This window comes from Paenibacillus sp. ALE2, from assembly GCF_054113385.1.
In genome coordinates this window covers 2,752,843-2,868,185 of the sequence record NZ_CM134213.1, presented here as the reverse complement: position 1 = coordinate 2,868,185, position 115,343 = coordinate 2,752,843, and the positions used below count along the sequence as shown (strand labels likewise).

Sequence of the window (115,343 nt, the reverse complement as noted above, 5' to 3'; positions counted from 1 at the left end):
ACCCCATTCGTGCGGATAATCCAGAAGGCCAGCAATTGGGGCAGCAAAAACACGGAGTATGCCGTAAGCACTCCGCATCCGAGCAGCACAGCGAATCCTCCCACGGTTTCCACATCAAATGGCAACGCCAGATGATACCAGCCAATGCCTGTCATGATTCCACCGCCCACGACATTCGGCACAGTATAGCCCAGTTCAAATTGACGCAGTGTCACCATAAATTGCAGCGATACTGGTTTGGTCATGAGCACGTCCAGTGAGCCCGTACGAATTTTGTCAGGCAGGCTTGTAAAATTACTGTAAAATAATCCACTATAAAATCCGCTCATCATCGTAAACACGCCGATATATAAGAGCATGGCATCGGGAGACCAGCCGTTAATGTCCGTCCCAGCGCGATATGGAAGCGATGCGTATAGCAGCTTGATAAACAAATAAGCGGTTTCAACCAGGCATGCACTTATAAAATTAGTGCGGTATTCCATTTGCGACATGACAGAAAACTGGACAAATTTCCAGTACAGTCTGAGGTAACGTCCAACGTTTCGAAAAACATTTTTCATGTTAACCTCCCACCGAGACAAAGCGTTTGACTCCGGCTTGCCACACCCAGCGCGATACGGCCGCCAGCACTGCAATCCAGATCCATTGCACGCCAATGCCTTCAGCGGCTTCCAGCACAGTCAGCTTGCCCGTCAACGCATTCACCGGAAAAAATACGGTATAGCTGAACGGCAGCAGACTGAACAAACGGGCCAACGCATCTCCAAAAATCGTCAGCGGAAACACGGTACCGCTAGCTACATAAATGACAAGCGACACCGTATAAAAAAGTCCCGCCGATTCTGTCATCCAAAAAGCTATGCCACTCAGCGCATAATAGACCACAAAATTAAGCACAAGTGCTCCCGGCAACGCCAATATGTAAAGCAGGATGTACGATAGCTCGAAGCTAATTTGTCCTTCCAGGCTAAGGCATAACAGCAAAATAGCAGCCGCCAGCAGCACAACTGCGGACTGTATGACTTTGCCTCCAATAAACCGGCAAAAACGGTAGGCAAAATAATGTACAGGCTGTACCATGAATTTTGCCAGTCCACCTTCCTTGATATCTGTAGCAATTTCGTATTCAAAGCCTGTAGCAATCAGTTTTCCAGTTACTCCCGCCATAACCACATACACCAGCATTTCCGGCAGAGAATAGTCCACCACTCTTGCTTGTCCTGAAGAACCGAATACCGCAAGCCAGAGAAAAATTTGTGTCATGATCGGCAGCATAAATCCCGCCATTTGTAGCCAATAATTGGCTCGATACTCCATTTCGTTTTGCATACCAAGCTGGAGCACCTTCACATATTTGTTATTTCGCATCGGCCAGCCTGCCCCCATCATACAAATTGGCTATCCCCTCTTCCAGCGGGACGTCCTCAATCGTAAAATCAACGACAGGCAGTGCATCCAAAATCTTTTTGGACCAAGTCAACGTATCTTCTGCGTCCAGCTCAAATACCGCCTCCAGCTCCGAGTTGGAGCGAAGCTTGCCGAGCCCCGCCAACGTCAGGTTGGATACAGGGGTCTCCAATCGAACCTTGAGCAATTTACGAGCACCCATGACCTCATTCACCTTGTGCAAGTCTCCGTCATACACCAATCTGCCCCCACTGATAATGATGGACCTAGTGCATAAATCCTCAATATCCTTCATGTAGTGGCTTGTCAGCAAAATGGTCGTCCGGTGTGTACGATTATAAGCTTTGAAAAACTCCCGAATCCGCCGCTGAGAAACAAGGTCCAATCCGATGGTCGGCTCATCCAGTAAAATGACTCGTGGGCGATGCAGCAGCGCGGCGATCAGTTCCATTTTCATACGCTCGCCGAGCGATAGTCGCCGAACCTGTACATGCAGCTGCTCCTCCACCCCAAGCAGAGTGACCAGCTCATCCAGCGCCTCTTTATAACGGTTATCATCGATTTCGTAGATAAGCTTGTTCAGCTCGAACGACTCGCTTGCAGGCAAATCCCACCAGAGCTGGTTTTTCTGTCCCATTACGATGGAAAACTGACGTTTAAACTCCTTTTGGCGCTTCCACGGGGTAAAGCCGAGTACCGATGCCTCCCCGTCTGTGGGATGGAGAATGCCGGACAGCATTTTGAGCGTCGTTGTTTTGCCCGCCCCGTTTGGGCCAAGAAATCCGACAATCTCACCTTCCTCAATGCTAAAGCTAACATCCTGCACAGCCTTTTTGGTCAGCTGTTCACGCTTAAACAAATTTTGTAACGATTTGCGCACGCCCGGCTCCTTTTTGTAGTACGTAAACGTTTTCGACAATTGGTTTAATGTAATGGACGGCAATGAATTCCCCTCCTCTTTCCTCTGTGCGTGATACCTGGATGAACATGCCTGATATAGTCGAATGCTTAGACTACTCGGCTGCCTGCTCAGCTAAAATCATCAATTCCTCCAGCATATGGCGCTGTCTTTCAATCAATTGCAGTGCCCGCTCTGTAATCTCAGGCATCCGATGCTTGCGCAGTTGGAGTCCTGTTTTGTAAATATGCAGATTAAGCTTGTGCCAATCCCTGTGAAGTGCCTGTGCCAATTCAATGACATGCTGGGTTTGCGGCCCAAGCGTATCTTGATGCAGCCGGCAATAATCAGCTGTATAATCTGTCAAATGAAGAGCGCTGCCCAATCGCAGATTGTAATAGATTTCATGACAGTACGTCCGAAACTCCTGATCCTCCATGTCTTCTAACAGATGGAAGTCATCGACAAATGCCCGGTAACCTGCATCTCCCCGCTTGACCAGTTGGTCTGTTGCAACTTTCTCACCCGTCACATACTGACGAATATGGTAAGCACACGCAGCATGCAGCTCCCTTGGCGAAAGCGGGACAGGCTGCTCCACTAGCCATGCATACTCAATAATGCCCTGCATGAGGTCGTCGAGCCGGGCTGAGCCCACATAAGTCATCGCATGTCCCGAGGAATCGAGCAGGAAGCTATCATTCACCTGTGCCGTCCGTTCTTGCAAGTCCAATCCGCACAACTCAATCACATGGCCCCTTGGGTAATTTTTCACATATACGTCGTGATAGGTTAAAGCGGTGCTGGACGTATGCAGCATCGTACCATAGCCGGATGTGAGCACCTGCAACAGGTCGGTTTCATTGCTGACTCCTTCGATCCACGGTTCTACCCGAATAACCGGTCCGCCACTGGCGGCCATTTCTTGAAGCTGCTCCGGATATTTCTCCGGCCCAAAGCGCTTCAAATCTCCACCATACTCTGCGCACATACTCCCACACAGCATGAACAGCTCAGCTTCCGCCATGTTCATCCCATACCTCCGCAATGAAGTACGCAGGGAAGAATATACGCAATGTTTCCCTGGGAGAGCGTTTGCGATTTCTTCTGCACTATGGTCAACTATGGAATCATGACGAGTTCCCATATCGGATTGCAGCCTAGGTCTTGTCTGTTCAGCGCCCTTATGCATATTTGCCCAGCAGACGCTCAATGCCTTGCAATGTAGAGAGATGCTCCAGCACCAAATCGTCGTCCTCCATCGTAATATCAAGCTCATTTTCTAATTCAACAATTAATTCAACAGCGGATAAGGAATTCAGCCCCAAGGTTCGCAGATCCTGATCCGGAGTCAACTGTTCCAGCTCGCCGGGAGCCAGCTTCAAAACCTTTTCCAGTAAAGGTACTACATGGTATACGTCTGTTTTCATTCTCGATTCCCTCCTAATTTATGAGCATCCTAATCCAGCAATGATACCTTCCAATTTGTGCGCATAAGCATCAGCTTCCTGCCAGCTGTCTGCCAAAATAAGTGTAAAAATCCGGTTCACATAGCCCCGCTTCACAGGAATATCAGACAAAGTGCCCGCCGTATAAACAAACACCCCTTCAGGTCGCTCGGGTGTATATAGCAAGCCTTCCTCCGCCAGCAACCCGCACAAACGGCTGTAGGTGAGAGGTGTAGTGGTCACGTTGCGATAATAACGGGACAAGGTCTTATGCTGTTCTCCCAAGACAGAGGACAGGAACGAGATGTAAGTAGACAGGGTAAATCTGCCGTTAATCTCGATCACTGGAACCAGCAAACCATCTTCGTCAACAAAACCGTCAATGGAAGCCATTCCCGTATACCCGATGGAATAGAGATACGTTCCCAACTGATAGGCGCATCGTCTCACTTCTTCCTCCAGCGTTTCGCCAATATCAGCGGGAACCTGGGACCCGATATAGACTGTGCCGTCTACGTTTTGCCTTTTTAGTGAAAACATCGTCACCCCACCGCCCTCGTCAATGCAGAGCTGGTAGTTCAGATCCATTTGCTTATTGTGCCAGCGCTCCACCAGCCAGCCGCCAGAAGACGATGACGAGCCGCCGAAGCGTCTCATCACACTCAGCAGTGTATCCAGCTTGGACAGCTCGTCCAGCATATACATGCCTTGTCCCGAGGCACCGTGCGGCTGCTTAATAATCAGCTTCACGGGCTCGTCCGATAAGCCAGCCAATCTCTCACATTCTCTGCGAATTGCCGCTTCATCTGCACACACAGCGCCTTCACTGACAGCAAAACCAAGCTTTTGTGCGGTCAGACGGCTAAATATTTTATCATTCACCTGGGCGCACACCGCAGATGGAGCGCCGATCAGCTCCAGCCCGCAACGCTCCGCAATTGCTTCCTCCTGCGGTGTGACCGCATAGGGTACGAGCCATGCTTTGGTACCACCGCTGCTATGGCCTGCATCCGCAACCGCGCGTAATCGTGCCAAAAGCGCGTCATCCGCCAGTACCAGCTCTGAAATCGGCGTTAGCGGATCAGAGGGCTCTGGTACCTCAATACGCGGCAGGGTGAAGCCTAACCGCTGAAGCATGTCCAGAAATGCCTCATCCGGCTGTTCACGGAGTACAATGACATCCTGACTTCGGCATAGCAGGAGATTCATTTCCTCCATCCGGTTTACAACCTGCTGTTCATCCCGGTCTACCATGCCCCCCTTCCGGGGGGATGGATGCCACACTTGCTCTGCGCCGATATTAAACAGCCAAATCAGGACCCCATGATCCCGTTCATGAGCAAGTGCTTCCACAAGGTTAATCGTTTTAGTCGTCACGTCTTGTCATCATCCCTCTCTCTTCCATCTAGTAGCAAACAATATCCATAGGAGATCCATAGGAAACTAAATGTATTTCAGAGAGCCTGCCCCGTGCAGATACAGTACACTGCATTTGGAGCACACCGGCGTCAATCCTTCATGGTTAATCTTTTGACGGGTTTTTTCATACGCATCCGAATTCCATATTTCCTTCAGACTGTGCTCACGCAAACTTCCAATTGTGAACTCACTGAAAAATTTGCAAGGCATAACCTTTCCGTCTGGTAAAATATCTGTTCTGGAGGTGAGCGCCAAGCAATGATTGGAACAACGGCTGACCATTTCCTCGCCATGTATAAATTTATCAATTTCCTCATAATCCAAGCCGGGCTGATAGCGCACGCGAATGTTCCATACCCGCTCATTGATCCGCTGTAATTCCTGCATCAGAGGGTCAATGTTAGCCGGGTTGATTTTATATTTGAAAGCATGCCAGCTACTAATATTTTTTTCTTCAAGTTGTCGGAGCCAGGAGAAATTACGTGTAAAATATTCATCCATTTTAAAGGAGGTTTCTTTGGAAATGTACCAGGGGAACGTCAGCAGCACCAGATCCAGCCTCTTGTCCTCCAACATTTGCAGAAATTCGTACATCCGTCCGATCATGTTATCGTTAATGACCGCATGGACAGTTACCCGTCCCTTGTACAATCCCTGATCGCGAAGTTCAATTAGCTTATCCATCTGCCGCATTGTTTTTTGAAAGGTGCCTTTACCGCGTATTAAATCGTGTTCTCTTTCAAAACCTTCAATCGCTATTAACAATTCCAGATTTTCAGACAAGTCCAAAATCCGGTCCAAATATTTATCAATGAGTAGTCCATTTGTACAAAAGGTCATTTCACGCCGATCTTCCGCCAGCACGTCCAAAATTTCATCAAAGCGCCGGTGAAACATCGGTTCACCACCCCACATGTACAGTCGGGACTTAACCTCCTTCGTTTCGCTCAAAATCTGCCGGAGCATGTCCGGGGCAAGATCCATATTCTGTTCTTCTTTATCCATCTGGTGATGATAGCCTTCCTCGTTCCATTCAAAGCAGTGCGTGCATCTTAAGTTGCAACGGTTGGTCAGCTTAATACCGATCGTCTGGGGCATGTCCGTTTTGAAAGCAGGGTCCTGTGTTGCGTTACGATAAGACACGGAAGCGTTTTTCAGGTTACGCTTGATGAGCTTGAAAGCCTTCTCATCAATCAGCACATTGCTTTTGGGCTGCATGCTAACACCTCGTTTAATGGATTTTCAGGCAAAGTCTACCCTACGTTCAGACTGTCTCCATACCTTCCGGGTGCGGCACTTGCTCCGCATCGCTCATTTCTTGAATGTAACTGCAAAACGCATCTACTGAACGGAGATGTTCCAACTCAAAGGAATCAAAATCAATCTCCACATCAAATGCATCCTCCACTTGCAGCATGAAATGAACCAATTGCAACGAATCTAGTCCTGCATCATGAATAATGTCCGAATGTCCATCCAGCTTAGCGACCAATTCAGGATCTTCCTTGACCGCGCTGATCATTTCAATCACTTGGCTTTGCATAGCAAACTCCTCCTTGTGAATGAGATACTACTCTTCCGTCCAACGATGCCGTCTAAAAAGCTCCTAGAAAATTTCCTTGCTTGGAACTATATTCAATTATACTCCTCCATTGAAGAGACAAGTCAATAGGTTGTTTTGTAAGTAAAAGTCGCAAGATGTAAATTAATGTATGATTACTTCTACAAATTTTTCTGCATTCATTATTCATTTTATAGAAGCTACACTTGAAAGCGATCAGCCTCTCTCCTCTTGTATGAAAAGCGTAATTATTTTACAATATACACGAAAATATTTTTCTTTATTTTATCGAATTAAACGATACTTTTTTTCATAAAAGCATTATATAGCTAAAGGAGCACAGCCCATGTCCCCCATTCTTCATACATTATCCCATCGACTGGAGCAGTTGCCCGTACAAGAGCGTAAGCTGGCGGAATCTATCCTGCAAGCCCCGGAAAATGTGCTGCACCTGGGTATTCGGGAACTGTCAAAGCGTTGTGGTGTGAGTGCCGCAACCGTTACACGGTTTTGTAAATCACTCCATTTTAAAGGGTATCCCGATTTCAAAATGAAGCTGGCCGCTGAGTTGTCCCATTCGAACCTTACAGGTGAAGAATCGTATCAGGACATTGTGGCTGGAAATTCACTTTCACGCATCGTGCAAGCTATTCAGGCAAACCATACGGCCTCCATCGCGGACACGACCCGGCTGCTAGATTTCCACAAGCTGGAGCAGGCCATTGCATGGCTGTCAGCCACAAGCCGTATTGATCTCTATGGGATGGCGACATCCTCGATTGTGGCGCAGGATTTTTACCAGAAGCTGATCCGTATTGGCAAGAATAGCACTGCCTTCGCGGATTCTCACATGCAGATCACCTCTGCCTCCTCACTCGGAGCGGAGGATGTAGCCTTTGCCGTCTCTTATTCAGGAGAAACCCAGGAGACGATTGCGGCTCTCCGCTGTGCAAAGGAACAAGGTGCCAAAACATTATCCCTGACCTCCTTCGGAAACAATACGCTGGCAAGCCTTGCGGATATTGCGCTATTTTCCTCTTCATTGGAGGAAGGAATGCGACGTGGAGACATGGCCTCCCGCATCGCCCAGCTTCATATTATAGATATCCTGTTTACAGGTATGGTGAGCGCTAATTTTGACAAATATATTCCGAGATTGGAAGGTTCATATCAACAAGTGAGTAAGCTCAAAAAACAACCAGGGGGTCACTAAAGATGAACATTCGCATTTTGAACAGCCGTGAAGACCTGAACGCTACTGCTGCCACTGTGATCGCCAGCTTGCTGCTGTCCAAACCACAAGCTATGCTGGGCTTGGCCACCGGTAGTACGCCGATAGGCATTTACCGACATCTTGCAGATATGTACCGCAAGGGACAGGTGAGCTTTGCACACGCCTATTCCGTCAATCTTGATGAATACGTTGGCCTTGCCCCAGAACATCCGCAGAGCTATCGCAGCTTTATGAATGAGCACTTGTTTCAGCATATCGACATTCCCATATCTCATACACGCGTCCCTAACGGGGATGCACTAGATCTCACAGCAGAATGTGCAGCACACGAGCAGGCCATTTTGGATCATGGACCTGTGGATCTCCAATTGCTTGGCATTGGTCATAACGGTCATATCGGCTTTAACGAACCCGGTCACAGCTTGACCGGAGCCACACATGTTGTAGATTTGAAAGAAAGAACGCGCTCAGCGAACGCCCGATTTTTTGGTGATATAGATGCAGTCCCCAGACAAGCAGTGACGATGGGAGTTGGCACCATTCTGAAGGCGAAGCAAATTATGCTGGTGGCCTTTGGTGCAGAGAAGGCCGACATTATAAGGCAGGCTTTAACTGGCCCCGTCACAACGGAGTGTCCGGCTTCCCTGCTGCAATGTCACCCCGATGTCCTTATTTTATTGGATCAGGAAGCAGGAGGATGGTTCAAATGAAGTCAGATGAAATAAACGGTAACATACCGCAGCTATTGTATGGTCAAGTCGTCGTTGGGAATGACATTATCGACAACGGAGTTGTCATCATTGAGGGGCAATCCATTGTATACGTTGGATCAGCGGAGGATTTACCCGTGGATTGGACCTCAGTGGTCTTGGGCAATTCAGAAGAAGGTGCCACACAAGCGGCGAATATTGTTCGTCTGGAAGGGGGTTACCTGCTACCAGGCTTTATCGATATTCATGTTCACGGCGGCAACGGTGAGGACTTTATGGACTCAGATTCGAGGGTGCTGGATGCCATCACCTCCTTTCACAGTTCACAAGGAACGACGGCTATGCTGGCTACCACGATGACCGCGCCCAAGGAACGAATTGATCAGGTATTAAGAGAAGTTCACACATACATGGCACTTCCCATGCCCCATGCTCAGTTGGAGGGGGTGCATCTGGAAGGACCGTTCATTAGTCCGAACTGGGCTGGAGCACAAAACCCGGAACATATCGTGCCTCCGAACCTCGCTTGGGTGGCAGAATGGGAGCAGTGCTATCCGGGCCTTGTTCGCCAGGTCACACTTGCGCCTGAACAAAAAGGCGCCCTTGAGCTCATCGCATGGCTGCGTAGCCACAGCATTACCGCGGCGCTCGGTCATACAGATGCTACGTATGAAGAGGTTGAACAGGCAGCATCGGCGGGCCTGAACCATGCAGTCCACACCTTTAATGCCATGACTCCGCTGCATCACCGCAAGCCGGGAGCTGCGGGAGCTGTACTCGCTGATCCGCGCATTGAAGCAGAGATCATCGCAGATGGCATTCATGTGCATCCTGCCGCCATTTCCCTGCTTGCCAAATTAAAGCAGGACCATAATCTCATCCTCATCACCGATGCCATGTCTGCTACTGGACTGGAAGACGGTCATTATACACTCGGCGATTTGCCAGTGATTGTACAGGACGGTGTCGCACGATTGGAGGATGGCGTCACTTTGGCAGGAAGCACCCTAACGATGATTGAGGGCTTCCGCTATCTCGTTCAACATGTAGGCTTGAGTATTCCCGAGGCATCACAAATGGCCAGCCTGAATCCAGCTCGATCCCTGAACATAGCTGATCGGACAGGTTCACTTGAGGCAGGTAAACAAGCAGACGTCTTGTTGCTGGATGCTGACTTAAATCTGCAAGGGATATGGATTAAAGGAGTTCGCAAATCGTTATAGTTATATAATCCCCGCAAAAGAAAGAGCTATTCCATCAGCGTAATTGCCGAGATGGGATAGCTCTTCTTTGGATATTCACATTTAAGGGTTTGAATTAGCGATGATTCATTGGTGCGGGCGTATTATTTTGTGGACGTGTTGGTGTATTTTGCATTGGACGGTTTGTATCTGCCGCCGAAGTCGGGAATACACGTTCAATCACATCCACCATTTCATTGCTCAAGCCTCTGATCGGATGACCATTTTGTACACTGCGTGTAAAGTCAGAGGTTTGTTTAACAAAGTCCGGGTTAGCCGATACATGCACCTGTTCAATGGAAGGAGCAAATTGCTTAATCTTGTTAGCAATACGACTCTTGACTGCATCACTTGGTTCATATGCAGTTCTTGCTCCCTCGATGGTGTTGTTGCCGTTATCTGTGCGATTGTTGTTGTTCGTCAAGCCACGCAACATACCATACGAGCCTGTACCCATTGTTCCGTACAAACCGTCGTCACGACGTGCAGGTGTTCCAATCCCGGTAACTCCATTATCTGTCATTCCAGGCGTTGTAGTACCTGTAGTACGGTTCCCTCTAGTGCCATTCACGCCATTCACACTCGGTACATTTCCGTTACCCCCAATACTATTAGCACTTGGAGTACCGTCAATGCTTGGAGCATTGACACCCGTTCCGTTGGCTTGGTCTTTCAAGGAAACGGCTACATAGGCATGTCGTTCACCGACCAGCACTGTCGCAGACTTTACATCCGGCATCTCGGATATACGTTTGGACAAATTGCGATCGACTTGCAGATTACGGATTGGGTGTCCGGTTCTGTTGCCATTTTCATTCAGTGACATTCCGTCCATACCATTGGATTTTACCCCATAACGATTTACACCGTCCATACGGTTTACACCGTCTAAACCATAACGATTCACACCATCCATATTAGGCGTGCTTTGCGCATTATAGCGGGTAGCGTTCGTACGGACGTTATGATTTGCAGTCCCACATCCTGTCAAAGCAGCCATGCTGGCAAGTAAAGCAGCAGAAATCGTCAAACTGATGACCTTCTTAGTTCCTGGCATGAACTCATCCTCCATACATATAAAATGTGTGACGAGATTAGCATGCGCCATCAATCTTAGGGATATCCTGACTAAAAAATGACTAAAAAAATAAAATTTTAATGTAAATATGAAATACAATTGATGATTTACCACAAGATGGCATGTATAATAAGTTTGAAATACTTAATTTTACAAAAAGGAGGATTTACAGTTTGAAGAAGCTCACCGTTTTGATGCTCATTTTTTTGTTATCCGTCACTCTTATCCCCGCCGGTGCTTTTGCAGGCTCCACTACACCTGAAGCACCGAAAGCTCCCGCCGGAAGCTGGACAGAAGGCCCACCACCTAATCGCGTTGATCCTGCCAAGCCTGCATTATTGTTTGTACATGGTTTGAACAGTAGCGCCGAAGTGTGGACCAAGAATAATAACGATATGCTTCAGAAAGCCCGTGACGCTGGATACCAGACGGCCAGCATTAATCTGTACGATGCGAATGGCACATCCCAGGATATGTGGGACAATGGCAAGCTTCTAGCCGACAAAATCAAAGTCATTAGTAATCATTTTGGAAAAAAACTCATCATCATCGCCCACAGCAAAGGTGGAGTGGATACTCAAACCGCTCTCGTGTATAACGGAGCAGCTCCTTATGTACAACGTGTCATCACCCTCAGCAGTCCCCATCATGGCTCACAACTTGCAGATCTCGCCTACAGCAGCTGGGCCGGATGGCTGGCAGATATCGTCGGCTCACAAAATCCCGGCACCTCTACTTTACAAACATCTTATATGAAGTATTTCCGAACTAAAACCGATGCACTCAGCAACGCAACTACAATTCCGTTCTTCACGTTTGCTGGTGATAACTGGTCTGGTGGCACTGCTTCCTACATACTGGGTGGACTTTATCTCTCATCCTTCGGCAAAAATGATGGGGTGGTCACAGTCGACAATGCTAAACTTCCCGGCGGACGTGTAGTTAAAGTCGGTTCCTGGGATCATGCCAAGGTTCGTACCGGTTCTTACGTCTTCTCCCTGATCCTACCTTACCTCCAAGCGAACACTCCAGCATTGAATCAGGAAACTGAGGCATTTTCAGCAGCATCTTCCCTGACTGCTTCCGCTGTACAATCCACCTATAACGAGATCGATAATTCATATTTTATTCGAGGCGGCGATTATAATGGAAAAGCCTCCGAAACCCTTACGATTGAAAATGGTGTCCAATCCATTGATCTGGACTGGATCAGTGATAAACGTGTAAGTCAGCTTGAGCTGACCAAACCTGACGGTACTAGCGAATTGCTTCATGTGAAAGCAGGTCGTGATGAAGAAATCTTTGCTGGTGCCTGGCATCATAGTGCAGTAGTTACCAATCCCCAACCAGGCATCTATAAGTTGAATGCCGTTATTCCTGATCATGGTGCGTATCTCCTGATTGCACGCTATCATGCCGTTCAAGTCCCTGAGCTTAAATACAATCTAAATGCAGTGGGTCCAAGGCTAAACCTGAAGTCCCAGGATTCCCCGGCCAGCGTCACACAAGTCACTTACCAAGTTCAATACTATGGTGATCCGCAACAAGGAATCACTACAGCGTCCAAAGGTCTGACGTTGCAGCAAAAAAACGTTAACCCTACTGGGCAAATTGAGCTTTCTAAAGCGGACAAGCCGGGCATCTATTCCGTAACGTATGAAATTAACGGTACCACAGCAGCAGGATATCCTTACCGCCGCACAGCAGTTCAATCCATCTATATTGATGCTGACGGTAACAAGTATGTTGACTAAATAAAACTACAATTTAATAAGCCTGCAAACACCTATTATAGTATGGGCGTTCGCAGGCTTATTTATCATTCCAAACATCTTTAATAGAGATAATACGATGTAATCTATGCATTGTGTTCTGTTCAATCCGTTGTCTGATTCTTCAGTTTATTCAGCCAATAGTAGCGATGTAGCTCCATAATAAAATGAAAAAGAACAAATGCAAGCATGGAATAAACACACATCAATACTGTAGCAACGAATTGTTGTGTAGCAAAACCAAGGGAAAGATTGGCTATCAAATAACCAGCCCCGGTAAATGTGGTCATTGTTACTACAGCTTCTCGCTTGTGTTTTTTCTTCACTTTTGGTTCTTTCTTATAAGTTGAAGGATCTTTGAATTTCGTCAGATGATATTTTATATAGCAGTATAAAGCGATTCCATAAGCGGCAAAAGAACTTATAAAATACCATGGAGTATCCAGACCCAACATACCATAAGCAAACTTTTGTGTCATGATCATGAAGCCAATAGAGCATACCAAACCAAATACACCACGGAATAAAACATAATTCAATTGCAATTTGCGTGGCATGATGACCAGTACAAGAGCCCAAATATTAATCACAACAATCAGTGGCATCAGCACATAAACATAAACTGCAATGTAGGGGTCTCCCATTAAGGGAATAGTCAAAAACAGATCAAACAGTAATAAAACAAGAATGATAACATTGGAACGAATACGGTTAACTGGATACAACTTCATATTTTTCTCAAATAAAGCCCTGCTATCACTCATAAACATACAAGCCCTCCGTCACATAAGTTAAACCTACCGATAAGGATAGACAAGACTATATCCAATGTCCACTTTTCTAGATCTCTGTCTTCAGCTCTTGCCGCAATTCTTCAATAAAATCAACCATGATACTTTGAACAGCATCTTCACGGGACATACGTATATACCGACTCGTCCTCTGAATGTCTTCCTCGAACAAATAAAGTATCCTGCTCATGGCCTCCTGATCCCCACGTTGTGCTAATTTGAGCCATTGGACGAACTCAGCATCCGAAATAACTCTTTGAGCATTTTCTTTTTCCATTTATTCACCGCCTGTTGGGATAGCTTTAACTCTTTTGCAATCTGTGCTTCGGTTTTATCTAGTATGTAAAGGTCAAAGATGATCATTTTTCCGATCTCAGAAGATAGAGAGTTGATAAGCTGTAGTGTGTACATATTAGAGTTTACAGATTCTGCAAAAGATGGGGCGCTGACAGTTTCGTTCTTTTCCATTACAAATTCATGATTGGTTTGTACCCGAGCACGATACTGGATTCTCCAAGCAATGCGGTACAACTTCTTTCGGTATTGTTCGACCAATGTTAGCTGAGATTTCTCCAATATAAATCACCCTTTCTCTTTGGATTTGACTTTTTCTAAATCCTCATATTATAGGGTAATTTGCAATCCTGTCTTACAACCAAAACAGAACGTTTGTTCTTATTTATTATACTATTTTTACAATCAGTTGTATATGGTTCTTTTAATTTACCTTCCTTTATATATGGCTAAAAAGGAGGGAAATACATTGCAGATGGATGATGCTCTTTCTCTGGTTACCAACGTAGGCTTTCCGGCTGGACTTTGTTTTATTTTATTGCGGCACATCCTGCACACGATGGAGGAAAAGTTGGATAAGCTGGATCTCTCACTTCATGAGCTGATTCAGGTCATCCAAGATTTAAACGTCAATAACAGCCCTTCTTCCAAAAGCAGCAAGCCTGATGAATAACGCACACAAAAAAGCTCCACGCGGCGATTATTCGCCGTTGGAGCCTCTTTGTTCAGCTATTATAAATGTAATGATTATTGGCTAGCCTTAGCCTGGTCATGACCATTCTGTTCAGCATGGTTCACGTCAGATGCTGACAGGCCATAAGCCCAGTTGCTTTGTGGCGGCACAACCCATACGGTTTCTGGATCATCGTTAAGTGTCCAGCCCTGATAGACCAGCTGGGAATCCTGCTTACCCAACGATATGCTCAGCGTAAAGCGGTGAACAGGCTTGTTCAGCTCGGAGGCTTTGCGCAAAGCCTGATTGCTGGCCAGGTTTTTGATTTGCTGTGAGAGGGAAGTCGCCGTGTCACCCACTACCGACTTTCCGTTTAGCGTCCAAGATGCGGAAGCACTATCTCCAGTTCCACTGTTACCGGAGGATCGGAGCATCCATGAGGCATTCTGGCCTTCCCACTCTATCCCGCTCAGCTTGGTATCATCCCAATCAAACGGCGTTGTATCTGTAAAATCATCAACACCCAGCAGCAAACCCGAAAGTGTATCTATAGGTACGGAAGCTATCTCTTTTTGGTCTGATAGTACATAAACAGCGTCTCCGGAAGGCAGCGTATCACCGAAGGCAAAGGTGCGAACGTCACCATTCTTGGTCTTAATCTCAACCTGGTCATGGGTAGCGCTGATTCCATATTTGGCTACGTCTTTGGGAGATGATTCCACGACATCACCCAACTTTACATTTTGAATCGCGGCTAGCCAATTGTCTAATGTATATTGATTTAACGGGTAAGATCGCGGCTTACTCATGCTCCATTTGCCATCATGTTGATCAAGTTCCACCGACTTGCCGTCCTTTCCAGTGATCGCAAAAGACGTAATATCTCCTTGCGTAAGCTGAACAAGCTGGCGAGCGGCCGGAGCTTGTTCACGAAAGAAATTTTGGCTCTTGGCATAGATTATACCCGCTCCCAATACGACTAGCAGCAGCACTGTGGGTATCCATTTTCTCATGCACTTCTTCGCCTCCACCATAATAAGATTCCGACAACCGCAAACAGCAGCGGCAATCCGACGACAGATATGGCTAATACCGTTTTCGCTTGTGCAGCAGTCAAATAAGCTACCTTAAAATCCTGCTCCTGACGAGGACGAATAGTGAGCCCATCAGAGTGCTCCTGCACATAATTCAGACTATTCAGCACAAAGTCTCGATTCCCTCCTGTGCTAATCTCCGTGTCGCTTAGGAGGGCTGACGTTCCGAGAATAACCGCTTTGGGCTTGCCGTCTTTTCCTTCTACCGCGTAACCGAGATCAAGCGGCCCCTGTGGGTCCTTGTCATCCTTCTGCGTTTCGTTGTTCAGCAGTCCCTGAATATTCGTTTCACCATAGCTAGCTGCAGAAGATTTTAGCAATAGCGTCGTCTTCCAATCCTTCTGTTCTCCTGCCTGCAAAGCAATAGATAGCGAAAGAACAGGATACAGATTAGAGGCCGCCAATTTATCGGTGATCGCATGACTGCCAAAGGTGGGAACCGTCCACAGAGGACCAAGCGTATTCGTCTGTTCCTGATCCACCACGATAGCATGAGTATCTTTCACACCATAATCAGCCGCTAATGCGTCAAGGTTTTTCCAGCTAGACCCCATGTTCGGGTGAAATCCTAACGCCATAAAAAGCTTTCCACCGTCATTCAGATACGTACGAATACTCTTCAGTTCCGTCACGCTAATATCCCGTTCGGGTCCGACAATAGCCAATACAGACGCATCTTTGGGCACACTACCCGCTTGATTGAGCTGAACTTCCTCTGCTTTCACATTATCTTGCGCCAGCGAGCTGCTTAATTCGGTCATTTGGGACAAAGGAATTTCCTCATGCCCTGTCAAAAAAACCACTTTCCCTTGGCGGGTAGACGATAATGCCAGCAGTCCACTGGTCAGCTTTTCCTCCCCGGTAAATTGGTATGCTCCTTCACTACTCCCCTGGGCCTGCGTAAATAGACTCCCAATATCTATAACCCGCTTCTTCTCTCCTTGCACCAACACGATGGATGCTGCTGTAATCCCATATTGCTTGGCCAGTATCGGTTCCTGATTCAAATCATATTGCTCGACCTTGAGCTTGTTGTTACGCTTGGCATACTCATTCAGCATATCCGTAACATCCCGGTTCAGCTTCTGATTCTGCGAAGTGGAGACAGTAAAGGCAATCAATCGTACGTTTTCCTTCACACCCTGAATGGTCGTTAACGTCTGATCAGACAGCGTATACTGCTTGCCTGCCGTCAGATCCAGTTGAAAGCCTCCCAGCGAACGCAGAAATAACGTCAATAAAATAAAAATCCCTACAGCAGCAATCGATAGTACCATACTATTGGTATGACCCAGCCATTTTTTCATATTCATTACCTCCACCGTTTCCGTTCAACCACTTGGATACTAAATAGCAAAAAGAGCGCCGCCACCGTCACGTAGTACATCACATCGGCTCCATTCAGCAATCCTTTGGTGAAACTGTCAAACCGTGCGGTTAGTGAAAAAGGTTCCAGCCACTGCTGCAGCGCCGCAGATGCGCCCGTTTGTCCACCAAACGAATCCAGCATCCAGAACACGAGCAAGAGAATAAAACTGACGACCGCGGACATCATCTGATGCTGTGAAAGCGTCGATGCGAATAAGCCGATCGCCATCATGGCTGCGCCAAGCATAAACAGGCCGATCACGGATGTAAATACGAGCGTCCAATCCAGCGACCCATAAAAGGACATCACGACCGGATACGCCAGACTGCACAGCACCAGTATGAGCAACATGCCTAGCGCTGCCAAAAATTTACCTATCATGATTTCCGTTACACTCACAGGTGAGGTAAGCAGGAGCTCATCTGTACCCTGCCTGAATTCCTCTGCAACCAGCCGCATCGTGAGTAGTGGCACAACAAACACCAGCATGGACAATGTGTCACCGAGTACCAGCCGATAGTCCAAAATACTAGGCTGATACATCACAAAGTTCGTGTAAAATAGTAACCCCGTCAGCAACATGTACACCGCAAGCGCAAAATACGTCGTTGGGGTCCATAGATAGGCTTGCAGCTCCTTTTGACAAACTGCGAACAAACGCCTCATGACTGTTTACCTCCTGTATCCTTGTCTTCATCGACCTTGTTATCGCTGGCCAAGGCTTCTCCATGATCCACCGTGTTGACCGTTGCTTCATTCTTAGAGGTATGTAGAACATGAACCGCTGGATCGCTGCCCCCACCTTCTTCCGTCTCGCGGGTCGTTAACTGCTGGAAGATGTTTTCCAAGCTTATGTTTTCTTTTTTCATTTCCATAATCGGAAGCTTCGCATCCGACAGCACAAAAAACAGTTCTTCGCGAAAATCCTCATCAGAAGCTCCTGTAAGCAACAATCCAGTCAAATCCTGCTCTGTGACAGTCAGCTTCGTATTCGCTGAAGGCAGAGTAGGCGCCAAAGATTCAACTTGTACTTTTCCCCAAGCTCGTAGGACATCCATTACCTGCTCACGCTTGCCTTTGACCTCCACCTTCACCTTGAATCCGTCTTCCATCGAACCACCGAGCGCGTCAGGACGCCCGTCCATAACCAGTTTCCCTTCGTGGATGATCAGAACCCGATTGCACAAAGCATCCACCTCAGGCAAAATATGCGTGCTGAGCAATACCGTATGATTTTCACCAATCTCCTGAATGAGCTGACGAATCTCCAAAATCTGATTGGGGTCCAAACCCGAAGTCGGTTCATCCAGCACTAGTAAGTCCGGGTTGTGAATAATCGCACCTGCCAATCCCAGACGCTGTTTATACCCTTTGGACAAGCTGCGGACCAATTGTTTTTCACGTCCATTCAGTCCCAGTCGGGAAATCATCTCCGAAATACGCAGCTTCTGCTCTCTCGCAGGCACGTCCCGAATACTAGCTACAAACTTTAAGTAGGAACTTACAGACATATCCCCATACAAAGGAGGCGTCTCCGGCAGATAACCAATTTTGGAACGAGCCTGTCTGCCTTTATCCTGAATCGGGATACCGTCGATCGTAATTACACCCTCGTTTGGCTGAAGATACCCTGTAATCATACGCATTGTCGTCGTTTTACCCGCACCATTTGGCCCCAGGAAACCAACAATTTCACCGCGCTGCATTTCAAAATCCAATTTATGTACGCCCCGGTTGCCCTCATACCACTTGCTCACCTGTTGTACTTTGAGCACATGTTTCACCCTTTCATTGTTCGTGATTTTCCCTATGCTGCTCTCCCACCTAAAATGTTGCATGAGTAGCGGATAGCAGCAAAGTGGAGGATTTGAAGCTGGAGAAGCGATAGCGTTCGCCTTTGGTGTAGGATTCTTACCTTTAATTATCTTATCTAATCCAAGAAGAATCCTACAGCAACAGCGATCGGAAGCTCAAAGCCTTCGCGAAGCGGCCTCCTCGAACTTCATGCTACACTTTTAAATTCTAATGATAATCCCCCACATATAGCTTCAGCTTAACGACACTTAAATAGAAGCTTAAAATAATGTGTCTAAAATGTGAACTGAAAAATGCGCATCTATCCTCGTAAACTTGTACGGTTCGCCACGGCGTGGATTCGCATCTACTATCATTACAACGTGTGAAGGGAGTGCATAAAAAGCGATGACCGTATTATTTACCAATCTTGTTAATAACGGCGACTTCGAGACCGGATCTACCCTTTTTTGGAACGCCGCAAATGTAACCGTCACTAACTTATCCGTAAAAAAGACAAACTTTTATAGTGCGATCCTAGCAGGAGGCGCGGTAGATGCATCTCTTTCCCAGGTCGTTTTTGCCACACCAGGCGAAAGTTATACGTTGAGCCTGTCAGCTGCAAAAATAGGAAACTTGATTAATCCTCAAATCAACATTTTTCTGTACTACTATGACGCAACCTTTAGTTTCCTCGGTACTGGGCTAACTACCTATCTGAGCGCAGGCACATTACCTGATGCTGTGAATGGGACATGGCAAACCCTGTATGAAGTAACAGCTCCTGTTCCAGCTAACGCAGCCTTTGCCTTTTTGGTTATTAGCAAAAATGCCTTAGCTAACACCGCTAATGTAGCCATTGATTCCGTTGCCCTTGTTAAAGCAAGTGCAACTGGAGCTGTGGGACCAACCGGACCTGCGGGGCCGACTGGTGCTACAGGCGCTAGTGGCGATACAGGTGCTACGGGGCCTGCGGGTGCTACAGGCGCCACGGGCGCTACTGGACCTGCCGGACCTACAGGTGCTACGGGCGACGTTGGCGCTACGGGGCCTGCCGGACCTACAGGTGCTACGGGCGACGTTGGCGCTACCGGACCTGCCGGACTTACGGGTGCCACGGGTGACACGGGCGCTACTGGACCTGCCGGACCTACGGGTGCTACGGGCGACGTTGGCGCTACGGGGCCTGCCGGACCTACGGGTGCCACAGGCGACATTGGCGCTACGGGGCCTGCCGGACCTACGGGTGCCACAGGCGACATTGGCGCTACGGGGCCTGCCGGACCTACGGGTGCCACAGGCGACACGGGCGCTACGGGGCCTGCCGGACCTACAGGTGCTACGGGCGACGTTGGCGCTACCGGACCTGCCGGACCTACGGGTGCCACGGGCGACGTTGGCGCTACGGGGCCTGCCGGACCTACGGGTGCTACGGGCGACGTTGGCGCTACCGGACCTGCCGGACCTACGGGTGCCACAGGCGACATTGGCGCTACGGGGCCTACCGGACCTGCTGGACCTACAGGTGCCACAGGCGACACGGGTGCTACGGGCGACGTTGGCGCTACGGGGCCTGCCGGACCTACAGGTACCACAGGCGACACAGGCGCTACGGGGCCTGCCGGACCTACGGGTGCCACGGGCGACATTGGCGCTACCGGGCCTGCCGGACCTACAGGTGCTACGGGCGACGTTGGTGCTACGGGACCTGCTGGACCTATCGGACCTATCGGTCCTATTGGCGACACTGGACCTGTCGGACCTACGGGCGACACGGGACCGATTGGACCAACTGGACCGACCGGGCCATTTGGTCTTGGCTTTACCGGTCCAATTGGACCGACTGGACCTACAGGACCTATCGGACCTACGGGGCCAACTGGTCCTACTGGACCCACTGGGCCGACCGGACTCTAATCTTCTATTATTACCACATCATGGACTTAAACGACGTATCATATCCTACCGCCAAAGCCTCTTAGCAAGTTATGGCTTTGCCATCCTTGCCCTGCCGCAATTGCGGCAGGGCTTCTATAATCAGATCTCTTTTAATTCCAATTTTAGGTTTGACCTCAATCCTTAAATGGTTCCCAAAGGAGTGATACTCAATTGATCAGTATCAGCCTGTGCATGATCGTCAAAAATGACCAACATACCATCGGCCCTTGCCTTGAATCGGTCCATCATATTGTAGATGAAATCAACATCGTGGACACAGGTTCACAGGATCGGACTATTGACATATGTCGCAGCTTTACAGATCGGATTTTTCCGTTTGAATGGGTAGATCATTTTGCCCTTGCACGTAACTATTCATTTGAGCAAGCTACGCAGGAGTACATTCTCTGGCTGGATGCCGATGACATTTTCAAGGAGCAGGATGCTATCAAGCTGCTTGAGCTAAAGCATACTCTTGATTCCTCAGCTATATCAACCGTGGATGCAGTGTCCATGAAGTATCATTATGCCTTCGATGATCATGGCAATGTCACCCTGCATTTTCGTCGGAATCGCTTGGTCAGACGGTCGGCCGGGTTCCGTTGGCATGGAGCCGTGCATGAGTATCTCGCCGTAGACGGAAATATTCTACATGCGGATATTGCCATAACTCACACCAGAACACATACCCATTCCCCGGGCCGAAATCTGCGAATTTATGAGAAGCAGCTCGCCCAAGGCCATGACTTCTCTCCCCGCGACCGCTACTATTACGCTAACGAGCTTAGAGACAATGGAAAATATGAGCAGGCCGTGCAGGCTTACCGAGACTTTCTAAACACCGAACAAGGCTGGGTAGAGGACGCAATTAGTGCATGTGGCAAAATGGCTGACTGTCTGCAACAACTCGGCAAGCTGGAGGAAAGTATTACCGCGGCTCTCCGTAGCCTGACCTTCGATACGCCTAGAGCGGAGCTTTGTTGTCGGATGGGTCATTATTTTTTGCATAAAAATGAGATTCCCAAAGCCGTTTACTGGTACGACATGGCTACCACTCTGAATCCTCCTAACACGCTGGGCCCGGTACAAGACGCATACCAAACATGGTTTCCTCATATCCAGCTATGCATTTGCCATTTTCGGCTAAAAGACTATACACGTGCGAACTGGCACAATGAGCAAGCAGCCACGTACGTTCCCAATGACCCGCATGTCCAGCATAATCGACAATATTTCAGCTCAATCCTGAACCCTTCCCAATAGAGATGCCTCCCATAGCCAGCCATCATTCTTTAAGTCAATCAAAGGAGGAGCAAACCAATGCAACCACAGAAACGGTACAAGATAGCGGTCTATGCCATCAGCAAAAATGAAGCCCGATTCGCCAAGCGCTGGATGAACTCCATGCGGGAAGCTGATGTTGTCATTGTAGCCGACACCGGTTCTACAGACGACACCGTTGCTCTACTGCGCGAGGCGGGTGCAGAGGTACATCCTATTCAGGTAGTCCCTTGGCGTTTTGACAAGGCTCGCAATGAGTCCCTGCGGCTGGTCCCTGATGATGTAGATATTTGTGTCTGTACAGATCTGGATGAAGTCTGGGAGGAGGGATGGCGGTCGCGCCTGGAAAGCAACTGGAAGGATGGAACGACTCGAATGCTGTATGCCTTTACACATGGACAGCCTGGAAGGGATACCGCTCATACATGGTTCTGGAAAGAAAAAATACACACTCGTCATGGCTACCACTGGGTACGCCCGGTTCATGAAGTGCTTGAATATATCGGGGAAGGCGAAGAACACAGCATCCGATCGGGCCAGCTCCGCTTGTATCATGATCCCGATCCGCACAAGTCACGCAGTCAATACCTTCCACTGCTAGAGCAGTCTGTACGTGAATTTCCCGAGGATGATCGCAATATGCATTACTTGGGGCGAGAATATATGTATCATGCCCGTTGGGACGAATGCATCACTACGCTGCAACAACATCTTGCCATGCCACAGGCGCGCTGGGCCGATGAACGCAGCGCTTCGATGCGTTTTATCGCTAGAGCGTATAAGGCAACTGAACAATGGCATGAGGCTGCACGTTGGTTATACCGTGCTATTGCGGAAGCGCCCTATTTACGTGAACCTTACACGGAAATGGCTCAGCTTGCCTATCATACACGGAACTGGCCCGCCGTCTATCATATGGTCGAAGAAGCACTGCGCATTTCGACACGACCAGATACGTATATGCAAGAGGATTTTTGCTGGGATGCTACTTTGTATGATCTTGGAGCCCTCGCTTGCTATGAGTTGGGCCTAATACACAAAGCCTGTGAATTTGCGAAAGAAGCAACAGAACGCTCTCCGGAAGATTCTCGCCTTCGCCATAATTATGCGCTAATTCAATCCAGGCTTCCATAGAAACCCACACCCCGTCCTGTAGGTTGAATAACTTGGTATAAGAACTTGTGGTTGGCAAAGGAGGTTATTGAGATCAAAGTTCTATTTACTTTTTATATACCCAGCGGTGGCGTGGAAACCTTGAACCGCCAACGCTGTAAAGCGCTCATTCAGGACGGGATTGAATGTCATCTTCTCTATTATCAGCAGGGTACAGGGATGCAAAACCTGCAAGGCGATATTCCGGTGTTCATGACTTCCTCTGAAGAAGAAATTCGAAAACTGGTGGAGACTCATCGCTACGATGCAATTATCGTCTCTTCGGACTATCCTATGCTCCCTAGACTGCGGATGTTGGGCTATCAAGGGATATTAATCTATGAATCACAAGGCTTTGGCACTCACGAAGAAGCTGCTTGGGTTGTTGCAGATGCATCTCCGTATCTTCAAAATTATGCTGACGCGGTGCTTCTACCCGATACAACTCACCTCGTGCAGCTATTTTCCAGCATGTGTCCATGGCTTAATCGTTTTGTATTTCCAAACGTATTGGATACTAGCGTATTTAATTATGTACCTAACACTCCCCCGGTTAATCCGGTCATTGCATGGGTTGGGAGGCTAGAGCCCAATAAAAATTGGCGGCATTTTATCGACATATCTTACTGGATGCTGCAAAATCGTGCTGATCTTCGGATTTGGATGTTCTATGATGACACCTTGTCGCAGCCGAAGGATAAAATACAATTCGAGAACATGCTTGCTCAGCTTGGCATGTCCACAATCATTGAGCGTTTTAAAAGCGTGCCTCATGCGAAAATGCCTTTGTATTATTCCATGATTGGCGACTCGGGTGGGTATCTGCTCTCGACTTCACTGGTGGAGGGATTCGGCTACGCGGTAGCTGAGGCCATGGCCTGTCGTTGCCCGGTCTTAAGCTCTGATTCAGACGGAGTACGAGCATTCATTGACCATAACGAAACCGGCAAGTTTTATCAGCAGGGAGACATTTTACAGGCGGTACTGCAAGGACTAGACCTTATGAACAACGTCCCTCATCGCGAATCTATCCGCCAGAAGGGGCGTACACGGATCGTTAACCTGTTGGCGCCAGATAAATATGTGCGCTCCTTCCGGCAGATGATGAGCTCGTTGGGTGTACGGTAACCTGCTATTGTAGTACATGCCGCAAAAGTCTGTTTCATGATCCAAAAAAGCTGACGACAACCCTATTTTTACACACGGGCCATCGTCAGCTTGATGCGTTTGCTGTGCATTACTGAATATTAGGGAACTATCTGATCTTCAATAAGCGTTCTCCTGTATGAATATCCTTCGAGTTTTCAGCTAAGATATCTGTGTACACCGCAGTATTGGTTACTATAACAGAGGTGGTGAGATCATATCCTTCATCCACTATAGCTTTTGGATCAAATTCAACCAGCTTGTCCCCTTTTTGAATCGTATCTCCTTCAGACACAAAAGAAGTGAAATGTTTTCCTTTCAAGCTGACCGTATTAATTCCAATGTGAATGAGCAGTTCAACTCCATCCTCAGAGATCAGTCCAATCGCATGTTTTGTTTTGAAAACGGTAACAACAGTTCCGTTAAACGGTGCGTAAGCTACCCCTTCTTGGGGGATAATGGCGGCTCCCTGACCCATCGCACCACTGGAGAAAGCCTCATCTTTCACTGCGGTCAAACGAATCAATTCACCGTTTAAAGGACTAAATACCGTTTTTTCTTCCGCTTTGTTTTCAACTACAACCTTAATTTCAGGCGCGGGTTTCGCATTCTTATAGCCGAAAAGATAGGTCAGAATAAATCCGACTACAAAAGCGACAACCAAAGATATAATAAAGCCAATGAAGCCTGCATCTATCCCCTTTGGATTAATGAATAAAGGGATACCAAAAATCCCGCCTGAGGCAAATCCATATGCTGTTGAGCCGAGTAAGCCCGCTGCAGCTCCTCCTACACCCCCAGCGATCGAGGCTAAAATAAACGGTTTTTTGGTGGGTAGCGTAACCCCGTAAATAGCTGGTTCAGTAACCCCCATCAAGCCCGCGATGGTAGCAGAAGTGGCAATGGGTTTTAATTTAGGATCGCGTGATTTCAAAGCAATGGCAAAAGCCGCACCTGTTTGCGCAAACGTAGTACAGAACAGCATACCATTAATCGGATCAAACCCGTTCGTAACTACATTATTCAAGAGAATTGGAATGAATGCCCAATGCAAGCCGAAGATAATAATGCCCTGCCAGAATCCTGCCAGAACGAGACCAGCTATAGCCGGACTTAACTGGTAAATCCACATGGAGCCTTTGGCTAATCCATCGCTGATTATAGTTGCTATCGGCCCGACAACCAGAAAAACAATCGGTGATATAATGACCAAGGTCAGAAAAGGCACAATGAACATTTTAATGGAAGCAGGTGCATACTTACTAATAAATTTTTCAACCTTAGCTGCCAAGAACGCCCCAATAATGATAGGTATAACAGAAGAAGTATAATTAATCAGAACGACAGGTATGGTCAAAAAGGACAGCGCCGTTTTATCCGTAAAAGCCGAAGTAATGGTCGGATACACCAAGGCGGCCCCCAAAACAGCAGACAGATACGGGTTTCCTCCGAATTTTTTACCTGCCGAAAACCCTAGAATAACTGGAAAGAAATAAAACATAGCGTCTGCTGTTGCATATAAAATTTTGTATGTGCCCATCTGATCAGTCATCCAGCCCAGAGATGTGCATAAAGCCAGCAATCCTTTTAGAATCCCCACAGCAGCGAGCACACCCACAACGGGCATGAACACGCCTGAGATCACATCGACAAATCGGCTGAACAGGCTCGCTTTTTCATTCTTTTGATCGTTTTCAACTGTCTGGTCTCCGTGCTTTACTCCCATCGTATCCAAAAGAGCCTCGTATACTTTGGGAACCTCATTCCCGATGACCACCTGGAATTGGCCGCCACTTTCCACGACGGTAATGACACCGTCAATCTGTTTAATTTTTTCTTTATCTGGCAATTGGTTATCCTTCAATTTGAATCTCAAACGAGTGACACAGTGAATGACACTGTTCACATTTTCGTTTCCCCCCACCGATCTAAGCACTTCTCTAGCTGTCTTTTGGTAATCCATCATGATCACTCCTGGATGCGTTTTCTATTTCTCCACTCCACCTGTTAGCTTACTCCTGTTCTTCTCTAGTTTTATTTCGTTCCGATGATCACAACATCGCTTTCAAAACCATGCATATCAATGACGGATTGATCAGCCTGGACATCCACCTCCGTTTGGGCAAATCGTCTCTCCGCTAAATCAATGGTTGTAAACTTGTAGTCCTGCACGTTGATATTTAGCCGCACCTTCGTGTTCACCGGGATATACAAGACGAGGGTATTCTCGTTCCCCGCAGCTCTGATCTCCTCTGTCTTGTTTAAAACAATATCCAACGGCTTTATGCCAATCAGGTTGTACATTTCAAACAAATATTTGATAAAGGAATAATCCCATGCGCCCTCAAAACGCAGTGCTGTTCTCCAATCATAGGGACTATCAAAGCCCTCTCCTTCGACAATACCGAACTTCTTGCCTTTTTTATGCCAACTCCAAATGCCATGCGCTCCATAGGTAATTCCCGCTCCCCCGCCTGCCAGAAGACTGTGCCATGCTGCTTTTCTGGCATCTAGTGCAGTGTATCTTCCATACACATTGCGGCTGTAACTGATCTGTTCATAGCAAGGTTCTCCATTGATGACGGGACGTATCTCCGGCTTGTGATAAAAATGCTGGGCAATCTCATGGGCGACATGCTGAAACTCCGAATTATGTCCTGATTGATACATATAAAATCCAAGACCCTTGTGTTGCTCAAAAGCTTCAGGAATTTCCCTCAATCTCCCTTGGATATGCAGCGTAGTCAAGCTTGCCGGGCTTAATTGTTGTACCGTTTCCAGCGCCTTCAAATAGTACGCATTAGCACGTTCTGTAGGAAAATCAGTGTCCCCGCTGATCAAATAAACAGGCTCGAATCGGGAATAGCGGTTTACAACATAAGTTACATAGCTTTCAACGCAATCCAGCGGCATTTTATTGCCCTTCTGGAACATTTCAGCCCATGTATCCGGTACATAGTTACACCACAACAGAACCAGTGCTGGAATAAAGCCGCGCTCGACAGCCATCTGGATCATGACTTCCGCCCGCTCAAAATAAGCTTCGTTTAAGGTATGGTAGTCAAAATCTCCATTTTCCAGTAATGCAAACGGCTGTAGATTCAGGTCTGATTCGCTGGCATCCCATTGTCGGAGCATATTGATCTGTAAAACGTTGAAACCCTGCATTTTTCGATAGTCCAGATAATCGCTCCACTCTTCAATAGTGGCGTTGGTAAATACGCTCCAGACGGTATCCGCCAAGTAAAAGAAAGGCTTGCCCTTTTTCACAAAACTTCTTTGATTTTCAGCCATGCTTAAGCTCAAACAAATCACCCCTTCACTCATAAACTAAACTAAACTAATGTATAATTTTATACGATATTGAATAAAATAAACTAAATAAAGCGTTCACAATTGAATATTAACACTATGCACCCGAAAAGGTCAACTCATTTCATCTGTTGTTTGTTTAGTTTAATTTATAAACTAAACTTTATTATATAATCATGATATAATTTATATAGTTTAGTCCAATGGGAGGTTCCAACGTTGAAAATAGATGATATTGCGAAGCTTGCCGGTGTTTCAAAATCAGCCGTCTCTTTAGCATTTAATAACAAACCCGGTGTTAGCGAAGAAACCAAAGAACATATATTAAGAATTGCCCACGAGCATGGATATAGACCACGTACCATGAAGTCAAATAAGGAATTTACGAAGAATCACCATGTCATTCGTTTTGTTGCATGCAAAAATACAGGCATCGTGACCGAGCAATATGAATCACTTCCATTTTTCAATGAATTGATCCATCATATTACCCATCAGGTGAGAGAACATGGTAATACTTTGATTTTCTCGTCATTTGATAGCCATAGCCTTGAAGAAGAATTGTCTGCTCTGGAGAAGGACCAGCCTTCTTCAGGTATACTTCTGCTGGGCACCAATTTAACATCCGAGACTATTCATTCCTTACAATCCATTCATTCCAATATCGTTATTTTGGATACCTGCTTTGAACACGTTGATGCCAGTTTTGTATCGATTAATAACTATCTTGGGGGGTACCAGGCAGGCCAATATTTAATCCAGTCTGGACACAGAAATATAGGATACGTACAATCCAGTACCAGAATTCTTAACTTTACAAAACGAAAAGAGGGGTTCATGGCTGCTTTAGAGGAGCACAATCTTGCCATAGGTCATGGGCTTACATTTGATATGCACCCGATGCTTGTCATGTCACAGGACGCATTTAAAACAGCTATTCATAAACTGAATGAGCTGCCTTCGGCCCTATTTTGTGAGAATGATTATATGGCGATCAGTGCTATTAAAACGTTTCAGGAAATGAACATTCGAGTGCCTGAACAAATTTCCGTCATGGGGTTTGATAATATTCATGAAGCTAAGGTCATTAGCCCGGAGCTCACAACCATTCATGTGAAAAAGGATATTTTGGCCCGAACGGCTGTAAACTTGCTGATGGAAAGGCTTAATCACAATCAGGATCACCATACTCAGGTTCTTGTGAATACAGAGGTTATTGAAAGAAGGTCTTGTATAGACGCAGAATTATAATTAAGTGAATAGAAAAAGGCCGCCATATAGGCGGCCTTTCAGCTTTTATACTTCTGAATTGTGATTTTATAGCGAATGGATCTAAGCGTTACCGGAAACGATAAATTCTCACTTCTCCTCATTATCTTTAACTATCATGAGAGCTTCAATTTCCCGTCATTCGTTAAAGTCTTCCTCTGTCAAATCCAGGTTTACACTCGCAGCGGTTCGGCTACCGTCGGCCGCAGCAAAAATCAACTGAGAAGGCATGAAGTATGAAGAATCACCCGCAGCATATACACCAGGAATGGAGGTTCTCCCCGCTCCATCCGTTTGAATCCCGCCCGACTCGGTCCTTTCACAGCCCAAACGTTCTCCAAACGGTGCACTTTGCACAAATTGGGGGGTCACAAAGCCGCCGGCCCTTGGGACTTGAGTACCGTCCGTAAAGGACACATACTCCAGCTGTCCATGGTGACCAATGAACGCGGCAACAGGCTGCTCCATTACCGCGACTCCTTTAGATTGAAGTCGTTCTTTTTGCTCGTCCGACAAGAATGCCTGACCGTTCGTGCAGACAAGCAAATCCTTACTCCAGTTCAGGAGCAGTTTGGCTGTGTGATATATAGCTGGCGACTCAGAGACGAGGACAAGCGGTTGATCCCGTAACTCCCAGCCATCGCAATAAGGGCAATTAAACAAACTTCTTCCGTAGAACGTGTAAAAACCTTTGATCTCAGGGAATATCTCCTTTACACCCATCGCCAGTATCAATTTTCGCGCTTGAACACGAAGGCCTGAAGAATCAAATACCTCGAATTCGGATTCATTTTTCGTAACTGAAATAACCTCGGTTTGCAGATGATGCACAGATGGATACCGCAGTACTTCCTCATAAGCTACGCGGCGGAACTCGGCCGGCGTTACGCCATCTCTCGTAATGAAACCGTGCGACGCATGCGTAACCGCATTTCTGGGCCGGTTATTATCGATCAAAGCCACACTTCTTCTTGCCCTGCCCAGTACAAGGGCTGCATTCAATCCAGCAGGTCCTCCCCCAATAATAGCGCAATCGTACAACATAACATCCAGCTCCTTTTACAAAGATATTAAAGACTCTTTATATCTATGATTAAAACAAAAAAAACACTTCACATAACTGGCGATCACCTTCTCTCTATTTATAGCCGCTCCCCTTTATACTTGCGCTTGCTTTTGGGCTAAATCGACCAATTTCGTATTTTTAAGATGGCCCTCCATTTTTTCCTCCGCTTCCCTCATTACAGCTTGAATCAGACATTCTGATCCATGGACAAAATCACATTCAAACAATGAATTCGTCCCTTCAATCGCATGGATAATATCCAAAAAGGTAATATCGTCTTTATTGCGGGATAAGCGATAGCCCCCATTGGCTCCAGAGACCGATTCGATCATCCCCGCCTTCACAAGCCTCGTCAAAATTTTTGAAAGATACGTGGGTGAGACATTTTGGGATTCGGCCAATTGCTGGACACCTACGGGCTTCACCGACGAATCCTCAACGAGCATGAGCATGGTGTGCAGTGCATAATTGGTTGCTTTGGTAAATTTCATAACTACACCTCATTCACAGACTTATTGTATCTATAATATCTCTGAATCTGCAGGAATGTCAAGATTATAGGTTAAGTATAGAAAATCGAAGGGAAAAATTGCATTTTGCCTTCACCTCAATAACATCCGACCTTATAACAGAATGTTTGACTTGGGCTGGCCTGCTAGAGCGGGCGAAAGTATCACTCGCTCCTTCATGTTTTCCAATTGTTATGTAATTTTTTTCAATAAACAAGAAACAAATTCACGATTTCCACGTCTATGTATATAGATTTAATTTTAGGAAAACCTTGGATCAAGTCCTGAAGCCCAATATTTTTTTACAAAGGAGCAATTAAAATGAAAAATCCAAGATTAAAATACGCTACTGCTTTCCTGTCTAGTATAGTGCTTGTGGGAAGTGTAAGTGGCTTTTCTATTGCCAATGCTAATAGCACTTTACGCCCTAATACGCATGTTCAAAGTTCAGTTAATACTATAAATCCATCTGTTTACCAGTCTATAACCAAATTTAAAAAGAGCGAGACCCCAAATCAGGTGATTTGGAAGGAGAACAACGTTTCGTTAGTGGCCAAAAAAATGGAGCTAGAAAATGCACCAAGCTCTGAGAAGAGTGTTATTACATCTATAACGATCAAAACAGGAGAACAGAATTACACCATTAAAACAGATGGATATAATGATAAACTGCGTAATATATCGAGCGCAGTATTATCTCCTTCTAATACATGGTTGGCTATCCAGGCACGGCGCAGTGCAGGAGATACGTTATTACTGATCAATCTTAAAACTGGAAAATCTACCATTGTAAATGATCTTTTAAAAGCTAAAGGCAAAAAAAATGTAGAATCCATTGCTGCTTATAACTGGTCACCTAAAGAAGATCAAATTGCCTTTTCGTACGGTGATACATCAAGCAGCTCCATAGCCATTTATAACACCAAGAAGGATGCCTTTATATATCTTCCTAGGGAAACGGATTACATTAGCACAAGTCTGATTTTATGGCATAAAAATGGAAAAAGTTTAGACTATATAAGTGAGTATCCATCTGACCAAAAGAAGTTGTACAGATACTCAATGGACAGCAAAAAGGTGAAACCTGTTAAAAAAATTAGCCAGAACGAATTTCAAAAATGGTTCAAACTTGATAAATACAGTACAAATTAATACCAAATAGGGCGGAGTAAATCCCGCCCTTTGAATTTTTTGTTCTAGTTTATTGTGATTTTGCCGGAACTTCCGTTTTGCTCAAGCACTTGAATTAGTGCTCTTTGGTCACTGTTAGAAAGTCGGATGCAACCGTATGTTGGACGCAGAGGATACCAAGTCAGAGATGTGCTTGTAGCAGGGTCTCCGCCATGAATCATAATTTCGTCGCGGCCATTATTTGTAGCAGTCAGGAAGTTCCCACTTACTGCTTGATTCAGCCACACACGCTTATAAGGACCATAAGAATAGTCAGAGTCACCTTTCGCATAAACAATTGTTTTCGCAACCCCCGTAGGAATGTCTGCATATTTAAGTCTCCAGTTCGTATGGTCGTTACCATTCTTCGGATCATTTGATCCACGGCCTAAAGCTTCTACAGGTCCAAATACCAAACTACCACTATCGTTATAAACTTTCAGTGTTCCTTTGTAATCTCGATTAGATGGAAAATTAGCAATAATGTGATAACCCATTGTTAAACGCCTCCATTTAGTTTAGTTGAGAGTAGATTTGATAGAGTCGCTAACATCTAAATGGCTCCACATTCTTTAATGTTAGTCTTCAATTCCCTCTCACTTATGTAGGTGATTTAAGGCTGCGAATTACAACCAAATCGTGGCGTCACCAGAAGCAGCTTATCGTCAAGGGCTCTTTATTTTTTGTATGATGAACTCTGGATCGAAATATTGAAAAATTGCGTTCATAGCCTCTACGTTGGATTTGTTTGAGCAAGCTCTACTAATTTCATAAACTTATCATCTCATCTATTTTTCGTTCCTCGAAATTGCCAACAAGCGAACGACTGAATAATGCGCTAATGTAGAGATACACCCGCAGAGGATCGCTATGGGAAATCTATAGAATGAAAAGGAGAAACATATCATGGCTAAACACACAATACAAATTCCACCGAATTTTATTATGGGGGCAGCGGCTTCCGCCTGGCAGACAGAGGGCTGGAGCGGTAAACAGGAAGGTCAGGACTCGTATCTGGACGTATGGTACAAAAATGACCGCTATGTCTGGCACAATGGATATGGACCCGCGGGTGCAACTGATTTTTATAATCGTTACACCGAGGATATTGCGCTGATGAAGCAGATTGGACTTACTCATTATCGCACCTCTATTAATTGGTCCCGCTTCTTAACGGATTATGAGAATGTGGTGGTGGATGAAACCTATGCGGATTATATGGACCGGGTCATCAATGAGTTAATTGCAAGCGGAATCGAGCCGATGATTTGTCTGGAACACTATGAATTACCTGCTTATTTGCTCGACAAATATGAGGGCTGGTCTTCCAAGCATGTGGTAGAGCTGTTTGTGAAATATGCGGAAAAGGTGTTTGAACGGTACGGGGATCGGGTCAAGCACTGGTTTACGTTTAATGAGCCCATTGTTGTACAGACTCGCGTCTATCTGGATGCCCTTCGCTATCCCTATGAACAAAACACACGGAAGTGGATGCAATGGAACTACAACAAAACGCTGGCTACCGCAAAGTGCGTACAGCTTTTCAAAGCCAAAAATTATAGTCAGAACGGGGCTAAAATAGGTGCTATTTTGAATCCCGAAGTGACTTATGCCCGATCCAGCGCCCCTCATGACCAGTACGCAGCACATGTGTATGATTTATTTTACAATCGGATATTTCTGGACCCGCTTATAAAAGGCGAATACCCGCAAGAATTGTTCGAGCTCATGAGCAAGCATGATATTGCATTTGAGGCTACAACGGAAGAGCTGGCCTTGATTAAGGAAAATACCGTGGACTACGTTGGGATCAATCTCTATTATCCCCACCGGGTCAAAGCGCAGAGTAAAGCGTGGAACGAAAACAATCCTTTTCACCCCTCTTACTACTATGAGCATTTCGATCTTCCGGGTAAAAGAATGAACAAGTCACGGGGCTGGGAAATTTATCCCAAGATCATTTACGATATGGGCATACGTATCAAGAACGAATATAACAATATCGAGTGGTTTGTCGCGGAAAATGGCATGGGCATTGAGAATGAAGCTGCTTTCAAAAATGAGGAACACATCATTCAGGACGACTATCGGATTGACTTTATAAGTGAGCATTTATACTACACGTTACAAGCTGTAGACGCAGGCTCCAACTGTACAGGTTATATGCTGTGGGCCTTCACAGACAACGTTTCTCCTATGAATGCTTTTAAAAATCGTTATGGACTGGTGGAAATTAATCTGGAAAATGATCGAAGTCGGCATTTGAAGAAATCGGGCTACTGGTATCAAGCTGTTATCAAGGAGCGCTCATTTGTTGCTGATCTGGATGAAGAGTATAAGTAGTTAAATGGACAAGCTGGCTGGCGAAAACATATAAATTCGTCCAAACCAAAAAGAGGCTGAGAGGTTCTCTCAGTCTCTTGGTTGATTCGCGCGCTCGTTAGCCCTATACGCCTTCTTTGCCTGTGCCCATACTGCTCACGTACGTTTCCTTTAGACCGGCAGAGATACCGTATAGCGGTTCCCAACGAAGCCAATGTCTGGCGACTGCGTTACTCAGACAGCTGTGGTGAATATCTCCCGCCCGCGCCGGTGAATACACAGGGCGCACAGACGAACCGTGCAGCTTTAGTAAATCATAGGCCAGCCGATTGATGGACGTCGTTCGTCCCGTACTTACATGCACCGTGCGTTGGTCCGCTGCATGCATAGCCGCCATATTGGCTCGAACTATATCCTTGACGTACACAAAGTCACGGGTTTGCGTTCCGTCGCCGTGAATGAGCAAGGGGCTGCCTTTTTTCAGCCGCTCTATAAAAATAGCGACGACACCGCCCTCTCCCTTCGCTGCCTGACCGGGACCATACACATTTCCGTAACGCAAAATCGTGTAGTTCAAACCGTACAACCGATAAAAAAGCCGAATATACGATTCTGCGGTCAGCTTGGACAGTCCGTAGCCTGAAATAGGCTCCACGGGATCGTCTTCCTGAATACATTGCTTTTGCAGCTCTCCATATACGCCGGATGTGGAGGCAAATATGATTTTCGACACACCCGCATCACGACAGGCCTGCAACAAATGAATCGTCCCCAGCACATTCACATCCGCATCCTCATCGGGGTGATGGATGGATTGCTGCACATCAGCCTGTGCAGCCAAGTGAAACACAATATCCGGGCTTTCCCGAATCAGCAGCGTCCTGGCTTCAGGGCTGCGAATATCTGCAATATGCATGACCGCGCGCGGGTCTACATTTGCAGCATTCCCGGTCGTCAGATTATCCAGCACAAGCACTCTGACGCCCGAGTCAGCAAGCGCACGTACCAGCTGGGAACCAATAAATCCGGCTCCTCCGGTGACCAAAGCCTTCACTAGCGCACCCTCCTTTTAAACCGAAGCATCTATCTTCCCTTCGCATCATGTTATGCGATGCTCTACAGCTTGGCGCAGGCGCAAGCACAGGTGGAAGACAATCTATACGTGTTCCTATAGTCTCCGCACCTCAGACATGAAGTCTGACGTTGTCCAGCATATAACGCCACATTTCATCCTGACCGTTCCATATATCCTCGGGTGGCAGGGCTACTGAAACCAATCGCTCCAGTCCCCAATTCAGCTCCGTCACACCTTCAGTCCCTGTATAATCCACGTATAACAAGCGAAAATCATAGGTAACCCTCTGTGACAACACATCATGCAGTTCTACCGCCTGCTCCCGGCTGCCACCGACACGAACCAGCAGCAGACGGGAAGCCAATGCGAATTTCTCCAGTAAACGTGCGATGCGGCGATCAAGTGTCGTTTTGAATGTAGGATAAGACGCCAGCTGCTCTGATGTATTCTGGCTAACCGGAAAATGGTGTGCTGCTGTAACCTCATAGGACGCATCCTCAACCAGGAAGTTATGACCTCCGTAATCATGCCCTGTGACACGCAGGCTTTCAACATCCATAAAACGGGCAAATCGCTCATTCAGTAAACGACTGATCTGTGACAAATTGCCAGAAATCATCCAATCCAGCGGACCTGCATACGGACGCAGTCCGTTTTTATCCAGCTGAATCGATGGTAAGCAATGCCCTCCCAGGCTAAACACTGCGTCATATTCCCCTTGCAACCGTTCAAGCACGACGACCTCCCCTTTTCGACAAGGACATTCCCTCAAAAAGGGTGCGCCAGTGTGGATCACTCTTGTAATTCCATACATCGGCAAAAGGCATTTCCACTGCGCATACCTGAGGAAGCTGCCAATCCACCTCCGTCAACTCCGTTACACCGGAACAATTCACCACTAACAACCGAAATTCATTCGCTACGATCCCCGACAAGATCCGCCCCAGTTCCTCTACTTCTTCATAGGTGCCCAGCATACGGACGAACAAGCTGCGCTTGGCCATCTGTGTTTTTGCAAAAAAACGTTCGATACGACGGTCTATCTTTTCCCTGAACTCGGGATAGGTCACCAGATCTGCGGACGTGTTGCGTTCCTGCGGAAAATCGTGTACCGAGATCACATTATAAGCAATATCTCTGACCATATAATTCAGTTGGCTCGTACCAACGACACTTAAATTGGGCAAATCCATAAAACCTGCAAACCGATTCTCAAGCAAGCGATTCACATCAGAGAGCGTGTCAGACATCATCCAGTCCAGCACCCCGGCAAACGGCCGCAAACGGTTCTTTTCCAATTGAATGGCAGGTGTACAGTTTTGTCCCAGACTGAAGACCGCGTCATATTCCCCTGCCAGCTGTGCGAGTCTCATAGCCGTGCCTCCTTTGTTAAAGCGACCCTTCCCCCCGATCTACTCTTTGCTTTTTCTGTAGTCGAAAAGGGGCTTCAGGCCGCAGATTGTTCCACTCTACATTACATGCACAGCATGGCAAAAAGGGTTGGACACTGGCGCGCTTTTTGTCAAAGAGGCGTACAACTATCCAGTCCACTCGCGGTCATTTTTCATATCATATAAGGCTGGTAACCTAACGGAATTCAAGGAGGCATCATGATATGTCTGTGTTTCTTTTAACTGTCGATCATCATCTCGCTTACCACAGCGCCCATATACAAAGCTGCCATGTAACCTTTTTCAATCGTGAAAAGAGATCCGTCGATGTACTGCTGGAAATGGGGAATGACAGTGGTGTTTTTAGGCGGCAACTTCTTCGACTGGGCCCTTCTCCCGAAGCTGGCTCTGTACTGGAAATCAAAGATATGGAGGCAGCCCAAAATCCATTTTATCTGCGAGTGGTCACAAATATTTACAATCCAGAAACGCTGTTTATCTTGGCGGAATTTGTGGAGAACGGGAACGTAGTCGCTAAGCGGACAGCCAGTCATTTTACCGTGACACCTTAATGAACAGGCAGAGGAGGAAAATTGTATGTTGTTGAAATATACAGTTCAAAACAAAGCTGAAGCAGGCACATATGCACTGCCTTTTCAGGTTACCGAACAGGAGATCGTGCTCTCTACATTGATCATTCCTGCAGGTGAAGCTGAGGGCCACATTCTTATCGAAGTCTCTTTGGCATGGGAGAATCCGCTGCTCAACTGGGATATTGGGGAGCTGGATATTCGATTGCGCCGCAACGATGAGCAGGGACCCGTGCTGGATTGGCTGCAGGACTCCTGTTATCAGGAGGGATTTGCCGAGTTAAGCTATGAGGAAACAGCACAACAGGCAGAGCCTCATGTATACTGTTTAACCGTACAATCAGCTGACCGCCGCGCTGTTGTTACGGGACCGCTTATGATCCGAGGCTCGGTTTATGTAGACCAAATGGATGACAACCCGGATGAACAATGAGCTGAAATAAACTAAAGGCAGGTGGGAATGTAAGCCCGACCTGCCTTTTTATATGGTCTGTATGCTCATGGCGCGGATTGTTTCAGCCGTTCCAAAATGTCAGCATCCGGCAGCTTATAATCCTCTGGCAGCGAGGTGTTAATTCGGTTCCAGATTGCGTAATCGACCATCTGATCTGGGTGTGACTGCTGGATTTCAAAAATACGGTTGTACAAGTCTCCAACGATAGGAAAAGTCATGCTCTCCCTCCTAACTATCGAATCAACGCACTTGATTAAGCGCTTGCCCATAAATATTGACGAGCCGTTCAATCATAACATCCAGCGACCAGTGCGCGGTTCCCCATGCCTTGGCACGATTCCCCATAGCTATCCGTACTTCATCCTGAGCGAGTAAATGCTGCAAATGAGCTGCAAGTGCCTCCACATCGCCAACCGGGGAAACCAGTCCAGTGTGTTCATGCTTCACCATTTCCGGCAGTCCACCCGCATCCGATACCACTGCCGGAAGCCCCATAATCTGTGCCTCCATGACCGAAAACGGCTGATTATCCTGTATGCTCGGATGTACAAAAAGGTCCGCCAGTTGTAAAAGGGCAGGTACATCTTCACGATGTCCGAGAAATACCACGTCTTCTTCCAGCCCCAGCTCCTTCGCCTGTGCCTGAAGCTCTTCCCTCTTATCTCCCTCCCCAACAATCCAGCAAACCCAATCCGTACGGCTTGCTTTCAACAGGCTAAGAGCGCTCATTAAATAATGTAGCCCTTTGATATAGACCAGCCGAGAAGGACAAATGATAACTTTTTTCCCCTCAGGTCGTGTCATGTCTGTTCCCCTGGCATGGACTTCCCAGAAGTGTTCGGTGTCTAAGCCATATTGGAAAGTGGCAATCTGCTGCTCAGGCACTTCGAACTCACGCACAAGCGTCTGCTTCATCCATTCTGTAGACGTAATCGTAATATCAGCGGAAATAGCGCCATAGTGCTCCAGCGCCCAATAATATTTCCACATCAGCGTCTCGCGGTAACCCTCTTCATGATCCCGCTCCAGAGCCATCATGACTTCACGAGCCAGCGAGCCATGAATATTTGCTACCAACGCACTGTCTTTGCGTTTGACCCGACTTAGAGCACGAGTGGCTATGACATCTTGCGTATGAATCACATCATACTGCTCAACCCCGAAATAGGCTGCCGCCAGTTCCATACAGTATCGATCCTTTTCCACCGTCTGCACCCATGAATCCAAATGTAATACAGGGGCAGCCGATTCATTCAGCTTCGTATGCAGCAAGGGCAGCAATTGATCCTTCAGCAATTCCTTATCTTCATAGACAATATGGTATTTAGGGGTATCCGGTCCGTTCCCCATCAAGTCTACCGTGTGACCCAGTAGCTCAAGTCTTCGTTTAATTTGCAGCATAAAGGGCCACACACCACCCAAATGAGGAATCGGCCAGTACGTAGCCAACAAAATTTTCAAAACAGCCCCACCTCCTCTGTCTCGTACGTTAAGCTACATTCCGTTGCTTCCGTAAATTTGCTGGAAACCCGATAATGCGTCTGTCCAGACCGCAAAAAAACCGTTATTCGGCACGATCGTTACATCAATAAAATTGCCAATCGTGACCACTGGAACGGGACTAATCCCGTTAGGATTAAAGGAACTGTCTGTTATTCTGAGGTTCGTAAATGTATTCCCTCCGTCCGATGATTCTGCAACAAATACATCTAATAAAGAGGCTGTGATTTGATTGGTGTAGTACACAATCTTAATCACACCGGTCACGGGCGAAACATCAATGGCCGGGAAAAAATGCTGTGCTCCTGCACTGGCTCCTGTCACCGATTGCGGCGCAGTCCAGCTTAATCCACCATCCACGGACCGGGCAAGCAGCACATCCGCATACCCTGCCCGATTATCCTGCCAAACCGCATAAAGCGTCCCCTGATTCGGGCTGGTGGAACGATCTATGGCAATGTTGGCCGTCGGCAATACATTAAAGCCAAAACCGACCACAGGCAGCGGACTTGGAACTAGGACGACAGAGGACACTGGCAGCGAGGAACTGAACGAAGTCCCCCCATTGAAGGACACAATGACCTGATATTGGTTAACCGGATTCGTCACAATGTACCCGACATAAATCACCCCTGTAATGCTCACGGTGATTTCTCCGCGCGTGATCTGATTGGAACCAGGAGTGAGCACCACAGGTGTATCCCATGTAATTCCTCCATCCTGCGAGCGTTGAAAAAACATGACTGAGCCGCCGAAAAAGTCGGGGTTATACTGATGCGTATAACATAAATAGATGTTACCGGTATAGGAGCTGACCTGTGAAGTATCGAATTTCACGCTGACTTCCACATTATTGACAAACGTCCCATACCCTCGTTGGGCAATCACGGGTGGATCAAATGTATTCCCATTGTCTCTGGACACATAGGTAGCGATGGTACCGCTCAAGCCGTCTGCGGTAAATACGTGACAGGCTATGACGAACAAATTGGGAAAACCATAGCTGACGCTATGGGATTCAGCCCCTACATAACCGACTGGCAGCGGTAAAATCTGCTGTGTGAAGGAGGCACCACCGTTATCTGAACGGTATACTGCTGTCAACGGCGGTCCGGTCGTAAAATCAATGGCAGCAGCTACTATGGTACCGTCGAGCAGATTGAAAGCCACACTCGGCTCCTGTGCCAGCCTTCCACTGGGCGTAAGCTGTACGTTCGGCATCAGGTTTCACCTCCCGGTACGCCAGCGAAAATCGTTAAACTGCCTGTGCGCGTATCCGTCCAGACGGATATATAGCTGTTCGGTGGTACAATGGCGATATCAATGTAGTCGCCGATCAGTTCTGATTCGCCCCCACCTACATTCGGGTTAAAGGAAGTCGTTGTGAGACGACTGTTCGTAAAGGTATTGCCCCCATCTGATGATTGAGCGGCGAACACATCCAGATTAAAGCCGTCCAGGCGATTCGTATAGTACACGACAACGACCAGTCCCGTCTTAGGCGACACTGAAATCGCAGGAAAAAAATTTTGTGAGCCGGGCGGGCTGTCCGTCACAATGACTGGGGCGCTCCAGGTACCGCCAAAATCACTGGATTTGGACAACAAAACATTGCTGTAGCCCTGACCAAAATCCTGCCACACGGCATATAGCGTATTTGTTGTAGAAGGTACCCCCGAGCAATCTGCTGCCAAGCAGGGAGAATTCAATACACGAAAATCATATCCGGGGACGGGCAACGGACTAGGTACCAGCGTTATGTTGGACACAAGAATATCACCGCTAAAGGTGGCACCTCCATCAAAAGACCGCCGGATAAAGAAAGCCGGGGTTTGCGGCCCCGTACGAATCCAGCTGACATATACACTGCCATATTTGTCGACCGCAGGCTCAGGCCGCTCTGTGGAGGACTGGATATTGGAAAGCATTAACGGTCGATCCCAGGTCAATCCTCCGTCAGTGGAGCGCTGGTAGAAGGCCGCTGACCGAGCATTAACCTCTACGTTGTATTGGCGGTTATACGTAACGTAGACATGCCCTAGATACGGACTTGCCCCTGCGTTATCTGTCGTAATATTGGTCCAGTCATTATTAATGTAATCTCCATAGCCTGGGTTAATGACCACCGGAGGATCAAAACTGGCCCCATTGTCCGTAGAACGATAGATCACGACAGCCCCGTTCTCATTTCCCGGAAACACGTGTGCGGATACGATAAAAATATTGGGGAACAGATAGGCCACCATTCCTGCCTCTGCTCCTGTATATCCCGGTGGGAGTGGCAGTAACGTATCGGTCCAGTTCGCCCCGGCGTCCAGTGAGCGATACAGTCCAATTAAAGGGGGCCCGCTGCTAAAGTCAACAGCTACAGCCACAACGATATTCGGATTCAGCAAATTAACAGCAACACTAGGCTCAAACTTGGGCAGGCCGCTGGGTGTTATCTGAAAATTCAAAGGCATCGCGAGCATTCCCTTCATTATATATAGATATGCCTGAAGTGCTTCTATCAAAATGTACTTTTTTCGGTATAGCCTACAGACAACCATACAAGCTTTCCTCTCCATAGATTCATAGTATAGAAGCATCCCTACGAAGGGATTCCATCATACTGTTTTGAGAGGATGATTCTATTGGCTTTTACAACCGGATATATGACAAACACAAGGGATTTTGGTACTGCCTGCTCCAATGTTGTTGTAAATTTGGTCAATGAGGACACAGTGAACGCGGCAACCGTGACCATCCAAATTTTTTTCTCACTCGTACCGGATACCAAGACACCACTATACGTAACATCGGTTAATTTGCCTGCAAACTCGATTGCACGCCGGACCTTCTTTATACAAGGGGTTCTTGCCTATGAGGTGCAATACAACGTAGTCTCCGTCGCTCCAGCCAATGTTGTGCTTTCCAACTTTGGACTGGATCAGTTTGGTAATGTTGTACAGGAGCATCGTGTTCTCCAGTCCGAGCTGACCACAATCCCGGCACTGTCCCCTGTTATTTAAAAGCCACCCTGTTCCAGTGCCTGATGCAATCTGTGGGTATAATACACGTAATTCCATTCCGGCGGCACGGACTGAACTCCTCGGCCGCTGCCGATGGTTGAGTGGTCATCTGTATAGTAGGAAAAGGCATGTGTATCCTGCAAAGGGCGCAATAAATCCGTAAGATACAACAAATCTGTCACGGCAATATAAGGTTTGACACCGAAGCATACAACAAAGCGTGTTGTCGTTTCACCAATCGCCTGAATCAGTGCTTCCTTGACGGAATAATACGGTCTCGGCGTTACGATTAGCCGAGGGTCAAGCATCATTTCCAGAAAGGAAGAAGCTCCCTGTTCCGGCGTAATATCCAGCAACCGCACGATGCAATTACTGTAATGCTGCTCCAGCAGATTATCGAGCAACGGCTCAGCTTGAGCCATATCTGTAATAGGCATTAAAATGGTCATCTCAAGTGGGATACCCCGGCGGGCCCTGGCCTCATGTTTGGCGATTTGAAATGCATGCCGCCAGCGTCGGTGTTCTTTTTGGCTGCGCAAGCTGGCCGATACACTAAAAGCAGAATCCACCCGATAATCCATCAGGATCTCCGGAATGAATTTCATGCTGCATGTCTCGGTCAGCCGCAGCCAGTAATCATAATCCTCTACAGGTTGCAGCCGATAGCCGTCGATCAGACGGGCATATTGGCTTTTGTACATAAATGACACCCCGACAATGCTGGCGTTCAACAATTCGTGATGCGGCTGACTTTGGTACCGAATCAGCGCTTGTTGATGCTGCTGGTCGTATAACGGATTACCCGCAGCGTCAATCTGACGGAAGGTGGAGAACACAAGTCCAAGCGAATCGGGCCCCTGCTCTAGCTCGCACCGCAATCGTTCGATAAAGGATGAATGATACACATTGTCGCTGGAAACCCAGGTCACATACTTGATCGCTGGATCTTTAAACAACTCATCGAATCCCCGGTTCAGGGCATGGGATACTCCTTGGTTCTGAGGGAGTGTAACAAACTGAACGCGCGGGTCTCCCATTGCTGCGTGAAGCGCCGGCTCTATCATTTCCGGCGCCCCGTCAATCACAATGATGAAGCGAAATGCCCTGTAGCTCTGGGCTAGTACGGATGAGATCGCAGCTTGCAGATAACCAATATCCTGTTTGTACAGCGGCATAACAATCCCCGTATCTACCATATCAATCCCCCCTGACAAACTTTCGCTTCATGAGGATAAACCGCCCAACATCTGACTGAAGCGATCTCGATAACGTGCTTGGGTGATGTTGTACTCCTGTTCCACAGCAGGCCAATATTTTTTGGTTCCCATTTCATCATGCCAGCGGTAGTTAACCAAGGACTCGTTCAGAAAAGGAAATGGATATCCTGCCAGCATTACTCGGTACCACATATCCAGATCATGGGTGTACGGCAGCAGTTCATCGAACAAACCGATATGTGCAAACAGCTCCTTTTTGAACATCACCGTACATCCATTGACCGGATTCCCCTGCTGGAAAAAACGGTAAAACTCCGTCAGGGACGGAAATACAGCAGCTGCTTGATAGGCTGTGACTTGGCTGTGTTGATTGATGAAATTGAAATTAGTATGAGAGATGTATGCACCCTGTTCGATCATAAAAGAAACTTGGTTATTAATTTTGTCCCTATGGTAGGTATCGTCGGAGCTGAGCCACGCAATATATTCACCGCTGGCATGCCGGATACCATGATTCAAAGCGCTGGCTGTTCCACCGTTAGATTTGCCCAAATAATGTATATAGGGAAGATAGGGCTGAAGCATATTAACATGTGTGGTGGACCCGTCATCGACGACAATAATCTCAAGCGGCCCATAGGTTTGCTCTAAAGCGCTTTGTAAAGCCTGATCCACATATGCACAGTTATAAAAGGGAATGACGATCGTTACTTTTGGTCTCATATCGTTCCTTCCTTTCCAGCTCGGCGGTATTGAATCATATCCTCCAGCGATTGCCCCAGCTGTATGGTCGGCTTCCAGCCCATCTCCTCCAGCTCCTGCGCCCGATATGCCTCCGTTGCCGCTGGCTCGGCTATATCTCCCCATTGTATGGGAATAGATATTTTCGCCAGCGCAACCATACGTTCCACGATATCTCCCAGTTCCACAATGCGGCCTGTGCAGACCGAGTAAATTCGGCCTGGCACTCCCTTTTCCAATAGCACGCCATAGGCGCGAACTGCATCACGAACGTCGAGAAAATCACGCTGCGCATGTCGGGAAGACACGCGAAACGGAGCTGCCTCCGTTACGGATTGCTCTTTCATGCGTTCTGTCCGAACGATATACCCCGCGAGTAATGCACAAAAGCCGGTGGATGGACCCGGGCCAATCAGGTTGCAAGGCTCTGCCAACATGACAGATTGCTCGAACAGCGCGCCCCACGAGAGCGCGACTGCCTCTTGAATGCTTTTGCTAAGGCTGTATGGATGCGTTGGATGGTATGGTGCCTGTAAAGCCGTCTTTAGCCGAGAACCCGCAACAACAATTCTGGCTTGGGGGAAAGGTCGCAGTACATCGAGCAGATACAGGGTGGACAGTACATTGGATTCCATATATAGCAATGGACTCTGCCAAGATTCAGGTACGGAATTTTTGCCACCCAGGTGAAGCACATAATCCGGAGCAATGTGTCGAATCACTTCGCCCAGACGTTTCTTGTCAAGCAAGTCGCACACATAAGGTGTAATACAGCCACGTGTGCCCGCTTCCAGGCTGAAATCCCCATCATTTTCAGTCTGTGAGGTCAATTTTGTAGCAGAAGCGGCAGTGCGAGTCAGCGCTGCCACCTCCCAGCCAAGTTTTGCAAAATAGCGGCAGGCATGCATCCCGGTATAGCCCGCCGCTCCGGTAATGGCTATGACTGGCCGACGTTGTTCCGCTGTGCTTCTGTCCATTCCAGCAGCTCCTTCAGCATGATGCTGTAGTGAGGAACATCGTAGAGCAGATCGGCCCGGGTAGAACGAAGCGTCCGGTCCTGCACCGGCTCATCCTTCGGCACGATCCGAATATCCTCTCTCTTCCAGATGTCTTTGAACAGAAGCAGCAAATCATGCTTGCTGATCGGTTCAGGGTGAACCAGATGAATGAGTCCGTCCAGCGGCTCATTCATCATCACTTGTATCGCTTTTGCTAATTCCAGCGTTGTGACTCCATTCCAAAAGACCCGGCGGTATCCGTCAACGTCTCCGCTCTGTTGCAAGAACCAGTGCAGCAAGCCAATCCCGCCTGACCGAATCTCCGGTCCGATAATAGAGGTACGGATGGTCAGATGCCGTGGCGCCTTTACTTCTCCGAGTATTTTCGTCAAAGCATAGGCACTTGTCCCATCAGGTTGATCTGTCTCCTCATATAAGCCAGGAACCCGCTTTCCTTCGAATACGCAATCCGTGCTGATATGAATCAATCGGGCACCGATACTGTCCGCCGTCTGCCGGAGAAGATGCGGCAGCAATCCATTGATTTGGTATGCTGCAATCTGATCTTTCCCGGCATACTGATTGAGTACGCCAACCGCGTTAATAATTACGTCTGGCTGTACACTCCGTACCAGCTGCTCCACCATAAAGCTGTCCTTTACATCCAGCAGGAGACCGCCCTTATTTGCGGAATCACGGGTGGTATAGAACACGTTATACCCGCTCTGGTTTTGAAAATACTTAACCAGAACATGGCCTGCCATGCCGTTCCCGCCCAAAATAAGCAGCTTCATTTGATGAACCCCCCGCTTTGGAGAATGCTTCGAATCTCCTCTTTTGACATCAAATTGAATTCCGAACTAAAGCTGCTGAACGATACCGGAGGGCACTGATTATAACGGTCCTTTAATTGAGGAATATTCAGTGTCGGGAGAATGACCAAATATTGCTCGTCATATACTACCGTTGTCAGGCTTTCAAAGTCGCTCATCAAAATCTCGTGTATTTTCTCACCGGGACGGACGCCCTTTTCTATGATTTCTACATTTTCCACGCCTGAATCCTCAATGAGCACCTCAGCCAAATCCACAATACGGCAGGTTGGCATGGTCATGATAAAAATTTCGCCGCCCACGCTTTCTACGGAAGCTTTGAACAGTAGACTGATGGCATCACGCAAGGTCAGGAAGAAGCGGGTCATGTTCATATCTGTGATGAAAACCTTACCCTTTTGGCGAATCTGGCTTTGGAACAAATGCACCACGCTTCCGTTTGTACCCAAAACATTACCGCCGCGTACCGTCACAAAACGTGTATCACTATTCAGCAGATTGGCGTAAACAATCAGTTTTTCTCCAATCGCCTTCGTCATACCATAAAAATTGGAAGGATTGGCCGCCTTGTCAGTCGATATATATATGACCTTTTTTACCTGATTGGCAACAGCGGCCTCGATCACATTTTGGGTGCCTACGACATTCGTTTTGAGCGCCTCATAGGGCTGATCCTCACAGACAGGTACGTGCTTGAGAGCCGCCAAGTGGAATACATAGTCTACTCCTTGGCAAGCGGTAGTCAGCGCATCCTTATCCCGAATATCCCCAATACAGAAGCTGAGCCGTTCATCCTCAAACTGCCTGTTCATTGCAACCTGACTCGATTCTCCGCGTGAAAAGATAATGACCTCTTTGGGGTTACGCGGCAATAACTGGGCAACCAGCTCATGCCCCCAGGAGCCGGTACCGCCGGTAACCAAGATACGTTTGTTTTCAAACATGCCGTTTCCCTCCAAGCAGAAATTTTACTACCTTATCCGACACATCTTCCGCCAGATAGCCTGCGGGACATTGCCACTTATGAGATATCCCGGTCATTAAGGCTACCGCATTGGCTATAACCTCGCCATCAAGACCGGACACGATATTGCTGCCGCAATCTACCGTTTCCGGCCTTTCGGTCGTGCGACGCATCGTGACCGTCGGCACCCCCATGACACAGCATTCTTCCTGTACGGTACCGCTGTCCGTCAAAGCGCAGCGGGCATGTCGCTCCAGCAGAACGAAGTCAAAAAAACCGAACGGCTCGTGGAATTCTACCAGCGGATCAAGCTGGATCGGCGGGTGGCTTGCGATCCGGGCGGCCGTGCGGGGATGAATACTGCAAATGACACGCTGCCCGAACTGCCGGGCTACTCGGTTAAGACCATCCAAAATAGCCAGCAAATGCGGCGGATGGTCGACATTTTCAGCTCTGTGGGCAGTGACCAGGAAATATTCTCCGGGCGACAGTCCTAACTTTTTCAGAATTTCGCTGCCGGATACCTCTTTTTCATAGTGTTGCATTACTTCATAGATCGGATTTCCAGTCAGTATAATTCGTTGGCTTGGAAAGCCTTCGCGTAGTAGATGCTGCTTGCTTTGCTCTGTATAAGGCATATTAATGGTAGAAATCGCATCAATGACGCGCCGATTCTTCTCCTCTGGCACATCCAGATCATAGCAGCGGTTCCCTGCCTCCATATGCACAACGGGGTAACCCATACGTTCCGCAAGCAGGGCACATAAGGCGCTGTTCGTATCACCTAGCAAAAGTACATGATCCGGGCGTTCCTTGTTTAAAATGTCCTCCATCTGCGAGTACATGGCAGACAGTTGTTTGCCCAGCGTTCCCGCTTTCTCCTGAAGCACATAATCCGGGGCGCGCAAACCCAGCTCGCGGAAGAATTGTCCGCTCAGGCTTTCCGTATAATTTTGGCCCGTATGCACAAGCACATGTTCATCTGCATAATGATCCAGCTTCGGAATAATCAGGCTGAGCCGTATAATCTCCGGTCTTGTGCCGAGCACGGTCAATATTTTCATGGTTTTGGAACCCACCTTTGCTGTCGTTGTTTCATAGAACTGTGGAGTTCAATGAATAATAGCCATCCAGCAGACTGGCTGTGCTCCGGCTTAACGTTCATCTCAACGGTCCGGTGTATATTCACCCGGACCGTTGTTTGGAATGCTGTCTGGCCTTGAGTATGACTCGCTTCTGCTTGTGCGCTTTGGATCGCCGTGACAGAAGTTTGAGTTTCCGCTTGAGCTTCTGTTTGGACTTGGATCTTCGATATAACGGGGACCCGTGAATTTTCTTGAGACGGCTTCTGCCAGCGCTTCTCTTGTACTTTCGATTCCGCAGTCTGGTATGCTTGCGTCCCTTTGGCCATCTTGCCCGAATACTACGCTTGCGGCGAGGCAACTCAGATGGTGCCTCAGGCAAAGGGGGAGCTGGTTGTGGCAAGCCCTGAATAGCTGCATATTCAATTGGCGGCAGGCCCAGCACCGGCAGTTGATTAACCACCGATTCGGGAAATTCTCGAACAGTGTGGGCATAAGCCTCAGGTATAGCAGTGACCTGACGCAGTCCTTCGCTTTCCCTCGTCCATACCGGTCCACCCGGCTGCTGAATCAATGGGAACCAATGCGGATGATGACATACCCATTGACTGACCATGACGTGCAGACTGCTTCGGTAGGAATCGGGTCCGTACACACGCGTAGCCGCACTGTTGTTACGCACACCAATTCGTTCCATTTCCTCGGGATGATCGAGCAGGTAGCCTACTTTTTGCGCCAGAATGTCGCTGTTTCCCGGCTCTACCAAAAAATCTGTATTTCCAGTCGCCTCCATCAATTCCACAAGCCCGCCCTGAGCAAAGGCTACTACAGGCTTGCCGTAAACCAGACCCTCCAGGGCCGTCATACCAAAGCCCTCCTCCACCATGCTAGGAATCACAACAATATCCATTGCGCTATAGGCTGTGGAGACGGACTCCTCGAATGAACTGAACTGGAAGCGGCGGCTATAACGGGACTGGCGAATCAAAGAGACACATTTTACGTAATACTCGGAGTCCACTGAGCTGCCGATGATCCAGAAACGACACTGCGAATTGGTTTCACACAGCTTTAGAGCCATTTGGACAAAAGGCAACAGCCCTTTGGCTTCGTAGATAAAAGATGAAATATAACCAATGCAGATATGAAAATCCCGCAGTCCCAGCTTTTCACGTTTCCTCTTCCGTTCCAGCACATGCTCTTTGGGAGACGGCATTTCCATATCCCGACATGGAGACAACACCGTATGCTGACGTGTCAATCCCCCGCCATACAAAGGACGCATAACCGCTTGCGAAATGCCGATGACCCATTGGCTATAGCGCTCAATAATGGAGACAGAAACTGGCGTATGCGCATTTTGATTAATGACCTCAGTTATTTTCCAGATCACCGGAATATTAAGCTCTTGGGCAGCCATAGCTGGCATGACGTTCACACAGGTATTGACCAGCACCACATCAGGCCGAGCTTGCCCAAGCATCTGGAGCAACGGCGCGTACGCCACATGATTCCGCAAATTCTCCGCATCCTGCGCCAATCCCTCGTACGGGGTATACATGCCATGCAGCATGAATAGATTCTGAATCTGGACAGTGATCCCACGCTTGCGGGCCATTGAGGTTAGCCGCCCTTCACCAGGCGTTACCAGAATGCAATCGAAATACGTACGAACATCTAGGCAAAATTGCAGCAGCAGCTTTTCCGCCCCTGTAATACTGCGAACGTTGCTGACATGGCTGAATAGCATCATTTTCGGCTTGATCGGAGTTCACCTCCTTTAAAAATAGCAACCATCGGACGTGTGAATGGCCTTAAGGGAATATGACCGATAGCAGTTGGTCAATCCGGTGACCATACGTGTGCTCCCGCAGGGTTCGTTCCAGCGCACGCAGAGCAATCTCACGGCGCTCCTTTTCATGCGTTAAATAAAACTCAACCTTCTCCAGCAGTTCCTGCTGAGAACTGTAAGTTTCAATCTCTTCGCCTGGCTTGTAAAAACGAGCCAGATCGTCTCTTGTATCCGTCAGTTGCAACGTGCCACTGGCGGAAATTTCAAACGTGCGAGGATTTGGCGAAACCCCCGGAATTTTCAGTGAGTTGTTGTTCACTGAATCATCCTGGTGGGAACGATGAAGATTAATTACGATTTTGCTGCCGTTATACGTATCATTTGTCTCAGCCGGAGACATCCAGCGTCCCAGCTCAATTTTGTCACCATACGACTGATAATCCGGGAGACGATCCCACCAGATTCCGTTGATTTTAATGTTACGAGCCATGAGCTGCGGCATAATCGGATTGAAGAAATAGATGCGATTCCAATAGGCTGAGCCTGTAAATCCAATCTCACGCCGGACTGAAGCAGGCGAGCTGAGTGGGAAATAGTGAGTCAAAAATGCCCCAAAGGGCAAATAGTGCACAGACGTGCAACCCAACTGACGATACAGTTCTATACAGTTCATTTCTAAGGTGAACACATAATCATAATTCGTCACAATTTTGGTCGTCGTATCGGTGTAATAGGGATCGTCCGTCAGCCAGATGGCAGTGGGAATGCCCAACTGGCGTACTGCAGCCACCTGTTCTAACGGTAGATCCATCCCATCCAGTGCCAGCATCAGATTCGGACGAAGCTGAGCGGCAATATCTCCTACCGGCTGGCGCGGGTCTGTTACGGTAACCTGAGCCGTCATGCTCTGCAACGTGGTAATGACCGCCTCATCCAGCGGAGAATACGGAAGGCCTTTGCCCGAGACGACATACAGTACATGGATCTGTCGAGAAGGGAACGTTGCTTTGGTTCGCGACATAATCGCGTTAGCACGTCCGCGCAGGTATCCCTCGTCGTATCCGTCATGGATTCCCGCAGCTCTCCCCTTCTCCCAGGAGGCCGCCGCCGTCTGGTGAACAGCTGGGTCATACGGTCCTGTCGTAGATATCGTCATCACTTTCACTCCTCACTGTTTATGGTGTTTACTTTAGGCCATCGCCTTGTCCAGCAATTCTTCCATACGATTCGAGTACCTATGCTTTTGCATGGTTGTGTGCAGTGCGCGCCAGGCTATGCGTTCGCGTTCCCAGTCATGCTTGAGATAGTAGTCCAGCTTCACTTTCAATTCCTCTGCTCCCGAGAAGGTCTCAATGTCATAGCCTGGTTGGTAATAACGGCTCAGATCCTTTCGCACATCCGTCATTTGAAGCGTTCCGCAAGCAGAAATTTCGTATGTCCGAGGATTGATGGACTCCGCTGACAACTGGTGTGTATTCCGATTATCCAGTCCGGGGTCTGTCGGGCGGTGCATATTGATAACAATTTTGGAGCCGTTATAGTATTGAGCGGTCTCTTCCGGTTCCATAAAACCCGGACGGATAAAGCGTTCCAGCACATCCCGCCGGGTTAGCCGATCCCAGTGCCCACCTACGATCAGCACTCTTTTATCCGCCAAGAAGGGAGCAAGGTAGTCAAACAGCTTCACACGGTTCCAGAAGGCATTCCCAATGAAGCAAATATCATGCTGATGCTCACGCTCTACCCGACGTGGATAAAAGATACGGGCTGACACAGCAAGCGGCATATAGTGGACCCTCGTTACTCCTTGATCCCGATAAAACGGCAGACAAGAAATTTCATGCGTAAAAACGACATCGTAGGATTGACAGATCAACGCCGTATCCTCCGTAAAGTAGGGATCATCTACAAACCATATGGCCGTCCGAATGCCCATGGCTCGTATTTGTTGTACCTGTTCCAGATGATCCGCTGGAAAAACATGCAGCCCGTTCATGACCAATAAGAGGTCTGGACGGTGAGCCTCAGCGTCAGCCAGCATCGTGGCAGGAGTACCGATGGCGCACGAGCTGCATATTTGGCTCAATGCTTCTTGCACACCTGTGTCTATAGCTGCGAAACCTTGCGGAATATACAACACTTTCAACTGGCGAACAGCAGGTTGTATTGCCACGACCTGTGACAGAGCAGCCGTGCAACCGCCCATTCTGCGCCCTTCCCGATAGCCGCATCGGTGTGCTTCGCGTTCATTTCCGCTTCGTTGATCATTCACATCCTTCACCCTGTCCTGTTGTAGGATAAACTTCTGTCACTCCTAAACTATATGCACAGGGGTCAAACGCATCATGGACGACTGCCACTGCCCGGACAAAATTGGCGTTTGCCCGTCCAACTACCGAAACGCAAATAACCCCGAAGCTGCTAGGCTTCGGGGGGTTAACCGTAATAGATGATTTTCATAGTTTACTGTGCCTTGTAAGCGACCTGGTGGCCATCTTCATAACCTTTGGCAAAGCCTGAATTGAAACCCTCATTGTAAGCAGCATCATATCCCTGCTGGAATGCCTGCGGGTCATGCTCCAATACAACAGGAGCGGGCTGTGGGTTCTCCGCAGAAGGAGCTGCGGCTGGATTAGCTTGAGGTTTTTTCCGCCGCCGCAGAAGAGAACGTCTTCTACGCACTGAATGAAGCCCCCTTTTACGGCGTCTAAGAGCAAGCAGACGTCTTCTTCTCCGTTTTAATCTGCGAATGCTAGAACGCCGGGCATCTTTACGTCTTTTGCGGGCTTTGTCTCGAGTTGTGCGTTCCCACCTTGTACTCATTTTCATTCCTCCTTTGCTTTCTCGTCTGGGTTTCATTTTTTTGAACAGGCACATGGAGCCACGGCTTCGTCGGTTTCCCATATACCTGTCTTCTTAAAGGAATACCCGCCAACATTTTCGTGATTTCTCCCTGATAGTTGCTGAGTATACGGATGGTCTCTTCCAGACGGGGAGCCGACATATCCACATGGGGCGTCAAGTCCGCAAGACTGGTCAGCATCCGGGCAACGGCGTGCTGGCTGGCAGCAATAGACTCCATCATATCCAGCTTAATCTCACGTTCACGCCTCATGCTCATTAGTTCATATCCCCCGAGCCCATGCCTCCCATCATCCCTTCCATTCCGCCGCCCTGCTGCTCATCCTGGTCCAGCAATGCTTTGAGGTTGCTGCATAGTCCAGTCTGAAGCCGGGTTAATCCCTCCAGCATTTCCACCATCTGCTCGTGAACTTCCAAAGGCCGTCCCAACTGCTCTTCATCGGTGTCAAATGCGTGAGGCGCCAGATGATTCAGCGTCCAATTACGCATTTTTTCTGCTTCGACTGCCTTGGCCTCCAAAATCATAGACACATTCCGCTGCATCTTAGAGGCTGCGTCCAGCATGTGAATCATTGCTTTTTCCCTACTCATGTGTTCACTCCCTACCCTCGATTGTTACACTACTCCTCTTCCGAGTATGCCGTCTCCTTCACGACACGAACGAGCATTTCAGCCATTGCTTCCTGAAGGTCGGCAATACCGTTCAAATAGGCAACAATGCTTTTGTTTACTTGTCCCGAGCTATCCATAATGCCCGGAATTCCATCAAAACGCGGCTCCTCATCCGGCAGTTCATGTATGATCTGTGCCATGCGCACGACCACCTGCCGTTCCGCATCCAACAGCCTAGACATCTGCTGCTGCGAGTGCGAAATATGAATCAGCAAATCATCTAACTCGTTATGCATAAGCCCCTCCTTTATGTGTTCCGCCGTGCGGAACGCACGAAATACCTACGGGCTTTCCGCTACTACAGCGTATGCCGCAGCGAGTAGTCGGTTCCGCCTAAAAAAGCCTATTCGATCATCACAAATGCCCTCGCAACACCGGTGGAGCAATAATAGGCTGCTTCTCCGTCAATGCCGACAATTCTTCGGAGGACAAAAACTGAATTGGATAGTCCTCAGCCCGCCAGCTCATCACAGCGTAGAGGGTAAGGAACGGTCTTTTCCAGCCGTTGCCGATTTGGTACAGTTGCCCACCTTCAGCATACAGTAACTCAATCCATCGTTTGCGTTGAGCCGGGATATGAAGTGTGGGCAACATGGACATGTTCCCCAGCTCAGGAGCCACCAGCACGGGCAAGGGTTCCTCAGGCGCCACAGCTACAGGCGGGGCGTCAGCGCTGCCGGAGACCGTCGCCTCCGGCTCACCTACCAAGGGAAGCGCCAACAAATCAAGCTGAGACACTCTAACGAGACGCACATGTTTATCTCCCGCATCACTGGCTCCATGCAGCCGCCGTCTACTTCCCGGCTCTATCCGAAATACTGCCCCGGACGGTCCCTGAACAAGCGCTCCGACGGGATAAAAACTTGCTGCTGATAAGTGGGTTTCCTTACTTGATAATCCTCCTTGGCCGTGCGGCTCTGCTGATCCATATTCCGGGTCGTGGAACAGCTTATCCGCGTCCCCCCACTTTTGGACAAAAAAGGATCGGTTCCGGCTCCTTTCCTCCGTTGAACCGATGCTTCCGGTCGTTTGAGGAAAACCATAAACCGTATCCCGATCACTTTCTGCAAAATGGATAAACGCATCTCCGGCAATTGCCATACGTATCCCCAACAAGCGAGCACGCAGCAGCCAATCTGCATGGGCTTCCTCAATACTGTGGCAGCCTTCATCCCAATATCCCGTCTTTATCAAAGTGTCTCTGCGCAGTAGTAGACAAAATGACGCCAGGCTTTCAGTCTCTCGCCATGCATCCGGGTTGGGAATATTATGGGCCATGGCAAATGGACGCACTTCATTTTCATTCATATCAGGAACCTCAATCTGCTGTTCTCCGAATGGACCATTCGTTACAGGGCCGACAACTCCCATACGCGAATCGCTGTATAAACAGCCCATCAACCGGTCCAGCCAGCCAGGAGTCACCATCGAGTTTGGGTCCAGTACAACAATAGTTGTACCTTTGGCCATCATCAGTCCCTGATTCAGACTGCCGATCATCTGAACATCCTTTGTTAGCAGCGCATAGCGTACAGCGATGCTTTTACGGAGCAAATAGGTAGGTGTCCCGTCCGTCGAGCCGCAGTCCACTACAATAATTTCGTGAGGATGGCTCGTATTCTCCTCAATATGATGAATGCAAGCACGGAGCTGTTGAAGCTGATTGCAGGACACAATGATAATACTTACGCCTTCAAAAACCTTGCCGAACGAAGCCTGACCCAATTTCCTGCCTTGCTCCTGGCCCCTGTTATATCCTGACCAATAGCCCTTCCTTCCGAGCCGTTTGCTGTGTTTCCTTTGCGTACTCAGGCGTTTCATGCCGTTCACTCCTCCGGGTGGCATTATGCCTATACTATATGCCTGGCCCGGCTGGATGGTGTTTCATTGAAATCAAGGTAGAAGTCCCTTCATCTTCACTCCAGCTTCCTGAAGGGAATCGAAGGTTCCTGCGTCGCTCCAGTAGCGCCGTAAAATATCATATTCCAGCTTGCCTTCAGCAGCATAACAGTTATTAACATCGGTGATCTCAAGCTCACCACGGGCTGAAGGCGTTATTTCCCGGATCTTATCGAATACGGCAGTATCGTACATATAGATACCCGTAACGCAATATTTGGACTGGGGATGCTGCGGCTTCTCTTCAATCCGCGTAATGCTCTCCGGGCGCTCGGGATCAAACACGGGTACCCCGTAACGACGGGCATCTGCCACTTTTTTCAGCAAGACTCTGGCGCTCCCCGGTGGTTGTTGTTTGAAGCGTTCGATGACAGGTCCCAAGTCTTCCTTGAACAAATTATCACCTAGCAAAACAGTAAACTTCTCTTCTAACTGCATGTAGCTTCTTGCCAATTCGAGTGCTTCCGCAATGCCACCCGCTTTTTCTTGAATCCGGTATGTCAATTGGACACCATAATTACTGCCGCTGCCTAAAAAATCAGTGTACAGTCCGGCCGATTGTTTACCAATAATAATGAGCATATCGGTAATCCCCGCTTGTCGCAGCCTTTCAATACCATATACGATCATCGGATACTTGCCGACCGGAAGCAGATGCTTGTTGAGTAATGTAGTCAACGGATGAAGGCGCGACCCGGTTCCTCCTGCGAGAATAACCCCTTTCATATCTTCCTTCCTCCTTCGACAGCATGTTCAGTGCATGGGATTCCCGTTTCGATAAACACTCTGGGATCTACGCTCCATTTTTCTAAAAATAATCGATAATTCCGCTCGACCAGCTCTTCGAGCCAGGAAGATTCCGAGCGCGAAAAGCTCGCATTTCCCTGGTGATAGACAAAACAGTCATTGCACATTAGCAGCTTGTAGCCATGCACGCGTGCACGCAGACAATAGTCGTCATCCTCATAATGTCCGGGGCTGAACCGTTCATCCAGCAATCCGATCCGTTCCATCAGCTCACGACGGAATAACAGGCAAAACCCGACCAACCGCTTGACCTCTTGCCATCTGGAGGGATTACTTGCATTATTCTGCTCCGCATACCTCAGACAGCTGGCCATATCTCCTTCTATTCCGTGAATCTGCTGAATACCGCTGGCGTAATTCGTCACCGGTCCCACCAATCCCACTGTGCTTTCACTATGCAAAGCAGCCAACATATTCGATAGCCATCCCCGTGTAACCGTCACATCATTGTTTAAAATGACGAATTGATCACCCGAAGCCAGTCGGAGCCCCCTATTACAAGCTGCTGGAAAGCCCCTGTTTTCAGGAAGACGTATGCTGATTAGCCGCTCAGATGCGCAAAAATCATCCGTCCCGTCATTCGAAGCGTTGTCCACAACAATAATTTCATACGGTGCATCTATCGTATGTGTTCGAATCGCCTCGATACACGGCTTTAATAAATGCAGGCCATTATAAGTCGGAATAATGATGCTCGTCAGACTCATCGTGCATTCCTCCCTTTGGCAACGTCTACCCGTGTTGGAACAGGCCCTAACGGAGAATACCCGGCTACCTGAAACACGGCCGTCAGCGCCTCAGCATGATCGCCGATGATTAACTGCTCCATAGCGTTCCCTTTCCCGACATTGAAGGTCCGCTTGCGGTTTGTTTTAATCACATCGACAGCATGTACGGCTGCCACGATCATGCCATGCAGAATCGCCATCGCATGGGCCTTCGGCGGTACCGCAAGCACGGCTGGCCCAAGTTGATCCAGCACACGCCGTGATAATGCATGCGGTACAGCGGTCAATGAGCTTGCTCCAAGATCGGACCTGCGCAGTACGCGATTCAGAAACCCTTTACACCGTGTGACGCTGTCCTGCTGGGTATAAGGCGGCAAATGTCTGCCCAGATCATTAAGCGCCACATCCGTTCCCTGATCCACCGCTTGAAGAAAAGGCAGCAAATCAGACGCTGGGATCGGCAAATCTCCGTCCACGAACAGTATAATATCAGCCTGCGTCAGACGTGCGCCTACCGCACGGCCAACATCATGCCCCAGACGACCCGGTACGTCGACGAGAGTCGCGCCAGGATGACGTTTGGCTACGGCGGAGCGCGTACCATCCGTACAGCCGTTTAATACGACCACGATATCCGCAAGCGGAAGTTTTTCCAGCTCACCCAGTACCCGGTCAATCGTAGTCTCCTCATTACAGACGCTGACCACGGCTGCTGCGGTCCCCTGCAATACAATATCACTGGAGGCTTCACGTTCCTCAGTCAGATGGACTTCGGGCATTTCTTTTGCCCGAGGTGAGAGCTTTCTCACCCTGCGGCTATGCATCGAAGCCGTTGTTTCTCGTTTTCGCTGTACACGTCTTAGCCCCCAGCCCGGGTCTTCACGCTTTCTTCTGCGATACGCTCTAGTCACGTTTTCACCTCATCTCTGATCCGTTTGCGCTCCAAATCCGTATATCCCGCACGTGCTCCCAGACGTGATGTAAGCCAGGCAATGGCATCCAGGTGATCCTGGACAATTACACCTGCCAGCGGGTCCTTGCCGTTCTGTTTTTTACGTGTTGCGTTCATTCTACCGACAGCTATTCCATGTACAGTCACCACTCGCAACCCGGAGACGATGGACATCACTTGAAATAGCGGAGGTTTCTCCAAGGACTGTAGACCTATTTCCTTTAAAGCCTTTTGACTTATGGCGTGTGGAATGCCAGTCATAGAGGCTCCCCCTAAATCAGCACGATTCGACAAGATATTCAATACATGCTTTGCCTCAACTACAGGATGTATGGGCGTGCGATTCACAGGTCCATGGTAATCATTCAGCACCACATCCGCTCCTGCACTTACGGCCTGTATAAATGGCCGAAGTCTGACGCAGGGAATGACGATATCACCATCCAGAAAAAGCAGGATCTGTCCGGATGCCGCTTCCGCTCCAATACGACGGCCAACATCATGTCCGAGCGGTTCCGGGAAGGAAAGTACACGAGCCCCCGCCGCCGCAGCCACCTTCGCCGTTCTATCGTGTGATCCGTTCTCAACGACGATAACCTCTGTATGTGGATGGACATGGCGCGCTTCGCGAATCACAGCTCCGATTGTTCTTTGCTCATTCATGGCCGGAATAATGACAGATACGATAATCTTTCCCGCTGATGATGGTTCAGATGGCCGCGCTTCGCCGATTTGTGCCCCTCTCACCGTTTCGAGTACATCGCTCTTGTCAGAGACTATCGGCTTCTTATCCATGTTCGGCATTCGGTACGGCAGCCACATCTTAGAATGATAATAAGCCCTTGAATGCCGCCTCCGATTAATCTTGAATCCAGCTCTTCCACGCTTTTTCATGCTCCCGTCTCACCTCCCTTGCTGCTGTATAGATGAACAGCATGATTAGGACAGTTCAACATAACCTATGCGGTCCAAAAGCCGTGTGTAACGGCAAGCGTGGAGTCTTTTCGACACAGCAATTTTCGACTTTATTTTACAAAACTTATTATTCCTATTAAATAAATGAGTTTTTAGGGTCTAAAGAATCATTTTGGATAAATTTGTTACATAGATCTTCTCGTCCGTCATTCTCTGTGCTAATATCAGAGCCAGATGATGGGAGTTCGAAAAATCAACTTTTGTTTTTTTTGCATAAGGCAACTTTTTTCCATTATCCGCTTTTATTCCACTATCTTTTTATACGACAGGAAGGGAGGAGTTTGTTACCTTTTTAGGCTACTTGCTTCAAATGCAGTACCCTCTTTTCACGCACGCTTCATGAAAAACACTTCGGTATTTCTCTTCATGTTCCATTCTTCTATTCCAGACGACAACACGACCTACATAAATGGCGTAATGCCTTATTCAAAGCAGGATAATTCGTCCTGACATTAATCGAGGAGAGTGAATTTTTATGAAAAAAGTATGGTTTTCGCTTCTTGGAGGAGCTATGTTATTAGGGTCTGTGGCGTCTGGTGCATCTGCGGAGAGTTCCGTTTCGGGACCAGCACAGCTTACACCGACCTTCCACGCCGAGCAATGGAAAGCTCCTTCCTCGGTATCAGGGGACGATATTGTATGGAGCTATTTGAATCGACAAAAGAAATCGTTACTGGGTGTGGATAGCTCCAGTGTACGTGAACAATTCCGAATCGTTGATCGCACAAGCGACAAGTCCGGTGTGAGCCATTATCGACTGAAGCAGTATGTAAACGGGATTCCCGTATATGGAGCTGAGCAAACTATTCATGTGGGCAAATCTGGTGAGGTCACCTCTTACTTAGGAGCGGTGATTAATGAGGATCAGCAGGAAGAAGCTACGCAAGGTACAACTCCAAAAATCAGCGCTTCTGAAGCGGTTTACACCGCATATAAAGAAGCAGCTGCACGTATTGAAGCCCTCCCTACCTCCGACGATACTATTTCTAAAGACGCTGAGGAGCCAAGCAGTGTAAGTAAAGATACTTATGCAGAATCAGCTAACAACGACAAAACGCTTTCTGTTGATAAGGACGAGCTAAGTCTTGATAAGGCATCTGTCCTGAAAGATAGCAAAATTGAAGCAGTGGAGGCCGAAAAAAGTTCCATTGCCAAAATCGCTAATCTACAGCCTGAAGTAGATCCTAAAGCAGAACTCTACTACTACCCTAAAGGGGATGACCTGCTGCTAGTTTATGTGACAGAAGTTAATGTTTTAGAACCTGCCCCACTGCGTACCCGCTACATTATTGATGCCAATGACGGCAGCATCGTATTCCAGTATGACATCATTAATGAAGCGACAGGCACAGGTAAAGGTGTGCTTGGTGATTCCAAATCGTTCACTACTACCGCTTCCGGCAGTAGCTACCAGTTAAAAGATACCACACGCGGTAACGGTATCGTGACTTACACGGCCTCCAACCGCCAAAGCATCCCAGGCACCCTTTTGACAGATGCTGATAATGTATGGAATGATCCAGCCGGTGTGGATGCCCATGCGTATGCTGCCAAAACCTATGATTACTATAAATCCAAATTTGGACGCAACAGCATTGACGGACGTGGTCTGCAACTCCGTTCGACAGTCCATTACGGCAGCCGCTACAACAACGCTTTCTGGAACGGCTCCCAAATGACTTATGGAGATGGAGACGGTAGCACATTTATCGCCTTCAGCGGGGACCCCGATGTAGTAGGGCATGAACTTACACATGGTGTCACAGAATATACTTCGAATTTGGAATATTACGGAGAGTCCGGCGCATTGAATGAGGCTTTCTCGGACGTTATCGGTAATGACATTCAACGCAAAAACTGGCTTGTAGGCGATGATATTTATACGCCAAACATTGCAGGCGATGCTCTTCGCTCAATGTCCAATCCTACTCTGTACGATCAACCAGATCACTATTCCAACCTGTATAAAGGCAGCTCCGATAACGGCGGCGTTCATACAAACAGCGGTATTATCAATAAAGCCTACTACTTGTTGGCACAAGGCGGTACTTTCCATGGCGTTACTGTAAATGGAATTGGCCGCGATGCTGCGGTGCAAATTTATTATAGTGCCTTTACGAACTACCTGACTTCTTCTTCCGACTTCTCCAACGCACGTGCTGCTGTGATCCAAGCCGCAAAAGATCTGTACGGGGCGAACTCAGCAGAAGCAACTGCAGCTGCTAAGTCTTTTGACGCTGTAGGCGTAAACTAAATCATATACACGATCCTCCTCATTTTCTCGTCCATAGACCTTTGCCATTGTGCAACTGTCACTTGGCTCTGCCCATACCATGGACGAAAAATAGGGGTGCACAAGTCTGCACCCCTTCCCCCCTATTTATGGCGCCCCCTCAAAGGGGCGTCCTTTTCTCTTATAAAAGTAATCCTGTATCTCTTGCTTTTTGCACAGCTTCTTCTCGATTGTTGACTCCCAGCTTGTCATAGAGAGTGGAGGCGTAATTTCTTACTGTCCCGTTGGATAGGTAAAGTTTCTCAGAAATTGTTTTATAACGGTTTCCTTGAGATAAAAGATTCAAAACCTCTAGTTCACGTTTCGTTAAGCCATACTCTTCTCCATCTGACCTCGGTCCGACTGACTCTTCATCATCATTTCCGTCCCACATTCTATGGAACAAATCTTGGTTAATTACCGTGCCTCCCCGATAGACGAGGCGAATCGTTTCAGCCAGTTCACGCGATTCTATGGATTTCAGCAAATAGCCGTCAGCGCCGCTTCGCATGATTTCCTTCGCCCTCTCTGTATCCTGAAACGTTGACAGGATGAGGACGCGAATGTCAGGCCATGTCTCCTTGATTATTTGGGTTGCTCGAATCCCATCCTGATTGGGCATCTCCAAATCCATTAATATTAAATCCGGATTCAGGCTTCTGCACAATTCCACAGCCTGTTCCCCATCTTCGGCCACCCCCACTACCTCTAGGTCCTCCTGTCCGTCCAAGATGGTATGGAGACTGTCTCGGATAAACGAATGATCATCGACGATACACAAGCGGATTCGTTCATCGGACAATTGTACCAGTCTGGGTAACACACATGAGATGAACGTCCCTTCGCCTTTTTCGGAGTATACAGTGACTCTCCCTTGCAACTGTGTCGCACGTTCTTTCATTGCAGTTAATCCGAAGCCATCCTTCCACTCCCCCACTCCGCGGCCATTATCCTGTACATCCAATCTCGTCTGTTGCGGCTCAAAATGCAGTGACACAATGATTTCGGTGGATTGTCCGTGGCGTACAGCATTAGTCAGCGATTCCTGCAAGCACCGATAAAGCGTCATTTTCGCTTGTTTGGAGACTATGTACTCTTCCCCTATTATTCGAGTGCGTACATTTACTTTTGCATGTTTCTGGAACTCCTCTGCTAATTGTTGCAAAGTAACAGTCAAGGGAAGCGATTCTTGTGGTGAATCTATTTGATGCAAATAGGCTCTCACTTCCTCCATACTGTTACGGGCCAATTGCAATAATGAGTCGATTTTCTGCTCTCCATCTTTTGTTCCTAATTCCGTACGCAATATTTCCAACCCCATAATGATCGAGGTATAGGAATGCCCCATCGTATCATGCAAATCTTTGGAAAGTCTATCGCGCTCCTCCAACAAAGTAATCTGCTCAATCTGAGATAGGTACTGTTCCAGCACAAGCTTCTGATTGCGAATAATTTCATTTTGGCGGTAATTAGAAACGAGTAAGTGAAAGGAAAATCCCATCGCAAAAGCCAGACCGATTTGTGGGATAATCGCCCATAGATCTGTTCCTGGGGAAAATATTGCAATGAGCAACGGAAACAAAACAATGGTGATCGAACCTGACCAACGGAATGATTTATGAGCACTATTTGCCGCGATCATGAAAGTTGGCATTAAAAATGCAAGATATGCCGCCGGAAATAATAAGGTTAAGTAGAAGCACACTCCGCCAAACAAAACCATCTCAGTAAGCAGATAGTAGCGATAACTGAACATTAAACAAATCCAAGGTACTGAAAATGAGACGACTTCCCAAAGAATGATGATCCAAAGGGGCACAGTTAAATGGTCTTGGTGTTGGATCGTAGTTATCATCAATGAGAACCAGATGACAAAACGTATACAAAGCAATAACCAGTCATACCAGAGCCATTGTTTCCAAGCTGTAAACAAATTATCACTCCTTAATAGCTTTGAACATAGAGCGCGTGTACATTCCAACGATTTGAACTAGGCTCTTTCCAATGCGGGTATTGATCCAGACGAGAATACACCCAGCGATCATGACACTTATAGCCTTTTCCCATGAATCTACAGCAAATCCCCATAAGTATATATCAAGATGTTGAAAAAGTATCGGTGTAACGATAATTACGAGCGGAGCTATGTACAATATAACGGCACATATAAGGCTAATCACCCCAATAAAAAATTTCTGCATAAGCCAAAAAACAGCCCTCCAATTGCTACTATTAAGAATGGCTTCTCCCGCTTTCATCCATTTATCCCTTCCACTGTTTGTCCTTGTCGGAATTGGCTCTATCGATATATCCGTATAAACCTTCGTCTGGATGCGTTCATATTGGACAAACATGTGAGTTGTTCGCAACACACACGCCAACAAGGGAATGCCCACGAAGATAACCGTCATCGCCAACGCAAATGTAATGCTGACCAAATAGAAGCAAAAATAAAACAGTCCCGATCCGAAGGTAAACAACAAAAAGTAGAAATCTTGCAACCTTTTGCGAGCTGATTCTTTCGTCATTTGATTCTCTCCTACTCTTTCTTTTCTTTGCTAATACGTTATGAATTGCCCTTCGAATCTAACTTGTTATCTGTCACATACGGTAGTGTCAAAGTGTCATATTTGTAGGTCATGACTATAAAACAAGCTGTACTAAGCTCTTTTTTATGTCATGCATTAGCTCCTTTACCTTCCCTCCAAAGAATTTATTGCTGCCTCAAGAAGCAAGCGCCTTGCTCGATTTAGCTTTTGGCTATTATGCTCTGCCGATTAAAAAGAAGTAAAAAAACGCCATTCTTTCCTTATAATCATAGGAAAGAATGGCGTTTTTTCATTCCTGTTTCAGTGTCTGAGGTTGTTCTAACATTACCATAAACAAAAGCTGTGTATATTTATTATCTATGATGTCCCCATCGCAATCCAGAGAATCCATCCCTCACATATCTGACCCGGTTGTCTGCGTTCCACTGTAAGCACTGCCGAATCCCTCTGTCGTTGTGTGACGGACACTATCACTCCCGGTACGCTCGCATTGGCGGTGATTGCATATTGCGTGTCTATAAAAGGCTTATCAAACACAACGTTCACTTTGCTTGTAACTTCTTGTGCAGAAAGATAAAAAGAAGTGCTGCCAAATTGAGGTAAAGTCACTTCACTGTCAGTAGTCCCGTCATCGGTCACTGAGCCATCATGAATGGCATTCCGACCTAATTCTTTTTCAGTCTGAGAAGCTAGATGGTTTTCTTGCTCTAGCAAGCGTATTCGCTGCTTTGGACGCTGTCTCCCTTCCGCAATGTGAATACTGGTTATGGAACAATCCAATAACGAATCTTGCTTGGTCTGACCTTCCGTCTTCATAGATGCCATGTCGTGTTCCGTTCCGCATTCGGTATCTGAGTCAGGCACAGACAACAGTAGCACAGATGCTCGATTCATCTGCATCGCTTCCTCTAGCGTTTTGGGAAGCTTATGCTTTTTCCATGCCGCTTCCTCTACAGCTTGAAGCGAGGTATTCTTCTCTACGGGGACAGGTATACTTGCCGTTCCACGCTGAGTGGGTCTGTGACTGCCAGCGCCAGCAGGCGAAACCGTTTTCTCCTTGTTTACACGGGGAGAGGGGACAGTATTGGAATGGTTACGCCGTGCTATTTTTTTATCCTTAGGGCTATGGTTCGTGCGATGGTTCATGATGACCGCTCCTTTGACACAGGAGTGAAACAGCGGTCGCTCCGCTGCATTCACCCAGGTGGGAATCATGGCCTAATGCCTATGCGATAGCCTATGCACGTAACCACGACCACGTCACTCAATTGCACAGTCTGTTACAATTTGAGCCCAGCGTTCTGCAGAGTGCTGCCATAAAAATTGGCTCCGCACCTCCCCCAGCCCGGCTTCTCCCATCCGTTGCCGTAAGTCAGGCTGCTGGAGCAACCTGATGATGGCGTCGGCCATTTCCTGCTCGCCGTGTGACGGATAAACCAACCAGCCTGTCTTGCCGTGTTGTATAACCTCCGGAATACCACCGATTCGTGAGGCTACCACAGGCACGCCTGCCGCCATGGCTTCCAGATTGACCAGCCCGAAGGCTTCAGCTTCTACTGAAGGAACAACCGCCACATCGGCTAACTGATATAACGAGGCCAATGCCGGATGCGGCACATAACCCAGGAAGTGCACATGCCTCGCCAACCTTAGTTTACGTATCTGCCGATGCAATGCTGCGGTGTATGGCGTGAGGCGGTCGTGACCGTAATAGGCACTCCCTGCTATAAGCAGCAGCACGTCCGGACAGGTATGGACGATACGCCGCAAGGCCTTTAACAAGCGATGAACTCCCTTCCCCGGCACCAGTCTGCCTGCATATAACACGATTCGGCGGCCTGACCAGCCGAAGTCTTCCAATCGAGCTGACCTGATCGCTTCTGCTGCAGGAGTCCACCGTGGTAGGAAATCGCCAGGATGAATACCCAGCTTGTTGATGACGATGCGGTCTCTGACCGCATCGGGACTGTCAGAAGCCACAACAGCCCCTAAATACGCACTGTTCACAATAATACGATCCAGCGGCAACAGCAGCCTACCCATGTCCTTCCGTTTGAGGTGAGGCTCCCGGATGAACGTGGTGGAATGCAAAGTCAGCACAATTTTGCTATTGGGCAAAGCCTCGCGAATGGCATAAGCAACTGCGGGGCGGTTGTGTACATCTATAACCGCAGGTAACCATCTTTTCAAATCAGCAATTACCTCGGGGATATAACCCGCTCCCCGCGTATAGCGCATACAAGGAATTCCGTCAACATCGCCGTGATCCGGTGTTTCTGCCCCTCTTATGCCATAGATCTGTGCCTGAAGCTTATGGCTAGCCAGTGGTACCATACGAGCAATTACCCTCTCCACTGAACTGCTGCGGGACGAAGGTATAACAAAAGAGCCCGGTGTAATGACTGCTACCTTCAGCCTCTGCATCACCTCACCCACTTTCCTTACCTTATTCCTTCACCCTTCAACACTCATCTTGTATCATATCGTCTCTTGCTCTGAAAGGTGCTTGGCTTATGACTTTGGGCATATCGCAAGGCTAGCGTCCATGCCTGGCCGATCTTTGATACATATGATGGACTAGAATCACAATATGGTCAGTTGGATTGACGATAAGGAGGGCGGACATACTCATGTTGCATGTCGGCGTCATGCTCAACCCGGCAACTTACCGGGGCATTCCCGTCATGAGGACGCGATATGAATCTATCGCCAATTACGAGGAGGCCGGGTTAAGCTACGAGCTAATCCCCTGCTTTCTTCGTCTGGAAGATATTCATATATCGACCGGAACATGCCGGGCTTTTGTTAAAAACGGCAACGAGTATCGGCAGATGACTCTTCCGTTGCCGCCAGTCATCCACAATCGCACTCTCTATCGGCAAAATGAAAATGCCCGCGATATCAACAGGCTGGTACACAAGGGATTCTATATTTTTAATGAACAAAACCGTTTCGGCAAAGACCATATACATGCAATTCTACAGGAAGACCCTCTGCTACATTCCCACCTGCCCAAAACATTGCAAGGCGATCCTTCTTCCATCCGCACCTTGATGGAGCAAACCGGGGATGTTGTAATTAAGCCCAGTAGCGGCAGCGTGGGTAGAGGAATTATGCGGCTGAGGCATTCCAGCGGAAGCTGGACATTGCAATGTGCTCATCCAACGATACCTGGGCGTTGGTCCACACTACGGTTGAATGTCGGAGAACTCCCTTTATTTCTGCATAAGCGACTGATGCGTGTGCCTCATATCATTCAGGAAACCATTCCGCTTGCTTTATGCGACAATCGTCCATTTGATATCCGTGTGACAGTTCAGCGCGGATATGGCGGAATCTGGGGCGTGACAGGCATGTTTGCCAAAATTGCTCCATCCCACACTTTCGTCTCGAATGTAGCCCAGGGCGGCACGGCCCGTTCCCTACCAGAGGTGTTATCACGAACAGAGACGGTGCAGACCTCAAACATAGCCCGGCTGATGAATGAGCTAGAGAGACTCTCATTGCAAATCGTCCACCGATTGGCACAACACCTACCCCGTCTCGCTGATGTCGGACTGGATCTGGGAATTACCCATGAAGGCAAGATTATTTTTATCGAATGCAACGGTCGTGATCAGCGCTATGGCTTTAGCCAGGCAGGCATGAGTAATGTCTGGAAAGAAACATATGCTCAGCCGATGGCTTACGCTCGTTGGCTTCTCGAACGAATGTCTTCGTCAGGCATCGAACGTTCACCTGGCCGTCCCCTGTATTGATTTACGTCACATTCTGTGTCAATATAGTTCAGAGCGGCCGGACAGGTTCCGGCCAAGACGGCTCGGAAATGAACAAGGGGGATCTGTAATGGCAAAACAGTGGCTGCGGCTTATGACGGAGCTATCATCGCGCAAGTGGGTGTGCCGGATTGTGGGCTCCTTCGCGCAAAGCAGTGCAAGCCGACTTTTTATCCCCACCTTTATACGTACGTACCAGATCCAGACGCATGAGGCGGAACAGGATTGGAAAGAATACCGCTCCCTGAACGCCTATTTTACACGCACATTAAAAGCGGGCATGCGCCCGATTGATACGAACGCCGAGGTGATGACCAGTCCGGTGGATGCACGGATTACGTTTACCGGCCCAATTACGTCTGGTACTCTTTTGAATGTCAAGGGGCAAGACTATACGCTGGAAGAGCTTCTTAACCGCTCTCCGCGTCTTGAGAAGTACACACACGGCTATGCTTTTGTGCTCTATCTCAGCCCGGCAGAATACCATCGCATTCATGCACCGGTATCCGGTACACTGGTAGAAAAGGAACATCTGCGTGGCAAAGTATACCCAGTGAATGACTTTGGCTTACAGCATATGAGAGGAGTTCTTAGCCGCAATGAGCGACAAATTACGTACATGGCCCACGAATATGGTGAGGTGGCGGTCGTCAAGGTTGGCGCAATGAATGTGAGCAGCATCAAATATACGGATGAACAAGCGACTTCCTGGACAAAAGGTGACGATCTCGCCTATTTCGAATTTGGCTCAACCGTCGTTTTGCTGACTGAAAACGGCACATTTGAGCCAGACCCCGCATTGAAGCTTGGGGACGTGGTGAAAATGGGACAACGTCTTGGTAGCTTTCGACACGATCCTAAAGCATAAATGAAGGATTGTAACAAAAAAATAGCTGCACATTTGAGCATGGGGATCGAATGATTCAAATGGCTCATACGAAAAAGGACCCAGCGTAACTGCTTCGGTCCTTTTTGATTTATCCTTTATATTCGTCATGCGCTAATAGCTTATCGAATCTCAGACGGACTTTTTCCTGTATACTGCTTGAATTGGCGGCTGAAAAAAAAGATGTCGCGGTACCCCAAAGCCTCCGCCACCTCAGTTACATTCATTCCGGCATGTAGCAACAGATGCTGCGCGCGCTCAATCCGCATGCTGATTATATGGGATTGCACGGAAACACCTAGCAGCTCCTTGAATTTTATCGAAAAATAACGCGGTGACAGCCCTGCACGTGCTGCCAAATCCTCGACTCGATGAGGAAGTCCCGGATGCTGGCGCACGTAGTTGGCCGTTTCTCGAATGACCTCGGTGAGCTGGTTACTGGCCTGTTGCTCCTGCGGTTCCTTCCGGTCTGCACGCAGCAGATGAATCATCAGTTGCTTTAGGATCAGCTTGCCCTCCTCGTCAGCCCCGTAGGCACGCTCCAGACGCAGACGGACATATCTGGCAAGCATATGCTCCACCTCGAACGTTTCCTCCAGCATGCGGTAGCTGGCTGGAATTTGCTTGGGTTGTTCGGTGAGATCAAAATGAATATAAGTAAGTATGAGCGGTTTTTGCGGATTATGTGTGGCACGGGTATCGTCTCCCGGCTTGAACAAAAAACAACTGCCCTTGCTCACCGGATAGGCTTCCCCATTTAATACAACCGTTCCTTCTCCACTCCATACATAAAATAAATCATAGTTTGGCATCGGCTTCTCGCGTACCTGCCATTTCCAGCCCGGCTCGCACACAATTTTGGCAAAGGCCGGCAGCAGGATAAACGATGACGCAGATGTATCCAGCAAAATCTGTACCTCCTTTGGTTCATCTCTGGTTGTCCTGTTATCCCGTTATTTTATAATATAAGCGCAGCGCCACGATTAAGCAAAAAATACGCTCTTATGGCCCCTAATGCTTGTGCGTGACGCTTACCGTGTGTAATGCTATAATATGTAATCAAAATGACTTGGAAGGATGAAACGGGAATGAATCCACTGGCAGCGCAGTTAAATCAAAACATTCAGACAGGCAACGAGCATGTATATCAAATGCTTTCTCTTTTAGGTAAAGAGATTTATTTTCCAAAAGAAGGGATTTTGAGTCAATCCGCCGAGGCAGGGAAACTTGCCAAAAAGTATAATGCTACGATCGGGATTGCTACTGAAGGCAATGGTCCTATGCATTTGGAGGTTATTCAGGAGAAGCTGTCCGCTTACAGTCCCAAGGATTTGTATCCTTACGCTCCCCCTGCGGGCAAGCCTGAACTTCGCAGCGTATGGCGTGACAAAATGCTGAAAGAAAATCCTTCACTGGCTGGAAAAGGCTACGGCCTTCCTGTAGTTACCAACGCGCTGACCCACGGTTTGAGCATCGTTGCCGACCTGTTTACGGATGAAGGAGATGCTGTCATTTATCCAGATAAAAACTGGGAGAACTATGAACTAACTTTCGGTATTCGCCGTCATGGACGTTTGGTGAATTTCCCGTTGTTCACAGAGGATCACCGTTTTAATAGTGAGGGACTACGCGAGGCGCTACTGGCGCAGAAAGAATACGGCAAAGCGATCGTTGTACTGAACTTCCCGAACAACCCGACAGGCTATACACCGGGCATTGAAGAAGGTAAAGCAATTGTCGCTGCCATTCAGGAAGCGGCGGAAGCAGGCATCAATGTCGTAGTTGTGACAGATGACGCTTATTTTGGCCTGTTCTTCGAGGACTCCCTGCATGAATCACTATTCGGTCAGCTAGCCGGGCTTCATCCGAGAATTTTACCAGTCAAAATTGACGGAGCTACCAAAGAAGAATTCGTTTGGGGCTTCCGTGTCGGATTTATTACCTTTGCTTCGGAGCATCAGGATGTACTGAGCGCACTGGAACAAAAAACACTAGGGATTATCCGGGCAACGATTTCGAGCGGTCCTCACCCCTCTCAAACCTTCGTACTGGATGCTCTCAAATCACCAGAATTTGAACAACAGAAGAATGAAAAGTTCCAAATTATGAAGGGGCGGGCTAATAAAGTCAAAGCGTTGCTCGATAGCGGAAAATACGGGGATGTATGGAGCTACTATCCTTTCAATTCAGGCTATTTTATGTGTCTCAAGCTGAACGGCTTGTCTGCTGAACGACTGCGCACACATTTGCTGGAACAATATGGGGTAGGCACGATTGCACTGGGTGAATACGATCTTCGTATCGCGTTCTCATGTATCGAAGAGGAGTATCTGGAAGACCTATATGACATTGTGTATCGTGGTGCACAAGATTTGTTGAACGCCTAATCTGTCTGTATCAGGTTAGAATATAAAGTATAACTAGCGGTATGCCAGATATTAGGGCATACCGCTTTTTGGGTCGGCTGACTATTGTCCATCATACGTCCGCACAATTATCCTTCCGCAGCGAGCAGAGATTCCTGTGCCAGTGGCAGCAGGATGACGACCTCCGTTCCCACTCCGGGCTCACTTTCATAGCGTATACTCCCGTTCATGGCTTCAATAATTCGAAAGGAAACGACCGTCCCCAGTCCTGTTCCTACCTCTTTGGTTGAAAAAAATAAAGTACCCACTCGTTCGAGATGCTCCTGGCTCATGCCTTTTCCAGTATCCCTGATACTCAGACATGCCTGCTCTTCCTGTATCGCCAGCTTTATGTATACCCTGCCTCCATCTTCCGCAGCTTCAATCGCATTTTTCGTCACATGTATTAACGCCTGTAGCAGCTGGTTACGATCTGTATGTACATAAATTTCATTCCTTAGCTCTGTATACAGCCTTACGCCTTGCTTGGTCGCCATTGGTTTCAGAAGCAAAACGATCTGTTGAACCATGCCAGACAGATCCATTCGTTCTGTGTTCCCAATCTGCGGTCTGGATAAGTTCAGATAATCGCTAATAATTCTTTCAGCCCGATCCACCTCTGCCAGTGCCAAAGCAACATATCTGCGATTTTTCCCTTCTAATCCTGACTGAACCATTTGCAGGAACCCTTTTACAACGGTTAAAGGATTCCGTACTTCATGAGCCATCGAGGCTGCCAGTTCACCCAACGTATTCAGACGCTCGGCATATTTAATTTTTCTTCTCATTTCTTCCCGCTCCAAACTAAATTCCATCCAGAAAGAAGAGGCTCCAATACTTAGAAATTGAATCACACCGAACCAGAGTATTGAGCGAATCAGCTCAATCTCATCCTCATCCAGTCTGCCATTGATCCAAGAATGTATTAAAAGAAAAATCAGCATGACCCCAGTGATCCATATACTCATTACCATATTCATGCCCACTCGAAGCAACATGCTTTTGAGCTGCATAAATTTTTTTCTTACCAAGAGAGGTCCCAAATAACACAACATCATGCTCGGAAGCCCCACCACCATAGACTCGGGGCCTACATACATACGAGCCATTACCATTAGCGTCACATTCATTAGACCTGCCTTGGGACCAAAATATAAAACAGAGAGAATCAAAGGAACATACCGAAGATCCCAATATAATCCGTACCAAATGTACGAAAACATAAGGCAAAGCACCGAAGAAACACCTAGCACCCCTCCCATAAGCAGCGGGGTATGCTTCCTATGCCGATGATCCGACAAAGCGCTATATACGAGTAACGGTACAAACACAAGAAATATGTTCACGAGCAGCTTATCTACCAGCATCTCGTCTTTCCCACTTTCCAAGTGATAATGATTACATACTTCTTCTATTCTCGATAATACGTACCTTTTCCTCTCTCATCTCCTGCATCTGATGAAAAATATAGGGCGATTCGGCAACATACCAGAACATTGGCCCACGCAATCCGGAAACCCACTTCATAAGATACGATGTATCCTTTATCACAATGACCGAGAGGAGAATGAGCATGGGAGCAGAAGAAACAAGAGGCGGTTACGGTGGTTACGGCGCATTCACAAGCACAGGAACAATTTTGGTACTGTTCATTTTGTTAGTTATCATCAGCAAAACGATCTTCGTTTAAGCAGACCGATATCTGCACCCACGACTACCATAAGCAGTGAATGTACAAAAAAGGCTAATCCGCAGGCAGCTCAGCTTTTGCTGCTTGCGAATTAGCCTTTACTTTATTGACACAGATATGGATTACACTTCTTCCTCATCCTGTCCGTCCAAACGCCATTTTTTGGCTTGAGTACCACGGAGCAGGAACACAACAAGGACTCCCCCAACCAACGTGAGCAATGTAGACAGTAAATCCTCCGTTCCTTTTGCCAGAAAAGGAAGCCACAGCACCACCGCAGCCGGCAACGTCAACCGAACAACAAAGTCAAGAAAAGACGCACGGCGACTATGCGCAGGAATCGGATATAACTGAAGCCACAACGAATCCCTGTGATACTGTCTCAAAGAAGTAATCTGAACACCTATGAGGAATATAAAAAATAAATATACGGCAATACCAATCCAGCTAGCATGGGTGATATATATAATTAACAGACCCAGAATACCTAACCGAATGACAATGCCTGCTGGTTCTGTACGCAAGAACGTCTTAAACAGCAGGTAACGATACGCTCCCTTTCTGTTCCAAGGTATGTTGCCACCCAGCCAGGAGAGCCAGCGGCGCGGCGTCACTCTCTGTGTAAGGGCAGGCACATCGACAAACCAGCCCAACGTACGCATCACGCGGGCAGCCTGCATAGCCTCTGTGCGGATCAGTTTTTCCCAAGCCACTAGCAGTTTGACCGGCAAACGCAGAACAAGCACGTACACCACGCCAACCAATACGATAAACGGCAAGCTGTGTAACGGAGACTGCCATAGCCATGCGGCTACCATCAGCACAGCCAGCACCCACCGCAGTAGACGATAGCCTATGCTCCCGCCAACCGATACCATGCGAAGCTCCTGCCAGCCGCCGTAGCTAAATAGCACCTTCAGTAGCACGAACAGCAGCAGAGTCAGTAGCAGCGGCTTAGGCGCAGCATCACTGCGGATATACAACGGCCACAAAATCATGGACAGCAGCAGAAGACCGAATATTTTGTACACCACGCCTCGAATCCGGCTGGCCTTAAAATATTGTGGCATCGCGTACTCCTGGGGACGAAGGAAGACTATATCTGCCGCATTCAAATACGTTCGAAAGCTCGCATGCGCAATTGGAATAGCTACAATAAGCATGATCCAGCGGATGGGCAAATCCGGCGGAATATGCATGAGTAGCGACGTGTACCATGCGGCAAAGGCAATCAGCGCAAAGCCGAAGACCACTGCAAGGCCGCTCTGAATGACATAGCCCAGATAAGGCAGCACCTGTCCCCAGAACGCTAGACGTCTTTCTTTATGCAAACGTTGCAAATCCATGCTCATTCCCTGCCCTGTACCAGCTCATAAAATGCATCTTCCAGCGGCATGCCCGGCTTACCCGCCTGTGCTGTTACTTCGTCCAGCGTACCCTGAGCAATGATGGCACCCTGATGAAGCACAATGAAACGATCGCAATAATTTTCAATCGTGGACAAAATATGAGAACTGAGCAAAATAGACGAGCCCGAACGCTTCATCTCCAACATAAAGTCAAGCAGAGAACGAATGCCGAGCGGGTCCAAACCCAAAAAAGGCTCATCTATGACATACAACGGCGGCCCCGCTAAAAATGCGCACATAATCATCACTTTTTGGCGCATCCCTTTGGAGAGATGCATCGACATACTTCCGCTTTTATCCCGCATACGGAACAAATCCAGCATTTGATCACTGCGCGTGCGGAAATCTGCTTCGCTGACTCCGTACGCTCTAGCCGTGAACTCCATATGCTCCATCACTGTCATTTCAGGATACAGCTCTGGAGCTTCAGGTACAAAAGCAATAGCTCCCTGATATACCTCGGGATTCTCATCCTGCTTATGCCCCTGTACGCGAATCTCTCCGGCCTGCGGTGTCATCAGACCCAAAATATGCTTCATGGTCGTACTTTTCCCGGCCCCGTTCAGACCGATCAGTCCCACCATTTCGCCCGGCTTCACATCGAGCGAAATCTGATGCAGCACCGGGCGTTTGGCGCTGTATCCACCAGTCAGTCCGTTAATTTGCAACACAGGCTGTTGTTCCATGGCTCCCCCTCTTCTCCCTTACTCGTTCGGTTTTGATCCTTTTTCCTTCAGCCATCTTGGCGCACCCTTGTTTTTACGATCACGCTCGCGCTGTGCCTTTCCTGCTTTGGATAAGGCTGCTCCTTTGCTCTTGCCTGGAGCTGAACCGTTCACGGAATTCCTGCCTGGACGTCCTGCTTCAGTCCGAACAGGTGTCTTGCGATTTTCCGTCACTGTTCCATTGGAATTAGATCTAGTCTCAGACGGCCTTACAGGGGCACGCTTGGCATCCGCCGGGCGCGGCACCACAACTCGACCTCCGTACAACACACGCTCTGCAATATCGATTCCCAGTTCACGAGAAAACTTACGCATGATGAACGTTTCGCGGTCAGTCACAACCGACACTACTAATCCTTTGCGTCCCATACGTCCTGTCCGCCCTGCGCGGTGAACATAAGCTTGACTATCCGTAGCCGGGTCAAAATGAATGACCATTTCAAGGCCCTCAATATCCAGACCACGGGCCGCTACATCGGAAGCGACCAGCACTTTGAGCTTGTCCTCGCGGAATCGAGCCAACACATTGCTGCGCGTGACTTTATCTGCATCTCCATACAAGGATGCCGTAGTTAGACCCATATGCTTGAGCTTGGCTTCAATTTCCCCAATAGCATTGGTTGTATTCACGAACACCAGCGCTTTTCTCGGATTAAAATGCCGTACCAGACGGCGCAGCATATCCACCTTATCCCGTTCTTCGGATACAAAGTAGTAATGTTCCAGTCCACTGGCCGTCTTCTGGTCAGGATCAATCCCAATTTCTACGTAATCAGGCATCTCCCGTTGTGCCAGCGACTGAATTTCATTATTCAGCGTTGCGGACAGGAATACCAATTGACGATCACGCTGGGCAGAGCCCAATATACTGGTCACATCGCCTGCTCCGCCGAGCTGGAACATCTGATCCACCTCATCAATGACAATAGTTGTAATATTGTGCATCTTCAGTTTTTTCGAAGCGATAAGTTCCCTTACACGCCCTGGTGTACCCACCACAAGCTGCGGATGATCCTTTAGCTTTTCAATTTGACGTTTGATGGCTGCCCCACCAATCAGGCCCAGTACACGGATTCCACGATGCTCTCCGTAGCGCTGACCCTCACGTACAATTTGCATGGCCAACTCCTGGCTTGGAGCCAGTACCAGCTTTTGCGTAGCCTTTTTCTGTGGGTCAATCGCTTGCAGCAGCGGTAGCAAATAAGCCAGTGTTTTGCCTGTGCCGGTTTGCGAGCGCGCCAATACATGCTTTCCCTTCATTATTTCCGGTATAGCCTCTGCCTGAACTGGCGAAGGCTGTGTAATTTCATGCTCGGTCAGTTTGTCCAGCAGATCTTGTTCAACGCCGAGCGCTTCAAAATTCAATGTCATGAAAAGGTCCAACCCCTATACGTAAATTCGTTACTCTCCATTATATGCGAAAATAGCCTTGTTACCAAATCACAAAAATAAAAGATGTCCCTCACCACACCTAATGGCTACGGGACATCTATTATTTCTTATTCATCACACCATGCCCCAGCCTGTCGATCAGTCTGGGAGCTAATTGATACAGCTTGAGAAAAGGAGATACCCACTGTGGCAGATTAACCTCCTCCTTACCAAGCTCCATCGCCCTTACGATATGCTGTGCCACCTTATCAGGTTTTAGCATAAACCAGCCAACATTCCGCACATAACCCCCGGAGGGATCTGCCAGCTCAAAAAACGGTGTATCAATCGGCCCGGGGTTAATCGTCGTTACGGTCACTCCACTTCCGCGCAGTTCTTGCCGGAGCGCATTACTGAAACCGAGCAACGCATGCTTCGTGGCCGTATAAGAAGCCGATTTGGCTGTCCCGATTTTCCCAGCCATCGATGCTACATTAACAATCTGCCCACAGTTCCGCTCTGTCATTTGTGGCAGAAATGCCTTGATGCAGCGAACAACCCCCATATAGTTCACGTCCATCATTTGTTCGAACTCTGTCAGGTCGGTCTCATTAAAATACTCAAACTTACCGTACCCCGCATTGTTGAGCAATATATCAACCCGTCCGTATTCTTCCAATACTCGTGCAGCCACAGCCTCTACCTGTTCCTGGCGGGTAACGTCCAGTGGAATCAGCTCATGCCTGCCGCTGATTCCCGCAGATACTTGCTTCAGTCGCTCCTGCGAGCGCGCTGTCAGAATAGGGATTGCGCCCTTTGCGCTCAACAACTGAGCGCAAAGGGCGCCAATTCCACTGGATGCACCTGTAATCACAATTACCTTATCCTGCAATGTACTCATGGACATCCCTCCACATTAAAGAAACTTACTCCTTTAATATTAAGAGATCATCACCTGAATATCCAGCTCACCGATTCCTTCCACCGAAAGCGGAATACAAAGGGCACGCTGAGGCACAAAAGTGGTCAAGTTTTCTGATTTCATGACCTGCGGAGGGGTGATATCCACGACAATTCCTTGACTGGACAAAATTGTACTGGCATTGCCACTAATCATATTGCCCAATTCCGAAATTGCGCTTTTTCCCATCTCATCAATTTCAGTCAACACAAATCCGCCCATCATCGCCGATACCATACGTAGCGCCACCTGTTCATTCAGGCCGAACACAATATTTCCGCTAAGCTGTCCAGTCATCCCGATCATAATCCAGATATGGTCGTCCACCAGCTCGACATTTTTCACACCGAGATTTCCGGGTAAAGGAGATACTTGGATCAATTGTTCAATGACCCGTCTCGCCGACTCCAAAAAAGGATTTATCACTTCTGCCTTCACGATCATTGCGCCCCTTTACGATGGGCTTTTAGACACACAACAAAAGTCCCATTTTAATTTGAGTTTTTTATTCAAATAATGCTGTATAACGACTCAACCTGCAATAAAATGCTCTCTCTATCACTTATCGACAGCAGTCCGGCAATTTTTTATAGCTAAAACACAAAAAATGTGAATAATGTCCTATATCTTTACTCCATGCCGAATTTAGACAGGTTAATTTTAAAGTATATCAGGACTTTAGTCTTTATTTCCCAATATACCACACTTTACGATGTACTGCTTCGATTCATTGCCCTTCCTGCTCGAATAACCTATAATCTAATGAAATAAAGCATAACGATGGTTTTACATATAAACAAGTAGATTGGCTAAACTCAGTCTATACAGCTGCGACAAGCTAAAGAAAAGAGAGGAGGAACTTCATGAACATCAGTCAACTTGAAACGCTTATCATGATTTCCAAAACGATGAGCTTCCGTAAAGCCGGAGAACTTCTCAATTTGACGCAGCCGGCAGTGTCCGCCCAAATCAAAAGTCTGGAGGATGAGTTCAAAACCATTCTGATTGACCGCAACCAGCCCGTCACCCTGACCGACCGGGGAGTTGTTTTTTTGGAACACGCCGAGCGCATATTAGAGGTAGTTGAGGAATTAAGACAGAGATTGTACGACTTAAACGAAACACCGCAGGGTCACATTGCACTGGGTACCACAACATCCATCGCCATTCAAATTTTACCGCGTGTGCTCTCCTACTTTCAGGATCAGTTCCCTCTCATCAAAACCTCCATTCAATCGATGGCTTCCTCGATGATCTATCAGCAGGTGGAGAACGGACTTATTGATGTTGGTATCGGTTATCTGATCGAACGTAATCCCAATCTAAGCACTTCAGTTCTGTACTATGATTCCTTTGAACTTGTCGTGTCTCCTACTCATCCGCTGGCCTCGCAACCACATGCTACCATTGAAGCCCTTCGGGAAATTCCGCTCATTCTGCTCTCTCCCGATACGGTAGGACGGAAATTCGTGGACGATGTTTTTAAAAAGCACCAAATCGTTCCCCATGTTGTGATCGAGTTGTCCAGCAGTGAGGAAGTTAAACGGATGGTCGAAATCAATCTCGGGGCTGCCATCATTTCCAGATTGTCAGTCACTTCTGAACTGCGTACAGGCACATTAAAAATGATCCATATTCCCGAGCTGGAAGTTAGTCATCCAGTAGGGGTGATTTATAAGTCCGGCCGTTATCTAAACTCAGCAATGCAGCAATTTTTAAGCGATCTGAAGGGGATGCCGGAGACGAATTTCACCAGTTCTGAATAACGTAATTCGCTATGAACAACATACACAATATAAACCTTGGTTACGAAAGGAAGACAGTCCATGAAATTTGATCTGCACACCCATCATTTCCGCTGCGGTCATGCAGACGGCAACATTCGGGATTACATCGAAGCAGGTATTCAATCAGGCTTACAAGCTATTGGTATTTCCGACCATTCCCCCTTCCTATGTAGCGAAAAGGATCAGGCTTTTCCTAAAATTTATATGGCCAAGTCAGAGCTTGCTGAATATGTAAAAGAGGTGCAGGAGCTTAAGAAGGAATACGAGGGCCGCATTGACGTGCTTCTTGGATTGGAAACGGATTATTTCCCTGATTTTGCTGAATTGTATCGTTCTACTTTGGCTCCTTATCCATTTGATTACCTTATCGGGTCGATTCACAATGTTGAAGGGGACAGCATTTTTAACCGCAACCGTTGGAAAAAACTAAGTGACGCTCGTAAAGTCGAGGTCAAACAAGCCTACTATGCGCTCATTCAGCAATCTGCGCGAAGCGGCATGTTTCAAATTTTAGGTCATATTGACGCCATGAAGGGGAATTTCCCTGCCTTTTCAGACATTCCCGCCGATGAAGCCATTGACGAAACCTTGCGAGTGATTGCGGAATCCAATGTGGCAATCGAGATTAACACTTCAGGCAAAACCAAGCTGAGTGGCGGATGGTACCCGTCTGCTTCTATTTTAGAAAGAGCGCACCATTTTGGTGTGGAGGTTACTTTTGGTTCGGATGCCCATAAGCCTTCGCGGGTAGGCGACGATTGGGAAGACGTAAAAGCGATGCTGAAGGATATCGGCTTCCGGGAATGGGTTTATTTTAAAGAAAAACGTAAAATTCCTGTGGCGCTTTAAAAGGCATGAAAGGTGGGATCGCTGATGCAATGGGATGCTTAGGTATTTCTTTATAGAGTAATAATCCCATTGCAAAGGCGAACACTACGATTCTCCAGATTCAAATCCTCGCTCTGCTACCAATCGCCTTAAACCGTACAGCTCCATTATCTTAAATAAATAACATCTTTGTGTGAGGAGAATTACATATGCAATTGGAAGATCCTATGGACAAGCTCAAAAGGCTAAAGCATGACATCACGCGCTTTATGCTCATCTATAAGTTTGCACTCGATGAAATGGAAACCAAGATTGAAATATTAAAGCAGGAGTTTCAGGCGTTGCACGATTACAGCCCTATTGAGCATACCAAATCACGCCTTAAATCTCCTGAGAGCATCATGAACAAAATGCTTCGTAAAAATAGCGAGTTATCGCTGGATGCTATCAAAGATTCTATCAAGGATATCGCGGGCTTGCGTATTACTTGCTCTTTCATTTCTGACATTTATGATGTCAGTAACATGCTTCAGAGACAGAGTGACCTCAAGGTGCTGGAAATCAAGGATTACATCAAGAATCCCAAGCCGAACGGTTATCAAAGCCTGCATTTGCTGATTCAAGTTCCTGTATTCATGTCGGACTGTGAGGAACTAGTCTGCGTAGAGGTGCAGATTCGAACCATTGCGATGGATTTTTGGGCAAGCCTGGAGCATAAAATCTTTTATAAATACAACCAGTCTGTTCCCGAGAGTCTGACACGTGAATTAAAGAACGCAGCGGATTCCGCTAATGCGCTGGATCTGCAAATGGAACGTCTGCATCGTGAAATCAAGGAGATTAAAGATGCCAGAGGTGAAGAAGACTCTATGGAAGAGCTTCGAAAGATTATGATTAATAATCAGCAGATTACGGTACCAGCCAATTTTTTGAAGCTTCTAGGGGAATAATCTGAATCAACTAATAGCGTGATTATTCAAAAATTGAAGAATAGAATCATTGATTAAGATGGGCTGCTCTCTAAGCATATGCGGTCGATGACTACAACCCAGAGCAACTTGATAACGTGAATCTTGGACGCATGAGCATAATTCCTGAAGCTGCTCTTCTGTGGCAAAGTCGTCATGTTCACCGGCGATAAATAATGCAGGGCACGTAATGCGGCTTAACTCATTACGTGTCAATTGCGGATATTGGCGCCAATCCTGAGCGCTCTGACGCATAAATTCCTGCCAATTACCTTGATGTGCTTCCTCATGGCGTTCCATCATTTGATGGATCATTTCATAGCGTTCGTTCTTAATGAGCCACTCCGGCTCAAACTCATCTGCCCCCTCAGGACATGCGACTCCACTACACCCAATGGTGGTAACGGTTGCGAACATTTGAGGGTGCTTCACCGCACAGTATAAAGCCACATTGCCTCCGCAGCTGTACCCAATAAGATGAGCTTTAGAAATATGTAACGCCTGCATAAAATCAAGCACATCTTCTGCGAGTTGAGGGGTACTCCATTCCAGGCTATCACATTTCGTTCTGCCGTGTCCCCGGTGGTCGGGAAAGTAACATGTATACTTTTGCTGAAAATCAAGTAATTGAGATGAAAAAGCCAGGATTCCCCTTGAATAATGACTGTGCAAAAATATGACGGGGTCTCCTACACCCATTTTTTCGTAATACATTTCTAAATCCCGAGTTTTTACGTATGGCATGTGATCCTCCCTTTTTTATTGCGTCCTGTATCTTTTACATTCCTTAGTCCGTCTATCTTAATATAAATGAAAACCATTCCATGAGGAGTGATGTAAGTATGAAAAAGGTACTTGTTTTGGGAGGAACGCGCTTTTTCGGCAAGAGACTGGTGGAACGTCTGCTGGACAGTTCCGAGAACTCCATTACTATTCTCACGCGGGGCCACACAAACGATTCGTTTGGTGACCGCGTTCAGCGGATCTGTGCAGACCGTACCGACTCGCAAGCGCTCGCTAAGGCGGTAAGTGGGCAAGTATGGGACGTTGTTTATGATAATATTTGCTATTCTCCAGATGAGGCCAGCGAAGCCTGTCGTATTTTTGATGCAACAACCAAAAGATACATTATGACCTCTAGTCTATCTGTCTATAATCCAAGCCCGGAAGCGCTGACAGAAGGGATCTTTGACCCTCAGGCTTATCTGGTTCGTCAGGGCGGGAAGGACGATTTTACATATCAAGAGGCTAAGCGGCAGGCTGAAGCCGTTTTTATGCAACAAGCTACGTTCCCTGTAGTGGCTGTTCGTTTTCCGATTGTATTGGGAACAGATGATTATACGAAAAGACTTCATTTTCATATTGAACATATTCGTGCAGGCCAAGAAATTGGAGTACCTAATCCCGCAGCCCATATCTCATTTATTCGTTCCGATGAAGCTGCAGATTTTCTGCTTTGGCTTGGTTCTGCTCATTTAACAGGCCCTGTAAATGCTTGTTCCGACGGTACAGTAAGGATTGGAGATATCATTTCCATTATCGAGCAGGTCACGGGAAAACAAGCTGTGATCCAAGAAAAAACAGCAGACGAGCATATGTCTCCATTCGGTAATACACAGTCGTGGTACATGGATACATCCAATGCCCAGTCAGAGGGATACTCATTCCTCTCCCTAAACGAATGGTTACCAGAGCTGGTAATCAGCCTGAACCGTACCTATGAATCATAAAAAAAGAGGACCCGAAGCTTCGGGTCCCAGCAATATATATGATTCAAAGGGGGTCATGTCTATGTTGTACCCAGTCTATATTAAAGTAGTTTTGCAGTTATATTTCATTTTTGTAACAAAATGAAACATAGACAGGATCTGTCCAATCCATATTATCCCGAGTTAAAGAACCAAAAAAAGAGGACCCGAATGATCGGGTCCCAGCAACATATATTATTCAAAAGGGGGTCATGTCTGTATTGTACCCGTCCTGTGTTAGAGTTGCTTTGCAGTTATATTTCATCTTTGTAACAAAATATTCCAATGTCATTTCTAGGCATAATCCCCTTGGGTCATTGAAAATACCAATACACTCGGCACCTCTCCTGAGGGATCATAGGCACCAATGGTGCGCAGCAGGCGCATCTTATTTTTCATAAGCACACGCATAGAAGCCTGGTTATTCTCTTGGCAACGGCTTTCGATCCGCTGGAGCTTCAAAGATTCGAAACCAAATTTCAGCATTTCTCCCACAACTTCTGTAGCCAGTCCCTGTCCCCAAAAAGGCCGATCCAGAATATAGCCCAGTTGTGCCTCGCCCCTTCTTTCATTCCATTGCTGAAAAGAAACGATACCGAGCAACGGTGAGGAGGATCGTTCGTTGAATTCCTCATGCAGATTGCTTTCTCCTGTATTTTTCCGATGCCATTCCACTGCGAAATGCAGGGAATCCAGGGAGTCAGCAGATATTTTAATTTGCGCAACCAGACGCCTCATTCTTGCATAGACTGGCTTGCGAATTCGATTCACATATTGGATTACCAATGGATCGGATAAGATCCGCTCCAGCGCAGGATAATCCTCCGCTCTGAGCTGGCGCAATCGGACTCGGCGAGTGTAAAGCTCCGGCAATCCGAGACGAAGCATTTCTCTGGTCAGCACAATGTTCCCTCCTGCGGATGGATTCTGCTTTTAGCCATGCATATTTCTATACTTAATCCAGGTCCTGAATTCCCCGGTAAATTCCGGTACGCAGCTCTCGAATATAATATGCCAAAGAAGGCACATCTGCCTCCTCTGCTTGTTTTACTGCCAATTCTATATCATAGGGTACACGTACAAACTGAATGGAAAAAGGCGTGAGCTGCTCCTCTCCCCATTGCCCCTCTAAAATGCAGTAGGAAGCCTGGGTGATATCCAACGGATTCCCGACACTCCCAACGTTAAAAAGTGTTTTTCCCTGAAAATGCTGGATAAAAGCATTATGCACATCACCATATCCCACGACCTCTGGAGCAAAAGGTACTTTTCCACTTTCCTCTGCCAGTGGATCGAACATGGCAAGCCTTTTGGCCGACTCATCCCATGGCTGCACACGGTGATACACGCTTTGCGGCGAGGCATGCACCAAGCGGATACGGCGTCCGCTCATTCTGAAATCATAATGAAACGGTAACTGTGCCAAATACTGTACTCGCTCTGCACCCAAACGTTCGGCTTGCCAGCTAAAATTGAGATCATCCGTTATGCTAACCAACTCATCCCAATTGCCTCGAACGACGACTTCACAATGTTGGCGGATAGCATCCAGCACCTCGCACGGGCTAGGCCCTTTGCCGATCAGATCCCCCAAACAAAACACACGGCTAATGCCTCGGGAAGCAATATCCTCCAGCACCGCCTCACAAGCAGGCCAATTGCCATGAATATCTGAAATGACAGCAACACGATCCATCTGAATCTCACTCCTTTGTCCCGAAACGACTACATCTCTACACTACATTCAAGCCAACATTATGTAGTTCCAACATATATGATGAAGATGAAAAAAAGATCATGGCCTATTGGCCAGATTTTAACGTAATGACACTAAGCTCCGGTCTGCACAGCACCCGTATCGGCAAATGTGTCATACCAATGCCGCGGCTGACATACAGTGGCATTCTATCCGTTCCCACATGAAACAATCCCTGAATGTACTTGCGTCCACCTGGGGGCGGCATCGGTGCTCCAATGACCGGCAAACGTACCTGTCCCCCATGTGTATGTCCTGACAATTGAAGATCAAAGGACATTTGTGCCGCCACATCTGCATAGTCCGGCTCATGCATCAGCAGCAGCTTGCACATCTCATCAGGCAGTCCGTGGATAGCACGCTGCGGATTGGGCTTGCCCATGATGTTATCCTCTAAACCGACAATGGCCACACGTTGTCCCGCGCGCTCTATAACCGCATGCTCGTTTCTCAGCAGCGTAAACCCGGTTTTGGGATATAGCTCCTGAACGCCGGCTGGCAAGCCTCTATAATCATGATTGCCCAGAATTGCAAACTTACCAAGGGTAGCGTGCATGGAATCCATAACTGGAACAGCAGCCTTCATAGATACGGAATAATCATCTACAATATCACCTGTAAAACAGAGCAAATCCGGCTTCAGGCCTGCTATCCGGTCCGCAAGCTCGCTCAGATCCTGCTCATCCATGTGAAACCCTAGGTGCACATCACTGAAATGCACCACCCTAATTCCGTCAAATGCAGACGGAAGGCGAGGGAGAGACAAGTTGAAGCGTGTAATCTCCAAATGATTAGGCTCCCATAAGGAAGCATATCCTCCAGCCAGAAGTGCAGTTCCTGCAGTGGCCAAAGCCGCTTTCTTCAAAAAACGGCGGCGGGAAGGATTGGCTGGCTCATTTGATAAGGAACGCCGCGAAGAACCGGGAGGGATAGCGGCCTCCTGTTGTAGGCCATCCTGACTCTCGCGGCGGATTTGCGGCGTCTTCTTCATTATGCGTTCCCCCTTGCGTTCTGTCCTTTCTATCTCATTTCTCAGATTTCCCTACTGTCCAGAAGCTCTAGCGATGAGTGGATAACCACTGCTCTGCATAGTCAACCAAATCTCGTTGCCTTGCGAAAAAACATGAAGCCTCTCCAATGTTCACCCGCGTAAAGGATGTGGGACATTCCCGCTCAAAATCAAGTCCCAGCTGCTCAAAATCATCCGAGGTAATATTATAATCCTGAAAAGACACCCACGCTTTGGTCCCATCCACCATCATAGGGGCTTGATGCGTGACAACTTCACGTCCATTATAGGCTGTTCGATATTCTGCCAAATGTAAGGAGGTGTTGCTGTCATGTCCGCAGCCCAGCAACAGTACATAGGCATCTGCCTCATACAGCTTTGCCAAGGGCGAATGCTCACCCAGCCCAAAATCAAGCTCATGCGCTTCCAGCAAGCCTAAAGCAGCAGGTCCACGCCCCGCCAGAGAAACGTGCGGATGCCCGCTGCGCACTGTTCCCGGCAGGCCACGGAACGTTTCTACAATGACGCCCATCCCTCCGGTCAGCGTCCAGGGCGGATCATAAGCGGGCATTTCCTCGCGGACCAGTTCCCACCATGACTCATCCAGAGGCGGGTTCATCCAGGTGGACGGATCTGTCAAGTCGTGTGACTGTGTTGGCATCACCAGCGTTCCTTCCCGGCCAATCGCTTCGGTTAATGCGGCAAGAATGGTGGAGGCCCCGCCTGGAACAAAGCGTCCAAAGCTGCGCATTGACGAGTGAACAAGCAATGTCATACCGCTCCGAACTCCCAGCTCCTTTAATCCTTTCATTACATCCGACCTCGTGACAGGTCGATTCGTTATCGGTTGCACAGTCACCTGTCCAGCCTCCTTTTCTCCAAAACGATACACAATACTCTAATTATACCATAAGTGCTGTCCCTCGCTCCTTCCTCCATGTTACCCTCCATCATTCCTGAGCGCAAAAAAAAACAGGCTTTCTCCGGTTTGGGAAGAAGCCTGTTTGAGTACAACCTATGGGCTGGCTCTGCTACACAGTCAGCCAGCGCTTGAACATATGCTTGGTCGTTTGCTTGTTCATTTCGGCAATGGAAGTTGTCAATGGAATGCCTTTCGGGCAAGAGCGTACGCAGTTTTGCGAATTACCACAGCCCTCCAGCCCGTCGTCCGTCATCAATGCATCCAGGCGCTCCTCCTGATTCATTTCCCCTGTCGGATGGCTGTTAAACAGGCGAACCTGAGATATGGCCGCAGGTCCGATGAACGTCGTCTTCTCATTGACGTTCGGGCATGCTTCCAGACAGACACCACAGGTCATGCACTTGGACAGCTCATACGCCCACTGACGCTTTTTCTCTGCCATTCTAGGACCCGGTCCCAGATCATAGGTACCGTCAATCGGAATCCACGCTTTGACCTTCTTGAGCGCGTTAAACATCCGGCTGCGGTCAATGACCAAATCCCGTACGACCGGGAATGTGCTCATCGGCGCAATCGTAATCGGCTGCTCCAGCTTATCGACAAGCGCCGCACACGCCTGACGCGGTTTGCCGTTAATCACCATGGAGCAAGCTCCACATACTTCCTCCAGGCAGTTCGACTCCCAGCACACCGGAGCCGTCTCTTTACCTTGGCTGTCTACCGGGTTACGCTGAATTTCCATCAGCGCGCTGATCACGTTCATTCCCGGTCTGTAGGCCAGTTCGAATTCTTCCGTATAGGAACTAGCATTAGGCTCATCCTGACGAGTAACCACAAACTTCACTGTTTTATTCGACTTCACTGCTTGCTCCGACATCTAAATACACTCCCTTCTGTTATTTGCTCTTGGAATAATCTCGAACACGCGGCTTGATCAGTGAAACGTCGACCTCTTCATACGAAATTTGTGGTCCTTCCGGTGTCCAATCTGCAATCGTTGTTTTCAGATAATCTTCATCATTGCGGTCCGGGAAGTCCGGCTTGTAATGGGCCCCGCGACTTTCGTTGCGCAGCAGCGCCCCTTTGGTCATCGCTTCAGCCAGCTCCATCATGTTCCACAACTGCCGTGTAAACGCAGCACCCGCATTATTCCAGCGCGAAGCGTCATTAATGTTAATGTTCGAGTAACGCTCCTTCAGCTCCTTGATCTTGTGGATCGTAGCTTCCAGCTTGTCATTATAACGAACCACGGTCATATTGTTCGTCATCCACTCACCCAGCTCTTTATGAAGAACATAGGCATTTTCTTTTCCATCCATGTGCAAAATATGCTCGTACTTCTCAGTCTGCTGATGGACTGCCGCATCAAATACCGAAGAAGCTACATCCTGGGCAGACTTTTTCAAGCCCTTGATATATTCCACAGCCTTTGGTCCAGCCACCATTCCACCATAAATGGCCGACAGCAACGAGTTTGCACCCAAGCGGTTCGCTCCGTGATACTGGAATTCACATTCACCAGCTGCGAATAGACCCGGTATATTTGTCATCTGATTATAATCGACCCACATGCCGCCCATTGAATAATGAACAGCCGGGAATATTTTCATTGGGATTTTACGCGGATCGTCGCCGACGAATTTTTCATAAATTTCAATAATGCCGCCCAGCTTTACATCCAGCTCTTTTGGGTCCTTGTGGGACAAATCCAGATAGACCATGTTCTCGCCATTAATACCCAGTCCATCATCAACACATACGCTGAATATTTCACGTGTCGCAATGTCGCGAGGGACCAGATTTCCATAAGCCGGATATTTTTCTTCAAGGAAATACCATGGCTTTCCGTCTTTATATGTCCAAATGCGACCGCCCTCTCCCCGTGCCGACTCGGACATGAGACGCAGCTTATCGTCACCGGGTATAGCCGTTGGATGAATCTGTATAAACTCACCGTTCGCGTAGCGAACGCCTTGCTGATACACTGCACCGGCAGCTGTACCGGTATTAATAACGGAATTTGTGGTTTTGCCGAAAATAATTCCGGGACCACCGGATGCCAAAATAACGGCGTCCGCTGCAAAAGTCTTCACTTCCATCGTACGCAAATCCTGCCCGCAAATCCCTCGGCAGATGCCTTCATCATCCAGTACAGCCTGTAAAAACTCCCAGTTCTCATACTTGGTCACCAAACCAGCAGATTCCCAGCGCCGTACCTGCTCATCGAGAGCGTACAGGAGCTGCTGTCCTGTCGTCGCGCCAGCGAAGGCTGTCCGATGATGCTGGGTACCGCCAAAGCGGCGGAAATCTAGCAGTCCTTCTGGTGTCCGATTGAACATAACACCCATGCGGTCCATGAGATGGATAATTCCCGGAGCCGCTTCGCACATCGCTTTTACCGGCGGCTGGTTTGCCAGAAAGTCACCGCCATAGACTGAATCATCAAAATGAATCCAGGGTGAGTCTCCCTCACCTTTGGTATTTACCGCACCGTTGATGCCGCCCTGCGCACAAACAGAGTGGGATCTTTTGACCGGGACCAAAGAAAATAGATGAACGTGGACTCCCGCTTCTGCCGCCTTGATCGTAGCCATTAGACCTGCCAGACCGCCGCCCACAACAATAATGTTGGATGCTGCCATTTCTGCTCACTCCTTCTTTTCAGGATTTGTATTAAATCCCCTTTTACAAATCAGAATAGAATCTCAACACGATGTATCATTTAAATAACTCGTTTACAGTAGCTGTTTAAAGGCGCTGCATTGCACCAAGGCTGTTGCCGTTTCCTGGAATTCCGCGCTGCGAAATGCAAGCAGGGAAGCAACGAAGCCGATCGACACCACCACGAACAGGGTCATACAGATATAGGAAGATACTTTTTGGGCACGTGGTCCCACGGTAATCCCCCAACTGACCATAAATGCCCACAGTCCATTAGCAAAGTGAAATGATGCCGAAACGACACTGATTAAATACAAAATAAAATAGACCGGGTTCGTCACTATACCATGCATTACGCCGCCTAGCTCCTCATGAGTTACATTACCCAGGGCCACCTGAAAGCGTGTGTCGTATACGTGCCAGATAATAAATACAAACGTAATGACGCCGGAAATACGCTGGAACAAAAAGCGCCAGTTACGCGAATAGCCAAACCTTTTGACATTCGGGTCAGCCTGATAAGCGATATACAAGCCATAGATTCCGTGGAACAGTAATGGCAAGTAGATGAATAACGTTTCTAACACAATAACCAGCGGCAAACCATTCAGGAAGGCCACGCTGCGATTAAAACCTTCCTTGCCGCCCTCCACCGCTGTGAAGTTCGTCACCAAATGCTCAACAAAAAATAGAGCCAATGGAATGACGCCAAGAAGCGAATGCAGCTTTCTGGAATAAAATCCTCTCATCTAGGTCATGCTCCCTTCTCCCAATAATAGCGTTTTCAATAGTAATATAACATATAAAATGACAGTTCCCGACAGGGAATGTTCAACAAGGTGTCCCTTATAAGGAAAAACAAAAGTGTGAACATCTTGTGTCGCTTTCATGTTACTCCTTTTCGGCTTATAATGGAATTGCAATATACGTATTAATTATTATGTCTTTTTTGCATATAGAGAGGAAGTGGAAGATTTGTTTGAGGATTTGAACGCTTTTGCCGTCATTGTCGAGCAGTCCAGCCTGAATAAAGCCTCCAAACTGCTGAATTTGTCCCAACCCGCCCTGTCTCGCAAAATTGCCAAGCTGGAGGAAGAGCTGGGTGTAAATCTCTTTGATCGTCGGGGCAAACGACTCGAAATTACGTCCACCGGCCGATTTGTTTATACATTCGCACTAGAGCAACGGCAACGACAGCTTCGCTTCTTACAAAAGCTCTCCCAGCACAAAAATGAAGCCCAGAGTATGCTTACACTCGGCGCAAGTCTCACGACACTCCAGACAACGCTGCCTACTCTCGTCGAAGCTTTCATGAGCAAGCATCCTCAGACTGAGCTAAAGCTGCTCACCGGCAAGACTCATGAAATCGTTGCCTTTGTACGCGACAAAAAAGCAGACGCCGGCGTTGTCGGGTCTGCCATTCATGAAGCTGGACTGCGTTGCATTCCGCTATTTGATGATCATTTGGAGCTCGTTGTTCCCATTGGACATGAATTAACCGTCAAGACAGGAACGGCCTCGATGAAAGATCTGCAAGGACTGCCGATGATTATTTTCTCCAAAGGAACCTGGTATCGCAGTCTGACGGATGACTTGTTCCAGCGCAGCGGCATCATGCCGGATATCCGCATGGAAATCGACTCCTTCGAGGCGATTGTACGCCTGCTTCCCACCTGCAAGGCATCCGCTTTGCTGCCCAAATCCTATTTGCGTAGCGAACTGCTGCGAGATAATGGACTTACTGCATTGTACTTGCCTGATTTGAAGGAGACACGCCGAACGACCTCCCTCATCTACTCAGAAACGGCCGATCTCGGCCCAACAGCACGACGCTGGATTAGCGAGACACGCGCATCGTTTGCAGGCTACCGTATGGTATAGAGGATTTAACCCTCTTCATTGACATTAACGACTTCATCCTCAAAGCGGCCGATATTATCATTGGAGCCGATAATGACCATAATATCGTCTGCTTTCAGCCGATCCATAGCTGTCGGTGCGATCAAGATACCATTCGCCGTATGAAGCGCCACGATGCTGCAACCAAAGCGGGTGCGCGCATTTAATTCTGCCAACGTTTTTCCATTCAGACATGCAGGCACATTAAGTTCTACAATGCTGTATTCCTTGGACAGCTCCAAATAATCGAGCAGATTAGGCGTGACCAGCTGATGCGCTACTCGAATACCCATATCCCGTTCCGGATAAATGACTCGGTCCACCCCAAGCTTCTCTAACGCACGCCCATGCAGCACAGATATGGCTTTGGCTACGACTTTTCTCACACCCAGCTCCTTCAGCAAAATGGCGGTCAGGATGCTTACCTGAATATCATCACCAATCGCAACAATGCCGCAATCGAAATTACGTATGCCGAGTGACCGCAACGCATCCTCATCTGTAGCGTCCGCCACGACAGTATGTGTCAGAATCTCACTCATACTGTCCACAACATCCTCATTCCGATCAATGCCCAGCACCTCGCACCCCATATCCACCAATTGCAAAGCCAGGCTCGAGCCAAACCGTCCCAAGCCAATGACTACAAACTGCTGCGTTTTCATATCTACTCGAAAACTCCCTTACCCTATAATTATTTTACCTTCTGGATGACGATACAATTCCTTACCCTTTTTCGGTCCCAGTGCATAAGCTAGCGTGAGTGGACCCAGCCTGCCTGCAAACATCGTCAGAGTAATCACCAGCTTGCCTACAACTGTCAAATCAGGTGTAAGCCCCATGGACAGTCCTACCGTACCAAAGGCAGACACCGTCTCGAACAAGATCATCAGGAAATGATGATCTTCGGTTGCGGACAGAATCATCGTCACCCCAATTACGAACAGCAACCCCAGCAAGGTAATAGTCAAAGCCTTATAAATGCGTGCCTGCGCAAGTCGGTACCGGAACAGCACAATGTCTTCCCGTCCCCGCAGCATCGAAAACACCGCTCCAATGAGCAGAGCAAATGTAGTGGTCTTAATCCCGCCTCCAGTGGAGCCAGGCGAAGCCCCAATAAACATGAGTATGATGATAAAAAACTGCGTAGCCTGCCGCAAGCCTGCAATGTCCAGCGTGTTGGCACCTGCGGTGCGAGGGGTAACGGACTGGAATAAAGAACCCAGCAGTTTACCACCCCAATCAAGCGAGCCAAGCGTCTTCGGATTCGTAAACTCAAATACAAAAATGACAAGCGTCCCGACGACAATCAGAGCAGCTGTCATGCTGAGTACCACCTTGGTATGCAAGGACAGTCTCTTACGCTTGCGATAATCTGCCAGGTCAGACATCACTACAAAACCAATACCACCCGAAATAATGAGAAACATGGCTGTAAAATTAACAATCGGATCATATACATAACCTGTCAGGCTGCGAAATTCACCGAACAAATCAAAACCAGCGTTATTAAACATGGAAATGGCATGCCAGATCCCAAAATAAATCGCCCTGCCGACAGGCATATCAAATGACCAGCGAATCGAAAAAATAGCTGCACATACGCCCTCAATCATCAGCGAGTACCATAGCACCTTGCGGATCAATCCGACAATTCCTTCGACAGAGGTCTGATTCATCGCTTCTTGCAAAATAAGGCGCTCCCGCAAGGAAATCCGACGCTTGAACACCAGCGCGATCAAGGTAGCCATAGTCATAAAGCCAAGTCCGCCAATCTGAATCAGCGCAACGATGACAATTTGACCAAAGGTTGTAAAAAAGAGCCCTGTATCCTTAACGACAAGCCCAGTTACACAGGTCGCGGAAGCGGCAGTAAACAAAGCGTCTATAAACGCGAGTGGTTTTCCTGTTGTATTAGAGATGGGCAGCATTAACAATAAACTACCTATTAGAATGATAATGGCAAAGCCTGCAACGAATATTTGCGGTGGAGAAAGCCGAAGCCAGCTTGCATTGGGATTCATTTATTCATCACTTCTCCTCCTTGGTGAACTATGAGCATGGAGAACGCTCAGCTCATAAAATCACCAATTCTTTTCAGTTTCTTTTATAAATCAGAAAAGTATCCGCAAAGCGGGATACTTTTGCCTTTCAATACTCACTACACTTTATACGTAACTACCTCATGGAACGTTTGATGACTTTAAGGCGGGCAGCAGCGAAGCGGTCCATTTGAATCTGGAGAAGCGATAGCGCTCGCCTTTGACTCTGAATTTTACCCTTATCAAGGTCTAGAAAATCAAAAAAAATTCAGTGGCAACAGCGATTGGAAGATCAAATGGAACGCGCAGCGTCCTTAACTCAGCAAACTTTTATTCACACTTATACACACAAAAAAAGACACCGGAAAACCGAGTGCCTGACTTGGTTCCTGCCCACAGCCTACGAGGTTAGCTGACGGATTCGGGCAGCACAGTATGCCCTATTTACACTTCCGATCCATCAGGATCGGCTGTAAAATTCCCCCCAGTAACATGGTTCCCCCGTTTTCTCACAGAAATTCGGCTTAAATGTATGTCATTACCCATATATTTCATAGGCATTGCCTCAAGATTATAATCCTTCTCTATCCAGATCACAAAACCGATTTCGCCGAAAAAACGTGAAATTGGCTTTAATTTGCGATTGGGCATCGCTTAATCACAGCTTATCTAATTTTATTAAAACTTTAAAGTGCTTTCACTCTGTTTTCATGAATATCGCTGGTCTGTTGGCGGGAACCTGTGCAGTATGATATCTTTAATGGATGTTCTTATTTACAGATTAAGGAGGAAACTCATGAATCCTATCGGGAAACCGGTCGTGCTCACGGCCAACTTCAAAAAATTAGGCTTGCTGGGCGGGGTTGGCCTGATTTGCTTTTTTATCTTTCAATTGCTTATTCCCTCGCTTAGCAATCCAAGTCCGGAATCATTGATGAATGCAAAGGTCATCAGCAAACAAGAAGCGATCGTACACGCCTTGGACTTTGCCCGTTCCGAGCTGGGCTATACGGAATCACAGCCAGAGAAGCCTGTCGTGACCTATCAGGCTGAAACAGATTTGTACGGTTATTTATCCAGAGAAAAACTGCTTCAAGCGTACGATCGTACATGGAAAAAAAATTATCCTTATGAAACCTTTCGGGTTGATTTGCCTGATTCCTCAGCGAAGGGCAAGCTGCAAATTCATGTGGATTTATCCACTGGGAAGGTCGTTAGCTTTAAACGGATCACCTCCAGCACCAATTACACACAGGCTGATGTTTCTACAGATGAACAAGCACGAAGCAAGCTTGTACGTATAGCTGAGGGCGACATGACGCTTGAAGCCAAGGAACAGGCTGCAGCAAAATGGATCAAACGCTTTGGCTTTAAGCCATCGGAATTGAAGCTTGCGACCACTGAGGGGGAAGGTGGATTAAAATATACTGTGGACGAAAAGAAAATCGGCGCCTCGGTCCTTACGCTGGCTTTTACCTTTGAAGATGGGGATGTTCGCTCGTTTACCCAAAGCTTTGCTGCCCCTTCATCCTATACCGACTATGTTAAAAATCAAACATACTGGGCGAATTGGATGACTTATGCGGGTTATGCCCTATTTAGCTTTGTCCTGGGCGTACTTGCCATTGTGTATGCATCACTCACCCGACGACATACTTCATTTGTACGCGGTATTGTTCTGTCCATTGTTTATTTTATTGCTAGTATAGCTGGGACCATGAACATGCTGCCTTTATTACAAGCTGAAGCAGGCAGTAAGGGCATGCTTATATTTCTTATGGTATTCCAGGTCGGTGTTACCTTCTTCATGGCTGTAGCTCTCTACTTCTCCTTGGTTGGTGGTGACGGGCTTATGCGTCAGGTTGGACTAAATGCATGGCCACGGGCCAAAGAGCCGGGCTACGGGCTGTATGTGCTTCGCAGTATGTATGTCGGTTACTTGTGGGCCTTCATTTTACTCGGCGTACAATCCATTTTGTTCTTTGTATTGGAGCGTACATTTAATACATTCTCCACTACAGACGCCACGCAATCCCCTTACAATATGGCTTATCCATGGCTACTACCGATTATGGCCTGGATGGCAGGTATTGGAGAAGAGACTGTTTACCGTCTATTTGGTATTCCGATGGTAAAAAAAATAGTCAAAAATACGTTTGTTGCTTGTCTGATTACTACGCTTATTTGGGCACTGGGACATACGCTTTATCCAATCTATCCAGTGATTTCAAGACCTATTGAGCTGACTTTTCTTGGTTTGCTGTTTAGCTTCGTGTTCCTGCGTTACGGCTTTATCGCTGCCATGTTCAGCCACGTTATTTTTGACAGCATATTAATGGGGCTTAGTGTGATCAGTTTGGGAGACACCGTGAATGTGAGCGCAGGTCTATTCTGGATCTTACTTCCGGCTATTGTAGGCTACATCATTTACTGGTTTAGTCCTAAAAAACCTAATCGAATCATGTTTGAACCCGTGAAAAAAGAGGAGCCGTATTCTACGACTCCTCCTCCCGAAGGGCAGCTATAATCTGACGAGCAAGTTTATCCCCAATAGAGAGAGGCCGGAAGTCTTCGACGCTGGCCTCTCTTATTTTTTTGAGCGATCCAAAATGCTTAAGCAGCAACTTACGCCGTTTCTCTCCAATGCCCGGAATGGAGTCCAACTGGGAAGTTACCATAGATTTGCCGCGCTGCTCGCGGTGGAACGTAATCGCAAAACGGTGAACCTCGTCCTGAATTCGTTGCAGCAAATAAAATTCCTCGCTATTGCGCGCAAGCGTCACGGCCTCAAATGTTTCTCCCATCAGTAATTGGGAAGTTCTGTGTTTGGCATCTTTTACCAAGCCACACACAGGAATAAACAAGCCCAACTCATTTTCCAATACATCGGTTGCCGCTTTAATTTGTCCACGCCCGCCATCGACAATGATCAAATCGGGACGCTCTAGATTTTCCTTCAGTACACGTTCATATCGGCGCCGAATAACCTCACGCATCGTTTCATAATCATCTGGTCCCTGCACAGAACGGATCTTGTATTTTCGATACTCTTTCTTGGCAGGCTTACCGTCAATAAAGACGATCATGGCCGACACTGGATCGGAACCCTGAATGTTGGAATTATCGAACGCCTCTACCCGATGCAGACTATCCAGCCCAATGGCACGTCCCAGATTGCTTGCAGCTTTGGAGGTCCGTTCCTCATCCCGCTCGATCAGTTTAAACTTCTCATCCAAAGCAACACGTGCATTTTCCGTCGCCATCCCCGTCATTTGCTTTTTCAGCCCACGCTGCGGCACAAGTACCTTTACATCCAGCCATTCAGCCAGAGCGAGAGCTGCCGCCGTTGGGTCCTCTAATCCACCGGATAGTTGAGTTTCTGTTTCTGTTTCTGTTTCCTCGGTTTCTTGGTCACGAACTTGGGCTGGATTCGTTCCTTCTGCATAAGCTGCTCGTGCTTCGGCTACCCGCAGTGGGTCAGCAGAACGGTCTGACTCCGTTTGTGCTGCTCCCTCATCTGTAATGCTGGCAGTCTGAGCTGTGATCGCACTGTAAAGTTCAGTTTCTGCTGCAATCGGTTGATCGACATCAGTCGATTTTGCTTTCATCAGCTTAGGAGAATCCGGCAACAATATCTCCTGCGGTACTGCCGGGTTGTCACTGTAATATTGCGTCACATAGGACATAAAATCACTGTAAGCTTCACCGTAGAAAGGAAAAGTCGACATATGGCGCTCGATCATTTTACCCTTGCGGACATATAAAATCTGTACACACATCCAGCCCTTATCTACCGAAAAGCCGAATACATCTCGGTCCTTCGCATCAGATGTGGTGATTTTCTGCTTTTCCATCATCGCGTCGATGCTTATAATCTGATCGCGCAGCTCCTTGGCACGCTCAAAGTACAATTCCTCTGCGGCCTCCTGCATTTTACGCTGGAGGTCCTTTTTAATTTCCTCATGTCCCCCGCTCAAAAAGGAACCGATCTCCTGACTGATCTGATCATATGTTTCCTTCTCGACCTCTTTTACACAAGGTCCCAAGCATTGATGCATGTGATAATACAGACACACTTCTTTTGGCATCACACCGCACTTGCGTAACGGATACATACGATCCAGCAGCTTTTTCGTCTGATGTGCCGCGTAGGAATTGGGGTACGGTCCAAAATATTTCGCTTTATCTTTCAGAACGCGACGGGTTACCTCCAGCTTGGGGTGTGCCTCGTTCGTAATTTTCAAGTACGGAAAGGTTTTATCATCCTTCAACAGCACGTTATAACGCGGTTGGTGCTTTTTAATAAGGTTGCACTCCAGAATGAGCGCCTCCATATTGCTGCCTGTAACGATATATTCAAAATCACGAATATCAGCAACCAGTCGCTGCGTCTTGCCGTTATGGCTACCTGTAAAATAGGAACGGACCCGGTTTTTCAACACTTTGGCCTTGCCGACATAAATGATGGTGCCTTCGCTGTTCTTCATCAGGTAACAGCCTGATGCATCCGGCAGCAATGCTAATTTGTGCCGTATGTTCTCCAGCGCCTTCTCCTGGTTCTGCAAGTCCTCCGCATAGGATTTCATTCGCCCGGTTCCTCCTTCCATTCTTAATGACTGCTCAACTTACTACTTATATTATATAGGAATAATGCACAAAAACGCCCCCGGTATATATAACCGGAGGCATTGACTGTTCATGGCGCTCCACCAAGCCCCCGCAGGAGCATGGGTCACATTCCATGATTATTGGTGTTTAGTAAGCATGCTTTTCAATGCTTCTTTGGAGTTCAAACCTACCACTTTATCAACAGGCTGTCCGTCTTTGAAGACGATTAGGGTAGGAATACTCATCACGCCGAAACGAGAAGCAGACTCTGGATTTTCATCCACGTTCACCTTCGCGATTTTGACACTATCGCCAACTTCTGTAGACAGATCCTCCAGAATTGGAGCGATCATTTTGCAAGGACCGCACCATGGCGCCCAAAAATCAACCAAAACGGTTCCTGTGCCTTCGACTTCTGCGTTGAAGGATTGATCGGACACGTTAACAATTGCCATTGTATGTTCCTCCTTTATAGAAAAGTCAAGATTATTATAACCTGTAATGTCTGTTTCGACACCTTTTAATTATATCACAATAGTCTTTTAATTGTAAGATATCAAAAGAGCAGACGAATGAACACTTACCCTCGCTGATTTTTCCCCTTGACGGTAATGACATCCACAAAAGGACGAATCCGGTCCATCAAGCGTTGTCCCTTGTACATTTCCTCTCCGTCTTTGCTTGTAAAGCTAAGATGCTTCTCTAGCCCTTGCAGTGAATAATTAGAAGTATAAAAGGTCGGTTTACGGTTCATTCGGTAATTCAAAATGGAGCCCATTACATGATCCCGTACCCATGGACTCAAATTTTCAGCACCAATATCGTCAAATACGAGCAGATCACAATTTTTAAGCATTTCGGTCGTTTCCTTAAGCTTCTGTCCATCCTGAATCATGGACTTTAAATCCTCCACAAAATCAGGCATGTACACAATCACACCGTTGAAACCCGACAGAGCCAACTCGTGCAACAGATAGCCCATCAAAAAGGTTTTCCCCGTACCAAATGTACCTTCCAGATAGAGCCCTTTTTTTAATAAACCCTGACTTTTAGTTTCTTCAATATAGCGGAATACCTGATTTACTGCGGGCACGCGTTGCAAATCCTTACGTGCAATCTCAACAGCATTATATCCTTCCAACAACGCGCGCTCATCCACATAAAAGCTTTTAATTCGCTGACGTACTCGTTGTTCATGCTGGGAGGCAACTAGCTTGGCGCACGGGGTCCGAATGTCCACCATTTCCGCTGTTCCATTGGGATACTCCACGCCCAGCTTGCAAAAGTGACCCTGGAAGTCATTAGGACACTGTTCCAGTCCCGGACAGTTGTCGCAATTTCGACGATCCCGGGTATACTGAAAGAGCATGCTCATATTAAGTCGCAATTGCGTTTCGTCTACATCAGGATGCGCAGCACAAAATTCCTTCACCAGCGGATCATTTAGAACCTGATCGGCTACGCTACGAGTACGTTGGCGAAACGAAGGGTTCTGCATCTGCTGAAGCAAATCACCGAGTGATTCCAAGAATGCTCCTCCTTTCTAAAATGTGCAGAGTTATGGAGGGCGATTGACGCTTCGCTGCCGACCGCCATAAAGTCGACACATTATTGAATTGGCTTCCATTACACCTTTTTCTGTTTACCGGATTGCAGTCGTTCGGCCAGGCGAAGCAGTTCATCCAATTCCTCCTCGGATACGGATTCCTCGGAAGGCTGATCTTGTACGATCGGAATAGACGGCTTGGCAGGCCCATTGTTTTTGGCATACGTGCGGGATCTGCCCCCGGAGGAAGAAGCAGTAGACTGTTTTCCTTTTACCTTGGCTTGATCCCTTATATATTGAACGGCTTTTTCGTAAGTGTTTACCTGCTTTAGCAGCATGTTGGAGGCAACGGCCTCGACAAAGTTGCGGTTAATCCGCTGATCGCTCCCCGATACGAGCAGTGACATTAAATAATGGATCAGCACATTGATGACTTCACCAGGCAACTTATAGCTGATATCAATCTTCTCGAATATATCCAGCAGGTTACCAGGAACCGTGCCGGGGAAAAAGGTTTGCAGCAAACGACGATAAGGCTCGTTGCGCAGCATCATATTATATTGGTGAATGTCACACTTGGCTGTGAATTGTGGGGGAACCTCTACATAAAATTCCATTTCCACAGCCTGCTCTGCAGGCGGCTCTTCAGGTGTGGAAGTTTCCCTCTGGCGCAAGGCAACCACCTTGGCAGCCTGCACCTGCTGTTCCTCCTGACGCTTCCGTTCCTGCCTGGAGTGTTGGCTAGCCCGAAGCTGAAGCTCGTCGAGCAATAAATCGCCTGCTTCGGTAAAAATGCCGTCCTCATCCAGCAAGCGACTGATATCCTGTACAGAGAGATCAAATTTACGGACCACGTAATTGACCATACCCAGTTGCTCGTGTTCAAATCGAAGACGCTCCACGTGCTTGCGATTGGCGGATTCACGCGGAAAACGAAGAATAATATCTGCATAGTTCAATGCTTCCTCCGATTCGGACGCTAATGCTCCAGTCTGGCGGCTCGTGGATACTTCGGACAGCGCTTGTTCCAACTCATAATCTATAACATGGGTGTTCAGCTCAAACAGCTCATAAAACGGAACCGATATATTCTCTTTATTATGGGAAGATTGCGACCATTCGCTAGATTCCCTGCTCCACAACGATTCTCTCAGAGAAAGCACTGCAAACTTACCGATTTTATCTCTCAACAAAAGGGTAAGGTGCTGCGTTCTGAAAAATTCAGCAGGTGCGAGCGGTGGTTGCATCTCATATTCATACATATAATCGTCCGTTTCGGGCGCATACAACCTGGACGTCTGCAACAGACCGACAGCCTCCAGCTTGGAGGTCTGTTCAATCAAATACTTGCGTCCCTTCTCACTTGGCTCCAGTCCCAGTGTCAGAAAAAGTCGACGTTGCTGTTCCAACGGCGAATAACCAATCTGTCCGACTGGCACATGCTGGAACAACAGTCGATATAGACTGACCGCAAATGCGCCTACCATCGGCTGATAGACACTTCCCAGCATCAATTCATCCAGTGCGCTCAAACCAAATTCCCGATAAACGCAGTAGCGGTGGTTCTCAGTATAGTGCAGCAGGTTTTTCATCCGCATTCCGACATTCTTCCTTTCCTGACATAACGTTCTCCAAGATGTTTTTCTATTCTATCATACTTGCCCTCGGGTGGGACCAACAAAATAAGGGCAATTGTCCTCCTTTTTGGCAGCCGTATTCGTCCGAGTTCTTCTTTTTTCGAGAATACTAACTATTTTATGACTTTTGTGACCTGCATCATGGAAAAATAATATTCTTCACACTTCTTTCATTGGTGAAAAGCTCCAAATTGAGCTACAATATAATGGTTAAACATCACGTATTGGATACAGGAACGATATACGGAAGTACACATATTTCGGCTAAGCCGATTACATTTACAGATCGTAAAGGAGTGTAGATCGTGAATCAACATCAACCTCAACAAACCCCAGCAACACCCAACGAAGTAACCTCCACACTGGAAGGCTGGTACGCGCTTCACGATTTCCGGTCCATCAACTGGACGGCATGGAAAACTGCAGACGATGAAGAGCGCGCGGGAGCACTGGACGAGCTTCAAGAGTTTATGAAGGAATGGAGCGTTACCGAGGAAGCAGGTCTGGGCAGCTCAGCTGTCTATACTGTAGTCGGACAAAAGGCTGATTTTGTTATGCTACACCTGCGTGAAACGCTGGAAGACCTCAATAAATTGGAAAATGAATTTAACAAAACAACCTTCGCCAAATATACGACCAAAACTTATTCTTATGTAAGTGTGGTGGAACTGAGTAATTATTTGAGCAAGGAAGAAGATCCAATGCAAAATCCACAAATTGTCGCGCGCCTGAAGCCTGTATTAAACAAGGCACGTTATATTTGTTTCTATCCAATGAACAAGAAACGTGATCTGGATGACAACTGGTACATGCTTTCGATGGACGAGCGTCGCACCTTGATGCGCAGCCACGGTTTAATTGGACGCAGCTATGCTGGCAAAGTAAAGCAAATCATTTCAGGCTCCATCGGCTTCGACGATTGGGAGTGGGGCGTGACCCTGTTCTCTGACGACGCACTTCAATTCAAGAAGCTAATTTACGAAATGCGTTTTGATGAAGTGAGTGCCCGATACGGTGAATTCGGTTCCTTCTATGTCGGCAGCGTTTTGAATGAAGAAACATTTGAAGACATGCTCAAGCTGTAAGACGCAGACATCAACTCTTTACTGAAAAAAACCGAGGATTTCGTGAACTCCCACTTTCGGGACGACGGAATCCTTTTTTTATAAGATCTAAAACTATAATAGAAGAGAAAAGGCCCCCGCACGGGCGCCTGATACAATGTATTTTTTTTATGATTGCCCAGGTAATAAACCAAGGAATAATAGCTCAGATTATTGCATCACCGGCTCCACCACTACGGATGTATTCTCACTTTTCGCCAGCTTTCTTTTCTCCAGAGCAATCAAAATAAAGATAATAAGCAGCAAACCACTTAGTAAGACCAAAAAGCCTCCCAACTCGGGAATAAAATATTTTAAGCTCCCACCTTTGAAGCCCATACCTCTCAAAAACTTGAAATGCCAGGTCAATGGGAGAATGTTACTTACATATTGCAGCGATGGAGGCAGCATAGCCACGGGCAATTGAGCACCGCTCAGTAAAAACGAAGGCAGTATAATTAGCATGAGGCGTGAGGAAGCTTTTCCAGGATTCGCGGCATTCCACCCTAAAACCATCGCAAACAAACTCAACGTAATCGTGTATAGGAAAAATGGAATACTGAGCTGCCATACATTCGCTTCAAAGCGTAATCCCCCAATTTGCTTAAGTAAACCAATGGACAGGTAAAAGGACACACATCCTACTAACGCATACGGTAACACCCTAAGAATCAAGCTATACGAATGCTGAAGCTCCTCTTTTAATCTTCCTTGCTCCCGCAATCGCGGGACGATTGTCAGTACAGTAGCACCAATCAATGAAATCATGACCGTATTAATGAATCCCATAACCGAGGTCATCAAAGTAGCATTGGTAGGATTATATAACAGGCGCTGCTGAAGCAGCATATTAGAAGTAAGCCCTGTAACCTGGCTGTCACTCATTCCCATGCCCTTTAATCCACCACCAGCCAGCATCGCATTTTCCGTCGCCATAATCTCTGTGACTGCCGAGCGTAGATTTCCAGTAGCCTGACCTACCGTATTATCCACATAAAAACCGATGTTGCTCTGAACTCCTTTGATCCTATTTTCCTCCAACCCAGCCGGGAGGTAAATCACCGCAAAAAACTTTTCATTATATAAGAGTAAATTCGGATCGGCTTCATTCTCTTGCACATGGCGTACATCAATATACTGCGATGCATCTAATTTATTAATAAGCTGTCGGCTATAACTGCTATGATCTAAATCGACTACTGCTATAGAGGCATCGTTAAGCTGATTATTTTTAAAAACAAATCCAAAGGCTAGAGCTACTATGATAGGAACGAGCAGCATAATGAAAACCATCTTACCGCTGATCAACAGCTTCCATTCTTCTATAAACGCCTTCATTTCGTCACAACCTCTACCGTCATTCCAGGCAATAATTCAGATGTGCGCTGAACATCCACCCGTACTTGGAAGGAGCTTATATCCGACAGACCTTTGTCCCGACTCATTCTCATGTTGGTATACTGAGGAGCAGAAGTGATGTACCTCACCTTGCCTTGGACATCTTTATCTAAAGCTACAACGTGCGAAGTCACATTTCCCCCAGCTTTAAACTGTGACATGGAATCCTCACCCACATAAATATCGTAGTATAGCTGACTGGTTTCGATAACGGCGCCCGTTGCCCCCGTAGAAACGATCTCTCCCATTTTAGGTACAATACGCGACACCTTACCATCTGTGGATGCCTTCAGCACCATACGTCCCCGCTGTAATTCCAAAGTTTTGAGTTGAACACTTAATGCCTGCTTTTGTTGAGCCAGAAGATCCACATTGTATTCGCTATTCTTAACATCTTTTCGTGTTTGCGAGGTTTGAGTCAAGGCTTCCTTGGCTTTTTCTGTTTTGATACGAGCCTGCTGGCGTTCCTCAGCCGTTGCGCCAGCCTCCATTTTATCCAAAGCGGTTTGCTGCTGAGCGATCCCATTTCTAGCAATGTCCGATTGTTTGCTAGCCGCTGTAATCTGATTATTAGAAATTTCAACCTGATCCTTAGCTGTATCTAACACGATTTGGGCATTATCCAGTTGGTTTTTGGCGTTATCCAGTTCTGCTTTGGTTCCAGCTCCGGCATCATATAACGCTTTGATGCGCTTGTAATTCACATTAGCCAAGTCCAGAGCCTGTTGTCTGGATGATACTGTTTTTTGCGCGATTTCCGCATTCCTTTTGGCTGTCTCTACTCCTGTCAGAGCTGCGTCCAACGATTGCTGTGCTGCTTCAATAGCCAGCTTTTGTCTTAGAATATCCTCCGCACGTGTTCCTTGATTTAATAAGGACTCTCCTGCTTGCGCGGCTTGAATGTCCAATTGTCCCTGTTTTTCTGAAGTTGAAATTTTCTCCGACTGATTTTGCAGCCCTTCTTTAGCCTGTTTTATTTTCACATCAACCTGTGCGATATCCGTTTTTAATTTCTCGATTTGCAAATCAAGGTCTACAGGATCAAGAGTCATGATTACATCCCCTTTTTTCACCTGTTGTTCTTCCTTCACCTCAATCGTGTTTACTCTTCCCCCTACACCCTGAAAAGCAACATTCACGGTATCTGCCGTAAGCAGTGTGTTTTTTTGTTGGGCTGCCATACTCACAGCATCCTTGCCGCTCATTGCCATCAGCGTACCTCCAGTACCTAATGCGACAACAAGTAGCACGTACACAATGATCTTTTTATTCATTGCAACAAACTCTCCTTCATGATGATTTAACCAATGGTAGTTAATATAGACAAAAATAAATAAGGGACCTGATAGTACGACGTCTAACTATTTAAGCCAGGAAATTGATTATTCCCGTTTTATCCGCTCAAGTCCTGAGGAAAGCTTATATAATAACGTAGCAAATAGAATATGATCCTCCTGCGTAAATTCATTCATTAACTCCGAAAAAAGCTGGATGAACATCGGAATTTTTTCCGTCATTAACTGTTTTCCTTCGTCAGTCAAGGAGATCGCGGTCATACGTCGATCCGTCAGCGTACTTCTGCGGATGATGCCGTCCCGTTCCAGCTTATCAATTACGCTGGTTACTGTTGAACGAGTAACCCCTGAATATTCAGCCAGCTCTGATGGAGTCAATGCACGTTCATGTAAAAACAATGGCACTAAAATTTTCAGGTTGCCTACAGATAACCCATATTCCGAGAGTCTGGAAGACACTCCATTGTACACTTCATGTGCTGCCTGCACGAAAAGTACGAACGTATTCAACGATTGGGAGTCCACATTTGGAAACTTTTCAGTCAATAAATTTATTCTCTTGGGATCGGCATTGATTTTAAAATCAGAATTCAACGTGAAGCTCCCCCTCTATAATTAGTAACCATACTATATGTCGTCGAATAGTTATGAGTCAATATCTTTTTTTTCGTTCACCTAAATAAAAAAGGTCTCCAAGCTCCATTCAAGGAGTCATGGAAACCTTCTGACGTTAGAAAAACCGCCCTTTTTTCAGTACTAGTGGAATGCCGCCAATGATGAACAGATAGCGTAGATCCACAATTTTTTTCAACTGTGCAGCCACCCAGCCTTTGATTTTTCGTTTACCTACTACGGCGACAGCTTCGCCTTTTCCAAGGGATGCAACCGTACCCTTGTTGGAGAATACGAACTTGTGAAGCTCCTTTTTGCGGAGCGTAGCGGCCAGATTCTTGGCACAAAGTACTCCTTGCTGCATTGCAATTTGGGCAGTCGGTGGATAAGGGCGGCCTTCCGGATTAAACATCAGGGAACTGTCCCCGATAATGAAAATATCATCATGACCCGGTGCACGCAGAAAATCGTCGATTTTCACCCTTCCACGCATCACTTCGAATCCGGCTTTCTCGATCAATCCGTTTCCACGGATTCCACCTGTCCAGACGACCGTGCAGGCTTCAATTTTCTCACCCTCACCGACAATTACACCATCCTGCTGGCATTCCTTAATCGGGACTCCAATACGGAAGTTAACCCCTTTACGCTTGAGGACATCCATCGCATACTCCACCAGCTCAGGATCAAACCCTGGTAATGCTGTAGGAGCTGCCTCGACGTTAATGATTTGAATTCGGTTAAAATCGATGTCGTAAGCTTTAGCCAGCTGTGGCAGACGATCTGCCAACTCCGCTACAAACTCAATGCCACTAAAACCAGCGCCCCCTACGACGAAATTTAGGCGACCTGGCTTACCGTCATTTTTATACAGGGCCAGCTGGTATTCAATATGCTCTCGAATCAGGCGCACAGAGTTAATACTACGAATCGTCAGTGCGAATTGATCCATCCCTGGAATTCCGAATGTTTCCGGCTCGCCACCTAATCCGATGACCAAATAATCGTAGGATAGCGAGCCATCCTCCAGCACGACTTTTTTCTCATTTGGTATGATTTCCTTCACTGTTCCTTTGACTAAATCCACCTTGAACTCATCGATTAGCTGCGCAATCGGAATCCTCGAATGCTCAATCGTATCCGTGCCTGCCGCAGGCATGTGAAGATGTGTCGTAATATAGTGGTAATCATGACGGTTGATTAGCGTGACAGTTGCCTCATTGTGCTTGAGCTCCTTTTGCAATTGCTGAGCCGTCAATATACCGCCATATCCGGCGCCCACAATGACAATTTTGGGAATACTGCTCATGCTTCTACCCCTTCCGATATACATAATCATTCAATATTCACAGCTTTTTTCTTAACACGGTTAACTTATACTCACCGGAAAGTCTTCATCAAATATTAATCGCTTTAACTTTGCAAGAAGAACCCAGCAGTTTATAATGATAAGCAGTGAATCATACGTTCGGCGGCTATCTGAACCTCTATGCGGCTGATTCAATATCTACAATTCATACTATCCCTTTCGGAGGTGTTTTTAGAGTGACAGCTCAATCCACAGGTGCGGAGATCCGCGATCTGATCATAATTGGAGGCGGTCCAGCCGGTATTTTCGCCGCTTTTTACGGAGGAATGCGTCAGGCATCCGTCACCTTAATTGAAAGTATGCCCCAACTGGGCGGCCAGCTTGCAGCCCTTTATCCTGAAAAATATATTTATGACGTTGCTGGCTTTCCTAAAGTGACTGCACAGGAACTGGTCAACAATTTGGTTCAACAAATGAACCATTTTAATCCAGAGGTGCAGCTAGAAGAGAAAGTCGTATCGTTAGAGAAGAAAGAAGAACGCCACTTCATCGTCAAAACAGACAAAGGTGGCGAGTATCATGGTAAAGCGGTTATTATTACCGCTGGCGTGGGTGCTTTCGAGCCGCGTAGACTGGAGCTTCCAGGTGCCGATCGTTTTGAAAAAACGAACCTGCATTATTTTGTCAGCGACCTGAGCAAATTTGCAGGTCGTAAGGTGCTAATCAGTGGCGGTGGTGACTCTGCTGTAGACTGGGCCCTTATGCTGGAACCGATTGCAGAACAGGTTACATTGATTCACCGCCGTGACAAATTCCGCGCGCATGAACACAGTGTCGAGAACCTCCTCACTTCCAAAGTAAACGTGATTACACCAACGGAAATTGCAGAATTGCATGGGGAAGATACGATTACAAAGGTCACTCTTGCTCATGTAAAAACCAAAGAAACTCAGGAAATCGAAGTGGACGATGTCATCGTTAACTTTGGATTTGTATCCACACTTGGTCCAATTGCTGAATGGGGAATTGAAATCGAAAGTAACTCCATCGTGGTCGATTCTCGTCAGGAGACGAATATTCCTGGCATTTTCGCTGCAGGAGACATCACTACCTATCCAGGCAAGCTCAAGCTGATCGCGGTTGGTTTTGGTGAAGCTCCTACAGCAGTCAACAACGCCAAGGTCTATGTAGATCCAGACGCCAAGTTGTCTCCCGGACACAGCAGTAACATGAAATTGTAGTTAATTTAGACTATGACAAAAAAGGGTATTTTACTCCAGATTTGAACCTTTGGAGTGAAATACCCTTTTTCACGGTGTGCCTATTCGTTGCAGTGATTGTCCGTAAAGTCATCCGAACCCTGAATGACTTTACAGTCGCAGTACGAGAGCTTGTCCGGTCTAATGAAGGACTACGGCTGTATTCATCTCTAGATTTCTTTTGTGAATTTCAGCCAGCAACAGTGCAATGAAGTCACATTCAAGTTTAAGCTCGATTGCCATCTGATAGGAATCCAAAAGCATTTCATCCGTCAGCATAGCCATCCTCGACACAACCTTTCCTTTTATTTCAAAATCTATTCTATCAAAATACCAAAAACGGAACAAGCGTTCTATTATCCACAGTCAATTGTGGAAATCCTGTGTATAAATTGTTGGTAAGTGTCGTTAAGCCTTATATGTGACAGGGGATAATGTGGACAATATTTATACACAGAATTTTGGCGATTAAACGCAAAAAAAAATTTTTTTATGTTTATACAAATATATTATATTTAGCATCTTGTTAATAGATTATAATGGAAACTTTTTGAAGAAAACCTGAATTTATTGAGGTCTTGTGTTTACCTCTAAAATCCATACCCGTCCATTCCAATCAAGCCCGTAATCAAATCCCAGTTGTCCGATCCCGGGAAATCTTCTTTCAAGTATAGGAATACAGTGCTGTGTAAGTTCAACGATCTCCCGCCGCTTTCGTCTAGCTAGCCGTCGCGGATATATCATTCGAAGTGCCTCTGTTCCCTTCAGCAAAGTTCCTCCTTTGCACAGATTCGTTATGACCAGTCCGGGACGAGCATGACGTGCCACCACTGCACGAAACTCCCATTTTTCCCCTTCCTTTACGACTTTGACTCGATAGTCAACAGGTCTACCTTGGATACTTGCTAGTTGAATACCTTGCTGAATGAGATACGGACGTTGGATTCGGAGCTTATTGATTCCGGCCACAAGCGCTCTAAAATGGCTGAACCGATATGTTTGTTCCATACGCGTACAGGTGTAGCCGTTCCCCTCCTTTGCCACGCGCATGACTCCGACACCTCCGCCTCCTTTTACGGGTTTTATAAACACAAAAGCATGCCGCCGTAGCATTATGCGCAATTGTTCTTCACTATATAGACAGGTTTCCGGTATATAAACGGCGGTATGTGGATGATGGAGGAGCGCCTTCGTCTTTAGCCATTTGCTTGCAAGTTGTCTCATCTAATTCTCTCCTTTCGCCGTCAGCTATACTTATACATACTCAATAGAGGTGTGCTATTCTTGGGTGATTGTCAGGATCATGTGTCTATTTCGACAAGATCATGACGAACGGTAGCATGCACCGGACAACACTGGTACAATGACAATAATCTGAATACCATTTAGAACGGAGCAGTTGAATTTGCTGCAAATTGTTTCTTTCAACAAGGAGGTCAACTCATGAATAGCAAAATTGGCATCATGGACATTGGCTCAAACTCCATACGTCTCGTGATCTATGAAATGACAGAGACAGGTGCTTATCGAATTGTGCAGGAATGCAAAGAAGCTGCCCGACTGAGCGAAAAGGTTGGGGCCAACGGCCGTATGGAACGAGAAGCAATCCGCAGCATCGCTCCATTGCTACGCCAATTTATGGAAGTTTGCCGTATGCACGGGGTTGTTCGTATGCGTGCAGCAGCAACAGCGGCCATCCGCAATGCGGCCAATTCGGACGAAATTGTTCAATGGATTGCGGAAGAGACAAATTTAACATTGGAAATCCTGAGCGGGGAGCAAGAGGGCTATGCCGGTTTTCTGGGCGTAGTGAATACAATGAATGTGAGTGACGGCATTATTATTGACATCGGGGGCGGCAGTACCGAAATTACGCTGTTCCGGGATCGAACACGGCTGCATACAGTTTCATTTCCCTTTGGCGCAGTCAATATGAATTGGCGCTTTGGACGTGAGGTCAAGAATGGCGAATGGTCTCCTGGACAGATTGAAGAAATGGAGAGCTTTGTCCGTTCTTCACTGCAAAACCATGATTGGATCTTCTCCAATCCGGGTCTGCCGTTTATCGGGCTGGGTGGAACCCTCCGTACTTTGGCTAAAATCAATCAGAAACGGCAGGATTACTCGCTTCCTGTGACACACCATTACGAAATGACAATAGAAGATGTCGATTATTTTTATAGCAGTCTGCCTCATCTCCCCTATGAAAAACGCAAAAAAACAGCCGGCCTGTCCAAAGACAGAGCCGACATTATCGTACCGGGTCTCATTATATTGAAAACGATCTTTGAAGCTGCTCAAGGCTCCGCGTATTTGGTCAGTGGAGCGGGTCTGCGAGACGGCCTGTTTCATGAGCTAGTCAACGCTGAACAGCCTGTGGTGGCTAATCCGCTCATCGCGTCCATTCGCAATATCCTGTCGTTTGCTGTCCCGGTTAGCGAAGCGCATGTCAAGCGAGTTAACGAGTACGCCGTCCGGCTCTATGACACTTTAGCTGAGGGACCTTCAATCGCTATGGACAAACGCTTGTTACTGACCGCAGCAACTCTTTACAAAACAGGCGCAGCCTTGAATTACTATCACTTCCGCCAGCATTCCGTGTTCTGGATCTTGCACGCAGGCATTGGCGGCTTATCTCACCGGGAAACAGTGCTAGCCGCGCTGATCGCTGATTACCACCCCAAAAACCGGACCCCCCGCTTGCTGCGCACACATGCAGATATTTTGGAGCCTTCCGACGAAGAACGTGTACACCGGCTCGGCTCGCTGCTCCAGCTAGCAATCGGTATGGATCGTAGCGAATCCGGCATCATCTCCGGCATCCATCCCACGACAGGAGACGATGCGCTGCATATTCGCCTGGAAAGCAAGAGTGAACCGATTCTGGAGCAACGGGAGCTGGTGGCTGTCGCAAAAGATTTTCAAAAGGCCTGGAATCTTACGTTGTCGTGGTCCATTCTTCCTTCTTCCAGTTTTTAACCTTCATTGCTTCGAATTGGCTCCTGATGGGAGCCTCTTCGTTGTTTCTGGCTACAAATTGATAGCTGCCATTCGGCAGAAGCTGGCGTGCTTTTACATTATCCTTCAAGGATAAACGTAAAATATCCACTAGCATTTCTTTGATTCGGTCGTCATAAATTGGGCACATCAACTCAATCCGGCGAGTCAGATTGCGAGTCATCCAATCCGCGCTGGACAAGAATAGCTCCGAATGACCTGCATTTTCAAAGTAAAACAGTCTGGAATGCTCTAGGAAACGGTCGACAATACTGATAACCCGAATGTTCTCGCTAAAGCCCTCTACTCCAGGGCGTAAACAGCAGACCCCTCGAATGATTAAATCAATCTTCACACCTGCTTGAGAAGCCGCATATAGTTCATCAATCATTTCCTGATTGGATAAAGAATTAATTTTAGCAATAATACGGGCTGGCTTGCCTGCAAGTGCTTGCTCCGCTTCCCTGCGGATCAGGTCGAACAGCTTATTTTTCATTCCCGTCGGAGCTACGGTGAAAGCTTGCGGGGTCTTGAGCGCCGAGAAGCCCGTGATTTCATTAAACAGCTCAGAGGCATCCTCACCCAGCACCGGATCCGCTGTGAATAACCCGATATCCGTATATACACGTGCCGTGCTTTCATTATAGTTGCCAGTTCCCACATGAACGTATCGTTTGAGCACATTACGTTCATGACGTACTATTAGAATAATTTTGGCGTGTGTTTTCAAGCCGACCAACCCGTATACTACATGACAGCCAGCTTTTTCAAGCGTACGCGCCCAAGCAATATTACGTTCCTCGTCAAAACGCGCCTTCAGCTCGACCACTACGGTCACCTGCTTGCCCGATTCGGCTGCACGTGCCAGAGCCGGAATGAGCTTCGATTCTCCATTGACACGGTACAGGGTCATCTTAATGGCCATTACATCTGGGTCCTCTGATGCCTCAATGATAAAATCAGTTACCGCATCGAACGATTCATACGGATGGTACACGAGCACGTCCCGTTTGCGAAGTACGGTAAAGATATCCTCTTGCGGAGGCAGTTCTTCCGGATACAATGGTTTGATTGCCGGAAATTTCAGATGCGAATACCCCTCCAAATGATCGGCAAAAGACGACAAAAACGTCAGATCTAACGGCCCGTCGATCTCAAATACATGATCGAACAGCTTGAATTCGCGTTGAAGTTCCATCAGGGCAAAGGGATTAATCCCTTTTTCCACTTCCAGTCTGACCGGTGCTCCCCGCCGTCTTCGACGCAGTTCTTTTTCAATCTCTTCGAGCAAATCTTCGATCTCTTCTTCATTAATGGACAAATCAGAGTTACGCGTAACCCGAAAGGCATGAACCGCCTCGGGGATATATCCAGAAAACAACGTTTGTATATGATGCTTAATCAGTTCCTCAATTAAAATAAATGATTTCTTCTTGCTATTGGAACGTAACGGCACCGAAACGACACGCGGAATATTGGAAGGCACCTGCACAATGGCAAAAAGCGGCTTATCCTCCTCCGTATCTCCTGGACGTTTCAAGACAACTGCCAAATATACGTATTTATTATGAACCAGTGGAAAAGGACGGCTTTGATCGACCGCCATCGGTGTAAGCACCGGAAATATAATTTCATGAAAATATGCATCCAGCGACTTGCGCTGTGTCGTATTTAAGTCATTATATTCAAGCAGCAAAAGACCTTTTTTCGTCAATAGGCGAGAAATATCACGATAGGTCCGGTATTGCTCGGATACCATAGAGACGGTACGCTTGATCAGGCGCTTGTACAAACCGGAAGGGGTATAACCCGTAAAATCCTTTTGCATAAAACCCGCCTTGATCTTCTCGCGCGTCTCTGCAACACGAACAGCCATAAACTCATCCAAATTGCTGGACACAATTGCTAAGAATTTGGCTCTCTCCAGCAACGGTGTATCTGCATCCTGAGCCTCCTGGAGCACACGACGATTAAATTCAATCCAGCTTAAATCTCGGTTAAAGTAACGTTCTGACCCGGCTTTATCCTTCTTCTGACTCTCTATCAACATATGGCCTCCATCAATTTCATGCAGTATAGTTACCCTTTATTGTACTATTAGATGAAACGCACTAGCATCACAGAAGTGTAAACGCAATGTAAAATGTGTGTAAACACACAATGGATGTTGAAAAGGTCAAACGGATGCTTTACAAAAATAGCATTAAGCGGTACAGTGTTTACGTCTGTTTCATAGAGTAGAATGACGAACCGTACCTTTTTCAGTTGATTAAGTTCATTATGATGTGTAATAACCACTTAGTAGCCACGTTCAATTGCTGATTTTCAAATGGCATGATATAGGGAGGATTTACATTATGGAACCCAAGAAAACGCCACGCGTACTGCAAAAAAACATCGAATTTTTTACCGCGGCGCTGTCTCAACACCTCGTTTCGGTCTGGCAAGAGGACCCAGCAGGCGTATACTGTGAGATAGGCTGTGGTTATATCGAATTGTTCAGCAGCGAGATGATTCGGGTGCGCAATCAGGATGGGACCCCAAGCCATTATGACCGCAATATCACCATGTTTCAGCTAATCACGAAGGATCAGCCGATATAATTATTATATGCTATGTCTGCGCTGTTCTTCCAGATTAGAATGGTTATATGTTTAATCTACCAATTTTCATATCTGTTGAATCTTGCAGTTTTCTCCGAAAAAGCGCCATAGAGCGCTTTTTTTGTCGACTTTTTTTGAACATCGTTTGGAAAAGCAGTATGATAAGAAAGCATATTACCTAAATTTAAAGGGGAATCAACCGATGGAGCATACAACATCAGATGGGCGCATCCTGGTCATGACCGCGGTTGAAGGCGAACGGGAGGCTGTGCTGCGCGGCCTGAAAGGCGACACTCGCTTTGTGGTCGAGCTGGCTGGTGTAGGCGCTCCGTCCGCAGCGGCTTCAACCGCGCTGGCACTGGCCACTGGCGGCTACCGTCTGGTCATTAGCGCTGGAATTGGAGGCGGCTTCGTGGAGGTCGCTGCACTGGAGAGCGTCGTTGTTGCTGACGCGATTATTGCCGCCGACTTAGGGGCAGAGACGGCAGAGGGCTTCAGCAGCGTGGACGAGTTGGGTTTTGGCTCCAGCCGCATTGCCGTGAACGCTGCCACCGCGCAGCGATTCGTTCAGGCGTTGCGTGACGCTGGCCAGACGGCCGTCGCCGGACCGATCCTGACCGTCTCGACGGCCACCGGCACAGCGGCTACAGCGGAACGCCTAGCCAAACGCGTTCCCGGCGCTGCTGCCGAAGCGATGGAGGGTTACGGCGTAGCCGTGGCGGCCAACAGGTTCGAGCTGCCGATGATGGAGATTCGCACGATTTCCAATGCTGTTGGTCCACGTGACCGTGCATCCTGGCGAATCAAAGAGGCTTTGCAAGCGTTGGAAGCCGCATTTTCTACATTAACGGAGGTTATATAGATGCAAATTGCTTTTTCACCTTGTCCTAACGACACTTTTGTCTTCCATGCCTTGGTGCATGGATTGATTCCGGGCGCACCCGCGCTGGACATTACATTCGCCGATATCGACATCACCAACAATCTGGCGATCACACCAGACGGACTTGATATCATGAAAATTTCGTACGCTGCACTTCCTTGGGTGCTGGATGAATACGCCCTGCTGCCTTGTGGTGGTGCACTGGGCCGGGGCTGTGGACCGCTCGTGCTGACTAAGGAAGGTTCCACCGTCGAAGGTCCGGAAGCCCTATCCGGCAAGCGTGTAGCTGTTCCAAGTGAACGTTCCACCGCTTATCTGCTGTTCCGTCTATGGGCGGCCAAGCATGTGCCTGGAGGTGTCGGCGAGATCGTCGTGATGCCGTTCGACCAAATTATGCCTGCTGTCCGTGACGGAGAGATAGATGCAGGATTGGTGATTCATGAAGCACGCTTCACATATCCGTCCTATGGACTTAGCAAGCAAGTTGACCTAGGGAACTGGTGGGAAGAAGATACAGGGCTGCCAATCCCGCTCGGAGCTATTATTGCCCGCCGTACACTGGATCTGGATGCGATCACCAACTGGATACGTGCCTCTGTCGAATATGCTTGGAAACATCCCGAAGCTTCGCGTGAATATGTATTGTCTCATGCGCAAGAGCTATCATCCGATGTCGCCCAATCGCATATCGACCTGTACGTGAACGATTTTACCGCCAATTTGGGCGACAGCGGTTATGCCGCCATTGAAGCCTTACTCGGTCGCGCTGCGCAGGAAGGGCTGGTGCCTCCGTTTGATTTAGCCAAACTGCGCCTTACGTCCACAAAAACACGTTAAAAGGTGCAGACATGCCATGCATGTTATCTCCTAAATAGAGCAGCTTAAGCATATAAAACCTCCCGAACGAGCACATTGCCTAGCCATGCGCCCCATTCGGGAGGTTTTATGATTTCATATTGCAAATTCTCATTGGGTCTCGCTTATTCTTAGCTCTGTTCTTGCTCCACGACCTCGGTCTTAAACACGTTATCCAGTTTGGTACCCAATCGTTTGACCAGCGGCACCTTGATATCCCGACTCAGCTCTTTGAAAAAAGCGTCCATGTCACAATTAATCTTATCCAGCACGACCTTCACGGTGCCTTCTTCCAAAATCTGCTCATTCAGATCCTCAGGTACCGCAACCGAGATATCATACTTCTTGCATAACGTTTTAATGTAGCGGCTAAAGATTTCGATAAGCTCCTCATTGTTGAACTTCTCAACTGCAACTTGCCCTTTGTTCGTAAATTTCAAATTCACTCTCACGTTAGCATTTCCCCTTTTCCTTTTGACCATTTATTTTGGATAAACGTTGAACCATTCAGAGGCTCTTCAAAGAAAGGGCCTTACCGGTCGTTTTAGACTCTTGTCCTTTGATATACTAAGTATAACACATTAAGTCCGTTTTCATTTCCCAACTTGTCGTTTTATGATAAAAAATGATACATTTTGCGCATTTTCAGCATAATTTCTTTCTTTTCATGCCAATCATTAGGAATAGTTTATACACAAATACACAAGAAAACGCCTATCTCGCAAAAGAAAGACGTCTCCGTGTAGATGCTTAAGCAGTATGCATTTATAAAGGCTTCGTACATTCCCAACCGTGTGAACGATACTCACGCACAGCATCTCGTATATCCTCAATATCATCTGTATGCAGCAAAATCGCAGGTAGAATTACCCAGTACTCATTCTCCGCTAGATCAATAAATACGTCCTCGACATCATAATATTGCATATCGCCAAATGCCGTATCCCTGATTTTCTGTCCAACCAAAGGTGTAAAAGGGGAATCAAATGTTTTCATCACCTTCGTATATTCCTTCACACCCGTTGCCGAGATTTGCTGTGAAATAATGACACTCAATGGTGTTACCTCCCTGACCTAATA

113 protein-coding genes and 1 riboswitch (2 of these 114 only partly in view) are annotated in these 115,343 nt (G+C 47.4%); of the genes, 32 read left to right on the top strand and 81 right to left on the bottom strand.

The genetic code is table 11. The annotated features are described in order from the left end of the window. The 8 genes from ACXHJ1_RS12540 to ACXHJ1_RS12505 form a co-directional block, all read right to left on the bottom strand. Positions 1–563, bottom strand: partial view of an ABC transporter permease gene (locus tag ACXHJ1_RS12540; RefSeq protein ID WP_457906142.1) — the 5' portion only. The gene continues 250 nt to the left of window position 1, outside the view; the window shows 563 of its 813 coding nt (coding positions 1–563); its start codon is at positions 561–563; its stop codon lies beyond the left edge, outside the window. Position 564: 1 nt separating this feature from the next. Then, complete coding sequence (locus ACXHJ1_RS12535; protein WP_016818501.1) at positions 565–1,371, bottom strand: ABC transporter permease; 807 nt, start codon at positions 1,369–1,371, stop codon at positions 565–567. After that, positions 1,361–2,353 (bottom strand): ABC transporter ATP-binding protein, encoded by a 993-nt coding sequence (locus tag ACXHJ1_RS12530; protein WP_016818500.1) that lies wholly within the window; start codon positions 2,351–2,353, stop codon positions 1,361–1,363. The genes ACXHJ1_RS12535 and ACXHJ1_RS12530 overlap by 11 nt, the downstream gene beginning before the upstream one ends. A gap of 70 nt (positions 2,354–2,423) precedes the next feature. After that, on the bottom strand, positions 2,424–3,500 hold the full coding sequence (locus ACXHJ1_RS12525; protein WP_457906141.1) for a hypothetical protein: 1,077 nt from the start codon (positions 3,498–3,500) through the stop codon (positions 2,424–2,426). Continuing rightward, positions 3,493–3,738 (bottom strand): acyl carrier protein, encoded by a 246-nt coding sequence (locus ACXHJ1_RS12520; protein WP_016818498.1) that lies wholly within the window; start codon positions 3,736–3,738, stop codon positions 3,493–3,495. Before ACXHJ1_RS12520 ends, ACXHJ1_RS12525 begins: the two co-directional genes overlap by 8 nt. An 18-nt stretch (positions 3,739–3,756) precedes the next feature. Continuing rightward, positions 3,757–5,133 (bottom strand): preATP grasp domain-containing protein, encoded by a 1,377-nt coding sequence (locus tag ACXHJ1_RS12515; protein ID WP_457906140.1) that lies wholly within the window; start codon positions 5,131–5,133, stop codon positions 3,757–3,759. A 66-nt stretch (positions 5,134–5,199) separates the two neighbouring features. After that, positions 5,200–6,393: a radical SAM/SPASM domain-containing protein gene (locus ACXHJ1_RS12510; protein WP_016818496.1), complete on the bottom strand. Its 1,194-nt coding sequence runs from the start codon at positions 6,391–6,393 to the stop codon at positions 5,200–5,202. Between the two features lie 46 nt (positions 6,394–6,439). Further along, positions 6,440–6,718, bottom strand: coding sequence for an acyl carrier protein (locus ACXHJ1_RS12505; protein ID WP_016818495.1), 279 nt, complete (start codon positions 6,716–6,718; stop codon positions 6,440–6,442). A gap of 364 nt (positions 6,719–7,082) precedes the next feature. Here ACXHJ1_RS12505 and ACXHJ1_RS12500 point away from each other — a divergent pair, with 364 nt between their 5' ends. Genes ACXHJ1_RS12500 through nagA form a run of 3 tightly spaced genes read left to right on the top strand, consistent with a single transcriptional unit; the run spans position 7,083 to position 9,903 of the window. Beyond that, on the top strand, positions 7,083–7,949 hold the full coding sequence (locus ACXHJ1_RS12500) for a MurR/RpiR family transcriptional regulator (RefSeq protein ID WP_457906139.1): 867 nt from the start codon (positions 7,083–7,085) through the stop codon (positions 7,947–7,949). 2 nt (positions 7,950–7,951) lie between these two features. Beyond that, on the top strand, positions 7,952–8,680 hold the full coding sequence (gene nagB, locus ACXHJ1_RS12495) for a glucosamine-6-phosphate deaminase (protein ID WP_016818493.1): 729 nt from the start codon (positions 7,952–7,954) through the stop codon (positions 8,678–8,680). Next, a complete protein-coding gene (gene nagA / locus ACXHJ1_RS12490) occupies positions 8,677–9,903 on the top strand; it encodes an N-acetylglucosamine-6-phosphate deacetylase (RefSeq protein WP_457906138.1) in 1,227 nt (408 codons plus the stop codon). Before nagB ends, nagA begins: the two co-directional genes overlap by 4 nt. A 94-nt stretch (positions 9,904–9,997) precedes the next feature. Here the strand turns inward: nagA and ACXHJ1_RS12485 are convergent, their stop codons facing one another. Then, positions 9,998–10,978 carry a YhcN/YlaJ family sporulation lipoprotein gene (locus ACXHJ1_RS12485; protein WP_017427348.1) on the bottom strand — a complete coding sequence of 327 codons (981 nt, stop codon included), beginning with the start codon at positions 10,976–10,978 and terminating at the stop codon, positions 9,998–10,000. A 194-nt stretch (positions 10,979–11,172) separates the two neighbouring features. Between ACXHJ1_RS12485 and ACXHJ1_RS12480 the strand changes: the two genes are divergently transcribed. After that, positions 11,173–12,753 (top strand): esterase/lipase family protein, encoded by a 1,581-nt coding sequence (locus tag ACXHJ1_RS12480; RefSeq protein ID WP_174821060.1) that lies wholly within the window; start codon positions 11,173–11,175, stop codon positions 12,751–12,753. A 122-nt stretch (positions 12,754–12,875) separates the two neighbouring features. Here the strand turns inward: ACXHJ1_RS12480 and ACXHJ1_RS12475 are convergent, their stop codons facing one another. Beyond that, positions 12,876–13,541 carry a hypothetical protein gene (locus tag ACXHJ1_RS12475; protein ID WP_457906137.1) on the bottom strand — a complete coding sequence of 222 codons (666 nt, stop codon included), beginning with the start codon at positions 13,539–13,541 and terminating at the stop codon, positions 12,876–12,878. A gap of 70 nt (positions 13,542–13,611) precedes the next feature. Next, entirely contained in the window at positions 13,612–13,839 is a 228-nt protein-coding gene (locus ACXHJ1_RS12470; protein WP_080561191.1) for a helix-turn-helix domain-containing protein, read from the bottom strand. A 486-nt stretch (positions 13,840–14,325) separates the two neighbouring features. Between ACXHJ1_RS12470 and ACXHJ1_RS12465 the strand changes: the two genes are divergently transcribed. Next, positions 14,326–14,529 (top strand): hypothetical protein, encoded by a 204-nt coding sequence (locus tag ACXHJ1_RS12465; protein WP_016818486.1) that lies wholly within the window; start codon positions 14,326–14,328, stop codon positions 14,527–14,529. A gap of 74 nt (positions 14,530–14,603) precedes the next feature. Here the strand turns inward: ACXHJ1_RS12465 and ACXHJ1_RS12460 are convergent, their stop codons facing one another. Genes ACXHJ1_RS12460 through ACXHJ1_RS12445 form a run of 4 tightly spaced genes read right to left on the bottom strand, consistent with a single transcriptional unit; the run spans position 14,604 to position 18,767 of the window. After that, on the bottom strand, positions 14,604–15,542 hold the full coding sequence (locus tag ACXHJ1_RS12460; RefSeq protein ID WP_457906136.1) for a DUF4340 domain-containing protein: 939 nt from the start codon (positions 15,540–15,542) through the stop codon (positions 14,604–14,606). Next, positions 15,539–16,930, bottom strand: a complete 1,392-nt coding sequence (locus ACXHJ1_RS12455) for a GldG family protein (RefSeq protein WP_017427344.1) — start codon at positions 16,928–16,930, stop codon at positions 15,539–15,541. The genes ACXHJ1_RS12460 and ACXHJ1_RS12455 overlap by 4 nt, the downstream gene beginning before the upstream one ends. A gap of 5 nt (positions 16,931–16,935) precedes the next feature. After that, positions 16,936–17,658: an ABC transporter permease gene (locus ACXHJ1_RS12450; RefSeq protein ID WP_117289160.1), complete on the bottom strand. Its 723-nt coding sequence runs from the start codon at positions 17,656–17,658 to the stop codon at positions 16,936–16,938. Continuing rightward, a complete protein-coding gene (locus ACXHJ1_RS12445; RefSeq protein ID WP_026065446.1) occupies positions 17,655–18,767 on the bottom strand; it encodes an ABC transporter ATP-binding protein in 1,113 nt (370 codons plus the stop codon). The genes ACXHJ1_RS12450 and ACXHJ1_RS12445 overlap by 4 nt, the downstream gene beginning before the upstream one ends. A 427-nt stretch (positions 18,768–19,194) precedes the next feature. Here ACXHJ1_RS12445 and ACXHJ1_RS12440 point away from each other — a divergent pair, with 427 nt between their 5' ends. The 4 genes from ACXHJ1_RS12440 to ACXHJ1_RS12425 all read left to right on the top strand — a co-directional run bounded on the left by ACXHJ1_RS12440 (position 19,195) and on the right by ACXHJ1_RS12425 (position 24,285). Next, positions 19,195–20,703 carry an NTTRR-F1 domain gene (locus ACXHJ1_RS12440; RefSeq protein ID WP_457906135.1) on the top strand — a complete coding sequence of 503 codons (1,509 nt, stop codon included), beginning with the start codon at positions 19,195–19,197 and terminating at the stop codon, positions 20,701–20,703. A gap of 192 nt (positions 20,704–20,895) precedes the next feature. Further along, positions 20,896–21,987 carry a glycosyltransferase gene (locus ACXHJ1_RS12435; RefSeq protein ID WP_107734656.1) on the top strand — a complete coding sequence of 364 codons (1,092 nt, stop codon included), beginning with the start codon at positions 20,896–20,898 and terminating at the stop codon, positions 21,985–21,987. 57 nt (positions 21,988–22,044) lie between these two features. Next, positions 22,045–23,139 (top strand): tetratricopeptide repeat-containing glycosyltransferase, encoded by a 1,095-nt coding sequence (locus ACXHJ1_RS12430; RefSeq protein WP_016820100.1) that lies wholly within the window; start codon positions 22,045–22,047, stop codon positions 23,137–23,139. Between the two features lie 51 nt (positions 23,140–23,190). After that, positions 23,191–24,285 (top strand): glycosyltransferase family 4 protein, encoded by a 1,095-nt coding sequence (locus ACXHJ1_RS12425; protein WP_107734658.1) that lies wholly within the window; start codon positions 23,191–23,193, stop codon positions 24,283–24,285. 127 nt (positions 24,286–24,412) lie between these two features. On the opposite strand, the gene ACXHJ1_RS12420 is transcribed toward ACXHJ1_RS12425, so the two are convergent. Both ACXHJ1_RS12420 and ACXHJ1_RS12415 read right to left on the bottom strand, forming a co-directional pair. Continuing rightward, positions 24,413–26,266, bottom strand: coding sequence for a beta-glucoside-specific PTS transporter subunit IIABC (locus ACXHJ1_RS12420; protein WP_174821074.1), 1,854 nt, complete (start codon positions 26,264–26,266; stop codon positions 24,413–24,415). 71 nt (positions 26,267–26,337) lie between these two features. Continuing rightward, the gene (locus ACXHJ1_RS12415; protein WP_016820097.1) at positions 26,338–27,618 is read right to left on the bottom strand and encodes an apiosidase-like domain-containing protein; all 1,281 of its coding nucleotides are present in this window, start codon (positions 27,616–27,618) and stop codon (positions 26,338–26,340) included. 216 nt (positions 27,619–27,834) lie between these two features. On the opposite strand from ACXHJ1_RS12415, the gene ACXHJ1_RS12410 reads away from it, so the two are divergent. Beyond that, complete coding sequence (locus tag ACXHJ1_RS12410; RefSeq protein WP_457906134.1) at positions 27,835–28,866, top strand: LacI family DNA-binding transcriptional regulator; 1,032 nt, start codon at positions 27,835–27,837, stop codon at positions 28,864–28,866. Positions 28,867–29,022: 156 nt separating this feature from the next. On the opposite strand, the gene ACXHJ1_RS12405 is transcribed toward ACXHJ1_RS12410, so the two are convergent. Next, positions 29,023–29,928, bottom strand: a complete 906-nt coding sequence (locus tag ACXHJ1_RS12405) for an NAD(P)/FAD-dependent oxidoreductase (RefSeq protein ID WP_457906133.1) — start codon at positions 29,926–29,928, stop codon at positions 29,023–29,025. A 114-nt stretch (positions 29,929–30,042) separates the two neighbouring features. Then, on the bottom strand, positions 30,043–30,441 hold the full coding sequence (locus ACXHJ1_RS12400; RefSeq protein WP_016820094.1) for an Rrf2 family transcriptional regulator: 399 nt from the start codon (positions 30,439–30,441) through the stop codon (positions 30,043–30,045). A 339-nt stretch (positions 30,442–30,780) separates the two neighbouring features. Here ACXHJ1_RS12400 and ACXHJ1_RS12395 point away from each other — a divergent pair, with 339 nt between their 5' ends. Continuing rightward, complete coding sequence (locus tag ACXHJ1_RS12395) at positions 30,781–31,611, top strand: TolB-like translocation protein (RefSeq protein WP_045244870.1); 831 nt, start codon at positions 30,781–30,783, stop codon at positions 31,609–31,611. A gap of 44 nt (positions 31,612–31,655) precedes the next feature. On the opposite strand, the gene ACXHJ1_RS12390 is transcribed toward ACXHJ1_RS12395, so the two are convergent. After that, positions 31,656–32,126, bottom strand: a complete 471-nt coding sequence (locus ACXHJ1_RS12390) for a L,D-transpeptidase (RefSeq protein WP_016820092.1) — start codon at positions 32,124–32,126, stop codon at positions 31,656–31,658. A 409-nt stretch (positions 32,127–32,535) separates the two neighbouring features. Here ACXHJ1_RS12390 and ACXHJ1_RS12385 point away from each other — a divergent pair, with 409 nt between their 5' ends. Continuing rightward, positions 32,536–33,972, top strand: a complete 1,437-nt coding sequence (locus ACXHJ1_RS12385) for a glycoside hydrolase family 1 protein (protein ID WP_123797597.1) — start codon at positions 32,536–32,538, stop codon at positions 33,970–33,972. A 103-nt stretch (positions 33,973–34,075) separates the two neighbouring features. Here the strand turns inward: ACXHJ1_RS12385 and ACXHJ1_RS12380 are convergent, their stop codons facing one another. From ACXHJ1_RS12380 to ACXHJ1_RS12370, 3 genes are all read right to left on the bottom strand, one after another. Next, positions 34,076–35,005 carry an NAD-dependent epimerase/dehydratase family protein gene (locus ACXHJ1_RS12380; RefSeq protein WP_017427333.1) on the bottom strand — a complete coding sequence of 310 codons (930 nt, stop codon included), beginning with the start codon at positions 35,003–35,005 and terminating at the stop codon, positions 34,076–34,078. 130 nt (positions 35,006–35,135) lie between these two features. Further along, positions 35,136–35,762, bottom strand: coding sequence for a DUF1796 family putative cysteine peptidase (locus ACXHJ1_RS12375; protein WP_019688487.1), 627 nt, complete (start codon positions 35,760–35,762; stop codon positions 35,136–35,138). Further along, a complete protein-coding gene (locus ACXHJ1_RS12370) occupies positions 35,755–36,399 on the bottom strand; it encodes a DUF1796 family putative cysteine peptidase (RefSeq protein ID WP_457906132.1) in 645 nt (214 codons plus the stop codon). Before ACXHJ1_RS12370 ends, ACXHJ1_RS12375 begins: the two co-directional genes overlap by 8 nt. A gap of 242 nt (positions 36,400–36,641) precedes the next feature. Between ACXHJ1_RS12370 and ACXHJ1_RS12365 the strand changes: the two genes are divergently transcribed. Both ACXHJ1_RS12365 and ACXHJ1_RS12360 read left to right on the top strand, forming a co-directional pair. Next, positions 36,642–36,989, top strand: coding sequence for a hypothetical protein (locus ACXHJ1_RS12365; RefSeq protein WP_016820087.1), 348 nt, complete (start codon positions 36,642–36,644; stop codon positions 36,987–36,989). Positions 36,990–37,014: 25 nt separating this feature from the next. Continuing rightward, entirely contained in the window at positions 37,015–37,440 is a 426-nt protein-coding gene (locus ACXHJ1_RS12360; RefSeq protein ID WP_457906131.1) for a hypothetical protein, read from the top strand. 65 nt (positions 37,441–37,505) lie between these two features. Here the strand turns inward: ACXHJ1_RS12360 and ACXHJ1_RS12355 are convergent, their stop codons facing one another. From ACXHJ1_RS12355 to ACXHJ1_RS12340, 4 genes are read right to left on the bottom strand one after another with little or no spacing between them, the layout of a single operon-like run. Beyond that, positions 37,506–37,679 (bottom strand): hypothetical protein, encoded by a 174-nt coding sequence (locus ACXHJ1_RS12355; RefSeq protein ID WP_016820085.1) that lies wholly within the window; start codon positions 37,677–37,679, stop codon positions 37,506–37,508. Positions 37,680–37,701: 22 nt separating this feature from the next. Further along, positions 37,702–38,922: a glycosyltransferase family 4 protein gene (locus tag ACXHJ1_RS12350; RefSeq protein WP_117289178.1), complete on the bottom strand. Its 1,221-nt coding sequence runs from the start codon at positions 38,920–38,922 to the stop codon at positions 37,702–37,704. A gap of 33 nt (positions 38,923–38,955) precedes the next feature. Beyond that, a complete protein-coding gene (locus tag ACXHJ1_RS12345) occupies positions 38,956–40,182 on the bottom strand; it encodes a sialidase family protein (protein WP_457906130.1) in 1,227 nt (408 codons plus the stop codon). Beyond that, positions 40,182–41,510 (bottom strand): exo-alpha-sialidase, encoded by a 1,329-nt coding sequence (locus ACXHJ1_RS12340; protein ID WP_457906129.1) that lies wholly within the window; start codon positions 41,508–41,510, stop codon positions 40,182–40,184. Before ACXHJ1_RS12340 ends, ACXHJ1_RS12345 begins: the two co-directional genes overlap by 1 nt. A gap of 84 nt (positions 41,511–41,594) precedes the next feature. On the opposite strand from ACXHJ1_RS12340, the gene ACXHJ1_RS12335 reads away from it, so the two are divergent. Beyond that, positions 41,595–41,972: a hypothetical protein gene (locus ACXHJ1_RS12335; RefSeq protein WP_016820081.1), complete on the top strand. Its 378-nt coding sequence runs from the start codon at positions 41,595–41,597 to the stop codon at positions 41,970–41,972. Here the strand turns inward: ACXHJ1_RS12335 and ACXHJ1_RS12330 are convergent. The 18 genes from ACXHJ1_RS12330 to ACXHJ1_RS12245 all read right to left on the bottom strand — a co-directional run bounded on the left by ACXHJ1_RS12330 (position 41,969) and on the right by ACXHJ1_RS12245 (position 58,413). Beyond that, on the bottom strand, positions 41,969–43,168 hold the full coding sequence (locus ACXHJ1_RS12330) for a glycosyltransferase family 2 protein (protein ID WP_457906128.1): 1,200 nt from the start codon (positions 43,166–43,168) through the stop codon (positions 41,969–41,971). The genes ACXHJ1_RS12335 and ACXHJ1_RS12330 overlap by 4 nt on opposite strands. A gap of 27 nt (positions 43,169–43,195) precedes the next feature. Continuing rightward, positions 43,196–43,912, bottom strand: a complete 717-nt coding sequence (locus ACXHJ1_RS12325; protein ID WP_017427324.1) for a glycosyltransferase — start codon at positions 43,910–43,912, stop codon at positions 43,196–43,198. After that, a complete protein-coding gene (locus tag ACXHJ1_RS12320; RefSeq protein WP_457906127.1) occupies positions 43,909–44,907 on the bottom strand; it encodes an NAD-dependent epimerase/dehydratase family protein in 999 nt (332 codons plus the stop codon). Before ACXHJ1_RS12320 ends, ACXHJ1_RS12325 begins: the two co-directional genes overlap by 4 nt. Next, on the bottom strand, positions 44,868–45,722 hold the full coding sequence (locus ACXHJ1_RS12315) for a dTDP-4-dehydrorhamnose reductase family protein (protein WP_457906126.1): 855 nt from the start codon (positions 45,720–45,722) through the stop codon (positions 44,868–44,870). The genes ACXHJ1_RS12320 and ACXHJ1_RS12315 overlap by 40 nt, the downstream gene beginning before the upstream one ends. Then, entirely contained in the window at positions 45,719–46,705 is a 987-nt protein-coding gene (locus ACXHJ1_RS12310) for a polysaccharide biosynthesis protein (protein ID WP_016820076.1), read from the bottom strand. The genes ACXHJ1_RS12315 and ACXHJ1_RS12310 overlap by 4 nt, the downstream gene beginning before the upstream one ends. After that, positions 46,698–47,789, bottom strand: coding sequence for a non-hydrolyzing UDP-N-acetylglucosamine 2-epimerase (gene wecB, locus ACXHJ1_RS12305; protein WP_107734680.1), 1,092 nt, complete (start codon positions 47,787–47,789; stop codon positions 46,698–46,700). Before wecB ends, ACXHJ1_RS12310 begins: the two co-directional genes overlap by 8 nt. A 121-nt stretch (positions 47,790–47,910) precedes the next feature. Continuing rightward, complete coding sequence (locus ACXHJ1_RS12300; protein WP_457906125.1) at positions 47,911–49,560, bottom strand: glycosyltransferase; 1,650 nt, start codon at positions 49,558–49,560, stop codon at positions 47,911–47,913. 61 nt (positions 49,561–49,621) lie between these two features. Beyond that, positions 49,622–50,755 (bottom strand): CgeB family protein, encoded by a 1,134-nt coding sequence (locus tag ACXHJ1_RS12295; RefSeq protein ID WP_016820073.1) that lies wholly within the window; start codon positions 50,753–50,755, stop codon positions 49,622–49,624. A gap of 33 nt (positions 50,756–50,788) precedes the next feature. Beyond that, positions 50,789–51,880 (bottom strand): CgeB family protein, encoded by a 1,092-nt coding sequence (locus ACXHJ1_RS12290; protein WP_019688496.1) that lies wholly within the window; start codon positions 51,878–51,880, stop codon positions 50,789–50,791. Positions 51,881–52,062: 182 nt separating this feature from the next. Continuing rightward, a complete protein-coding gene (locus tag ACXHJ1_RS12285; protein WP_049789276.1) occupies positions 52,063–52,422 on the bottom strand; it encodes a FliH/SctL family protein in 360 nt (119 codons plus the stop codon). Beyond that, positions 52,370–52,720: a hypothetical protein gene (locus tag ACXHJ1_RS12280; protein WP_107734684.1), complete on the bottom strand. Its 351-nt coding sequence runs from the start codon at positions 52,718–52,720 to the stop codon at positions 52,370–52,372. The genes ACXHJ1_RS12285 and ACXHJ1_RS12280 overlap by 53 nt, the downstream gene beginning before the upstream one ends. After that, on the bottom strand, positions 52,720–53,052 hold the full coding sequence (locus tag ACXHJ1_RS12275; RefSeq protein WP_044787308.1) for a hypothetical protein: 333 nt from the start codon (positions 53,050–53,052) through the stop codon (positions 52,720–52,722). Before ACXHJ1_RS12275 ends, ACXHJ1_RS12280 begins: the two co-directional genes overlap by 1 nt. Positions 53,053–53,081: 29 nt before the next feature. Next, the gene (locus ACXHJ1_RS12270) at positions 53,082–53,369 is read right to left on the bottom strand and encodes a nucleoside-diphosphate sugar epimerase (RefSeq protein ID WP_107734686.1); all 288 of its coding nucleotides are present in this window, start codon (positions 53,367–53,369) and stop codon (positions 53,082–53,084) included. A gap of 118 nt (positions 53,370–53,487) precedes the next feature. Continuing rightward, a complete protein-coding gene (locus ACXHJ1_RS12265) occupies positions 53,488–54,954 on the bottom strand; it encodes a glycosyltransferase family 2 protein (protein ID WP_107734687.1) in 1,467 nt (488 codons plus the stop codon). 72 nt (positions 54,955–55,026) lie between these two features. Further along, positions 55,027–55,758 carry a sugar phosphate nucleotidyltransferase gene (locus tag ACXHJ1_RS12260; RefSeq protein ID WP_107734689.1) on the bottom strand — a complete coding sequence of 244 codons (732 nt, stop codon included), beginning with the start codon at positions 55,756–55,758 and terminating at the stop codon, positions 55,027–55,029. Further along, complete coding sequence (locus ACXHJ1_RS12255; protein ID WP_107734691.1) at positions 55,755–56,546, bottom strand: glycosyltransferase family 2 protein; 792 nt, start codon at positions 56,544–56,546, stop codon at positions 55,755–55,757. Before ACXHJ1_RS12255 ends, ACXHJ1_RS12260 begins: the two co-directional genes overlap by 4 nt. Further along, complete coding sequence (locus ACXHJ1_RS12250; RefSeq protein WP_107734693.1) at positions 56,543–57,478, bottom strand: glycosyltransferase family 2 protein; 936 nt, start codon at positions 57,476–57,478, stop codon at positions 56,543–56,545. Before ACXHJ1_RS12250 ends, ACXHJ1_RS12255 begins: the two co-directional genes overlap by 4 nt. Next, a complete protein-coding gene (locus ACXHJ1_RS12245; protein ID WP_107734695.1) occupies positions 57,475–58,413 on the bottom strand; it encodes a glycosyltransferase family 2 protein in 939 nt (312 codons plus the stop codon). The genes ACXHJ1_RS12250 and ACXHJ1_RS12245 overlap by 4 nt, the downstream gene beginning before the upstream one ends. A 556-nt stretch (positions 58,414–58,969) precedes the next feature. Between ACXHJ1_RS12245 and ACXHJ1_RS12240 the strand changes: the two genes are divergently transcribed. Further along, entirely contained in the window at positions 58,970–60,748 is a 1,779-nt protein-coding gene (locus tag ACXHJ1_RS12240; protein ID WP_107734697.1) for a M4 family metallopeptidase, read from the top strand. A gap of 160 nt (positions 60,749–60,908) precedes the next feature. On the opposite strand, the gene ACXHJ1_RS12235 is transcribed toward ACXHJ1_RS12240, so the two are convergent. The 4 genes from ACXHJ1_RS12235 to ACXHJ1_RS12220 all read right to left on the bottom strand — a co-directional run bounded on the left by ACXHJ1_RS12235 (position 60,909) and on the right by ACXHJ1_RS12220 (position 65,739). After that, positions 60,909–62,522: a helix-turn-helix transcriptional regulator gene (locus ACXHJ1_RS12235; RefSeq protein ID WP_243208224.1), complete on the bottom strand. Its 1,614-nt coding sequence runs from the start codon at positions 62,520–62,522 to the stop codon at positions 60,909–60,911. A 181-nt stretch (positions 62,523–62,703) separates the two neighbouring features. Beyond that, positions 62,704–63,294: a sensor domain-containing protein gene (locus ACXHJ1_RS12230; RefSeq protein WP_107734701.1), complete on the bottom strand. Its 591-nt coding sequence runs from the start codon at positions 63,292–63,294 to the stop codon at positions 62,704–62,706. A 378-nt stretch (positions 63,295–63,672) separates the two neighbouring features. Further along, the gene (locus tag ACXHJ1_RS12225) at positions 63,673–64,461 is read right to left on the bottom strand and encodes a WIAG-tail domain (protein ID WP_243208223.1); all 789 of its coding nucleotides are present in this window, start codon (positions 64,459–64,461) and stop codon (positions 63,673–63,675) included. 114 nt (positions 64,462–64,575) lie between these two features. Beyond that, positions 64,576–65,739 carry a glycosyltransferase family 4 protein gene (locus tag ACXHJ1_RS12220; protein ID WP_107734704.1) on the bottom strand — a complete coding sequence of 388 codons (1,164 nt, stop codon included), beginning with the start codon at positions 65,737–65,739 and terminating at the stop codon, positions 64,576–64,578. Positions 65,740–65,945: 206 nt separating this feature from the next. Between ACXHJ1_RS12220 and ACXHJ1_RS12215 the strand changes: the two genes are divergently transcribed. Continuing rightward, positions 65,946–67,073, top strand: a complete 1,128-nt coding sequence (locus tag ACXHJ1_RS12215; protein WP_107734705.1) for a YheC/YheD family endospore coat-associated protein — start codon at positions 65,946–65,948, stop codon at positions 67,071–67,073. 88 nt (positions 67,074–67,161) lie between these two features. Continuing rightward, positions 67,162–67,959: an archaetidylserine decarboxylase gene (gene asd / locus ACXHJ1_RS12210; protein WP_457906124.1), complete on the top strand. Its 798-nt coding sequence runs from the start codon at positions 67,162–67,164 to the stop codon at positions 67,957–67,959. 140 nt (positions 67,960–68,099) lie between these two features. Here the strand turns inward: asd and ACXHJ1_RS12205 are convergent, their stop codons facing one another. Next, the gene (locus ACXHJ1_RS12205) at positions 68,100–68,885 is read right to left on the bottom strand and encodes a helix-turn-helix domain-containing protein (RefSeq protein ID WP_019688506.1); all 786 of its coding nucleotides are present in this window, start codon (positions 68,883–68,885) and stop codon (positions 68,100–68,102) included. 180 nt (positions 68,886–69,065) lie between these two features. Between ACXHJ1_RS12205 and ACXHJ1_RS12200 the strand changes: the two genes are divergently transcribed. Further along, positions 69,066–70,364 (top strand): aminotransferase class I/II-fold pyridoxal phosphate-dependent enzyme, encoded by a 1,299-nt coding sequence (locus ACXHJ1_RS12200; protein WP_457906123.1) that lies wholly within the window; start codon positions 69,066–69,068, stop codon positions 70,362–70,364. A gap of 107 nt (positions 70,365–70,471) precedes the next feature. On the opposite strand, the gene ACXHJ1_RS12195 is transcribed toward ACXHJ1_RS12200, so the two are convergent. Both ACXHJ1_RS12195 and ACXHJ1_RS12190 read right to left on the bottom strand, forming a co-directional pair. Continuing rightward, the gene (locus ACXHJ1_RS12195) at positions 70,472–71,749 is read right to left on the bottom strand and encodes an ATP-binding protein (protein WP_016820053.1); all 1,278 of its coding nucleotides are present in this window, start codon (positions 71,747–71,749) and stop codon (positions 70,472–70,474) included. A gap of 31 nt (positions 71,750–71,780) precedes the next feature. After that, complete coding sequence (locus ACXHJ1_RS12190; protein WP_457906122.1) at positions 71,781–71,909, bottom strand: hypothetical protein; 129 nt, start codon at positions 71,907–71,909, stop codon at positions 71,781–71,783. 46 nt (positions 71,910–71,955) lie between these two features. Between ACXHJ1_RS12190 and ACXHJ1_RS12185 the strand changes: the two genes are divergently transcribed. Next, a complete protein-coding gene (locus ACXHJ1_RS12185; protein WP_013372853.1) occupies positions 71,956–72,072 on the top strand; it encodes a hypothetical protein in 117 nt (38 codons plus the stop codon). Between the two features lie 122 nt (positions 72,073–72,194). Here ACXHJ1_RS12185 and ACXHJ1_RS12180 read toward each other — a convergent pair whose 3' ends face one another. The 5 genes from ACXHJ1_RS12180 to ACXHJ1_RS12160 form a co-directional block, all read right to left on the bottom strand. Beyond that, entirely contained in the window at positions 72,195–73,418 is a 1,224-nt protein-coding gene (locus tag ACXHJ1_RS12180; RefSeq protein WP_457906121.1) for an ABC transporter permease, read from the bottom strand. Between the two features lie 2 nt (positions 73,419–73,420). Further along, entirely contained in the window at positions 73,421–74,167 is a 747-nt protein-coding gene (locus tag ACXHJ1_RS12175; protein WP_016820051.1) for an ABC transporter ATP-binding protein, read from the bottom strand. 18 nt (positions 74,168–74,185) lie between these two features. Further along, the gene (locus tag ACXHJ1_RS12170; RefSeq protein WP_457906120.1) at positions 74,186–75,577 is read right to left on the bottom strand and encodes a DEAD/DEAH box helicase; all 1,392 of its coding nucleotides are present in this window, start codon (positions 75,575–75,577) and stop codon (positions 74,186–74,188) included. Between the two features lie 121 nt (positions 75,578–75,698). Further along, on the bottom strand, positions 75,699–76,478 hold the full coding sequence (locus ACXHJ1_RS12165) for an SDR family NAD(P)-dependent oxidoreductase (RefSeq protein WP_107734709.1): 780 nt from the start codon (positions 76,476–76,478) through the stop codon (positions 75,699–75,701). 39 nt (positions 76,479–76,517) lie between these two features. Further along, entirely contained in the window at positions 76,518–76,976 is a 459-nt protein-coding gene (locus tag ACXHJ1_RS12160; protein ID WP_025365744.1) for a chemotaxis protein CheX, read from the bottom strand. Between the two features lie 425 nt (positions 76,977–77,401). Between ACXHJ1_RS12160 and ACXHJ1_RS12155 the strand changes: the two genes are divergently transcribed. The 3 genes from ACXHJ1_RS12155 (at position 77,402) to ACXHJ1_RS12145 (ending at position 80,103) form a co-directional block, all read left to right on the top strand. Next, entirely contained in the window at positions 77,402–78,304 is a 903-nt protein-coding gene (locus ACXHJ1_RS12155) for a LysR family transcriptional regulator (protein ID WP_016820048.1), read from the top strand. A gap of 60 nt (positions 78,305–78,364) precedes the next feature. Continuing rightward, positions 78,365–79,174, top strand: a complete 810-nt coding sequence (locus ACXHJ1_RS12150; RefSeq protein WP_016820047.1) for a histidinol-phosphatase — start codon at positions 78,365–78,367, stop codon at positions 79,172–79,174. Positions 79,175–79,362: 188 nt separating this feature from the next. Beyond that, positions 79,363–80,103, top strand: coding sequence for a GTP pyrophosphokinase (locus ACXHJ1_RS12145; protein WP_457906119.1), 741 nt, complete (start codon positions 79,363–79,365; stop codon positions 80,101–80,103). 6 nt (positions 80,104–80,109) lie between these two features. Here the strand turns inward: ACXHJ1_RS12145 and ACXHJ1_RS12140 are convergent, their stop codons facing one another. After that, positions 80,110–80,865 (bottom strand): alpha/beta fold hydrolase, encoded by a 756-nt coding sequence (locus tag ACXHJ1_RS12140; RefSeq protein WP_177189513.1) that lies wholly within the window; start codon positions 80,863–80,865, stop codon positions 80,110–80,112. Between the two features lie 98 nt (positions 80,866–80,963). Between ACXHJ1_RS12140 and ACXHJ1_RS12135 the strand changes: the two genes are divergently transcribed. Beyond that, a complete protein-coding gene (locus ACXHJ1_RS12135; RefSeq protein ID WP_457906118.1) occupies positions 80,964–81,851 on the top strand; it encodes an NAD(P)H-binding protein in 888 nt (295 codons plus the stop codon). A 312-nt stretch (positions 81,852–82,163) separates the two neighbouring features. Here the strand turns inward: ACXHJ1_RS12135 and ACXHJ1_RS12130 are convergent, their stop codons facing one another. The 7 genes from ACXHJ1_RS12130 to ACXHJ1_RS12100 all read right to left on the bottom strand — a co-directional run bounded on the left by ACXHJ1_RS12130 (position 82,164) and on the right by ACXHJ1_RS12100 (position 88,966). Beyond that, on the bottom strand, positions 82,164–82,772 hold the full coding sequence (locus tag ACXHJ1_RS12130) for a GNAT family N-acetyltransferase (protein ID WP_031462155.1): 609 nt from the start codon (positions 82,770–82,772) through the stop codon (positions 82,164–82,166). A 52-nt stretch (positions 82,773–82,824) separates the two neighbouring features. Next, a complete protein-coding gene (locus ACXHJ1_RS12125; RefSeq protein WP_044788094.1) occupies positions 82,825–83,565 on the bottom strand; it encodes a metallophosphoesterase family protein in 741 nt (246 codons plus the stop codon). A 106-nt stretch (positions 83,566–83,671) separates the two neighbouring features. Next, complete coding sequence (locus ACXHJ1_RS12120) at positions 83,672–84,616, bottom strand: metallophosphoesterase (RefSeq protein ID WP_107734713.1); 945 nt, start codon at positions 84,614–84,616, stop codon at positions 83,672–83,674. Positions 84,617–84,683: 67 nt separating this feature from the next. Beyond that, positions 84,684–85,493, bottom strand: coding sequence for an AAC(3) family N-acetyltransferase (locus ACXHJ1_RS12115; protein ID WP_107734714.1), 810 nt, complete (start codon positions 85,491–85,493; stop codon positions 84,684–84,686). 172 nt (positions 85,494–85,665) lie between these two features. Then, on the bottom strand, positions 85,666–86,433 hold the full coding sequence (gene sdhB / locus ACXHJ1_RS12110; protein ID WP_013372870.1) for a succinate dehydrogenase iron-sulfur subunit: 768 nt from the start codon (positions 86,431–86,433) through the stop codon (positions 85,666–85,668). 19 nt (positions 86,434–86,452) lie between these two features. After that, positions 86,453–88,198, bottom strand: coding sequence for a succinate dehydrogenase flavoprotein subunit (sdhA, locus tag ACXHJ1_RS12105; RefSeq protein ID WP_016820039.1), 1,746 nt, complete (start codon positions 88,196–88,198; stop codon positions 86,453–86,455). Between the two features lie 93 nt (positions 88,199–88,291). Further along, positions 88,292–88,966, bottom strand: a complete 675-nt coding sequence (locus ACXHJ1_RS12100; protein WP_016820038.1) for a succinate dehydrogenase cytochrome b558 subunit — start codon at positions 88,964–88,966, stop codon at positions 88,292–88,294. Between the two features lie 226 nt (positions 88,967–89,192). Between ACXHJ1_RS12100 and ACXHJ1_RS12095 the strand changes: the two genes are divergently transcribed. Continuing rightward, complete coding sequence (locus ACXHJ1_RS12095; protein ID WP_457906117.1) at positions 89,193–90,098, top strand: LysR family transcriptional regulator; 906 nt, start codon at positions 89,193–89,195, stop codon at positions 90,096–90,098. A 5-nt stretch (positions 90,099–90,103) separates the two neighbouring features. Here the strand turns inward: ACXHJ1_RS12095 and ACXHJ1_RS12090 are convergent, their stop codons facing one another. Both ACXHJ1_RS12090 and ACXHJ1_RS12085 read right to left on the bottom strand, forming a co-directional pair. Continuing rightward, a complete protein-coding gene (locus tag ACXHJ1_RS12090; RefSeq protein WP_013372875.1) occupies positions 90,104–90,781 on the bottom strand; it encodes a potassium channel family protein in 678 nt (225 codons plus the stop codon). Between the two features lie 18 nt (positions 90,782–90,799). Next, complete coding sequence (locus ACXHJ1_RS12085) at positions 90,800–92,140, bottom strand: TrkH family potassium uptake protein (RefSeq protein ID WP_016820036.1); 1,341 nt, start codon at positions 92,138–92,140, stop codon at positions 90,800–90,802. 400 nt (positions 92,141–92,540) lie between these two features. Next, a riboswitch (cyclic di-AMP (ydaO/yuaA leader) is annotated at positions 92,541–92,693 on the bottom strand. Between the two features lie 261 nt (positions 92,694–92,954). On the opposite strand from ACXHJ1_RS12085, the gene ACXHJ1_RS12080 reads away from it, so the two are divergent. Continuing rightward, the gene (locus tag ACXHJ1_RS12080) at positions 92,955–94,685 is read left to right on the top strand and encodes a CPBP family intramembrane glutamic endopeptidase (protein ID WP_025365751.1); all 1,731 of its coding nucleotides are present in this window, start codon (positions 92,955–92,957) and stop codon (positions 94,683–94,685) included. On the opposite strand, the gene uvrC is transcribed toward ACXHJ1_RS12080, so the two are convergent. The 4 genes from uvrC to ACXHJ1_RS12060 form a co-directional block, all read right to left on the bottom strand. Next, entirely contained in the window at positions 94,654–96,744 is a 2,091-nt protein-coding gene (gene uvrC / locus ACXHJ1_RS12075) for an excinuclease ABC subunit UvrC (protein WP_457906116.1), read from the bottom strand. The genes ACXHJ1_RS12080 and uvrC overlap by 32 nt on opposite strands. 159 nt (positions 96,745–96,903) lie before the next feature. Further along, on the bottom strand, positions 96,904–97,221 hold the full coding sequence (trxA, locus tag ACXHJ1_RS12070; protein WP_010347861.1) for a thioredoxin: 318 nt from the start codon (positions 97,219–97,221) through the stop codon (positions 96,904–96,906). 125 nt (positions 97,222–97,346) lie between these two features. Next, positions 97,347–98,294: a primosomal protein DnaI gene (dnaI, locus tag ACXHJ1_RS12065; protein ID WP_016820033.1), complete on the bottom strand. Its 948-nt coding sequence runs from the start codon at positions 98,292–98,294 to the stop codon at positions 97,347–97,349. A 98-nt stretch (positions 98,295–98,392) separates the two neighbouring features. After that, a complete protein-coding gene (locus tag ACXHJ1_RS12060) occupies positions 98,393–99,910 on the bottom strand; it encodes a replication initiation and membrane attachment family protein (RefSeq protein ID WP_013372881.1) in 1,518 nt (505 codons plus the stop codon). 344 nt (positions 99,911–100,254) lie between these two features. Between ACXHJ1_RS12060 and hemQ the strand changes: the two genes are divergently transcribed. Then, entirely contained in the window at positions 100,255–101,034 is a 780-nt protein-coding gene (hemQ, locus tag ACXHJ1_RS12055) for a hydrogen peroxide-dependent heme synthase (RefSeq protein ID WP_025365753.1), read from the top strand. 189 nt (positions 101,035–101,223) lie between these two features. Here the strand turns inward: hemQ and ACXHJ1_RS12050 are convergent, their stop codons facing one another. From ACXHJ1_RS12050 to ACXHJ1_RS12035, 4 genes are all read right to left on the bottom strand, one after another. Further along, positions 101,224–102,390 (bottom strand): ABC transporter permease, encoded by a 1,167-nt coding sequence (locus ACXHJ1_RS12050; RefSeq protein WP_457906115.1) that lies wholly within the window; start codon positions 102,388–102,390, stop codon positions 101,224–101,226. Further along, positions 102,387–103,724 (bottom strand): HlyD family secretion protein, encoded by a 1,338-nt coding sequence (locus ACXHJ1_RS12045; RefSeq protein ID WP_457906114.1) that lies wholly within the window; start codon positions 103,722–103,724, stop codon positions 102,387–102,389. The genes ACXHJ1_RS12050 and ACXHJ1_RS12045 overlap by 4 nt, the downstream gene beginning before the upstream one ends. A 108-nt stretch (positions 103,725–103,832) precedes the next feature. Continuing rightward, positions 103,833–104,339: a MarR family winged helix-turn-helix transcriptional regulator gene (locus ACXHJ1_RS12040; protein ID WP_016820028.1), complete on the bottom strand. Its 507-nt coding sequence runs from the start codon at positions 104,337–104,339 to the stop codon at positions 103,833–103,835. Between the two features lie 136 nt (positions 104,340–104,475). Further along, positions 104,476–105,666, bottom strand: a complete 1,191-nt coding sequence (locus ACXHJ1_RS12035; RefSeq protein WP_025365756.1) for an NAD(P)/FAD-dependent oxidoreductase — start codon at positions 105,664–105,666, stop codon at positions 104,476–104,478. Between the two features lie 236 nt (positions 105,667–105,902). On the opposite strand from ACXHJ1_RS12035, the gene ACXHJ1_RS12030 reads away from it, so the two are divergent. Beyond that, a complete protein-coding gene (locus tag ACXHJ1_RS12030) occupies positions 105,903–106,907 on the top strand; it encodes an NAD(P)/FAD-dependent oxidoreductase (RefSeq protein ID WP_457906113.1) in 1,005 nt (334 codons plus the stop codon). Between the two features lie 159 nt (positions 106,908–107,066). Here ACXHJ1_RS12030 and sda read toward each other — a convergent pair whose 3' ends face one another. Both sda and ACXHJ1_RS12020 read right to left on the bottom strand, forming a co-directional pair. Further along, entirely contained in the window at positions 107,067–107,210 is a 144-nt protein-coding gene (gene sda, locus ACXHJ1_RS12025; RefSeq protein WP_007431918.1) for a sporulation histidine kinase inhibitor Sda, read from the bottom strand. A 282-nt stretch (positions 107,211–107,492) separates the two neighbouring features. After that, a complete protein-coding gene (locus ACXHJ1_RS12020) occupies positions 107,493–108,149 on the bottom strand; it encodes a YheC/YheD family protein (protein WP_107734717.1) in 657 nt (218 codons plus the stop codon). A gap of 219 nt (positions 108,150–108,368) precedes the next feature. Here ACXHJ1_RS12020 and ACXHJ1_RS12015 point away from each other — a divergent pair, with 219 nt between their 5' ends. Continuing rightward, the gene (locus tag ACXHJ1_RS12015; protein WP_107734718.1) at positions 108,369–109,904 is read left to right on the top strand and encodes a Ppx/GppA phosphatase family protein; all 1,536 of its coding nucleotides are present in this window, start codon (positions 108,369–108,371) and stop codon (positions 109,902–109,904) included. Here ACXHJ1_RS12015 and ppk1 read toward each other — a convergent pair. Further along, entirely contained in the window at positions 109,864–111,972 is a 2,109-nt protein-coding gene (gene ppk1, locus ACXHJ1_RS12010) for a polyphosphate kinase 1 (protein WP_457906112.1), read from the bottom strand. The genes ACXHJ1_RS12015 and ppk1 overlap by 41 nt on opposite strands. 307 nt (positions 111,973–112,279) lie before the next feature. On the opposite strand from ppk1, the gene ACXHJ1_RS12005 reads away from it, so the two are divergent. The 3 genes from ACXHJ1_RS12005 to ACXHJ1_RS11995 all read left to right on the top strand — a co-directional run bounded on the left by ACXHJ1_RS12005 (position 112,280) and on the right by ACXHJ1_RS11995 (position 114,245). Continuing rightward, entirely contained in the window at positions 112,280–112,525 is a 246-nt protein-coding gene (locus tag ACXHJ1_RS12005; RefSeq protein WP_016820022.1) for a hypothetical protein, read from the top strand. A gap of 202 nt (positions 112,526–112,727) precedes the next feature. Beyond that, positions 112,728–113,387, top strand: a complete 660-nt coding sequence (locus ACXHJ1_RS12000) for a futalosine hydrolase (RefSeq protein WP_045244891.1) — start codon at positions 112,728–112,730, stop codon at positions 113,385–113,387. Continuing rightward, complete coding sequence (locus tag ACXHJ1_RS11995) at positions 113,388–114,245, top strand: 1,4-dihydroxy-6-naphthoate synthase (protein ID WP_457906111.1); 858 nt, start codon at positions 113,388–113,390, stop codon at positions 114,243–114,245. Positions 114,246–114,394: 149 nt separating this feature from the next. Here the strand turns inward: ACXHJ1_RS11995 and ACXHJ1_RS11990 are convergent, their stop codons facing one another. The 3 genes from ACXHJ1_RS11990 to ACXHJ1_RS11980 all read right to left on the bottom strand — a co-directional run. After that, positions 114,395–114,715 carry a hypothetical protein gene (locus ACXHJ1_RS11990; RefSeq protein ID WP_457906110.1) on the bottom strand — a complete coding sequence of 107 codons (321 nt, stop codon included), beginning with the start codon at positions 114,713–114,715 and terminating at the stop codon, positions 114,395–114,397. A 313-nt stretch (positions 114,716–115,028) separates the two neighbouring features. Beyond that, positions 115,029–115,319, bottom strand: a complete 291-nt coding sequence (locus ACXHJ1_RS11985; RefSeq protein WP_019688524.1) for a hypothetical protein — start codon at positions 115,317–115,319, stop codon at positions 115,029–115,031. Positions 115,320–115,337: 18 nt separating this feature from the next. Continuing rightward, positions 115,338–115,343 carry the 3' portion of a hypothetical protein gene (locus ACXHJ1_RS11980; RefSeq protein WP_016820018.1) on the bottom strand. Its footprint extends 321 nt past the window's final position, so only the last 6 of its 327 coding nucleotides appear in the window; the start codon falls outside the window, past its right edge — the gene reads right to left on this strand; its stop codon occupies positions 115,338–115,340.

Coding starts and splice junctions, on each gene's coding strand:
- ACXHJ1_RS12535 (WP_016818501.1), bottom strand. CDS start 1,371: ATGCGAAATAACAAATATGTGAAGGTGCTCCAGCTTGGTATGCAAAAC.
- ACXHJ1_RS12525 (WP_457906141.1), bottom strand. CDS start 3,500: ATGCATAAGGGCGCTGAACAGACAAGACCTAGGCTGCAATCCGATATG.
- ACXHJ1_RS12520 (WP_016818498.1), bottom strand. CDS start 3,738: ATGAAAACAGACGTATACCATGTAGTACCTTTACTGGAAAAGGTTTTG.
- ACXHJ1_RS12510 (WP_016818496.1), bottom strand. CDS start 6,393: ATGCAGCCCAAAAGCAATGTGCTGATTGATGAGAAGGCTTTCAAGCTC.
- ACXHJ1_RS12505 (WP_016818495.1), bottom strand. CDS start 6,718: ATGCAAAGCCAAGTGATTGAAATGATCAGCGCGGTCAAGGAAGATCCT.
- ACXHJ1_RS12500 (WP_457906139.1), top strand. CDS start 7,083: ATGTCCCCCATTCTTCATACATTATCCCATCGACTGGAGCAGTTGCCC.
- nagB (WP_016818493.1), top strand. CDS start 7,952: ATGAACATTCGCATTTTGAACAGCCGTGAAGACCTGAACGCTACTGCT.
- nagA (WP_457906138.1), top strand. CDS start 8,677: ATGAAGTCAGATGAAATAAACGGTAACATACCGCAGCTATTGTATGGT.
- ACXHJ1_RS12485 (WP_017427348.1), bottom strand. CDS start 10,978: ATGCCAGGAACTAAGAAGGTCATCAGTTTGACGATTTCTGCTGCTTTA.
- ACXHJ1_RS12475 (WP_457906137.1), bottom strand. CDS start 13,541: ATGTTTATGAGTGATAGCAGGGCTTTATTTGAGAAAAATATGAAGTTG.
- ACXHJ1_RS12470 (WP_080561191.1), bottom strand. CDS start 13,839: ATGGAAAAAGAAAATGCTCAAAGAGTTATTTCGGATGCTGAGTTCGTC.
- ACXHJ1_RS12460 (WP_457906136.1), bottom strand. CDS start 15,542: ATGAGAAAATGGATACCCACAGTGCTGCTGCTAGTCGTATTGGGAGCG.
- ACXHJ1_RS12455 (WP_017427344.1), bottom strand. CDS start 16,930: ATGAAAAAATGGCTGGGTCATACCAATAGTATGGTACTATCGATTGCT.
- ACXHJ1_RS12450 (WP_117289160.1), bottom strand. CDS start 17,658: ATGAGGCGTTTGTTCGCAGTTTGTCAAAAGGAGCTGCAAGCCTATCTA.
- ACXHJ1_RS12440 (WP_457906135.1), top strand. CDS start 19,195: ATGACCGTATTATTTACCAATCTTGTTAATAACGGCGACTTCGAGACC.
- ACXHJ1_RS12430 (WP_016820100.1), top strand. CDS start 22,045: ATGCAACCACAGAAACGGTACAAGATAGCGGTCTATGCCATCAGCAAA.
- ACXHJ1_RS12420 (WP_174821074.1), bottom strand. CDS start 26,266: ATGGATTACCAAAAGACAGCTAGAGAAGTGCTTAGATCGGTGGGGGGA.
- ACXHJ1_RS12405 (WP_457906133.1), bottom strand. CDS start 29,928: ATGTTGTACGATTGCGCTATTATTGGGGGAGGACCTGCTGGATTGAAT.
- ACXHJ1_RS12400 (WP_016820094.1), bottom strand. CDS start 30,441: ATGAAATTTACCAAAGCAACCAATTATGCACTGCACACCATGCTCATG.
- ACXHJ1_RS12395 (WP_045244870.1), top strand. CDS start 30,781: ATGAAAAATCCAAGATTAAAATACGCTACTGCTTTCCTGTCTAGTATA.
- ACXHJ1_RS12390 (WP_016820092.1), bottom strand. CDS start 32,126: ATGGGTTATCACATTATTGCTAATTTTCCATCTAATCGAGATTACAAA.
- ACXHJ1_RS12385 (WP_123797597.1), top strand. CDS start 32,536: ATGGCTAAACACACAATACAAATTCCACCGAATTTTATTATGGGGGCA.
- ACXHJ1_RS12370 (WP_457906132.1), bottom strand. CDS start 36,399: ATGAGACTCGCACAGCTGGCAGGGGAATATGACGCGGTCTTCAGTCTG.
- ACXHJ1_RS12365 (WP_016820087.1), top strand. CDS start 36,642: ATGTCTGTGTTTCTTTTAACTGTCGATCATCATCTCGCTTACCACAGC.
- ACXHJ1_RS12360 (WP_457906131.1), top strand. CDS start 37,015: ATGTTGTTGAAATATACAGTTCAAAACAAAGCTGAAGCAGGCACATAT.
- ACXHJ1_RS12355 (WP_016820085.1), bottom strand. CDS start 37,679: ATGACTTTTCCTATCGTTGGAGACTTGTACAACCGTATTTTTGAAATC.
- ACXHJ1_RS12345 (WP_457906130.1), bottom strand. CDS start 40,182: ATGCCGAACGTACAGCTTACGCCCAGTGGAAGGCTGGCACAGGAGCCG.
- ACXHJ1_RS12340 (WP_457906129.1), bottom strand. CDS start 41,510: ATGGTTGTCTGTAGGCTATACCGAAAAAAGTACATTTTGATAGAAGCA.
- ACXHJ1_RS12330 (WP_457906128.1), bottom strand. CDS start 43,168: ATGGTAGATACGGGGATTGTTATGCCGCTGTACAAACAGGATATTGGT.
- ACXHJ1_RS12325 (WP_017427324.1), bottom strand. CDS start 43,912: ATGAGACCAAAAGTAACGATCGTCATTCCCTTTTATAACTGTGCATAT.
- ACXHJ1_RS12320 (WP_457906127.1), bottom strand. CDS start 44,907: ATGGACAGAAGCACAGCGGAACAACGTCGGCCAGTCATAGCCATTACC.
- ACXHJ1_RS12315 (WP_457906126.1), bottom strand. CDS start 45,722: ATGAAGCTGCTTATTTTGGGCGGGAACGGCATGGCAGGCCATGTTCTG.
- ACXHJ1_RS12310 (WP_016820076.1), bottom strand. CDS start 46,705: ATGTTTGAAAACAAACGTATCTTGGTTACCGGCGGTACCGGCTCCTGG.
- wecB (WP_107734680.1), bottom strand. CDS start 47,789: ATGAAAATATTGACCGTGCTCGGCACAAGACCGGAGATTATACGGCTC.
- ACXHJ1_RS12300 (WP_457906125.1), bottom strand. CDS start 49,560: ATGATGCTATTCAGCCATGTCAGCAACGTTCGCAGTATTACAGGGGCG.
- ACXHJ1_RS12295 (WP_016820073.1), bottom strand. CDS start 50,755: ATGACGATATCTACGACAGGACCGTATGACCCAGCTGTTCACCAGACG.
- ACXHJ1_RS12285 (WP_049789276.1), bottom strand. CDS start 52,422: ATGAGTACAAGGTGGGAACGCACAACTCGAGACAAAGCCCGCAAAAGA.
- ACXHJ1_RS12280 (WP_107734684.1), bottom strand. CDS start 52,720: ATGAGCATGAGGCGTGAACGTGAGATTAAGCTGGATATGATGGAGTCT.
- ACXHJ1_RS12275 (WP_044787308.1), bottom strand. CDS start 53,052: ATGAGTAGGGAAAAAGCAATGATTCACATGCTGGACGCAGCCTCTAAG.
- ACXHJ1_RS12270 (WP_107734686.1), bottom strand. CDS start 53,369: ATGCATAACGAGTTAGATGATTTGCTGATTCATATTTCGCACTCGCAG.
- ACXHJ1_RS12265 (WP_107734687.1), bottom strand. CDS start 54,954: ATGAAACGCCTGAGTACGCAAAGGAAACACAGCAAACGGCTCGGAAGG.
- ACXHJ1_RS12260 (WP_107734689.1), bottom strand. CDS start 55,758: ATGAAAGGGGTTATTCTCGCAGGAGGAACCGGGTCGCGCCTTCATCCG.
- ACXHJ1_RS12255 (WP_107734691.1), bottom strand. CDS start 56,546: ATGAGTCTGACGAGCATCATTATTCCGACTTATAATGGCCTGCATTTA.
- ACXHJ1_RS12245 (WP_107734695.1), bottom strand. CDS start 58,413: ATGAAAAAGCGTGGAAGAGCTGGATTCAAGATTAATCGGAGGCGGCAT.
- ACXHJ1_RS12240 (WP_107734697.1), top strand. CDS start 58,970: ATGAAAAAAGTATGGTTTTCGCTTCTTGGAGGAGCTATGTTATTAGGG.
- ACXHJ1_RS12235 (WP_243208224.1), bottom strand. CDS start 62,522: ATGTTCAGTTATCGCTACTATCTGCTTACTGAGATGGTTTTGTTTGGC.
- ACXHJ1_RS12230 (WP_107734701.1), bottom strand. CDS start 63,294: ATGACGAAAGAATCAGCTCGCAAAAGGTTGCAAGATTTCTACTTTTTG.
- ACXHJ1_RS12225 (WP_243208223.1), bottom strand. CDS start 64,461: ATGAACCATCGCACGAACCATAGCCCTAAGGATAAAAAAATAGCACGG.
- ACXHJ1_RS12220 (WP_107734704.1), bottom strand. CDS start 65,739: ATGCAGAGGCTGAAGGTAGCAGTCATTACACCGGGCTCTTTTGTTATA.
- ACXHJ1_RS12215 (WP_107734705.1), top strand. CDS start 65,946: ATGTTGCATGTCGGCGTCATGCTCAACCCGGCAACTTACCGGGGCATT.
- asd (WP_457906124.1), top strand. CDS start 67,162: ATGGCAAAACAGTGGCTGCGGCTTATGACGGAGCTATCATCGCGCAAG.
- ACXHJ1_RS12200 (WP_457906123.1), top strand. CDS start 69,066: ATGAATCCACTGGCAGCGCAGTTAAATCAAAACATTCAGACAGGCAAC.
- ACXHJ1_RS12195 (WP_016820053.1), bottom strand. CDS start 71,749: ATGCTGGTAGATAAGCTGCTCGTGAACATATTTCTTGTGTTTGTACCG.
- ACXHJ1_RS12190 (WP_457906122.1), bottom strand. CDS start 71,909: ATGAAGTGGGTTTCCGGATTGCGTGGGCCAATGTTCTGGTATGTTGCC.
- ACXHJ1_RS12185 (WP_013372853.1), top strand. CDS start 71,956: ATGGGAGCAGAAGAAACAAGAGGCGGTTACGGTGGTTACGGCGCATTC.
- ACXHJ1_RS12180 (WP_457906121.1), bottom strand. CDS start 73,418: ATGGATTTGCAACGTTTGCATAAAGAAAGACGTCTAGCGTTCTGGGGA.
- ACXHJ1_RS12175 (WP_016820051.1), bottom strand. CDS start 74,167: ATGGAACAACAGCCTGTGTTGCAAATTAACGGACTGACTGGTGGATAC.
- ACXHJ1_RS12170 (WP_457906120.1), bottom strand. CDS start 75,577: ATGACATTGAATTTTGAAGCGCTCGGCGTTGAACAAGATCTGCTGGAC.
- ACXHJ1_RS12165 (WP_107734709.1), bottom strand. CDS start 76,478: ATGAGTACATTGCAGGATAAGGTAATTGTGATTACAGGTGCATCCAGT.
- ACXHJ1_RS12155 (WP_016820048.1), top strand. CDS start 77,402: ATGAACATCAGTCAACTTGAAACGCTTATCATGATTTCCAAAACGATG.
- ACXHJ1_RS12150 (WP_016820047.1), top strand. CDS start 78,365: ATGAAATTTGATCTGCACACCCATCATTTCCGCTGCGGTCATGCAGAC.
- ACXHJ1_RS12145 (WP_457906119.1), top strand. CDS start 79,363: ATGCAATTGGAAGATCCTATGGACAAGCTCAAAAGGCTAAAGCATGAC.
- ACXHJ1_RS12140 (WP_177189513.1), bottom strand. CDS start 80,865: ATGCCATACGTAAAAACTCGGGATTTAGAAATGTATTACGAAAAAATG.
- ACXHJ1_RS12135 (WP_457906118.1), top strand. CDS start 80,964: ATGAAAAAGGTACTTGTTTTGGGAGGAACGCGCTTTTTCGGCAAGAGA.
- ACXHJ1_RS12125 (WP_044788094.1), bottom strand. CDS start 83,565: ATGGATCGTGTTGCTGTCATTTCAGATATTCATGGCAATTGGCCTGCT.
- ACXHJ1_RS12120 (WP_107734713.1), bottom strand. CDS start 84,616: ATGAAGAAGACGCCGCAAATCCGCCGCGAGAGTCAGGATGGCCTACAA.
- sdhB (WP_013372870.1), bottom strand. CDS start 86,433: ATGTCGGAGCAAGCAGTGAAGTCGAATAAAACAGTGAAGTTTGTGGTT.
- sdhA (WP_016820039.1), bottom strand. CDS start 88,198: ATGGCAGCATCCAACATTATTGTTGTGGGCGGCGGTCTGGCAGGTCTA.
- ACXHJ1_RS12100 (WP_016820038.1), bottom strand. CDS start 88,966: ATGAGAGGATTTTATTCCAGAAAGCTGCATTCGCTTCTTGGCGTCATT.
- ACXHJ1_RS12090 (WP_013372875.1), bottom strand. CDS start 90,781: ATGAAAACGCAGCAGTTTGTAGTCATTGGCTTGGGACGGTTTGGCTCG.
- ACXHJ1_RS12085 (WP_016820036.1), bottom strand. CDS start 92,140: ATGAATCCCAATGCAAGCTGGCTTCGGCTTTCTCCACCGCAAATATTC.
- ACXHJ1_RS12080 (WP_025365751.1), top strand. CDS start 92,955: ATGAATCCTATCGGGAAACCGGTCGTGCTCACGGCCAACTTCAAAAAA.
- uvrC (WP_457906116.1), bottom strand. CDS start 96,744: ATGAAATCCTATGCGGAGGACTTGCAGAACCAGGAGAAGGCGCTGGAG.
- trxA (WP_010347861.1), bottom strand. CDS start 97,221: ATGGCAATTGTTAACGTGTCCGATCAATCCTTCAACGCAGAAGTCGAA.
- ACXHJ1_RS12060 (WP_013372881.1), bottom strand. CDS start 99,910: ATGCGGATGAAAAACCTGCTGCACTATACTGAGAACCACCGCTACTGC.
- ACXHJ1_RS12050 (WP_457906115.1), bottom strand. CDS start 102,390: ATGAAGGCGTTTATAGAAGAATGGAAGCTGTTGATCAGCGGTAAGATG.
- ACXHJ1_RS12045 (WP_457906114.1), bottom strand. CDS start 103,724: ATGAATAAAAAGATCATTGTGTACGTGCTACTTGTTGTCGCATTAGGT.
- ACXHJ1_RS12035 (WP_025365756.1), bottom strand. CDS start 105,666: ATGAGCAGTATTCCCAAAATTGTCATTGTGGGCGCCGGATATGGCGGT.
- sda (WP_007431918.1), bottom strand. CDS start 107,210: ATGGCTATGCTGACGGATGAAATGCTTTTGGATTCCTATCAGATGGCA.
- ACXHJ1_RS12020 (WP_107734717.1), bottom strand. CDS start 108,149: ATGAGACAACTTGCAAGCAAATGGCTAAAGACGAAGGCGCTCCTCCAT.
- ACXHJ1_RS12015 (WP_107734718.1), top strand. CDS start 108,369: ATGAATAGCAAAATTGGCATCATGGACATTGGCTCAAACTCCATACGT.
- ppk1 (WP_457906112.1), bottom strand. CDS start 111,972: ATGTTGATAGAGAGTCAGAAGAAGGATAAAGCCGGGTCAGAACGTTAC.
- ACXHJ1_RS12005 (WP_016820022.1), top strand. CDS start 112,280: ATGGAACCCAAGAAAACGCCACGCGTACTGCAAAAAAACATCGAATTT.
- ACXHJ1_RS12000 (WP_045244891.1), top strand. CDS start 112,728: ATGGAGCATACAACATCAGATGGGCGCATCCTGGTCATGACCGCGGTT.
- ACXHJ1_RS11995 (WP_457906111.1), top strand. CDS start 113,388: ATGCAAATTGCTTTTTCACCTTGTCCTAACGACACTTTTGTCTTCCAT.